Here is a 115,343-nt window from a genome sequence, read left to right as displayed (position 1 = left end):
AATTTTTATTGAGGGTTTACGCCAATCGGATAAAGGACTTCACTGTCCTCATTTACCTGTTTTCTTGGTTTAGGTTTTTCATTGGTGGACTTCCGTTTTATACGCTCCGCTTGGGTTTCAATTTTTCCGTTAGCTTGCAATGTATAGCCCAAAGGCAGGAGCATTTCATCGTCAGACTTGGTATCAACATATCCGGTTGGACCATTCACTTGAAAATTATTAGCCTGTGGCTGGTTTCGTCTGTCGTTCACTTGGAATGTTTCACCAGATGGTTTTTTTAGTGTGATGGTTTTCATTGTTTTCTCCTTTAGGTTATTAGTGTTAATACTGAGGCGATTAATAAAAATGTGAAAATGTAGATGTATGGGTTCGGTGCTTTCATGATGCTGAGGGTGTAGGGTTTCTCAAAATTGCTTCCTCGAACGTGTGGCGCCAATCAATGGAGCATCCTAAAGCCTGTTCCAACTTCTGCCGGGTTACCTCCTGTGGAGTGGTTTTGCCGTTCTCAATGAATGAAAGAGTGGCAACATTTATATCTGCCATAGTTGCCAGGTCGGCTTGTTTAATGCCTTTTGAAACGCGTGCGGTACGTAATGTCATTGCTCGTGAGGTTCGTTACTATTTTATTCATTCTATGTTATAAAGAAGAAATCATTAAACAAAATAATATTATGTATATGAGTAAATAGACTTTTAAAAACAATGTATTTTTTAAAAAAACCTTACTTTTTTAAAAGAAGTGCTGTTTTTTAAAAGAAGCAGTTTTGCACACATTAAGGTCCTTTTGCATCTTTAGGAACGTCCTGATATTGATAAGCTTTCTGTAATTTTCTGCCTGCAAATCTTGGTAGGAATACCCTTGCCTTTCAAAGCATTTAATGACGCCTTCCGATATTCCGCCTACTCCCCGTTTTGTACTTTTCTCTGAGACTGTAATAACATTGTAATCGCTATTAGATAAAACACTGCCTCTCTTGAATCCCTTTACAGGCCACATGACCTGCCCATATGCCGCTAGCAGCACCCACGATGCAGAGTCACAACTGTGCCACGGGAACTGTTTTAGGTCTGGGATGGATGTTACTCCGAAGCCGTGTGTCTTGACATTCGCTCCTGTTTTATTCAGATACGTGAATACTTTATCCATCCAAAGTCTCCGCGCCTTCGTTGACAAATCATTGGCTGGGGAGATACCAATGTAATCCGTTTGCTCAAGCATCTTGTCAAGCCACCTGAAATGCTCGTGCTGGTGAAACACGTGGATAGGTGTAATGCCTTCCTTCTTCATTCGCACCATATTATCAAAACCCTGTTTGGCAGCTTCATCAATTTTCCGCCGGGTCTTTGGTCTAATAAGGTTGATGCCTTTCATTTCTCCCGCTTCCCCCGGAATAACATCAAGGTTGACTACATGGACTTTCTTGTTGGCTTTCTCGCCTTGGGCGATACACTGGTGGGCGTACTCAATGTATTCATTGATATCTATTTCCCTGCCTTTGTTCCAAGCGGAAAAGGCTCCTGAATCAAGTATAACATTTCCGGGAGCGTCATCAGTTTGATGTAACCACTGCCCGAACTGTTCAGGGTAGGCAAATGATACCAATCTGTTCCGGACTGGATTGCCTCCCTGTTCCTCAAGCCAGTGTTTTGATAAACTCCAAGAACCAGCAAAGTAAATTTTAAACGGTTGTAAATTTTCCATCATTGTAAATTTTACACCTGCTCTAAAATTTCATCAGCTAACTTATCCAGTTGCTGTTCTGCTTCTATAACAGCTTTATCTACATTATCATACGCCAGTTCAATCTCCTTATATAGAGTTTTACTTATCTCGGATGCCTCCGGCTCTAACCATTCAAGTTGAACATCAAATTCTACAACTTCTTTACCGTACATGCCTGCTCGGAATTTATCTTTGAGTTTGTTCAGTTTGTTCAGATGGGTTTTAATCAAATCCAGCCGACTGTGTACCTGACGTTTTACTAACTCCGTCCGGTTCAGTTCTTTAATATCTCCCTGTACCGCTTCAATTCCTCCGTCCTCATATTTCTTTTTGAGGTTTTTTAATTCACCATCTTTAATCTCATCAAAGTTACCTTGCTCGAATAGAAACTCCCTAAGCTGTTCAGGGAAGCTCGGTGCAGATAGTTCATACAGAATAGAACGCGGTATTTGCAACGCTATATTTTTGTTTGAAAAACACTGCTCAAAGACATGCACATAATTCTGCCCGGTTTCGTAGCTGAAATCAATATCCTGCTTATTAAACCATTTTTTATAACCTCTTTTATACCGCAGGCATATATCTTTCGCTTTGTACAAAAGTTCACCAGTTGTAAAAATATCGCTTTTAGTTCTTTTAGTTCTTAAGCGAATTTGCTCAGCTATACATTGAAGTTGATCATCTGCACAATATCCAGCCATTTCAAATGTCTCTATATCTTCATGTTGCTTTATCGCGTCATTGATAGACTTATCAACTCCAATCCCAAGTTCCTCCATTTCCCGCTCAAAATTGTTGCGGTTGGAACTTTTCTTTCTTGGTGGTTTTGTTCGGCGAAGTTTTACTTTCTGCTTTACTGTTCCGTTCATTTTGTTTCTCCGTTTGTTATTATTTGTGAAATAGATATAGTTAGGTCTGGTGCCTTATTGTGTAGGCAGTTCCAACTCTATCACATCATTACTTTATTATACAATCGGCCCAAAAGTTTTTAACCTGTAGAGAGCAAATTATTTAACACATATACAGATAAGCATTTGCACAGCAGTAGGTTACGGATTATTTAGAAGAGCTATTAATAGTAATAGGTGAGCTACTTAGCTGTTGTAGAATTAAACATAATGTTGTGATGGTAGGACCTCCCGGTTCAGGAAAGACCATGATGGCGCGGCGCATACCAACTATTTTGCCTCCACTTACTTTGGATGAAGCCCTGGAAACCACAAAAATTCATTCCGTTTCAGGTATACTGGAATCCGGAAAGGCACTGATCACTGACCGACAATTTCGATCACCGCACCATACAGTTTCTGATGTGGCTTTGGTAGGAGGTGGAAGTATTCCCATGCCGGGTGAGATCTCAATGGCCCACAACGGTGTTCTTTTTCTGGATGAACTGCCGGAGTTCAAACGCAGTGCTCTGGAAGTGATGCGTCAGCCGCTGGAGGATGGTTTTGTCTCCATATCACGGGCGCGAATGAGTGTGACCTATCCGAGTCGGGTGATGTTGGTGGCATCGATGAATCCGTCTCCGTCCGGTGACTGGTATGATCCCAATGATATGGGTGGAACCACCTCTCAGCAAATGCAACGGTATCTAAGCAAGATAAGCGGTCCTCTATTGGATCGGATCGATCTGCATATCGAGGTTCATAAGGTGAGCTATGAGGAATTGTCCGGCAGGGCCAAGGGGGAGTCCTCAAATGATATCAGAAAGCGGGTGATAAAAGCCAGGGATATTCAGTCGAAACGGTTTATGGGAGTAAAGGGAGTTTACAGCAATGCTCAAATGAGTACTCGCATGGTCCGAAAGATGTGCAAGCTGGATGATGCCGGTTCACAGATCCTCAAAAAAGCCATCACTACGCTTGGTCTTTCAGCCCGTGCGTATGACCGTATTCTAAAAGTCTCGCGAACTATTGCCGACCTGGATCACTCTGAAGATATAAGATCAAATCACATAGCAGAAGCGATACAGTATCGAAGCCTGGACAGAGAAGGGTGGCTTGGATGAGAATATCGAATATTGAACAAGGAATATCGAATAATGAAGAAAAATTATGAACGAAAGGAAATTTGATCTGGAAGAAAGGCTTATTCAATTTGCTTTGTTAATTTTGGATATCGCTGAGAAGTTGCCTAATACATATATAGGGAATTATTTTGGGAAGCAGTTAGTACGAAGTGGTACCTCACCCGCATTTCATTATTCTGAAGCGCAAGGCGCGGAATCTCGAAAGGACTTCGTTCATAAACTTAAAATTGCTTTAAAAGAACTCAGGGAATCTTCTACCAACATGAAGATCATTAAAATGAGACCTATCCTACAATCTGATCAGTTAGATAAAGCGATAAAGGAGTGTAATGAACTCATTTCAATTCTGGTCAAAAGTATTCAAACAACAAAAAAGAATATGGGTATTAAATAATATTTCGATATTCATTATTCCTTGTTCAATATTCGATATTCAAATAACTTGTTGATTCGCGCAATGAAATTGAATAAGCTTTCTGTTCAATTTTAAATCCAACCAAATAGGAACAGCAGTTTTGTCCACCTTTGTTGATGTTGCTCTTCCGGCGGCTGTTCGCAGGCAGTTTACATATCATGTTCCCGATGAGCTTGAGCGTGGTGTTCAGGAAGGTCAGCGGGTATGGATCCCCTTCAGAAATTATTATGCGATCGGGGTTATAGTTCGGGTACATGATCAAATCCCTTCCTTTAAAACCAAACCCGTTCGGAAGATCCTGGATGAGCAGCCTCTGCTTTCCAAGGAATTGCTGGAACTGACCGGGTGGATCTCAAAATTCTATTACGCCAGTTGGGGAGAAACCATCCAGGCAGCTTTACCGGCAGGCTTGAATTTCGTTTCAAGAAAATATTTGAATGTGGCAGAGAAATGTGATGATGAAAACCTGAGTGATGAAGAGAGGGAGATCATCTCAGAACTCAGGGAAAATAAAACCACATTGGATGAGGCCAAAAAACGCTGGAAGGGAACGGGATTGAATCAGGTGTTAAGCAAGTTACTGAAGGCCAAGAAGATTGAGATCTGGGAAGAGCCGGATATGAAAGTTTCGGTTTCAACAGAGCGGGAGTGGATCTGGGCTGATAATAAATCAAAGATGGGGGCCAAGGAATATTTGAACAGTGAAGAGGTGAATGAATCCCTGAAGTGGACCAAAGCACTGGCTGAGATCTCAAGGTTGATTCCGGTTCGCCAGTCCGATCTTCCCGATGATCCTCTTTTCAATTCATACAGTATGAGGAAACTTCAGGATGAAAACTGGATCACATTCAGGGAAGTTGATAAGAAGTCAGATATTGAAAATCTGGATCATGATCCCGATTCCATAAAAACTCTGAATACTGATCAGCAAAACGCATTTGAAAAGATCGGATCGTCTATTCAGGAAAATGAATTTGCCAACTACCTGCTGTTTGGTATTACAGGAAGCGGGAAAACGGAGGTTTACATCCATGCCCTGAAGCAGGTGGTAGAAAGTGGAAAAGGGGGGATAGTGTTGGTTCCGGAGATCGCGCTGACGCCACAAACGGTATCAAGGTTTTACCGGATATTTGGAGATGAGATCGCTTTGCTGCATAGCCGGATGTCAGCCGCAGAAAGATTGCAAGCTTGGAAAGATCTGGATCAAGGAAAGAAGAAGATCGCTATCGGACCACGATCTGCCGTTTTTGCTCCGGTTCAGAACTTAGGGATCATCATCCTGGATGAAGAACACGACAGCTCTTATAAGCAAATGGACCCGGCGCCCAGATACCATGCACGTGAAACTGCTATTGTGAGAGCTAGAATGAATGCTGCTGTGGTGATCATGGGAACGGCTACACCAAGCATGCAGGCACTGAATATGGCCGCCAAGGATAAATGTGAGATGCTGGAGTTGAAAGATCGCCATGCCGATGCCGTACTCCCTGAGGTTGAGATCGTAGACTTAAAGCAGTATAAAGGCAAAGCAATGAAAGGTGAATTTGCGGCATCGCTATACATTGCAATGGAAGAAGCTTTGAAGAGGAATGAACAGATCATCCTTCTTTATAACAGAAGGGGCTACGCCAGTTATTTGCAATGTGAAGACTGTGGGCATATTCCTGAAAGTCCGGAGAGTTCGGTTAGCCTGACCTTTCACAAGCGCAAAAATTTGCTAATGGATCACTACACCGGTTATGCGCGGCGAAAGGATACACAATGTGAAAACTGCGGCTCTCCAAATCTTAAAGTACAGGGGTCGGGCACACAGAATGTGGAAGAACAGCTTGAAACACTATTTCCGGAAGCCAATGTCATTCGTTTTGACCGGGATTCAACATCTCGAAAAGGAGCACATGAACGCATTCTTAAGGAGTTTGGAGACGGTAAGGCAGATATCCTGATCGGAACCCAGTTAGTGGCCAAAGGACTTGATTTCCCAAATGTAACCGTTGTCGGGGTTGTGAATGCGGATACGGAACTTGCGTTTCCATCTTTTCAGGCCACTGAACGAATGTATCAGCTTCTAAGCCAGGTTTCAGGGCGTTCCGGCAGGGGTGATAAACCCGGAACAGTATTCCTTCAAACCCGCCAGCCTGAAAATCCTGCGCTTATCTTTGCCAAAGAACATGATCACAGAGGTTTTGCCCGTCAGGAAATGGAATTCAGGAAACCCTTATATTATCCACCTTATTCAAGATTGATAAAATTTGAACTAAAATCATCTGATGAACAAAAGGTGAATATGGCGGCTCATACCCTGAAAAGGTCCGCAGAGCAGGTTGTACCGGATGTTCCGGTTTTAGGACCCTCACCGTCAGCAATTCCATGGCTCAACCGAAAATACCTGTGGGAAGTGACTCTTAAAATTGAGCCTGAAAAAGGAGGAGCTTACATCGAAATGCTATTGGATAAGGTTTTAGAGGTTTATGAAGGTGCGTCAAAAGGCAAATGGTCCTCAGTCAGGATAAATGTTAATGTAGATGCTATTCAGTAAATGGCATAATATTGCGTAACTGAAATAGGTTAAACCGCTGGATAAATAACTCGTCTAAAAAATTTGCAAATACCCCGCCAAAGTTGGTATTTAAGGGGGTAGTTCTACACCACTTAAATTTATCAGAAAATGGGAGAAGAGCGCGTTAAGCTTGCTGACAATAATGAAGAGATGCAGACCTTCATGAAGCATGTGCTTCGAGATCTGCGTGCATTACAAAAAATGCATGATGAAAACTGGTTCGAAACGGATGTCCTTAGGATCGGGGCCGAACAGGAACTGTGCATGGTGGATGCTCACGGAAAGGTATTTCCAAAGTCTATGGAAGTTCTGGATGCATTGGGAGAGGGTAATTATACCACTGAGTTTGCCCTTTTTAATCTGGAGATCAACATGGATCCACTGGAGTTTCGCGGCGACTGCTTGTCTCAGATGGAAAATAGCCTGCATAAAGAAGTTGATCATGTTCGAAAGACCGTACGCGAAATGGGTGGGGATATTTTACTGACGGGCATTCTGCCAACCATCCGTAAAATGGATCTGGACATTGAGAATCTGACTCCGCTTCAGAGGTATGAAGCTCTTTGTGAGGCCATCAACAAACTAAGAGGAAAAGAGTTTGAGCTTCGTATACAAGGGATGGATGAGCTGCTTATGAAGTTTGATTCCCCTTTGCTTGAGGCCTGCAATACCGGGTTTCAGGTCCATTTACAGGTAAAACCATCTGAATTTGTGAATCGCTATAACATTGCACAGGCTGTTACGGCTCCGGTTCTTGCGGCGGCAGTCAACTCTCCGATCCTGTTTGGAAAACGACTTTGGGCAGAAACAAGAGTGGCTCTTTTCCATCAATCTATCGATACAAGGCAGGTTGGAGAACACTTGCGGGATTCGAGTCCCAGGGTGACCTTCGGTAACCAATGGCTTGAGAACAGTATCCTCGATATATATAAAGAAGACATCTCCAGATATCGGGTTATGCTAAGTGCTGAGATCGAAGAAGAAGTTGAAAAACTTATGGAAGAGGGTAAAACACCTGAGTTGATGGCACTAAAAGTTCATAATTCATCAGTTTACAGGTGGAACCGACCTTGTTATGGTATCAGTAATGGAAAACCGCACCTTAGAATAGAGAACCGTGTTCTGCCGTCTGGACCCACCGTTGTAGATGAGGTTGCAAACGCTGCATTCTGGTTAGGTTTGTTGAATGGCTTTGAGGATGAGTATCCTGATATTACTCAGGAGATGGATTTTGACAATGCCCGCATGAACTTTTTTGCGGCATCAAAAATGGGGCTGGATACAAAATTTGTATGGACGAAAGATCGGAAGATTACAGCCGTTGACCTGATCAAAGATGAGTTGTTACCCATTGCCCGAAATGGACTTAAAAAGGCGAACATAGACACCTCTGATATTGACACCTATCTGAGCATTATTGAGGATCGGGCCGACGCTGCTCAGACCGGATCGTACTGGATGGTTAAATCGTACGGTAAGCTGCTCAAAGAAGGGAATAAGGAACAGGCATTATCTGCCATAGCCAATGCAATGATCAAGAATCAGAATAAAGGAGAACCGGTTCACAAATGGGGCTTGGCCCGTGTGGAAGACCTGGAGCATTGGAAACCATCTAAACTGATGGTAGAGGAATTTATGACCACCGATCTTTTCACCGTTCGAAAAGATGATATACTTGAGTTTGTAGCGAATCTTCTGGATTGGCGAAAGATCCGATACTTACCGGTTGAGGATGATCAAAAACACCTTATTGGGTTGATCACAATGCGCCAGTTACTCCGGGAATATTCAAAAACAGAAGAAAAAGTAAACGATACCGGCTCGAAAACGGTGTCAGATGTCATGATCCAGAACCCCATTACCATTCATCCTGAAGCCTCAATCATGGAGGCCATGGCAATTATGAAAGATCAGGAGATAGGGTGTTTACCGGTTGTTAAGAACAGCAGATTAGTTGGTATTATTACGGAAGGCAATTTTATGAATATCACTATCCGGTTGCTGAAAACTTTGGAAAATAAAACAGAATAAAAGCATTGCAGGAAGAGACAATTTTAGCAAAGAATGAAGATGAAACATTTGACATGGAACAAGTTGACCGGGTCATATGGAGCCACAAAAAAGATACCGGTCCGGTTGTTGTAATTTTTTCTGCGATTCATGGCAATGAGCTGGCCGGTTTGTATGCTTCAAGGAGATTAGCCACATCACTTTCCAAAACCACAGATAAGCTTAAGGGATCCGTGTACATGATCAGCGGTAACCTTAAAGCAATAAGAAAAGGTGTACGATTTCTTGATCGGGACCTGAACCGTATCTGGAATGAAGTTTCAGAAGGCGAGTTTAAAGAAAACGATGATGTTTCTTCAGAATGGAGTGAAGCACAGGAATTGTTCGATGTTCTTACTGAAATTGTTAACGAACACCGTTTTGTGACCCAGGAACTTACTTTTATCGATCTGCATACTACATCAGCTGAAAGCTGTGCCTTTATCTTATTTAATGATACTCTTGAAAACCGAAAAAGTGCGAGTTACTTCCCGGTTCCGCAAATATTAGGAATAGAAGAAACCATCCATGGTACTCTTTTGAGTTACATTAATGATCTTGGTTATCCGGCTATTGGATTTGAGGCAGGTAAGCATGAAGCAAAAAGTTCTCTTGATAGGACCGAAGCATTTCTGTGGTTATATCTGCATCACTTACAGTTTTATACATTAAAGGCGAGGGAGATCCATTATTATGAGAAAATGATGAAGGGAAACCCGGATATAGAAGACAGCTATTATGAGATCAGCTATCACCATTATGTGGATGATGCTTCCCGGTTTAAAATGAAAAAAGGATTCATGAATTTTGATTCTATTTATAAAGGAGATCTATTGGCTTATGATGAAGGTGAACCTGTCTATGCTCCCCAAAGTGGTTTGATCTTTATGCCGTTGTATCAGACCAAAGGAAATGATGGCTTTTTTATTCTAAGGGGAAGATCTGCGTTCTGGCTTGAATTATCTTCTAAATTACGGGACTCTTTTATAAATAATTACCTGCACTTCCTGCCTGGTGTTCAGAAAGAAGGTAAAAGGGTCTATACTGTTGATCTTAAAGTTGCCAGATTCTTTGTGAAAGAGGTCTTTCACCTAATGGGATACAGGGTCATCAAGCAAAGTCCTTATACTCTTATCTGCTACAAACGTTAGCCTTGAAATCAGTCATGAGCTTCACTGTATTAAAATCATAAAATATTTTTGTCGGGTGGCTTACACTTTGTGTATGTTTATAGACTGATTTTAGTGATAAAACCTTTGAACAATTTTTGATACTTCATAATGAAGAATGACTATGAATTTATTGACGGAACCCGTTTATCGTCAGTTATTGAGGCACTGATATTTGCAAGTGACGAACCCATTAACGGATCCAAGATCCGTGAGATCATTGTCGAAAATGAAGAACAGATCGAGATCACGGAAGAAACTGTTTCGGAATTTGTAGATAAACTGAATGAGAGATATGATGAAAACCAGCTGAGTTTCCGGATTCAGAAGCTGGGAGGGGGATACACCTTTGTGACCGAACAAAAGTATCACTACTGGCTCAGTATCTTTCAGCACGAAAATGCCTATCGCAAGTTATCTCAGTCTGCCATCGAATCTCTGGCTATTGTGGCTTACCGTCAACCTATCACCAAGCCGGAAGTGGATCAGATCAGAGGAGTTGATTCCGGTTACATACTGCGGCAGCTCATGGAAAAAGCCCTGATCGAGGTATCGGGAAGGGCAGACAGCCCCGGGAAACCACTGCTCTATAGAACCACCAAGCATTTTCTGAGGCATTTTGGGATCAATTCAGTAGACGAACTACCAAAACCCCGTGAGATAGACGAGATACTGAAGGATGATGACATGGCGGAACACCGTCAGTTGTTAATGGAAAGGCAGTTAATGATCGATGAAATGGATGAGGAAGACTCCCATCCCCTGCAAGGAATTGTTGAAGAAATGCTTGAAGAGAAACAAGAGGATGAAGGATCGGTTCAAAAAGAAGGCAATGATAAAGTGTCGGATGAGCCCGATGAAGAAGTTAATAAGAATAATGAAAGTGACGCCAACGAGGAAGAATGAGTAAAGACGGAAAGAGAAAGCACAAGAACAAAGCAGATAATAAGAAAGCACAAACAGTAGATCAAAACTACTCACAGGATGAGAAGATCCGGTTGAACAAGTTTATTGCACATGCCGGATTCTGTTCAAGAAGAGAAGCTGATGAGTACATCTCAGCCGGTAAGGTAATGATCAACGGTCAGGTGACTACTGAATTAGGCACCAAGGTGCGCCGAAAAGATTCCGTTGTAGTAGATGGACAGAATCTCAGTCTTGAACCCTTTGTGTATCTGCTGTTGCATAAATCCAAGGATGTGATCACCACTACCGACGATGAAAAAGACCGCACAACAGTAATGGATCAGATCGAGGATGCCACCGGATATCGTGTGTATCCTGTTGGCCGGCTGGATAGAAATACTACCGGCTTGTTGGTTTTAACTAACGACGGAGATCTTGCTCACAGGCTGATGCACCCAAGTTACAGTGTCCGAAAAACATATCTGATCACCACTGATAGACCACTGTCTGAAGCTCAGCTTGAGGCTTATTTGAATGGAATTGAACTGGAAGATGGAGTGGCCAAAGGCTATAACATCACGCAGTTCATGGACGACCCGAATACTTTTGAGATGTCCGTTTTTGAAGGAAGGAATCGCTTGATCCGGAGAATGGTGGAATTTCACGGGACAGTCGTTACCAAGTTAAAGAGAATAGAATATGCCGGCTTAACATTGAAGGATGTACCCATGGGTCGCTGGAGGTTTCTGAGACAGAATGAAATTAATAACCTCAGAAAATTGGTTAAACTGGACACCTTGGATTTTAATAAGAAAAAATAAATTAATATTTATGGAAGTTAGCAGTATTTCGATCTCATCCGGTCAGGTTCCTTCAACAGAGGGCTTGCCTATCAGGTATGACCTTTATTCACCGATCTCGAGAAATGACCTGAGTTTTCCGGTGATCATTTTTTTGCATGGCTTTAAGGGATTTAAAGACTGGGGGCCATTTCCTGATGTTTGTGAAGAACTGGCCCGTGCAGGATTTGGAGTAGTTGCCATGAATTTTTCATTGAATGGTATCGGAGAGAATAAAACGGAATTCACGGAAATGGAACTCTTTAAAAGGGAAACATTTTCTCAGGATCTGGATGATATCGGAACGGTGATCGAAGCTCTTCAAAAAGGAGAGATCTCAGATAATCACTCTAACCTGAATACAGATGCGATAGGTTTGCTTGGACATTCCCGTGGCGGCCACACGGCTATTGCTGCTGCCGTTGAGTATGACCCGGTTCAGTGCCTGGTTACATGGTCTGCTCCGGCTGATTATCGTGATCGCTGGACAGACGAGATGAAAAAAGATTGGGAAGAAAAGGGATATACTGAGATCGAAAACAGCCGAACCGGGCAAAAAATGAAAGTTGGGAAGGTTGTTTTCGAAGACTCCATAAATAATGCCGAGCGGGTCATTGCTATGGAACGTGTGAAAGAACTTAGGATTCCGACTTTGTTTATTCACGGGCGGGATGACGAATCGGTTCCCTACACCGATTCAGAGCAATTGCATATTGCCTGTGAGGCAAAAGAAAAAGAATTGCGACTGGTTGCCGATGGCACACATACCTATGGAGCTGAACACCCATTTGAGGATGAAGACTTCCCAAAACCCTTTGCCGAAGTATTAGATTGGACGGAAGGATGGTTCACTGAATATTTGAAATAGAGAATATTAAATACCTGAAATGTTAAAAAGACTCTAAAAGAAGCGCTTACACCTAATTTGCCATAGTTTTTCAGTTTCATTTAGTGAAAAATTAAAGTATTGTATAGTGTACTTAAAAATAACCCAAACAAATCAATAGTTATGATGAAAAAGCTACTACAACTTAGCAGTTGCTTTATGTTGCTGCTATTTGTTTCAGTTGGATCACTACACGCACAAACAGTTTCCGGTGTTGTAGTTTCTGCTGAAGACAATGAACCGTTACCAAGTATTACCGTTTTGGTTGAAGGTACCAATAAAGGTACTGCCACCAATTTAGACGGTGAATATGACTTAGAACTGACAAGCGATGAATTTCAAAACGGTACACTTGTATTTTCTGGTGTGGGTTTTGTTCGGCAGGAAGTTCCTGTAAATGGTCGCCAAACCATTGATATAGAACTTGCAACTGATACTCAACTATTGGATGAAGTAGTTGTTGTTGGTTTTGGTTCTATTGTTCGTGAGGATATGACCGGTAATATTGCCAGTGTTAACAGTGAAGAGCTGGCTGCTGTACCTGTTAACAGTTTCGAATCTGCACTACAGGGTAAAGCCTCGGGTGTATTTATTCAGAAAAGTAACGGTAAGCTTGGACAGGGTATCAATATCCGTGTTCGAGGTACCTCATCCATATCTGCAAGTAGTCAGCCTCTTTATGTGATCGATGGTATTCCGGTGATCTCAGAAAGTCAATCGCTAGGAGCAAATACAAATCCTCTTGCCAGTCTTAATATTGATGATATTGAATCTGTAGATATCCTGAAGGATGCCTCAGCAGCCGCTATTTACGGTTCACGTGGGGCGAACGGGGTGATCCTGATCACGACGAAATCAGGTCAGGCCGGTGAGACCCGTATTGACGTTTCCTACGAAAGAGGTTACAGTACAGAAACCAACCGTGTGGAATTCTTGAATGCCGATGAATATGTCGAGTTATTCACTGAGGCTGCTGAACGCTATCCATTTGGTGATCTCACTACTTATGCTGAATCTGTATTTGACTTTTTTGCTCAGGGAACAAACTGGGAGACTCGCCAGATCGACACGGACTGGCAGGATGAATCTTTTCAGGATGCCAGTAATACTGAGTTTGGTGTTCAGGTAAGCGGTGGTACTGAAAAGACCCGTTTCTTTGTATCCGGTGCATTCAGTGATCAGATCGGTATTGTTCGCGGAAACGAATTTAACCGTATGAATACGAGATTGAATTTGGATCACACGGCTTCAGATAAGTTTGAAGTGGGTATAAACCTCGGTCTTTCCAGAACGGAAAATATTCGGGTAGCCAATGATAATGCTTTTGCAACCCCATTACAGGCTATAGCTCAATCACCGCTGTCTCCTGTTTATACTCCACAGTTTGAGAACGGAGAATTAGCTGGCTTTAGTGATGTTCCAAATGAAAATACTTTGTACTACAACTTCCTGAGACATGTTCAGGGTGTGGACAATAACCAAACAATGTTCAGAAACATTGGTAACCTATATGCAAACTACGAGATCTTAGATAATCTGGAGTTTAGAAGTGAAGCCGGTTTGGATCTGCTTTTCCAAAATGAAGATTACTTTGCTGACAGTAATACAAATACGGGTGAAAATACAAATGGTTATGGAGATTCCCGCTGGGTGAATCTGGTAAACTACACCTTGAATAACTATCTGACCTGGACTGAGCAGTTCAGTGATAACCACCAGTTAACCACTGTTGCCGGTGTGACGGTGGAAAGTTCTGACCGATATCAAACTTTTGTGTCCGGTACAAACTTCCCAACGGATAGTTTTAGAAAGTTAGCCAGTGCGGCTGAAATTACCGGTGGTAACACGACTGAAACGGAATATAAGTACTTGTCTTATTTTGCACGTACGAATTACAAATTCAGTAACAAATATTTGTTATCAGGTAGTGCCCGAGTGGATGGATCATCTCGTTTCGGTGAAAATTCCAGATATGGTTTCTTCCCCGCAGTTTCTGCCGGGTGGATCATGTCAGAAGAAGACTTCCTGAGTGACTTGGATGCTCTTAGTTTCCTGAAACTGAGAGGTAGTTACGGACTCACAGGAAACTCTAACGTGGGTAACTTCCCTTCACGTGGACTTTACGGCGGAACCGGTTATGCCGGAAGCTCCGGATTAGTGCCATCCCAGACTCCTAACCCGGATCTGAAATGGGAGCGTACCGCACAGTATAACATTGGTATTGATTTTGCTCTCTTCAGTGACAGGATCGGTGGTGAGATCGATTACTACGTGAAGAAAACCGATGATCTCCTGCTGAATGTAAATGTGCCTGCAACTACAGGTTATACCTCACAGCTGAGAAATGTTGGTGAACTGGAAAACAAAGGGTTTGAGTTTGTGATCAATACTCAGAATACTACAGGTGCTTTCAGGTGGAATACCAACTTTAATATAGCCTTCAATGAAAATAAGGTTACGAATTTAGGTGGCCAGGTTATAACAGGAGGTTTCTTAAATCGTGCTATTGAAGGAGAGCCTATTGCCGTGATGTTCGGAAAAGAATATGCCGGTGTAGATCCTGACAATGGTGATGCACTTTATTATTTACACACTTCGGATGGCAAAGATTACAGTGCCGGAACTACCAACGATTACTCAGCGGCTAATGATGTTGTGATCGGCAATCCAAATCCTGATTTTGTTGGTGGATTGACAAACAACTTCAATTACAGAAACTTCGATTTAGGAGTGTTGCTGCAATTTGTATACGGTAATGATATCTACAATGGTGGTGGACGTTATCAGTCAGCCAACGGTGATTTCTTTGATAATCAAACCGTAGATCAGCTTAACCGCTGGCAAGAGCCGGGTGACATTACTGATATTCCTGAAGCACGTTTGTTTGGTTCCAATGGTAGTAATCCCTCTTCCAGATATATTTCTGACGGTTCTTACCTCAGACTTAAATCTGTAACTTTAGGATATACCCTGCCACAGGACCTGCTGTCCAGATTACAGCTGAGAGATGTCAGAGTGTATATGACCGGCGTGAATCTTCTGACCTTTACCGATTATGAAGGCTGGGATCCGGAAGTAAATACTGACCTCTATGATCTGTCTAATAACCTTAACATTGGTAATGACTTCTATTCTGCACCGCAGGCCAGAACCATTTCCTTTGGTATAAATATTGGATTTTAAATCAGGTTAATTCAGACAATTTTTTTAAAAAAACTTTATAAGATTATGAAAAAACTAAAATTAATAGCAGGAACACTTGTCTTAAGTGCTTTTCTGTTCACAGCGTGTGACGGATTGCTGGATACCACTCCAAAGCAGTCCATTGATGCTAATGAAGCATTGACAAATGCAGAAAATGTGAAGTCTGTATTGATAGGTGCTTACGATGCAATGGGAGGCGGTGACCTATATGGTGGCTGGTTCCTGATGATGCCGGATTTTCTGGCAGCAGACGATGAGTTTGATTTTTCCGGAACCTTCTTTGGTCCGCGTCAGATCTGGCTTAAAGAACAACAGTATGACAATGGAAACGCAACAGGATCATGGATAGATGCCTATGATGCGATCAACATCACAAACAGTGCATTGGATGGACTTGATCTTCTGGAGGGCGATGAAAGAGATCGTGTAGAAGGTGAAGCTAAATTTATCCGAGGCATGATTTATTTTGATCTGATACGTTTGTACGCAACGCCATATGTAGCGGGAGGTCCAAACAATCAGGCCGGAGTACCATTGGTTTTAACTCCAACAACAAGTATTGATGAGTCAAGTAACATTGCCCGCTCTACAGTTGCTGAAGTATATACACAGGTCATTAATGATCTGACTGATGCAAGAGATCTGTTGCCTAATGTAAATCCGGTACGTTCATATTATGCTAACTCAATGGTAGCGAGTGCTGTACTCTCCAGAGTGTATCTTCAAATGGAAGATTATGACAATGCACGTATTCAAGCTGATCGCGTGATCTCATCTGGTAATTATTCGCTGACAGATACGTATGCTGATGCGTTCAATAACGTAGAGAATTCATCTGAGGATATTTTCTCAATGCAGGTCAGTGCACAAGATGGAGCAAATAGCTTATTTGTTTTTTACAGCGCAGATAGTAGAGGTGATGTTGACGTAAATCAGTCTCATCTGGATGAATACGAAGCCACTGACGACAGGCTAGATTTAATATACGCTGATCCGGATGAAGCTGGTGTATTTCGTTCTGGAAAATGGAATAATGCTGTGAACGGCAACGTGCAGCAGATCAGATTAGCAGAAATGTATCTGACTCGTGCTGAGGCTAATTACCGTGAAGGTGCTCCGTATGTAGGAGCAGATCCGATCGATGACCTGAATGAGGTGAGAGATCGAGTTAACCTGCCTACATACACATTACCTACAGATTTCGACCTGAATGATATTCTGTTAGAGCGTAAGCTAGAGCTGATGTTTGAAGGGCAATTACTTCATGACATTAAGAGAACCCAACGCTCTGTAGGAGCACGTTCTTATGACGATCCCAAGTTAGTACTACCGATCCCACGTCGTGAGATCGATTCTAACCCAAATCTATGTCAGAATGCTAGTTATGAGGGTCCTCCCTGCTAATTTGAAAACATAGAACACAAATTTAAAAAGCACCGGATTTCCGGTGCTTTTTTTATGTCCTTAAATAAATACAGATCTATGAAATATTTCTATCAATCATTTATACTACTTTTAATACTTCTTACAGGTTGTGATTCGAGTCAACCCTTATCTGAGAAAGGGGCTCTTATGATCATAGGCGGAGGCAGTCGTCCCGATGTGATCATTGAGCGTATTCTGGATGAATCAGATCTGAGTGATCCCGATGCCTTTGGCTTGGTATTAACCATGTCAGGCTTCAATCCGGACACATCAGGCTTTTACGGTGAAAAGCCCTTCAGGGATAATGGCTTCGAAAATATGTATTCATTTGATCTCGGAAGAAAAGATAGTGTGACGTCCGGCGCTCTGGATTCTGTTCGAAACGCAGCCTTCATGTATATTGCCGGTGGCGATCAAAGCCGTTTCATGAAGCAAGTTGAGGATCACCCTGAGATAGGAGAAGCGATTTATGAAGCTTATTCAAGTGGAGCGGTCATATCCGGTTCCAGTGCCGGAGCTGCAATTATGAGCAGGATCATGATAACCGGAGATCAGGCAAAACATCCCGAATACACATCAACCTTTTACCACCTTGAAAAGGATAATCTGATCACGAATGAGGGTCTCGGTCTTGTGGAGGAGATCATTGTGGATCAACATTTTGTGAAAAGAGCACGAAACAACCGACTGATCACTGCGGTCATGGAGTATCCGGATCATAAAGGAGTAGGAATTGATGAATCAACGGCTATTTTTGTAAGAGATAATATTGCTGAGGTCGTTGGTTTATCTCAGGTCCTGGTATACAGCAATACCGGGGAACCGTCGGTAACAGAAACCGGACTTTTGAAAGGTGAAGGTCTTAACCTTGATATTTACACTGCCGGTGATACTTTTACCATCCATTAAGTAAATATCAGTAAAGTCACGCCTTTAAATGAAACTTTTTACAAGGTATTTTCGATAAAAGACTTGATTTGATGTGAAACTAACCACACCTTCAAAGTATAAATAACCATTAAGAACTAAACTAATATTTATGAACTATAGAAAATTCAACGGTACAACGCTTACTGTACTTTTTCTGAGTCTTGCTTTCATATTTGCAGGGTGTAAGACAGCAGAAAATGCAGCTCAGGCGAGTAAACCGTCTAGCACTAACGGTGCCAAGGGTGGCGCAGGCAGCGACGACGAAATGAAGAAATACAGTGACGTCATTACTGATGAAGCTGAAACTGACGAAGGACTATTCAACGTCCACAAAGTGGACGATAAATACTATTATGAAATTCCCGATGAGCATTTAGATAAAGAAATGCTACTCGTAACCCGAGTTGCTAAAACAGCTGACAATATTGGTTACGGTGGAGAGAAATTGAACACTCAGGTCATCCGCTGGCAGAAGAAAGATGATAAGATCTTGCTTCGCCACGTTTCCTTCGAGAATGTAGCAACTGAAGGAGAACCTATTTATGAGGCTGTCAAAAACTCAAATTTTGAGCCGATCATATCATCATTTGATATTGAAGCGCTGAATGAGGATTCAACCGGTTCAGTGGTTGAGATCACCAGTTTGTTTACATCAGATATACCATCACTTGGACTGCAAAGCAGCCGTAGAAAGACCTATCAGGTACGTCGTCTGGATGGCAGCAGAACATATATTGAGCACATCAACAGTTATCCTGAAAATGTTGAAGCTCGCAACGTGCTGACGTATGATGCCGGAGATCCTCCGTCAAATTCCTCAACCGGAACGATCTCTATGGAAGTGAATCACAGTATGATCCTTCTGCCGGCTGATAAAATGAGAGCCCGGAATTACGATCAGAGAGTTGGATTCTTCAGTGTTCAAAAAACTGAGTACACTGATGATGCCCAAAAAGCAAGAGCTATCCGCCACATCACAAGGTGGAAATTAGTGCCAAAAGATAAAGAAGCTTACAAAGCATGGTTAAATGGCGAAAGCGATGAGCTTGTAGAACCGGAAAATCCGATCATATATTATGCTGATCCAGCCACGCCTGAAAAATGGGTTAAATATCTGCTTCAGGGTGTAGATGACTGGCAAGTAGCTTTTGAAGCCGCCGGTTTCAAAAATGCGATCATGGGTAAAGTAGCTCCTACACCGGAAGAAGATCCTGAATTCAGCCCGGAAGATGTACGCTATTCTGTGATACGTTACTTCGCTTCACCGGTACAAAATGCCTATGGTCCTCATGTTCACGATCCAAGAACAGGACAAATTCTTGAAAGTGACATTGGATGGTACCACAACGTGATGAACCTTCTCAGAAACTGGTTCTTCATCCAGACTGCTGCTGCAAACCCGGAAGCACGTGGTGTTGAATTTGATGACGATATCATGGGTGAACTGATACGATTTGTATCTGCCCACGAAGTTGGCCATACACTTGGCTTCCCTCATAACTGGGGTTCAAGTTATGCCTATACAGTGGAACAGCTCAGAGATCCGGAATTTACATCTAATAATGGAACAGCACCATCCATCATGGATTACGCTCGTTTCAACTATGTTGCTCAACCGGGTGACGGTGTTACCAACTTCTATCCTGCGGTTGGTCCTTACGACAAGTGGAATGCGAAGTGGGGTTACACATGGTTCCCTGATGACTGGAGTGATGAAGAGATCGAGGAAACACTGAATGAGTGGGTTCGAGAAAGAGCGGGTGATCCAATTTACTTTTATGGAGCACAGACAGGAGCTAAGATCGATCCAAGATCTCAGAACGAAGATCTGACGAACGATGCGATGGAAGCCGGAGAGCTTGGACTCGCTAATCTTCAGGTTATCACTGACAATCTGATCGAATGGACTGAGCGTGAAGGAGCTAATTTCGAAGAGCTGCAAGAGCTCTACAACAATGTTATTGGACAGTGGAACCGTTATATGGGCCACGTTCTTAGCAATGTAGGGGGGGTATACGAAACCCATAAAACCTACAGCCAGGATGGTGTAGTATATGAAGCAGTTCCTGAAGCTACGCAACGTGAGGCCATGGCATTTCTGCAAAAACACGCTTTCAGTTCTCCAAGCTGGGCTTTCAGTAAAGAGATCCTAGACCGTGTGAATCAGGCTACAGCTGTAGAAAGCTTCAGAGGCGCTCAAGCGGGGGTTCTCGGAAATCTCGTTGATGCAAGACGAATCGCACGACTCATAGAGTACGAAAGACGTTCTGATGAAGATACTTACACTGCATTTGAAATGATGGATGATGTTCGTAATGGCATCTTCAGTGAAGTTCGCGCAGGTGAGAATATTGACGTTCACCGCCGTGCACTGCAACGTGCCTATGTGGAAGAAATGAAAGATCTGATGACAGAAGAACTGCAGAGCGGCTGGTGGGCCGGTAACTCAGTTAATGTCAGCCAGTCTGATATTCGTGCAAATGTGAGAAATCAGCTTAATATTCTGAATCGTGACATCAATAATGCTATCAGAGCCGGTGGATTGGATCGACCGACTCGTACACATCTTGAGGATGTTCAGGCACGAATCCAAGATATTCTGGAAGGTGATGACTAGTTCAGTTTAACTGATAATTGACACTCTTATAAGCCCCTTGCATAAAAAATGTAAGGGGCTTTTTTTTGGATTAAATTCATTAAGTAAATTTTTTAACAACCTGTAAATTGTTTTAAGTGTATGAGTTGTTTATAGTTCGCTCATAAAAAACTGAAATCAAAAAAACGCTATGAAAAATCAAATCGTCAAATTTCTTTCATTAATTGCCATGTTTCTGTTTTTGGTCTTACCGACACATTCATTGTTGGCTCAGGATCTGAATATGGAACTCCTGAAAGGTATTGAGCCAAGAAATGTTGGCCCGGCAGGAATGAGTGGCAGGATAACAGCTATTGATGTTGTGCAATCCAACACTAATGTTATCTATGTTGGGGCTGCCTCGGGTGGAGTCTGGAAATCTGAAACTGCAGGCGTTACCTGGCAGCCCATATTTGAGAATTATGGACCTATGGCCATTGGTGCTATAGATATCTACCAAAAGAACCCAAGTATCATATGGATGGGAACCGGTGAAGGTAATCCACGAAACAGCCAAAGCAGCGGAGCCGGAATCTATAGAAGTATAGACGGTGGAAAGTCCTGGGAGTTGATGGGACTTGAAAAGACAAGGAATATTCACAGAGTGCTTATTCATCCTGATGACCCGAATACTGTTTTTGTTGGTGCACAGGGTTCTGCCTGGGGAGACAGTGAGGAGCGCGGCGTGTACAAAACGACGGACGGTGGCAAAACATGGAATAAGATCCTGTATGTAAATGACCGAACGGGTGTCGGTGAGATGGTTATGGATCCCAATAACCCAAATAAGTTATTAGTGAACATGTGGGAATTTCGCCGTTGGCCGTGGTTCTTTAAATCCGGTGGTGAAGGTTCCGGACTATACATGACCATAGATGGTGGTGAAAACTGGAATGAGCTCAGTCCTGAAGAGGGCCTTCCCGAGGGGGAATTGGGTAGAATGGGATTGGCTTTTGCTCAGAGCAATACAAATATCGTGTACGCCCTCATCGAATCAGAGGAAAATGCAATATACAGAAGTGAGGACGGTGGGTACACGTGGAACCTGAGAGAAAAGGTTAAGAATGATGGTGAGATCGGTAATCGTCCGTTCTACTATGCTGAGATCTATGTAGATCCGAAAAATGAAAATCGTATTTACAGCTTATACAGTTATCTGTCGATCAGTGAAGATGGCGGTAAATCATTTGAGAGCATGTATCCGTATTACAATTGGGTACATCCGGACCATCATGCTTTCTGGATAAATCCTGACAATCCAAAGCATATGATAGATGGAAACGATGGTGGATTGAACATTACCTATGATAGAGGTGAGACCTGGCGCTTTGTGGATAATATTCCCGTCGGTCAGTTCTATCACGTGAACGTGGATATGGATTATCCTTATAATATTTATGGAGGCATGCAGGATAACGGTACCTGGCAGGGACCGGCTTACGTTTGGAGATCCGGTGATATCCGAAATTCCTATTGGGAAGAACTCTTTTTCGGTGATGGATTTGACGTTGCCATCGATCAAAGCTCAGGCCGCTATGTGTATGCTATGTCTCAACAGGGGAATGTAGGGCGCGTGGATACCGAGACCGGCAGCAGTCGTTTTGTGAAACCGCATCATCCGGAAGGCAAGGAATTACGTTTCAACTGGAATGCTGCCATAAGTATCGATCCGTTTGATGAGAAGACCATCTATTTTGGCAGCCAGTACGTGCACCGAAGTAAGGACAGGGGAGAGACCTGGCAGATCATATCACCTGATCTGACAACCAATGATACCACCAAACAAAATCAGCACTTGAGCGGAGGATTAACGCTCGATGCAACCGGTGCCGAAAACTACACAACTATTACAGTCATTGAGCCAAGTCCTCTTGAAAACGGTGTTATCTGGGCCGGAACTGATGATGGCAATATTCAGATCACCAGAGATGACGGTCAGAACTGGGCGAACTTAAGAGGAAACCTGAAGGGTATTCCTGAAGGCAGCTGGATATCACAGATCAAGGCCTCCCATCATAATGAAGGGGAAGCCTTTGCTGTGATCAATGATTACAGAAGAGACAACTGGACACCCTATCTGTTGCATACTACTAATTACGGCAGAAGCTGGAATAATATAGTAAGCGAAGATCAGGTGGAGGGGTATTCCTTATCTTTTGTTCAGGATCCTGTAGAGCCAAACCTTATGTTTCTAGGAACTGAGTTCGGTTTATATGTATCTGTTGATGGTGGTGAGGATTGGACAAGATGGGGTGATAATTACCCAACGGTTTCTACTTATGATATGATAATCCACCCACGTGAACATGACTTGGTGATCGGCACCTTTGGTCGATCATTCTGGGTAATCGATGATATTCGTCCACTTCGTGAATTAGCAGTCAGTGGAACTGATGAACTTGAAAAACCGATCAAGGCTTTTCCATCGCCTGATGCCTATCTGGCGGAGTGGCGACAGGCTCGAGGTGTTCGATTTGCGGCAGATGCCATGTTTGCCGGTGAAAACCGACCATCAGGTGCCCTGCTAAGTTATTCCGTAAATAAAGATGCTTTGGAATCAGATTCAGAATCTGATAAGAAAGAAGAAGAGTTGAAGGTAAAGATCGAGATCTTTGATACTTCTAGGAAAAAGATCCGGACTTTAGAAAGAACACCTGAGCATAATGGTCTGAACAGAACTACGTGGGGACTTGATCATGCCGGTGTAGAGCGCCCAAGCCGAACGTTACGCAAACCCAATGAAAATGAGCGTGGAGGCCGTGATGTGTTGCCCGGTACCTATAAAGTAAAGTTTACAGCCGGGGAATATTCTGACTCAACCATGGTTACGGTTCATACAGACCCACGGATAGAAATGCCGATTTCAGCTCTGAGAAGAACGGCTGAACTTGAGAAAGAAGTGGAAGCACTGACAAGCTACCTCGCTGAAGCAGTTCAAAAGCTGGCTCAGGCCAATGAGATCGTTAAGGTGAACAAAGACCTTGCCACTGCCGATGAACGTTCCAAAGAAGAATTGGAGGCTTACCATGATGCCCACAAAAACGTGCAGGAAAAGCTGGATGAATTATTTGAAATGGTATTTGGGGAAGAATCCGACAAGCAGGGAATTGTACGGAATCCGGATCCAACGGTATTAACCCATTTATACGCCATAAACCGTTACCTGGGAAGTGACTTTGACGGTCCCGGTGCCAGGGAGCGCAATCTGTTACAGCAGGCAAAAGAAGCAGTAAATAATTCTGTTTCAGCGATCAACAATTTTGTAACTCAGGACTGGCCGGAGTATCAGAGGGCAGTAGAAAACTCTGAATTAAGCCCGTTTAAGACAATTGAGCCGGTCGCAAAAGACTAAATTCAAGGCAATAATTTATAAACAAGCTGGATATTGAAATCGATATCCGGCTTGTTTTATTTACATAGGATTATAAATTTAATGTAATTACAGTAAGAAAAGAGGCCTATGGAAGGATTGATCGAATTTTTTGAAAATGTACCCACTACGTTCAGAGCGGGAATTCTTGTAGGAGGAATCTTTCTGTTTTGGGTAATAGAAGGAGTGTTTCCTCTTTTTGAGTTCGGGTATAGAAAAGTCAGACATGCAGCCCTCAATCTGGTTCTGAATGCTTTTTTTGTGGTCATAGGGTTAGGTTTTGCAGGTATTTTAGTTTGGTCATCTGAATACGTGACCGCTACTGAATTTGGCATTCTTCAATGGATAGAGATGCCACTTTGGCTGCAGGCAGTGGTCGGAGTGATGCTGCTTGATTTCTTTGGGGCTTACCTGATCCATTGGATCGAGCACAAAGTTAGATTCATGTGGAAATTTCATTTGGTGCATCACAGTGATACAACCGTTGATGTGACCACCGGGTTGCGACATCATCCGGGAGAGGCCGTTTTTAGAATGGTATTTACTATCATAGGTGTGATTGTGGTTGGTGTACCGATCTGGATCATTTTCCTGTATCAAAGTTTTTCGGCTTTATTCGCCCATCTCTCGCATGCCAACATTAATATGCCTAAAAAGATCGATCGGGCAATATCATGGGTATTCATCACGCCGCTGATGCATAAGGTGCATCACCATTATACGCAGCCGTTAACCGATACAAACTATGGTAATATCTTTGCTATCTGGGACCGCATGTTTGGAACGTTTGCTGAAGTGAACGACATAAAAGAGTTGAAATACGGTATTGATACGCATATGGATCCGGAAGAGAATGACAATCTCGGTAATCTCCTTAAGATACCTTTTCAGCCTTATAGACCACCTACGGATGCAAAGTTTGGAGAGGATTCAGAAATAGAGATCAAAAAGGAAGGAAGTTAAATAACTATTCATTTTCCTGGAGCCTCCTTCATCGATCAATCCTCAATAAATGGATCTATGATCTGCACCGAATAGATATTCTGTTTGTGCTGAAGATCTTCAGAGTAAAGGGTGGAACAACCGGCTTCTAAAGCAGCAGCAATGATCAGGGAATCATAGAATGAAAATTTAAATTGTTCTTTGACTCCTATTGCTGAATAAATGAGATCTTTACTGGAGTATACCTGCCACAGATGGCTAAAAACATTTTCTATATACCTTTCGAGTTCTTGCAGACTCATTGGGCTTTTGAATTTTCTATACGAAACGTTGATAAATTCCTGAACAACCTGATAACTTATTACACCGGTTCCATTTTCTAATTGATGCTTGATTAAATCAGAAGCTAATTGCCGTTTAGATTTATTTGAACGGTCAAATGAGTAGGCGAAAATGTTGGTGTCCAAAAATGCTTTATCGCTCATTCATTTCGTCTCTTGTAAATTTTCCTCCTGAATTGACATGATCCAATTCCTCCATCATTTTTTCGAAGGAGTTACCCAGATCATTTTGTCTTGCGTAACTAGCCAGCCATTCCCTAAACCGCTTATTCAAGGTAGTTTTCTCTTTAGCAGCCTTTAGACGGGCTTTATCTATCAGTTTTTCGTCAGCACTGAAGGTTATATTTTTCATAAGTCCACAAATTTAGTGTACACGAAAGTAGTGTAAATAATAACTGTCTTATTTCAAAATTATTTTGGAACCAGAAAATGGAAAAGGCGATTTGTTTCTTGAAAGACTTATTTTTTACCAGGCCAGATAAAGCTTATGAAAATAGCAACGCCTACTACCACAAAAGTACCGACCGGATTCAACCAAAGAAATTCAATGGCTTTGTTATATCCTTCCGGCATCAGGCTCCACGGCAATACAAAGGCATATTCATCGGCTGCAGCACTATAGAATAACCGGTCGAACATGAACACAGAAAGCATTCCCGAGACCAGGCCAACCAGAGCACCGGTACCGGTAGCCTTTTTTACCCAAAGCAGAAGTATGAAAACCCCAAGTATTGATCCATAAAAGTAGCTGCCTATCTGATTCACTAATTCGATGATAGAGCGGGTCTCTCCCATTAGCAAAGCTGATACTGTGGCCAGGGCACCCCAGAAGAAGGTAACTCCGCGAGATGATTTTACATAGTGAGCCTCAGTATGCACGTCTCCTTTTAAGCGCTGATACCAATCCACAATGGAGACAGTAGTCAGTGCATTAAGCTCACTGTCAATGGAGCTGAGTGCGGCTGCAAATATACCCGCCACGATCAAGCCTACTATACCAATGGGTACAAAATTCAGGATGAAATAGGGAAAGATATAGTTGGTATCGTTTACATCAGCCTGTCTGATCTCAGCCTGCAGGGCAAGTTCTGCATTTCTGGCATCGTTCATCATGGCATCGGTTTCAACGAAGCGCTGTTTTGAGCTTTCATCTCGGTTCTGAATGGCATCGAAGGCAGCTTCCTTTCTGGCTAAATGAGCAACCTGATAGTCTTTCAGGATCTTTTGTTCCGCAAGTTGCTGTTGTTCGGTTTGGGCAACGGGTTCGGTACTGCGGAAAGAGGCCGGAGCTGAGTTAAAGATGAAGAAAACGTAGAGCATGACTCCAAGTAATAGAATGAAGAACTGCATCGGTACTTTTGCATAAGCTGTCAGCAACAAGGATTTCCGGGCATTTTTTACTGAATCAGTGGTCAGGTAACGCTGAACCTGAGTCTGATCGGTTCCAAAATAAGAGACCATGAGAAAGAAGGCAGCGATCACCCCACTCCAGATATTATATTTTTCAGTAAGATCAAAATTAAGGTCCAAAGCTGTTAGTTTGTCGAGTGAACCGGCTAGATAAAGAGCACCGTCAAAACCAACTTCCTCTGGTAAATGATGCCAGACAAGACCAAAACAAAAGACCAGTCCAAACATCATGACTATCATCTGTTTCACATCGGTATTGATCACCCCCGCTATCCCACCAACCGTGGTATACAGAGTGGCAATGACGCCAATGATGAGAATAGTGATATTCAGGGGAAGTCCAAGCAGAAGAGAAAGCACATAAGAAGGGGCTGCGATCACCACCCCAAGAGCGAGTCCGCGGGAAATGAGAAATAAACCGGAAGTGGTGAGTCGTGTCTTCAGTCCAAACCGGTCCTCAAGTACTTCATAAGCCGTGAAATTTTGCATCTTGCTGAAGAACGGAACCAGAAATATACAGATAAAGATCATAGCAAAAGGAATGGCGAGATAGGTTTGTACGAATCTCATGTCCTCCACATAGGCAATGCCGGTGGTTCCTATAAAAGTGATGGCAGATGCTTGTGTGGCCATTACTGAGAGTCCCGCTGCCCACCATGGCATAGACCTGTTTGCCAGGAGATAACCCTCAATTGTTGAAGCATCTTTGCCTCTTCTTGTGCCATCCCAAATAGTGTAACCCAGAAAGGCAATAAGTACTAACCAATCGATCCAGCTCATTTAGGGCAAATTGAAAGTTGAGGTGAACCAAAGGAAAAGCAATATGTAAACGACACCCAAAATAGCTACCACTGTATAATCGGTACGCCACTCAGTCTCAAAATTTTGGTCAGTGTTTTTTTCTTCCATGCCCGATAATACTTATTGTGAACTTTTATTGAAAGTGATTACCAATATTAGCAGATAAAACCCTCAAAATTAAATCGGTTTCCAATTCCACTTGTTTGCTTCTATATTCATAGCAGCTCAATAACTTAAATATGAGATGCACTTCTCAATGATGAAAGATAAAGGAAAGTTCCTGGGTTTAGTCACCGGTTTGGCTGTTTTTTTGTTGGTTTTTTGGTCGCCTGTTCCTGAAGGCTTAAAAGAAGCTGCCTGGAAAACGGCAGCGGTAACCCTTTTAATGGCTATATGGTGGATAACAGAAGCGATCTCAATATCAGTTACAGCACTTCTTCCGATCGCGTTATTTCCAATACTTGACATCGTCTCTATTTCTGAAGCGACCACGCCCTACGCCAATCCGCTGATATTTTTATTTATGGGTGGATTTATCATTGCACTAGCTATGGAGCGATGGAATTTACACAACAGGATCGCACTTTCTATTATAAACGTGGTTGGAGTGAAGCCTTCTTCCATTATAGTAGGATTTATCATTGCATCAGCATTTTTGAGCCTTTGGGTGAGTAATACGGCAACAGCCGTTATGATGCTGCCAATTGCCTTATCCATTCTTAATTTAAATACGAAAGAAGGAAATGAAGGGAATACAAATTTTGAGATAGTACTGCTATTGAGTATTGCTTATGCCTGTAATATTGGTGGGATCGGGACTTTGATCGGAACACCGCCAAATGCTTTGCTTGCCGGATTCATGTTGGAGAATTATGGGTATGAGATCAGCTTTTTCAAATGGATGCAAGTGGGACTACCGATGGTGTTAATAAGTTTGCCACTCATGTTTCTGATCCTTGCTAAGGTAATTTACCCGATAAAGATCGAAGTACTACCGGGAGGCGCTGAGCTGATCGCTGATAAGATCAAAAGACTTGGGAAATTTTCAGTTCAGGAAAAGCGAGTGGCTGTAATTTTTATTTTAACAGCCATGTTTTGGATGTTTCGTCCTTTACTGACCGATCTGCTTCCGGGCTTGTCAGATGCAGGTATTGCGATCGGCGCTTCCGTACTTTTATTTGTGCTGCCGGCGGGTGGGTCAGAAAAAAGAAGATTATTGGTTTGGGATGAAACTAAAAATTTACCGTGGGGCGTCCTTATTCTTTTTGGAGGTGGTCTGAGTATGGCTTCCGCTATAAGCGAAACAGGATTAGCTACATGGATAGGTACGGGAATTGGAAGTTTCAGTACATGGCCGGTTTGGGTTATCGTGATCCTAGTGGTTGCTCTGATCATATTTCTGACGGAGATGACAAGCAATACGGCTTCCACTGCCGCTTTCTTACCGATACTGGCATCAGTGGCAATAGGATTAGGTGAGAACCCACTTTTACTAGCTATTCCAACGGCTATGGGGGCAAGCTGCGCTTTTATGTTACCCGTAGCTACACCGCCTAACGCCATTGTCTACGGCAGTGATAAGATCACCGTACCTCAAATGTCAAAGGCGGGTCTGTGGCTGAATTTCTTGTTCATAGGTTTGATCTCACTAGCAGCACTTACAGTGGTTAGCTGGTTCTTTGGGATCGAGATCGGAGTATTACCTGATTGGGCTCAGTAGAATCTTTTAGAGCTTATCAAAAATGCGAAAACTTTCTTTGCCTTCGTTAAATAGCAGATCAAGGATACTCAGTCCAGGGATGAATTCTCCATCGACCTGTTGATATACCGGATGTTTTTTTAGCGCTTGGACCTCATTACTGACCAACCACTGGTAGTTTTTTGCGTCATACTCTTGATATAGAATATTAGCGTTCATTGATTTTATGAACAGTTCGGGATTAGGATCAAACTCAGAAATCTGACTTGCCAACCGGTATTCAACTCTAAACTCCAGATATTTCATCAGTCGCTCGAAGAACCACATGTTGAGATCGATCAATCTTTCGAATTCGGAAAAACGCTTGATATCAGCTTCAATTTCATCAGAAAAGAAATCGAACCACGTGGCATTGGAATAATTATGTAACAGCGCATTCCAGAAAGGTTCTATCCAATCTACAGTATGATCAATACGGACCTTACCGATCATTTTCTTTTTATCTTTGGTCCTGATCGGGATATTGATCCACTGCAAACCATGCTCACCCTTAATGGCTGCACGATGGGTTCTTCCTTTTCGAGACCACTGTTCAAGGTCATTCCACACTACCAAATCAGCATTCAGCATAGACGAAAGATCGTACAGGTTTGGCGCAAACTGAGGCTGGAGAAGAGCTAGCTTCAACGTTATGAATTTAGGGGTTAAAATTTCTTATCTTTGAAAGCAGAAAATAGAAGAATTCAACTAAACAAAATAACACATGTCAGTTCGCGTACGATTTGCGCCTTCACCAACCGGATTTTTACACATTGGCGGACTCCGGACCGCACTATACAACTATCTTTTTGCCCGTCATAATGATGGTAAATTTGTGCTCCGTATTGAGGATACCGATCAATCCCGCTATGTAGAGGGAGCTGAACAGGATATCATCGATTCCCTGGAGTGGGCAGGAATGGAAATTGATGAAGGTCCCGGTAAAGGTGGTGATCATGGGCCGTACCGACAAAGTGAGCGAAAAGATATCTATCATAAATATGCCGAACAGCTGATAGAGCAGGGACAGGCATACTATGCCTTTGACACCGTTGAGGAAATTGACGAGATGCGTGAGCGCCTGAAGAAATCAGGAAATCCATCTCCAAAATATGACTCCATTACGCGTCAGTCTATGAAGAACAGTCTTACTCTTCCACAGGATGAAGTGGAGAAGAGATTGAAAGATGGAGATGAATATGTAATCCGTTTAAAAGTGCCCCGCAAGGAGACGATCCGTTTTGAAGATGAGATCCGCGGTCATGTTTCCTTTGATACTGAAGGACTTGACGATCAGGTATTACTCAAATCAGACGGAATGCCAACTTATCACTTGGCTAATGTCGTAGATGATCATACAATGGAGATCACGCATGTGATACGGGGTGAAGAATGGTTGAGCAGTACTCCCAAACATATATTGCTATATGAAGCTTTTGGTTGGGAGCCACCAATTATGGCACATCTACCGTTGATAATGAGCCCAAGTGGTGGGAAGCTATCCAAGCGTAATGCCGAAAGTGAAGGTATCCCTGTCAATACGAAAGATTATATCTCTGGTAATTATGAACCGGATGCCTTGGTTAATTTTTTAGCGTACCTAGGTTGGAGTCCGGGTGATGACTCTGAGATCCATACCATGGAAGAACTCTGTGAACTTTTTACACTGGATAGAGTATCCAAAGGGGGAGCCGTATTCAATTACAAGAAACTGATGTGGTATAACGAAAATTACATTCGTGAGCACTCAATAGAGGAGCTTAAGCCACGTGTTGAAGCATTACTTCTTGAGAAAGGATTCGAGATCCCGAGCGATGAGTTTTTGACATCCGTGATCGGTTTACTTCACGAGCGTGTTTCCAAAGTGGACGAATTTACAAGCATGGGAGCCTTCTTTTTTGAAGCCCCAAAAGTCTATGATGAAAAAGCTTTGAAAAAATGGAAAGACGACAGCCCGGCGCTGGTTAAGGCCTATAAAACCAAGATCGAGCAGCTGTCTGACGATGAGTTTGAAGCAGCTACATTAAAAGAAAAGCTGAAGGAGACTATAGAAGAACACGAGGTGGGTTTTGGAAAATTGATGATGCCTCTGCGAATTGCAGTTTCCGGTCAGGGTTTTGGTCCGGATCTGTTTCCGGCTTTAGAGTTGATCGGTAGAGATGAAACCATAAAGCGTATTGACACAGCATTGAGCAAACTTTAACCCCTCCATCATACGCCTTTACCAAAAAAGCATGAGCCCGGATCGTATTTAATGATTCGGGCTTTTATTACGATCAACAATTTTACAACTCGTTATAAACTTTGAATCTTGGTTTTAATGGAATAGATGTTATTTTCTGAGCGGTTTCAAAAACGAATAAAAGCTTTACATGAAAAAGAAAATAGCAGCACTCATAGGTGTTTGTACTGTGTTAATCTTGGGATCACAGTTGGCCTGGGCAGACATTCAAACTTCAGAAGCAGCTACAGGATTAATTGGTAGCTGGATCAGTATCTTACCCCCGCTTGTTGCAATTGCAATTGCACTGATCTTCAAACAAGTGCTTTTTGCCTTATTCTTAGGAATATGGATGGGTGCTTTTTTAATTGGTAATATTTCTTTTTCAGGTATCTTTTCAAGTTTTTTTGGGTCACTGAGTGACTATATAGTACCGGGTGTTTCAGATCCGGACCGCATGAGTATTGTGGTATTTTCAATATTGATAGGCGGAATGGTGGGTATAATAACTGATAATGGCGGTACACGTGGTGTCATTAAGGCCATCACAAAATTTGTGCGCACTAAAGTTCAGGGCATGGTAGTGACCTCACTAATGGGTTTTATCGTCTTTTTTGATGATTACGCAAATACAATGGTTGTAGGGAATACCATGCGTCCGCTTACCGATAAACTCAGGATCTCTCGTGCCAAGTTAGCTTATCTGGTTGATGCCACGGCAGCACCGATAGCAACCGTCGCACTGGTAAGTACCTGGATCGGAGCCATGGTGGGGTTTATTGCGACAGCAGAGGCTGAGATGGCGAACTTTAATGAAGCAGCTTATTCGGTATTTATACATTCTCTGCCATATAACTTCTATGCATTCTTCACTATCCTATTCGTGATTTTGATAGCCTTTTCCGGTCGTGATTATGGTACAATGCTAAAAGCACGAATTACTTTGTATAAGGCAAAACACGACCCAAAAATTGATAAATACAATTTGTACAAAGAAAAAATTGAAGAGGATGAGGAAAAGAAAAGTGAGTCTCACTGGACCAACGCTGCTATTCCGATCTTAACATTAGTAATTGGAACTATAGCCGGTCTGTTCGTGACAGGTGAGGGTAATTCAGTTCAGGCTATTGTGGAGACGGCTAATTCCTATAATGCCCTTCTGTGGGGTTCTATTGCGTCAGTGGTTGTTGCCATTGTAATGACTCTATCCCAAAAATTATTGGATGTGGAAAAGACCCTCGAAGGAATGATGAATGGAATGCATGTCATGTTTGACGGGGTACTTATCCTTGTATTAGCCTGGGCTTTAAGTGATGTTACTGTTGCTTTGGGTACGGCAGATTATCTTATATCCGTGTTCGGTGAGACTTTGAATCCATACTGGATGCCTGCGCTTGTATTTGTACTTTCAGCTTTGACTGCATTTGCAACCGGCTCAAGCTGGGGGACCATGGGGATATTAATGCCTCTTGTTGTTCCATTGGCTTGGCAAATTGGTAATTCAACGGGTATCCCCTATGAAGTTACTTTAGAAGTGATTTATGCAAGTGTAAGTGCTGTACTTGCAGGGTCTGTATGGGGGGATCACTGTTCTCCGATATCCGATACAACCATATTGAGTTCTATAGCCACTCAATGTGACCATGTAGAACATGTTAATACTCAACTGCCCTATGCGATGACAGTTGGAGTCATCAGTATCGTGGCAATGATAAGTGCATTGGTATTAAATATACCAATATGGATCATTTATCCTACAGGTGTAATTATAATTATTGGAATTATATATAAATTCGGAAAGATCCCGGACCCGAAAGAGTATACACCTGAAGGCAAGGTAGCCGCTATTACAAGTTTGGATTAAAGATCAAATCAGTCAACTTTGGGCTATATCTCTATTTGATAATGTTGCTCATTCTTGATCGTGTCTGAACCGGGATTAAATGTACGCTCAGTAAAGTCAATGTTTCCATTCTTGTCAATAAGAAGGATTGATGAACAGCGAGTACCGTAATTTTCTGTTTTGATGAATATGGATGAGATCGCTTTTTCAAGATCTCTGGGAATTCCGGTCACCGGCAGGTCTTCATCATTTGCTTTTGATTGGTCAAGCAAAAGTTCAAATAACTCTTCTTTGTTGATCTCATCAGAGCTTATCAATTTTTTCATTTGCTCATTGGCAGAATCTACTTTTGGCCAGGAAGTATCAAGCAGGGCATTACTTATCCCATGAACGCCTGGTTCTATGGTTGTCATTCGCTTGCTTTGATTTGAAAAATGATAAAAATGTCCGTTATCCCAAAGCAATAAGTTAAACCCGTTATAGTCCTGAGCTGTTGTTGATAGATTTTGCAAATATTCGATAGCTGAGTTATCAGAAGTCAAATAATTCATAACCAATTCACCGCGTGAGGGTGGATCTTCTTTGATAACGGTTGGATCTCTATAATTAGTCAACGCTCCCCATCTTCCATCTTTATGAATGCCAAGCCATGTGCCGCCTGCTTCCAGGTCTTTGCCGGCCAGAATATCAGAATGACCTTCCTCTGTCCAGAATTGAGCAGAACGGGTTGGCCGGCCATAGAATTCATCTCTGTTACCTGCCAGTATCAGCTCATATTTCAGATGCTTTTTGTATGCAAATGTGATCAGGCACATATAAATAGTGAGATTAACTTTCGTAATTTTTGGTGAATCTAAGGATATTCTGTAACCTATTTTAATTTTTTCGTAGAGTACTATATGCAAAAGGGTAAAAAAGACTTTAGGGATCTGTTGGTTGTGGTCATCGGCATCGCCGGTATGATCTGCTTTTTCTATGCTCTGTCTGGAGTGCATCCTCTCAGAATAGCTGAAATTGATCTTCCCAAAAATGAGATACTCATCAAAGCTGATTCGGTATTACAGAGTTGGCAGTATCAAACTCAATCGTTCTATCCTGTTGCTACCTTTGAATCTGAAACAGGTTTCCTGGATACGCTTCAGAAAAAAACAGGTAAAAAAAACCTTGATGAACTCTTACGGAGATCGGATATCATTAGCGGTCTTCCGCTATTCACCTGGAGGATCAATGAAGTTTACAGTGAAGAAATTGAGAATGAGTTGACGCTTGAGCTAAGGCTTGATACTAAAGGTAATGTAGTTGCTTTTTCAACTAATAGATCACTGATCCTCAAACAGCGGCCATTTAACAGAGAGGCTATTCAGCATGTATATGAAAATGAGATCAAAAATTATTCTCGTTTACTGGAAGACTCGTTGATAACAGGATTGCTCGACGTTCAGCATCTGAATGGACAGGCTCAAAATCGATCAAGCAGAAATGTGTTGCCGGATCAGCTTAGGATATTCAGTGACACTCCTGGATCTGAACTTTTTGCAGAACAGCTGATCTGGAAACACACAGACTTTTATTTAGATCGATCGGTATGGAAGAACTTTGAACTTTCGCGTGACTCTGTTCAATTGGTCGATGAAACTAATATCAGGTACGCTAAGGCGTTCTTGAGTATGACTGATCCTCAAACCGAAATTTCAGCATCTCTGACTTTGGAGCTTTTACCGGCAGGGTCATTGATGGGTCTAAGCTATAACCTGAGGCCACAGTTAGAAACAGCCGATGAAGAATTATCAGATATCCTGGAGTCAGTGGCTCTGTTTTTAATTCTGGTCTTTGTGATCTGGTTGTTTTTCATATTCTACATGCGTATAAAAGCACGAGCTATTGATACCCGCCCGGCGATGATTGTAGCTGTTTTAGCCGGCTTTGCAGTTCCTGCCTTCTGGATCCTCCAGTTTTTGAATTCGTTCGATTTTCTTTTGCAAGTTGTTGACATAAGTCAGATTCTTAATGGTATGCTATTCATTGGGGTAATGGGTGCTATCAGCGCTGTCGCTTTCTTTGTATTGACGGCGGTCAGTGATTCGATCACCAGGCAGTATTGGCCTGAAAAACTAAGGAGCTGGGACCTCATTAGAAACGGTCTTTTTATAAATAAGCCCATTGGCTGGGCCATAGTGAACGCAATCGGTATTGGAGGATTACTTGCCGGTGTGACGGGATTATTTCTAAGTGTAATTCCAACTGCGTATATATCTGCCGGAACCGAATTGTTATCAGATCAATATTTTTTGCCATCAATCGCAAACCTGCTGATCACAGTGATGACGGTTTTATTAGTCATCGTTTCTATCTATCTGATCATTGGAAATCAATTTAAAGCGTTGTTAAGCAAAGATTATATCATTTTAGTACTCAGTGCCGTTTTGTTTGGGCTGATGGATGTACTACCATTTAATATAGAACCTGATATACTGAACCGTGGCATGCGAAGTGCGGTCGGGTTACTTCTGGGATATTTCTATCTGCGATACGATTTTCTGACGGTGGTATTGGGCTTCTTTGTGTACCTGAATTTTCTAACAACGTCTAAAGGTTGGGTAATAAACAGTTCACCCGATGCTAATACATTCTACCTATTTCTGCTTGTTCTTGCTTTTGTTGCTATATTGGGAGTCTATTTCGTATTAAAAGGAAGTGAGAGAAAAGAGTTACCTGAATACGTGCCCACATACATTGAAGATCAGGCAAAAGAGCAAAGGGTAAAGCAGGAGCTTTCGATCGCCCGCGCGGTTCAGCATACATTTTTACCCTCCAAAATACAGAGTTTACCCGGTATTGATATGGCAGGAATATGTATTCCTGCACAGGAAACAGGTGGGGATTATTATGATATGATCTCTTTGGGAGAGGAACGAGTTGCCATCGCTATCGGGGATGTAAGTGGCAAGGGTATTCGGGCTGCATTCTATATGACATTTATAAAAGGAGTGCTTCACAGTTTAAGTGCCTTGATCTTATCTCCGGTCGAATTATTGAATCAGCTGAATAGGTTGTTCAATGAAAATGCTACCCGGGGAACTTTTATTTCCATGATATATGGAATATTTGAAGCGAAAAAACGAACATTTACCTTTGCCCGTGCAGGTCACAATCCAATGTTGCTGGTTAAAAATGACGCTTCATCAGAGTGGATCAAACCCAAAGGCCTGGGAATTGGTATGGCCAAAGGAGATAATTTCATTCAATGTATAGAGGAGGCCGAGCTCAAACTAAAAGAAGGTGATGTACTGATACTCTATACAGATGGTATCACAGAAATGCTGGATGCAGGTGGTCGTTTTTACGGTGAGGAGCGCCTCAAGGAGCTGGTTAAGAATATTCGAAAAAGCTCATCAGAACAGATCATGAAAAGCATAGTCAGTGATGTTAATGAGTTCAAAGGTCTGGCGAAACAACACGATGATATGACTCTTGTTATCATAAAAGCTGATGCTTCCGCTAATCAGTAATTGATTTTTCCGTATAATTAGGAACTATATTATTCCAGACCAAAATTCATCAATCATTCGAAGCTATGGGACTTAGTCAGTCTGTTGAGGATTACCTCAAAGCAATTTACATCTTACAGACAGAGGGAGAGACGGCAACCACCACAAATATTGCCAACGCCCTGGATGTGTCGTCGGCCTCAGTAACCAATATGCTGAAGAAGCTGGCTAAGATGAATTTGTTAAAATATCAGTCTTATAAAGGAGCCACGCTGACTAATGCAGGTAAAAAGATCGCACTGGAAGTATTGCGGCATCATCGATTGTTAGAGTTGTACTTAAAAGATGTGATGGGATATTCCTGGGATGAAGTGCATGATGAAGCTGAGAACCTGGAGCATCATATCTCAGAGCAATTTGAGGACCGTATTGCAGAGCTATTGAATCATCCTACACACGATCCACACGGAGATCCGATCCCAACTAAAGACGGAGTAGTTCCTGAAATGGCGAAGCTTTCGATCACAAAAGCCGAAAAGAATATTAGATATGTTGTGGGAAGGGTAAAAGATCAGGACCCTGAAAAATTACGTTATTTGGAGCAGATCGGTATCATACCCGGGGTAAAAGTTGAGATCCTTGATAAAGCACCATTTAATGGGCCTGTAAAGATCATGCTGGAAGGGGAAAGTGAACAGGTGGTTGGATACTCAGTGGCAAGTGACGTATATCTGCTGGATGTTAGCTGACCCTAAATCAGTCTGTGTAAGGTCTCACCTCTATGCCGTTTTTTAGCATCTCATTTTTGAGGTCTTTGATCTCCACTTCTTTGAAATGAAAGATACTTGCAGCTAAAACGGCATCAGCGTTCGCTTGAAGAACGGCATCAACACAATGCTGAATTTTACCGGCGCCCCCGCTTGCAATCACGGGTATGCGGACAAGCTGATTTACTTTTTTCAAAAGCTCCAAGTCAAAACCTTCTTTAGTGCCGTCTCTGTCCATGCTGGTGAGAAGGATCTCTCCGGCACCCCTTTGTTCAACTTCCTGCATCCATTCAATGGCATCCAAGCCGGTGTCTTCGGTTCCGCCTTTGATGAAAACATTCCAGCTCTCACCTGTTTTTTTGGCATCAACCGCAGCTACAATGGCTTGAGCCCCAAAATTCTTTGATGCCTCATTGATAAGGTCAGGATTTTTCACGATGCTGCTGTTCAGAGAAACTTTATCGGCACCTGATTTCAGTAATTCTTCAATTTCATCGATTGTTTTAATACCACCGCCAACTGTAAATGGGATATTTATCTCAGCGGCTATTTTCTTAACCAATTCCTTTAGTGTTTTACGCTTCTCCAGTGTAGCCGTGATATCAAGAAATACCAACTCATCTGCACCTTCCTCACTGTAACGCTTCGCAAGCTCAACCGGATTGCCGGCATCACGGAGGCCTTCAAAATTCACACCTTTTACTGTTCGCCCGTTTTTGATATCCAGGCAGGGAATAATTCTTTTTGTAAGCATAGACTTATTGAAATTCCAAATAAACGCACGACTTTAAAGTAATCGTGCAGGATATTTACGAGGCTTAATATAGAAAATTATCCCCTGCACTTTTTATTGAATCATGTAATAAAATTGATAAATAATCGAACGTACGCCAAGGCCTTTTAGGTTGTAAAGCGTAAAAGCACAAATGAATTACAAAGAACTCAAGGTACCGGATGAGCCGAAGCGTCTCTTTAAGGAAATTATAGAATCAGAAGGGTCTTGTATTATCATTCCGCCTCACTACAGAGATAGAAATCCGGAAGTTCCCAATGTTTCAAAAGACCGTAAATACGTAGGTTTATTTTCGAGTGGGACCACAGGAAAACCTAAAAGCATATGGAATACTTTCGAAAATATAATACAGAACGCCATTTATACATCTTCAGCTTTTGAGATCAAATCTGAGGATACATTATTGATGTTGGCTTCACCGTGGCACGTAGCCGGTCTCAGCTGGGCAATGATGGCCGAGCATGTGGGCAACGAGTACAGATTTATTACAACTAATAGAGGGGATGAGGAAAAATGGTACCGTGCTATTCATCAGTTTAAACCTGATGTTTTATTAACAGTTCCGGCAGTTTTAAGAAGCCTGATGAAATACGAATGGAAACTTTCCAAGCTCGTGTATGGAGGCACACCCGTAGAACCACGGGAGTTAAAGGCATTGTCAAAAAGGTGTGCTGAAGTCTTTCAGGGATACGGGCAGACAGAAGCTGGAGGCCTGATATGTGCTCATAAATTTGGAAATATCCCTGATGTGATAAGTGACGAACATCGTTGCTGTGGTCAACCGGTCAAGGGAGTGCAGGTACGGTGTAATGGAACTATAGAAAAATCTGAGCCTGTTATAGTCAGGTCGGAAACAGCTTTTACAGAAGAGTTTTATAAAACCGGAGATTTGGGTTATAAAGATCATAAAGGCGATCTCTATATCCACAGTAGAACCGATAAATCGATCAAAGATAAGTAATTACTTATTGAAAGCCGCCATTTCTTCCAGGGATATTCTGCCTTCGTAATATGCCTTTCCAATTACTACAGCCTCAATGTTAGCATCGTTGAGTTTGTTGAGGTCTTCCATTGAGGATACACCGCCGGATGCGATCAACCTGATGTCCGTGAAATTATGGTGTAAGTCTTGGTAGAGATCAAAATTTGGGCCTGATAACGTACCGTCTTTTGAAATGTCAGTACAAAGTACTTCCTGAAGACCATTATCTATCATACGGCTTAAAAATGATTCTATGGATTCTTCGGCTGTTTCCAGCCAGCCGGAATAGGCGATCTTTCCATCTTTCAGGTCCATGCCCAGGATCATGTTTTGAGGATATAAGTCAAGTGCCTTGAGCCAGTCTTTTTCATTTTTGATAGCCATATAACTGCAGATAACCTTAGAAAGCCCGGCTTCCAGAAGCATCTCAACATCTTCGAAGGTGCGGATGCCACCACCGGTTTGAACTGAGATCCCAAGCTCTGATATGATCTCTTTGATATGAGGAAGGTTTACAAACCTTCCCTCTTTTGCTCCGTTCAGGTCAACCACATGAATATGATCAAAACCGGCTTCTTTAAATTTTTTAGCCTGATTTACCGGTGATTTATCGTAAACGGTTACTTCTTCGTAAGACCCTTTATGGAGGCGAACAGCTTGACCATTCAAAAGGTCGATAGCAGGTATTGTTTGCATAATATCTTTTTTGATTCGCCCCAAAGTTATGGGTATGTGGAAAGAGTTACACAAAAAATATTGGCAAATTAGTCTAAATAAAATCCCTAGTTAGATCCGCCTGGTTCAAGCGTCGCACTTGGGCTTGTTTGAATTGAACTACCTGTGTCAACAGCACACCGCACAAGCGAGACGCTTGCGCTAGGCGTTGTGTGTAACTGTTAATACCTGATGGGATAGATATAATAGTACATTAGATTCAATTCATAGTATTTCAGGAAGGAACAATTCCTAAAATGCATGTGTTTGGTCGGAGCAACAAATAAAGAAAAACTGCATGGAAAACGAATCACATATATCCCTGGTAAAAGTTAATAAGAGTTATCAGGAGGGAGATAAAGAACGTTCTGTTCTCAATGAACTGGAATTGAACGTAAATGAGGGAGAGATGATCGTTCTTTTGGGAAGGTCAGGCTCCGGGAAAAGCACGATGCTAAATTTGATCAGTGGCATAGATCGGCCCGATTCCGGAGAGATCAACATTGGGGGAACGGATCTTGCCAAGTTAAATGAGAAAGAACGTACACTTTTCAGACGAAAAAATATTGGATTCGTTTTTCAGTCATTTAATCTGATCTCTACACTCACAGCAGAAGAAAATGTACTGCTTCCGCTTAAACTAAAGGGTATTGATGATGAGAATTTGTTAGATAAAGCCCGGAGTTTTTTAGAAGAAGTGGGGTTAGGAGATCGGGGAGACAGTTATCCGGACAGATTATCTGGGGGAGAGCAGCAAAGAGTTGCCATTGCCAGGGCATTGGCTCACGAGCCCATGCTCATACTTGCCGATGAACCTACCGGAAATCTTGATTACGAGACAGGGAAAAACATCCTCGATATTTTAAATAAACTCGTAAGAGACAATGGAAGAACGATCATCCTGGCAACACATGACCGGGATATTTGTTCTATTGCCGATCGTGTTGTTGAACTACAGGGTGGTAAATTGCATGATGTAACTGAATTTGAAGGAGCCTGATGAGTTCGAATAATAAAGACTTACTCTGGCTTTCCAGCTTCCGTTTTTTAATGCGACACCCATGGCATTTTGGCCTATCGATTCTCGGCGTTGCCCTGGGAGTGGCTGTGGTGGTTTCCATCGACCTATCGAATACGAGTGCTGAAAAAGCGTTTGAGCTTTCAACAGAAGCGGTTACCGGAAAAGCTACTCATCAGATCAGGGGAGCTGCAGAAGACCTAGATGAATCTGTTTATCGATCGGTCAGGATCGATGCAAAAGTGAGGCAATCGGCTCCTGTAGTAGAAGGATATGCAAGGATCCAGGGCTTGAACCGCACGATGCAGGTTCTTGGGGTTGACCCAGTAGCCGAAGCACCATTTCGGGATTTTGCCAGTCAGCAAGCCGGCATCGATCTATCTGCTTTTGTGAGCGGTAGAAATACCGGCCTTATATCAGAATCTACGGCTCAGGATATGGGGGTTCAAGTCGGAGATACACTTGAGGTGAGTGTTGGGGGAAATCCATACCGCCTTGAGCTTATTGGATTGATCGAGGTTGAGAATGATCGAAGCAGGCAGGCTTTGGAGAGCCTGTTACTGGTCGATATCAATACCGCTCAAAGGTTCTTTGGCAAGGAAGACAAGCTTACCCGAGTTGATCTGATCTTGGACGAAGAAAACGAAGATGGTTTAAAACAAAGAATAGAAAGGGTGTTACCGGAAGGGGCTTCGATCGTCAGGTCTGAATCCCGAACCGAAACTGTGGCACAAATGACCCGCGCTTTTAAGTTCAACCTGCAGGCACTTAGCATGCTGGCTTTACTTGTCGGAATGTTTCTTATTTATAATACGATGACTTTCTCAGTGGTCCAGCGCCGACCGCTGATTGGCAGAATGAGGGCATTGGGAGTTTCAAAGAATGAAATACTCTATATGATACTTAAAGAAGCCTTATTCATAGGCCTTTTGGGTACAGTTTTTGGAATTATAGCCGGTATCTTTCTTGCTCAGATCCTGGTTCAGCTGGTCACTCAATCAATAAATGATCTCTATTTTGTACTCTCGGTTCAGCAACTGTCCATAGATCTGTTCTCGATTTTAAAAGGATTTGGTTTAGGACTTGGAGCAACCATGATCGCAGCCTACTGGCCGGCAAGAGAGGCATCCAATGCAGAAGTCTCAACCGTACTAAAACGATCATCCAACGAATCAAAGATCATAAACAGGATCATTCCCCTTGCAGGCGTTGGATTGTTGATAGGAGCAGCAGGTGTTTTAATTCTGATGATACCCAATGGCGGAATTGCTGCTGGTTATTCATCACTATTGTTTATGATCGTAGGGTTTTCACTGATCGTACCCGCACTGATTGTAGGAATGGCGAAACTGTTCAGGCCTCTCTTTGGAGCTGTAAATGGCATGATCGGTAAAATGGCCGTAAGAGGAATAGTTACTGAATTGAGCAGGACTTCGGTGGCTATAGCTGCACTGGTTGTGGCAGTGGCAGCAACAGTTGGTGTTGGGGTGATGGTAGACAGTTTTAGAACCACGGTAGTTTCGTGGCTTGAATCTCAACTTCAGGCTGATGTGTACATACAGCCACCAAGTTCCGTTGCAAGAACAGCAGATTCAGAACTGGCGCCGGATCTAATAGAGGTTTTAAAGGCCACTGAGGGAATTGAACGCGCCGGTTCTGTTAGAAGTGTGCAGGTTAGAACCAATTACGGTACAGATAATTTGGTGGCCATTGATCATGGAAAGGCAGCTCAAGAAGCTTATCAATTGAAATCAGCGGGAAGAGATTTCTGGCAACGATACGATTCAGAACCGATAGTTATGGTGTCTGAGGTATATGCTTATCGCAAGAATTTGGGACTTAATGATACATTGGTGATCAATACGGATTTCGGAGATGAGCCGTTTGTTATTAAAGCTATAAATTTTGACTACGCCTCTGATATAGGTACGATCACCATAAACCGGAATATTTATGATCGATATTTTGATGATGATGCCATCTCAGGTCTGGCGCTGTATGCGAACGAAGGAGTAGAGCTTGATGAGCTGGTGAACAGACTGAGAGAGCGATCAGAAGGGATACAGGAGGTTTTTATCAGATCGAATCGTGGGCTGAGAGAGGCCTCTATCGAGATATTTGATCGTACATTCACGGTAACCATTGTCCTTAGATTACTGGCGGTCATTGTTGCATTCATGGGGGTTTTAAGTGCATTGATGGCCTTGCAGCTTGAACGATCCCGAGAGCTTGCTGTACTCAGGGCAAATGGCATGACCCCGGGACAGCTTTGGAATTATGTGATCACCCAAACCGGAGTTATGGGCATTATGGCAGGTATACTTTCTGTTCCTCTCGGTATACTTATGGCATACATACTGGTGTATGTGATCAATCTGAGGTCCTTTGGCTGGACGCTTCAGTTTGAGATAACACCTGAAGTACTCCTGCAGGCCGTAGGTTTGGCTTTTGTGGCTGCCCTGCTTGCGGGAATTTACCCCTCAAAGAAAATGGCTGAGGCTAATCCTGCAGATGCACTTAGAAATGAATGAGAATATTTAAATCAATTGCGAGATAATGAATAAAAGTATTTGGAGTCTGATGGTGGTCTTTCTTGTAGCTTTGGCCGGTTACGGAATTTGGGAGATCACGCAGGATGATGGCGAAATAAGAGCCTCGGTATCCGTTGCGGAAGCTATGGGTGGCGGAAGTAATGAAGGTTATCTGAGAGCGACAGGTCCGAGAGAGTTTGTATTTCCTGACGATCATGGTCCACATCCTGGCTTTAGAACAGAATGGTGGTATTATACCGGGAATGTATTTACCGATGATGGTCGTCAGTTCGGTTATCAGTTTACCATATTCCGAAGTCAGATGACCCCGCCTGATTCGAATGCATCAGATAAGGCTTTTAGTGAAGACTGGAATACAAATCAACTATATTTGGGGCACTTTGCTATTTCTGATATAGAAAATGAAGACCATGTATTTGAGGAAAGATATAGTCGTGGCGCAGCCGGGTTAGCAGGTTCACAGGCAGAACCTCATCGAATTTGGCTGGAAGACTGGGAGATAAAACGGATAGAAAATAATGACGGCAACGACAAGAATTTTCCGGTTAGCATTAAAGCGGAAATGGAAAATGGGACAGCACTCGATCTGAACATCACCCCCGCCAAGCCTTTGGTTTTACAGGGTGAAGATGGCTACGACCCGAAAGGATCCGAGCAAGGGAACGCCTCATACTACCTTGCCTTTACGCGAATGAAAACTGAAGGGACTGTCACTAAAGATGGAGAAGTACATGATGTAAATGGCTACAGCTGGATGGACCATGAGTGGAGTACTTCAGCTTTGGACGAAGAGCAGGAAGGCTGGGATTGGTTTTCAATACAACTCTCCAATAATTACGAGATAATGTATTATCAGTTGAGGAACTCAGATGGATCAGTTAGTCAATTTACCAACGGTTCTATCATTGACCCTGAAGGCAATAAGTCCAATTTTAATCCGGGAGACGTGAGCCTTGAAGTTTTAGATAGATGGGTGAGTCCCCATAGTAAGGCAGAATATCCTACTCAGTGGAACCTCAGAATTCCAAATCACGGAGTTGACCTGCAGCTTTCAACTGTCTTTCCGGATCAGGAAATGGACGTTTCTGTAAGATACTACGAAGGGGTCCTCAAAATTGAAGGGGAAATGTATGATGAAAGGATCACAGGAAACGGTTACATAGAAATGACCGGCTATGGTGAAAATGAAGAAGACACTATTAGATGAAGCTTCAGTTCTGAAAGATCTGATGTTAATATTTTAGATAGCGTATTAAATTTTTCGAAATACATTGTATAGGTGATCTAAAATGGAGAACTTCAACCCCGCTAAAATAAACAAACGTTAAAAATGGCTGATATAAAAACCATCACAGAGAAGGATTTCGAATTTTTAATTGAACTGGAAGAACTAATCTATGACCGTAAAAAGGAAATGCCTGATGGCTCTTACACGACGTCCATGTTCAAAAAAGGGATTGACAAGATCGCTCAAAAAGTTGGGGAAGAAGCAGTTGAAACTGTGATTGCCTCAAAGAACAGTAAGGATAAAGAAACCATTAATGAATCGGCTGACCTGATCTTCCACTTGATGCTGTTGTTGGCAGAAAAGGAGATTCCCCTCCACAAAGTCATTAAAAAGCTCCGAAAACGCCATAGTAAAGGCACACACAAGCATATCGGAGAATAATTATTCGTTAATGGTTGTTTGTAGGATACATTGTGAAGGAATTTAAACCCGAATAACTATTTCGCAAATAACCATTAACCATATTTTAACAGCTCCTGCCTTCTTTGTATCTTTATCGTTTAAAGTGAGACGCACCCTTATCCTATTCAATTCATGAATAACATTCGAAATTTTTGCATTATTGCCCATATAGACCATGGGAAATCAACTCTGGCAGACCGTCTTTTGCAGAAAACCGGCGCTATTAGCGAACGGGACATGAAAGAGCAGATGCTGGACGATATGGATCTGGAGCGTGAGCGTGGTATTACCATTAAGAGTCACGCCATCCGAATGGATTACAAACGCCCTAATGGTGAGAACTTTATTTTTAACCTCATCGATACACCCGGTCACGTTGATTTTGCCTATGAGGTGTCTCGTGCCCTGAAAGCTTGTGAAGGAGCTCTTTTAATTGTAGATGCCGCACAGGGGATTGAAGCTCAGACTATTTCAAATCTGTATCAAGCCATTGAACAGGATTTAGAGATCATACCGGTACTTAATAAGATCGACCTTCCCGGAGCGGATCCAGAAGGTATTGGCCAACAGATCGTGGACCTTATTGGCTGTGAATATGAAGATATCTTGCACGTTTCCGGTAAGACCGGTGAAGGAGTGGATCAGCTTCTCGAAGAAATTGTAGAAAAAGTCCCCGGTCCAAAAAGGGAAGATGACAAACCGCTGCGTGCACTTATTTTTGATTCGGTCTTCAACACCTACCGTGGGTCGATAGCCTATGTGAGAGTGATGGAGGGCGTGCTCCGGAAAGGTGATCTATTCAAGTTTATGTCGAATCTGGAAGAGTATAATGCAGAGGAGATCGGATACCTGAAAATGAAACAGGAGCCAACCAAAGAATTGCGTGCCGGGGATGTGGGATATGTGATCGGAAGTGTAAAATCGCTTCAGGATGTCCGTGTCGGTGACACTATTACGAAAGTAGATAATCCTGCCAAGGAACCGATTCCCGGTTATAAAGAAGTAAAACCAATGGTGTTCAGTGGTATCTTCCCAACGGATTCCGATGACTTTGAAGACCTTCGTGCTGCACTCGAAAAGCTTCAGTTGAATGATGCTTCACTGACCTATGAACCTGAAACCTCTAAGGCACTTGGTTTTGGATTTCGTGCAGGTTTCCTGGGGCTGCTTCATATGGAGATTGTACAGGAGCGACTTGATCGTGAATTTGATATCGATATTATCACTACGGTACCCAATGTGCAGTATGAAGTGGAACTGGTCGAGAAAAAGGAGAGAATTGAGGTAGATAATCCAAGCCAGATGCCCGGCACCGGAGAGATCGAGGCTATTTATGAACCCTATATCAAAGCTAGTATCATTACTCCGGCCGATTATATAGGGCCGGTGATGAAATTATGCCAGGAACGGCGGGGTATTTATGTAAATCAGTTGTTCATGCAAAATAATCGTGTTGAAATTACGTATGAACTACCAATGGCTGAAGTAGTATTTGATTTCTATGACCGACTCAAATCCGGAACGCGAGGATATGCTTCTTTAGATTATGAATTTATTGAATACCGAAAAGGCGATCTTGTACGTTTAGATATTCTGCTGAATGGTGATCAGGTTGATGCACTTTCAAGTATCACCCACCGGGATAAGGCTTACTATCTTGGACGAAAAGTTTGTGCAAAATTAAAGGAACTTATTCCTCAGCAACAGTTTGAAGTGGCAGTACAGGCATCTATCGGAAACCGGATCATTGCCCGTGATACCGTGCGGGCCATGCGTAAAGACGTGACTGCCAAATGTTATGGCGGTGATATTTCTCGAAAAAGAAAACTTTTAGAGAAACAAAAAGAAGGAAAAAAACGAATGAAACAGGTAGGAACCGTGGAAATTCCACAGGAAGCATTCCTTGCTGTTCTATCTATGGACGAAGACGACAGGTAAAACTATGCAGAACTTAATGAAGCGTGTATTATTCTTTTTCATCATGATGGTCATGATCTCAACTGCAGCCCAGGCTCAGTTTGAGGAACCCATGATCAAGAAAGTGAATAGCGAGGATCGTGCAAAATTTCAGCAGCAATTTGCTGATATCAAATGGACGGGACAGGGATTCAATTTCAACGAACTGGATCGAATGCCGGCTATTGAGATCCGAGCGGTACTCCAAAGTGCCTACGGTGAACCGACGCAAACAGTGGAAGATATCATCGAAAAAGACGGGTATTTGAGGGATGGTAAATCCATTCAATTTGAATATTGGTTCATTATCGACGGGTATATCCCCATGATGGTACTCGACCTGGAGGGGCCTTTCGATGACGGATTGGTCTACGTAGGTGCTAGCCGATATATAGACCTGATGCCTCAGGTCAAGCGGACGCTTACCAGGGAACTCAGAGATGCATCTCCAAAAGAATATGTCGATTATTTTTACTCACCGGAAAGAAACCAATGGTATAAAGTGTCCTATATGGCAGGTGAATACAAGAAGGAAGAGATCAAAAAACCTTCACATATTAATACTAAATAAAGCAGAATTTGAAAGACGATAAGACTCCTGAAAGTCAGGATAGCAGCTCATACTGGCAAAAAAAGAAAGCGAAGGTAGAAGAGGAAAATAAGAAAGCAAAATCCTGGCTTAGGGAATGGCTGGATGCGATCTTGTTTGCATTTATTGCTGCTGCTATTTTGCGAGCCTTTTTGTTTGGTTCCTATAAGATCCCAACCCCATCCATGGAAAAAACCTTGATGACGGGTGATCTGCTTATTGTTTCAAATATCACCTACGGTCCCAGAACCCCTATGGCGCTTTGTATCCCTTTTATACAGGGAGCCTGCGTGCCAGGAGTCAAATTACCGTGGACGCGCCTGCCCGGTTTCAGAAATGTAGAGCGTAACGATATTTTTGTTTTTAATGTGCCCTGGGAAGTAAAACCTGTTTCACAAAAAACCAATTATATCAAACGTGCAGTAGCTCTTCCCGGCGATACGATGTCTATCGAAGACAAAGTATTGTACATCAACGGTGAGCGGGAGAAGGACCATGAGGGTTTGCAGAAGCACTATGTACTGAGAATGGACGATCGAATTCGCTTAAGTAGTGCCAAGATGGAGTCTGTTGGGGGCGAGTTGATCGGCTACGACAACAACAATACCTATATTGTAAATATGACTGATCAGGTTGCTGAACAAGTCAGTGGCTGGGCTGAGGTTGATACCATGTTTCTCAATGTATCACCCGAAAATTCTATTGACAGAAACTATACCCAAAGTCCGGGTGAATTCTCTAAAGCCTTTAATAATCCTGACCAAATGCGAGAGATCGTGGTTCCTTTTGAAGGACAAGAGATCGTGCTGAATGATGAGAATTGGTTCATCTATAAAGATATTATTGAGCGTTACGAACGTAACGACTTAAGAAGGCAGGGAGATAAGATCTACATAAACGGGCAAGAAACTAACACCTACATTATACAGCAGAATTACTACTTTGGAATGGGAGATAACCGTGATAACAGCATGGATTCCAGGTTCTGGGGATTTATACCTGAAGACCACTTGATCGGTAAAGCAGCGATAGTCTGGTTCTCCATCCGGGATTGGGTTCCGCAATTTGATAGAGTCTTTACACTGATTGATTAGAAAAGAAGTCAGGATTCAGAATACAGAACTGACTAAATCCTGAGCTCTTAAAACTAATCTCCTTTCATTTCGACTGTCGTAAGCGTCTCGCTTGTGACGAGATGATTGGAATTAAAACTATACTTTAGCCCAAGCGGTACGCTTGAACAAGGTGCGAACTGAAGAATTCACCGCTAATTTTTCGCCATGGTCTTTCCCTTGGGAGTTCCTTCCCGGATGGCTAGCTGACCGCATCCGGCATCAATATCATCTCCGCGACTGCGACGTACGGTTGCTCTTACATCATTTTTGATGAGTTCCCGCATGAAGTCGTTCAAGCGTTCTTCTCGTGCCCGTTTTAGCTCCACACCGGCTACGTTGTTGTACATAATGATATTAATCTTACTGGGCACCCATTTAGCGATCTTGGCTAGATCTCGGGCATCCTGAGGGCTGTCGTTGAAATCATCGAACAACAGATATTCGTATGTGACCGGTTTATCGGTGGCATTGTGGTAGTATTTGACAGCTTCCTCTAAACTCTCAAGATTCATAGAGCTGTTGATCGGCATGATCTCATCACGTTTTATATCAGTAGGGGCATGAAGTGAGATCGCCAGATTGAATTCCTCCTGATCATCGGCCAGCATTTTGATCTGTTTGGTAAGCCCAACCGTGGATACTGTAATTCGTTTTGGTGAAAGCTCAATACTCAGGGGGTCAGAAATGATGTGAGCTGAATTTACAATCGCCTTGTAGTTATGAAGCGGTTCACCCATCCCCATGTAAACAATATTGGTGATCTTTTTGCCATATTTTTCTTCGACCAAGTCATTTATATACTGGACCTGGTCTACGATCTCACCGTGCGTTAGGTTTCTGAACAATCCCATTTTACCGGTTGCACAAAAAGCACACCCGAACACGCAGCCTACCTGAGAGGATACACAGACAGTCAAACGCCGTGCGGCTCCATCTGCAAAGAAATCAGGGATAAGAACAGCTTCCACCTTATAGTCTTTCTCTTCATCAGTAAGCTGAAAAAGGAATTTAATGGTGCCATCCTGTGATTCCTGCTGCTGTACCGGTTTGATCCGGTTAAGAGTGGCGATCTCACGTAATTTTTCTCGGAGATCTTTGGAAAGATTCGTCATATCCTCAAAATCAGATACACCTTTTTGGTATAGCCATTGGAAGATCTGATCTGAGCGAAAGCTCTGTAGTCCAAGCTCAGAACAAAAATGATTCAGTTCGTCTTTGGTAAGGGCTTTCAGGTCGGTTTTTTGAGTAGTGTCAGTAATAGTCATAGACACTTAAGATACAGATAAATCACCCGAACTTCGACCTGCTCAAGTAAGGTGTTTGACTTTGTTTTTAATCTCAGATCAATCTCTGCCGTTGCGTTTTTTCCTTTTGTTGTCTTGTTGGGAATGCTGCTGCATAAACTCTTTGAACTGTTCTGCCTGTTCATCATTCAGAATCTCACGGATATCCTGCATATGAACGTAAAGGGATTCTTCGATCTCAGCGTAGCCCTGGGTAAGAGTGTTAACAAGTGAGTCTCGCATTTCAGTATCATGATCCTCATTCATCAGGATATAGTTTAAATAGGAGCGCCTTGTTTGATCCAGCTCTTTTTTAATGGATCGTATCTCACCAAAATGTTCACGCCTCAAAGCAGAGATCTTATCAGATTGTTCATCAGTCAGATCTAATTCATTTTTCATGAACTGCTGGGAACTGTTTCTGTCATGATCATTATCCTTGTGTTTATGCCAGTCGCGGCCATCGTTGTGATCCATCCAGACCGTGACTAAAATAACGGCATTTAAAACCACCATTATGATAAGTCCGGACAGTGCCCATTTGTATTTTTTTGATATATCCATATTATTCTTGCTCAAGATTTTCGTAATAATCTAAGTCAAACACCTGATAACTTGCGGTGAATTCCTCAGCCCAGTTTTCAGTGGTAGTTTGAGCCTCGACAGTATCAGTGGATGCCGGCTGAAATTGAATGAGTGAGATCAGATTTAATGATATCATGATCAGTACGGCTGCAACGGCTAATTTAAAACCAAACTCGGTTTTACCCGATAATTGATAACCGTCTTCATTCCTGTTTTCAAGTTTTGCTGTTAGCCGGCTATAGAAGAACGCATCGGTCTTTACAGGTTTAATGTTATCCAACGACCGTAGTGTTTTATCTACTTCCTCATGTATATTCATTTGCTTTTTCATGATCAATCTATTTCATTTTGTTGGTAGTAGGAATGAAGTTGCTTCTTCAGGTTTTTCTTAGCCCTATGTATCAGGGATTCGACTGCGGGCAAACTACTCTCCATAACATCGGCCACCTCCTGATAACTTAAACCTTCTACTTTTTGAAGAGTGAAGGCTACTTTTTGTTTTTCAGTCAGTTTGTCAATTTCATTAAAAAGGATCTTAGCCCTTTCTTTGTTTTCAAGTTCTAGACCGGGATGCATAAACTCTGTTTCATCCACATTTTGATCCGGTTCACTGAACATCGCATTTAATGCCTGAAAAAAACCTGAACGTTTTTTGCGTTTCCGATACCGGATTAGCTCCAGTGATTTTGTAACCGCTATTCGGTATATCCAGGTGGAAAGTGATGCATCTTCCCTGAAATCACCAATTGAGTCAAATATTTCAATAAAAACTTCCTGTGAAACATCTTCTGCATCGTGGGGATTTCGTAAAAAACCCATGCATGTATTGTAAACCTGATCTTTATGATCGTTAACCAAAGTCCGGAAAGCGGATTCTCTTCCCTGAATGAGCTGTTCTATAAGAGCCGATTCTTCGATTCTTTCAGTGGCTTTATATGTTGCACTTAATTTTGTTATTGGCATTATAAGAACCGGATAACATTAATGAAATGCAGGAATGTAAATCCCTGCATTTCTGTAAATGTTCAGAATGATCGACCTTGTCTGTTATTCTTGTTCATTCGTTGACCTTGTTGTCTAGGTCCGCGCTTTTGCTGCATGGTATCAAATTTGATCCGCTGTTCTTCGGTCAATATTTTACGTATCTGTTGCTGATGGCCCGTTCTCATTGCCATCATAGCGGTTCTCAATTCTCCGATCTCTTCAATAAGTGCATTTACTGCATCTTCATCATAGTTATCAGACATTTTGAGGGTACGCAACTTTGCGTTTTTTTTCTGCATGTTATTTCTGAGAGGGATCATGCCTTTTTGACCATTCAGATGAATCTCTTCAACCTTAGCTTTTTGGTCGTCAGTCAGATTCAACTGAGTCATCATACGCTGCATATTTTGGCCTTGTCTATCGGCACGATTCATTATCTGTCCCTGACAGTCACCGTTAGCGTTTTTTTGCATTTTGTTACGCTGCTGGGCTGAAACGTCAACAGTCAATCCAATTAATAAAGCTGATAAAACGGATATTTTTAATATGTTTTTCATGGATGTGCTCCGCATCTAATTCGTGTTCATTTAATTAGATGCCGGAAGTGGAATAAACCTTCGGTCCTTAAATTTTAGCAATCCTGGTAAGTGTGATCACCATTGAGTTCTTTTCTGAGTGATTGCCAACGAGGAAAGAACCGAGTCATATAGGCATAAAACCGTTCATTATGGAGCCTCTCCAAAAGATGTACCATTTCATGTACTACTACATATTCCAAAAGTATCGGTCGCTTTTTGGCCAGGGCAAGATTCAGCCATATCCGACGATCCCTTATATTACAGGTTCCCCAGCGTGTTTTCATACGCTTTACGCCAAATTCACGTACCGATACGCCCATCACCGGTTCCCACTTTGCGATGAGTTGGGGAATAGTATCTTTCAATTGGCTGCGGTACCATTCATTCAAAACCTGTTCTCTTTTCTCTGAGTCTGACTCAGGCCTGAGCTGCAGGATCAATTCTTTATCATTGTTCAGTAAAACTTTCGGAGCCTTCTTTTTTTCAATGATCTGAAGTGTGTATGGCTTACCCCAGACCAAATGCATTTCGCCGGTGGTAAATTTTAAACCGGGCCTGCTTTTTTTAACCGGTACCTTGTTAAGGTGCTTTCTGATCCAGGGTAATTTACTCTCGATAAACTTGTGGATAAGGGCTTTCGGGGCTCGCTTTGGAACCGAAACTTTCACTTCTTTTTCAGATGGATAAACGCGCAGATTCAGGTTTTTTACGTTCTTTCTTAACACCAAGATCTCTAGACCGGATATATTTATAAGTTGCTTGCTGAAAACCTTGCTTTTTCCCATTGATCAGATTTACTCAGTTTTCATAGTATACTTTGGCGGCTGTGAGTAATACATCCCCACTGATCCGTTCTTTATAATTAGGATTCACGTAATTGAATTTAACGATACCGTCAGTATTAAGGATATAAACTGAAGGAACAGGTAACAGATGATGATCATATCCGGAATCTCCCTCCAGATCAAGTCCGATCGATCTGTATTGGTCAACAGTTTCCTGATCCACCTTGAAAGCAATACCAAAGGCCTTGGAAGCATTCATGGGGCTGTCAGATAATAAAGTATAGCCCAGATCACTGTTATTCAAGGTAGATCTCAGTTTCTCAGGCCGGTCGGGACTAATTGCCAGTAATTGATATCCAATTTCATAAAGCTGATCTTCGATCTTATGCAGGTCAGAAAGCTGCTGATTGCAATAAGGGCACCATCCTCCGCGGTAAAAGACCAAAATGGCAGGTTTTAGTGAAACCAGTTCTTTCAAGCGTATGGTTTCACCATCAATATTCTTCAATTCAACATCCGGTATCTCAGAACTTATAAGTATAGGGTTGACTTTCTCAGCACTTTGGGCAGGCTTTTGCGCAAAGGCTGTGCTAAAAAAACACAAAGAAACTAAAACTCCGGCAAACAGAAATGAGAAAGATCGATACATCTTAAGTAGGTAATTAATTATTAGTTATTTAATGAATTCTTCATGGAACTAATGAAAAGCGCTCAGCCTTTATTATAGCACATATATTCAACAAAAAGTAAACTACTACCTATGGATACCCAAAACGTTTATGAACTGATCACCGGAAAGCTGGAAGGATGGCTGACAGCCGCAATTGAAATGCTGCCTAACCTTGTTTTAGCGCTGTTAATTATAGTTGCATTTTATGTGCTGGCAAAAGTGATCAGGAAACTTGTAAGCAATATGCTGTCTCGTGTTACCGATAATAAAACGGTGACAGGATTGGCTGAAACCGTACTTGCAGTACTTGTATTGGGTATTGGACTTTTCTTTGCGTTGAGTATCCTGAATCTTGATGGTACTGTAACTAGTCTGCTTGCAGGTGCAGGTATCATAGGTTTGGCTTTAGGTTTTGCATTTCAGGATATTGCAGCGAATTTTATAGCCGGGGTGTTGCTTTCCATCCGACACCCATTCGGGATCGGAGATATAATTGAGACCAATGGATTGTTTGGTACTGTTGAAAAATTGAATCTGAGAAATACGATAATACGAACACCTCAGGGGCAGTATATGTACGTACCAAATAAGGTGGTTTATGAAAATCCATTTACTAATTACACCAAAACAGGAAAGCGAAGAATCGATCTTGCTTGTGGTGTCTCCTATGGTGACGACCTTGAAAAAGCCAAAGATATTGCCGTCGAAACCCTCTCTTCACTTGATCTGCGCGATGAATCAAAAGACGTAGAGTTTTATTACAATGAATTTGGCGATAGCTCAATAAATTTTTCTATCCGGTTTTGGATCAACTATAATCGTCAGCCTGATTATTGGGGAGCACAAAGTGAAGCTATAATGGCTCTTAAAAAGGCCTATGACGATAACGATATCATGATTCCATTCCCAATTCGGACCTTAGACTTTGGTATCAGGGGAGGGGAGAAACTGAATACTGTGATGGATACCAATAAATGATCAAAACCTCGGGTTAACGACATTATTGTATATGGAGCCAAAGTTGAATTCAAATCCAATTGAGCCGCCGTAATTATAGGAAGTAGCTTGCTGTTTTAGATTGAGCAAGCGTTCTTCTTCGGTGAGTTCCCCTGCAGGCAAACTGATCTGATCATTAATGAGTGAATATCTTCCTGAAAAGAAAACCGACAGGCCTTTAACGATCCGCATGTTAACTCTAACGCCCATATTCAGCCGGTTCTTGCTAAGGTCGTGCATATAAGCGCCGGCATCTCCCCATCCATAAACCCCACCCCATGGCTGGGTGAAATCTGCACGAAAGGTTAATTCGTTTCTCCAGAGAAATTCCTCTTTAACATTAAGTATAGTAGTCTCAGAGTAGTTGTATTGAGAGCCAAGAATGCCATATCTTAAAGTGATCTCGCGTTGGTTAAACTCATTATAGGGGAACAGGCTGTACTCAATGGATGGTGTTGCTCCAATACTAAGGTCGATGTTATCTTGTGTAGATGACCGAATTCTGGAATATCCTCCAACAGTCCAATGGTCACCCAAACTCTTTGCGATAAGAGAAGTGAAGTTCTGATTTTCAGTAGTGAAGACATCAGTGTCAGTTGTTCCGTCATCTGCGTCGGTTCTGAATGTTCGGCGATTATAATTTTGTCGGTATGAAAAATCTATTTTCCACTCATCGGTAATCCGTCTTGCATCAAAATTCCCACCCAGTCTGAAATTATCTCTGGATTGCTCACCACTAAAGCTGGTACTTAATCCAATTTCAAATGTCCAGCTATTCCAGGGGTCACTTACTTCAAGATCTTCTTCATCTTCAGATATGGTTCCGGTAAAGTCGACTTTCAGATCTGAAAATACACCGCGATCTCTAAGAAAGTGGATCAAACCCAGCTCAACATGATTTACCAGGCGGCGTCTCATCATATCATTGGTATCAGATTGAGGGCTGATGAAAACGATAGTATGATCTTCATCAGGAGAGTGACCGGGGGCCATGAAATCTAGAGTATGTTCCCATCCGCCACTGCCGGTTCGCTGTAGAGTTATAAGTAAATGCACCTCGGCCACATCTTGATCTCGCACAAAGTTAACGTAGTCGATTTCTGATCGGATAAAACTGCTGCTGCAACCCCTGCAATCCAGGTATACATTTATGGTCTGCCTTGATCTGCGGTCAGTGTCTTGAGCTAGAACAAATGAAGGTGTCAGATATAGAAAAAGTAATAGTAATGGAACTAAGTTAAATTTTTGAATCAATGATCTGTAGATGGAGCGTTGAATTATTTTTTCAAATATAACGAAGGTGCTTATTAAGCTTTGCAAAAAAAGCTAAAATTCATGATCTGATTTTTTTGTCTTATCAACGGAATACGGGTGATGAACGGTTTCTTTTACTGTATTATTTTTGGGGAATTGGAAAAGAAACTTGAGACAAGGGTGCAAACTCAGTGAGAAAGAAGTACTTGAAATGCACTCATGGCCAGTACGGCAATAGTTACCCAAAGCCCTACCGTTTTGGCTTCAGATTTTTCCAGGGCCTCCGGAACAAGATCTGCAAATACCATCCAGATCATTGCACCGGCGGCTAATCCAAGTCCAAATGGAAGGTATTCTTTAAAAACTTCAACAAATAGAAAAGCAGGTATAGCCATTAATGGCTGGGGCAAGCTAGAAAAAATACTCCACCAGACGGCTTTAATTGGAGATGTACCCTGTGGCACCATAACTAAACTGATAGCAAGTCCTTCAGGTATGTTATGAATGGCAATAGCTATAGCGATGAATACGCCAAATTCCATAGTACTGGCAAAAGAAACACCCACGCTTACACCTTCGGCAAAAGAGTGAACTGTCATGATGCCAAGGAACATCAGCATCTGTTTACGTTTCCCCCCGATCAGATCTTTAACGTCAACCTCACCGCGACTTTCCATCCACTTATGTGAAAGTACAACAAGCACCACTCCGGCTAGCATGCCACCAATGGTCATCCACTCACTGGCGTTGTAACCTTCCCTGATCAGGCTAAAACTGGCAGCAAGCATTAATCCCGAAGCAGCAGCATTAGATTTACCTAACAGCGAAGGTGAAACATCTTTGATAAAAAAGAATGGTACAGCGCCCAGGCCTGTAGTTACAGCGGTTAGAAGAGCATATAAAAAAACCTGAGTAATAGGTGCCGAAAGAAATTCTAGATCCATTTTAATGTATTTTCAGTTTCGCCACGATGATAAAAACATTGATATTTATATACTAACTAAATAAGCTGTTTTAAGCCGTTCATTTGGCTTTTTGACTTAAAAATTAAATGAAAAGGAAAAATAGCTATCAATCTTCACGCATAATTCAATATTAATCAGTTTACTAAGCTCTTGAAAATAAACACGAACAATAATTCATAAAGAAACAACATGTACTCTTACAAAAACTTTTTTTTAGCTGCTTTAATTATTTCTGTGTTAGGCGGATTTCAAGGTTTATCGGCGCAGGACAATTCAGGCAATACCGATAGAATTGATGAACTGAGGGAAAAGATAAAGAGTGAATCCTTTAATCTTAGTACAATGATCCTTTTCCAGGGAGATTTTGCCTTCGATAAAGATGGAGCTGCAGGTACAAGAGGCTTTAATGTTCCTCAAGCTCGTTTTAAACTTGATGGTAATCTTGACGGAGGATTCAGTTATAAACTATATGCAGATCTTGCTGATCAGTTCACTCTTCTGGATGCAGAGATAGGATATATGCTAAACGAGGATCATCAGGTGATAGTAGGGGCCCAGAAACCCGGTTTTAGTAGGGAGTTTTTAACAGGACCTCAAAACATAGATTTCTACAGAAGAACATTCGCTGTAGTTGCCCTGACCCAGGAACGCGATTTTGGTATTCGTTTTGCCGGTGACCTGAGTGAAAACGTGAATTACAGTGTAGGAATGTTCAATGGAAATGGACTGACAACAAATAATGATAATAATTTTTATTACGTAGGGCGGCTTGGTTATCGTTCTATGGTTGAAGAATCCGGAAGTATTGACGGTGGATTGAATTTATCTTACGGTGAGTTGAGTAACAGCTCAATAGCAGGAGGGATACTTCCCAATATCGATGGCGACCGCTTCACGTATGGCGGTGATATCCGTTTTGAAAATGAAAGCATGATACTAGCTACAGAAGTATTAGGTGCTAATTTGGAGTATACAGGATTTGCAGAATCAGATGATGTCTTTGGTTTCCATCTTACGGGTGGGTATAAAATTGATAGTTATTCGACCATTTTGATGAGATATGAAACTTTTGATTCAGATCTTTTGGGTGCAGGTATAGATCAGGACCGTATATTATTGGGATATACCGGAAATCCATCTGCCCAAACGAGATACAGGATAAACTATCTGATGCCATTGAATGATGGGGCGGAGTTTATGGATCATGGGTTAGTAATCACTATGAGCTTAGATTTTTAGAGCCGCATACTATTTGATCGCATTATAAAATTCATAAAACCTCTTAAACGAAGAGATTTTATGAATATGAAGAGATTTTGCTATTTAGCTACCTGATCAGGCTGCTGTTTCCAGTCTACGACTTTGATAAGAATGTAGATTCCTATCAGTATCAATGGGATGCTGAGAACCTGCCCCATGTTGATAGGCCAGTTCGCTGCAAAATCAGCTTGTGGTATTTTGGTGTATTCCAGAAAGAATCTTCCAGAGAAGAGCAGTATCAGGAAGGTGCCAAAGAGTGAGCCCTCGGGAGGTGCGTTCTTATATTTTTTATAGATCCACCAAAGGACTGCGAAAACAGCAAGACAAAGAACTGCCTCATATAACATGGTTGGGTGACGTGGCACCATGCCCATTGGTCCCGGAAGATTAGTGAAGATAATTCCCCAGGGGGCATCGGTTTCATGGCCAACAATCTCGGAGTTAAAGAAATTACCGGTTCGTATAAAGGCACCGCCTATAGCTGTTGGAATAACCACACGGTCTGCCAGCCACCAGAAGTTCATTTTTGGTGTTTTCTTGGCCAGGTAATACATGGCTAATACAATGCCGATAGCTGCACCATGACTAGCCAGCCCACCATTCCAGACTGCCAGCACCTGATCGAGATTGCGCAGATAGTAGGAAGGGTCATAGAAGATCACATGGCCTAAACGGGCTCCGATCACTGTTCCCACTAATATCCAGGTAAGAATGCTTTCCATTTCCTCGACTTTGCGTCCGGCATCTTTCCATAACTTTACACCAAACATATATCCGGAAACGAAGGCTCCGGCAAACAGAAGTCCATACCAGCGGGGAGAAATGGGGCCTAATGAAAAGATTTCGGGATCAACTCCCCACGTTAAGTTATCAAGCAGTGCTAGTATCATAGGATGTATTGAATGGAAATTTATGATCTGAAAATAAGAAGCTGTGAATGATAAAAAAATTCAATTCAGGTTATGTTATCTAAAATTAAAATTCGCAGCCTTTTCAACCGCACATACATGGCCTAAAAATCTCCGAAGCTTCTGGCTTCTGGAGATAGGTATAGGAAGGCTTAGCCTTCCATAAGGGCAACCAAGTAAGCATTGAAATTGACTGGGTTAGATAAGAACCGGTTGCCTGTAAGTGGAGGCACAGCCTCCTGCAGCTGGTACTTTGAAGCAGGATGCTTCAAAGATCCATAGATAAATAGATGATGATAAATTGTGGATAAGAAATAAGTTTTTTGATCCTGATCCTATTATACATCTCCGAAGCTTCCAGCTTCAGGAGATAGGTAAAAGGAAGGCTTAGCCTTCCATAAGGGCATCCAAGTAAGCATTGAAATAGTTGAGGTTGGATGAGAAGTTGTTGCCTGTAAGTGGAAGCACAGCCTCTGGGAGCTTGTACTTAGAAGTAGGATACTCAAAAGATCCACTGGGATATTGAGGGTGTTCTTTAGTATTTCCATGAAAAAAAGCAGGTGTTAAATATTGCTTGACAGAACAAAGGATAGTTTTAAATTAAAGTTATGTCAGGGTATAAAATATATAATCAGCAGCAAGCGCATTTTATTACTTATTCGGTAGTTGACTGGATAGATGTATTTGTAAGGCCCATGTATAAAGATACGGTCGTGGAAAGTTTGAGATACTGTCAGGATAGTAAGGGCTTGCGTATTCATGGATGGTGTTTGATGACAAACCATATTCACCTGATAATTAGTGCACAAGAAGGAACGAACCTCTCAGATATTTTAAGGGACATGAAACGGCATACGGGCAAAACAATCCTGGGGGATATGCAGAAAAATAACAAGGAAAGTCGTAGAAAATGGATGCTTTGGATGTTCAGGCAAGCGGGGAGAAGGAATAGGAACAATGAAATATTTCAATTTTGGCAGCATAACAATCGGCCAATAGAGATCACGACAAATAAGTTCTTTAACCAAAAAATGAATTATATCCACTACAATCCGGTCAAAGAAGGATTTTGTCACAAGCCAATAGATTACCCTTATAGCAGTGCCCGGTGGTATTATGAGAAGAAAGGGTTGATAGAAGTCGACGAATTACTGATCTAGTAAACTATCTATAAATCTGAGAGTGCGTTTGATAAGAACTGGTTGCCTGTAAGTGGAGGCACAGCCTCCGGGAGCTTGTACTTTGAAGCAGGATGCTTCAAAGATTAATTTAACATCTACAAAAACTTTGAGTTGAGTAGCACGTACTGCTTAGCCGTAATCATTCAATAATTGCCCCTCATTTTTTCAGCTAATTCCATATACTTGCAATACAGATCAACAGGGAATTAACAGGTGAATTTTGCAACAAGATCGAAGATTTGTAAGGCCGAGAAAACAATTGGTTGAGCATTTGAAAAAGAAAGGGATAAAAGATCCAAAGGTATTGGCAGCCATCGGTAAAATACCCCGGCATAAGCTAATTGATACAGCATTATATCCAAAGGCATACAATGATACGGCGCTTCCAATAGGGATGGGGCAAACCATATCTCAGCCCTTTACTGTAGCAGCACAAACCGAATTACTGGCTATTGAACCCGGTGATAAGATCCTTGAGATCGGGACCGGTTCGGGATATCAATGTATGATCCTTTGTGAAATGGGAGCCGATGTATACAGTGTAGAAAGGCATAAAGAGTTGTATCACCGTGCAAAGGAGTCACTTAGAGAATTGGGATACAGCGCCATGCTGAAAGTTGGGGATGGGACCCTTGGTTGGTCGGCATATGCACCTTATGATGGTATTGTGGTTACCGCCGGCGCCCCCGTAGTGCCCGATGACCTGGTTCAGCAGTTGAATATCGGAGGACGGTTGGTGATCCCGGTTGGGGATGATGAAAAACAAATGATGCTGCGCATAACGCGAGTTGGAGAAAATGAATTTGAGCGGGAAGAACTGGCTGACTTCAAATTTGTGCCTCTTATCGGTGAAAAAGGTTGGGGAGAATAAGATTGTCTGATCAAAATACGACTCGATCTGAAGATGTCACCACCTTTAAAGAAGCACCATTTTTAGCACTTAAAGGGTTTTTGATGGGTTCAGCTGATATTGTGCCCGGCGTAAGCGGGGGAACCATGGCACTGATCGTTGGAATATATGAGCGATTGCTGAACGCCATAAAAAGTGTGAACGGCAGGTTCATCAAACTCTTCTTTACCTTTAAATGGAAAGAAGCATTCAGTGAGATCCATCTGCTGTTTCTCGTTTTTTTATTTGCCGGTATCTTTGCCGCCCTTGCTTTTTTCACCAAGGTAGTACCCCTTCAGGTGTATATGTTTACACATCCTGAGATCGTATTCGGGCTCTTCTTCGGGCTTATACTGGGTTCCATATATATATTGATAAAAGCCCTTGAGCGATTTACAAAAACAGAAGTAGTGGCACTGGTTGCCGGAGTAGCATTTGGTTTCTGGATCGTATCTCTGGTTCCGGCTGATACTCCCGAACATCCGGCCTTTGTGTTCTTAAGTGGTTCTATAGCTATCTGTGCAATGATACTGCCCGGAATATCCGGTTCATACCTATTGCTGATCATGCGAAAATATGATTACCTGCTGTCACAAATTGGTATGCTGGGTGGAGTAGAAACCTCTGAGGGACTGATCGGCCTGCTGCCTTTTATACTTGGAGCTGTGGTTGGACTGGCGCTTTTCTCACGTTTTCTGTCTTGGTTGCTTTCAAGATATCACCCGCAAACTATAGCTGTGTTGATCGGGTTTCTGATCGGTTCTCTTTATGTGATCTGGCCGTATCAACACAGAGAGTATGTACAAAAAGTTAGTGTTTCAGAAGTTGTTTATATGGATGACCCGATGGCACAGGCACTCAAAGAGGATCCGCCGAATACTGACCTTCCCGAGTACAAGAGACTTGGTGAAGTCAAGAGTCCGGATTCCAGTTTCGACGAAATGAAGCAGGTTGAGATCGAGACGGTCAAAAATAAAATGATCAGATCGAAACCATATATACCCGGATGGGTCGGTTCAGAAGAGAGTGACAGCCCAAATGTGTGGGGTGGTGTGATAGGAATTCTAGTTGGAATTGTAATGGTTGGGGGACTGGATCGCCTCAGGGATAAGTAAAGGCTGAAAATTTATGATATAAACTTTTATAACATAGGGTTGTAACATTGTATTGGTCTGAGTTATTTTATAATAAACGAGTAAAATCAATAAAGGAGTCATAATGAATATTAAGCGAGTATTAATACCTACCGATCTTTCCGAAAAATCCAACGCCGCTCTGGCGTCAGCTGATCTGTTCATAGATTCCTTTGACTGTGTTGTAGACCTGATGCATGTGATTCCCATGTCGAAATATCTGGGAGACAGTTTTGACAAGATCGGCGTGCCTTTGAATATGAATAAGGATGTGTATCCCAAGCTGATCGAAAGTCAGCGTAAGGAATTAAGTACTTTTGCGAACAAGCACATCAAGAAGAAAGAGAATCGCGGTGAGTACATTGTAACCATCGACCGCAAGCCGTCTGATTCTATCCTGAATCAAATAGATAAAGGGAATTATGACCTGGTGATCATGAGTGCAAGGGGTGCCCACTTTGCTGACTTCTTTCATGGAAGTGCCACAGATAAGGTCATCCGCAGATCAAAAACACCGGTTCTGACCATGTCTGAGACCATGCTTCTTGATAAGATCAACAACATTGTGGTTCCGTGCGATTTTTCAGAGCATTCCTTAGCTGCCATTCCGCTGGCATTTGATATGGCCCTAAAATTCGGAGCCAAGATCGAATTGCTGAATGTTATTGAAATGTACAGCCATGATATTCATGGTATTGAACCAACTACGTTCGGGATCGATGAAAAAGCTGTTTACAGCGGGATAAAAAGCAGGCTCAAATCTTATTTTGATGATCATGAAGATCACAACTTCAGCGTGGTTGATGGAGATGAACTGTATGAGGATACGCTTGTATTGACGGAAGATGGAAAAGAATCTTCTGTAGCAATGGATACTGTTATTTTGAAATCGATAGCAGCGCACCATGAGATCGTGGATTATTCCAATGAAAATGGTGACTTGGTAATAATGAGTACGCACGGTCGCTCAGGGTTGTCACGAATGTTGCTTGGATCCACTACAGAACAGGTCATACAGCACTTGAATAAGCCACAGATCACCATCAAACCCGACCTTGAAAAGTAAGGGTCTTAAGTAGGGCAATTCTTCATTCAACCTTCACAGATTTCTGTTATGTTAAAATAACAGCTAATCAACATGGAGGTTGCGATGAAAGCTCGTCATATTCTTGTACCAACCGATTTTTCCGAAGCTTCACTTGAAGCGATCAAAATGGCTGCTAAGTTTGTAGAATGGTATGGCAGCACAATCGATCTGATTCACGTAATACCGCTTATCAGCTATTATGATGAAAGTATGCAGCACCTTGGGGTCCCATTTGATATGGAGAAGGATATTTATCCCAAAGTGATGAAACAAACCAGTGAACAGCTACACGATCTGGCTGAGAAGTACATTCCCAAAGAACATCGTGGACAATTGATCAATCTGGTAGGCCGTAAACCGGCGCAGGTGATCGCAGAACAGGGCAATAAGAGTCAGTATGATCTTATCATAATGGCGAACACAGGTGGACATGAAACCGATGACATCAGGAGCGGATTGACAGAAAAAGTGATCCGTTATGCTGAAAAACCTGTGTTGAGTATCGGAAAAGCATTTGATAAAAAATCCATCAACGAGATCCTGGTTCCGGTCGATGGTTCAGAAGAATCTGCAAAACCATTGGTTGATGCCTATGAACTGGCAAAGACGTTCGGTGCCAAGATCGTTCTGATGCACATCATAGAGCCCTATACCTTAGGCATGGAAGTTATGCCAATGACCATAGAGGACGATAAGGCAGTATATGAAAAACTGATCGAAAACATCAGTTATTATCTAAATGAGCACCCTGAGCTGAAACTCAGCATCAAGAGAAACGAGGTAGATTTTGATGACTTCCTTGTAAAAAATGATGAAGATACCAAGGATGGCGTCAAGGTATTAAGTATAGTGAAGAAAGGCTTTTCTGCACATACTGAGATCACAGATTATGCAAACGAAGAATCGGACCTGGTGGTAATGAGTACGCATGGCAGAACCGGTATCGCAAGGGTACTGTTAGGTTCCACAACTGCCATTGTGGCTCAACACCTCGAAAAACCATTAATGACACTAAGACCCGGTTAAACCTCCGGTTGATATAGAAGTTGAAGCCTGTGTATGGGAACATACATGGGCTTTGTTTTTTTGATCAAAGTCGGCCTCATCCAATGATTAAAATATTCTGTATGTAATTATGGAGAGATAGTCTTAACATCAGGTAAATAAATGTTATGCTGGCATAGGGTATAAATAACAAAAGCCGTTCAAATTACGGCAAGTGTTCAGCAGTATTTGGAATTCAGCAATAAAGATTCAGCTATGAAAGAGTTAAGAACTGAAGTTGTCATTCATGCGGAAGTTGGTATAGTGTGGGATATTCTCGTCGATCTAGATGAGTACAACGAGTGGAATCCCTTTATAACAGAAGCCCGCGGAACATTAAAGGAAGGAGAGCAGCTGGATATTCGGATCTCACCACCTGGCGGGAAGCAAATGCAGTTCACACCGATCGTGAAAAAGGCCGATTACTTACACGAGATACGCTGGAAAGGACAACTTTGGATTCCCGGAATATTTGACGGTGAACATATCTTTGAGCTTCACGTTAGGGGAAAAGAAACGTGTATTTTCAGGCAACGGGAAAAATTCAGCGGAATATTGGTTCCGTTTTTGTGGAATAAGATAGAGCCGCAAACGAGAGAGGGATTCAGCCTGATGAATCAAAAACTAAAAAAACGAGCCGAAGCAATTGCCATCAAAAGCAGAGCTGAAAACGTATCCAGGTCTTTGGGTAATGGCATAGCCAGGGTTTCGTGACTCGGCAAAATGGGATCAGAGAGGCTTTTAAATTGATCCCCGGTTCATTATCAATTTAAAAGAAGTCAAAATCCTCGTAGTGAATATTCCCTTTGGGCACATTAATTATTTTAAGTTCATTTAATAATTTCTGTCTCATTTGTTTGGGGCCACAGATGAAAATTGCCTTTTCTGCAAGATCAGGAATATCCCGGGCATCCAGAAAACCGTTCGTGTCGGCACAAAGCAGATGAATATTGAATCCGGTGAATTGTTTCTCGAATTCTTTGAACTCACTCAGATAGACTGCCTGCTCTTTTGTGTCTACACAGTAGTATAATTCTGCTTCAACATCCGATGGCTGAACTTTCAGATGTCTAACCCAACTAAGAAAGGGAGCAATTCCCACGCCCCCGGCTATCCAGACCTGACTTTTAGATTCTTGTTTGTAATCGAACCGGCCATATGGCCCTTCAAGTAGTGCTTTTGCGCCAGTATCCAGATTTCTGTAAAGGTTCCGGGTATAATCACCAAGAGCTTTTACCATTATTTTTATCTTCTTTCGGCCGGGAGCACTGCAAACTGTAAATGGATGGGTTTCGCGGGTAATTTCAGGAGCAATAAAACTGAAAAAGTAAAATTGCCCGGATGTGAAAGTTATGGCTTCTTCTGACTGCAATGTTATCTCCATTACTTGGTCACTCAGCCTGTCAACCTTTGAAACTTTAAACTCCGGCTTATGCAATATGTATTCCTGAAGGAATGATCTATAGACCCAAGCAGCTACGGCCGCAAAAGATATGATGAGCAGATATAGAAATAATAAAGGAGCGGCAGAGGCCAAGTTATCCAGAGAAAACAGATGAATGGCGCCCAAAATAAACACAACCCCCATAAATTTGTGCGTTAATTTCCACTTGTCATATGGAAGTTTGATGACCAGTGTCAAGAGCATAAGAATGATCAATCCCCACAGTGACCAGCTGCCGAAATCGACTGCCCATTGTCGGTGCACGGGAAAGATATACCAGAATGTCTTGGCGATATCCTGTGGTATCCATCTTATTGCCAATAAAATTGGATGAACCAACAGCAGCACAAAAGCAACCTTAGCAATATTATGATGGGTATGATACATTTTATCCAATCCGCCAAAATAGGATTCCAGCCATTTAATACGTGCGGCCAGAACAAATGTGATCGCAAAAAAAGCGAATCCGGTAAGGGCAAAAAGCTGACTGGAATAAATAAAATAGCCCTTGGTGTTGTGACTGAGCGTTGTCTCAGGATAGGCAGTAAACCAAAGTGGGATAACCAGCAAGGGGAGCAGCCAGAATAAGCGTGGGCCAATCTTCCTTTTGTCTATAATTTTTTCCCCGTTTAATAGTGCCATATTATCTGAAAGATCATAAACTGCTCATTTTCTCAAGACTAACGGTTAGTAATCGATGCGTAACCATGAGTTGAGAACACCATCATTTCTTTAGAAGATTAAAAAGAGAGCTAACAGTTTTCGGTCAAGAGGTCTTCGTATTATTGGTGAATAACGGAATTTTAATTACGACCTTGTGATGAACTTTTAATGAAGAATACAGGAAAAGAGCCAGTGAATGGTGCAGATATGTTATAAGTATAGAACTAATAAGGACATCACTGTTAATGATATCTTATAATTTTATGAGAATTTGATTTTCATATCCGTTAGTTAGGGTAACTAACAATCCCATATTAATATGATAGGCCGTTAATTGGTTTAAATAATCAGTACTTTAAATGTACAATTAGGTCCGTGCACATATTAAATATCACCTCTTTCATTGTCATATGGAGGCACTATGGACGATCATTACAAAGAGCAAGCCTACCAGCTGGCCAGAATAGGCCATTGGGAGCTCGATGTGGCAGACAAGCAGCTCTATTGGTCTGAACAGGTGAAACGCTTGCATGAAGTTTCTCTTGATTACCAACCGGATTTAGAGTCGGCACTAGACTTTTACGAAAAGGGCTACCATAGAAACGTAGTGGAAAAAGCGGTCGCCAAGGCTATTGAAGAGGGTAGATCGTTTTCCTTTGAATCGAAAATTACTACGGACAAGGGAAATTCCTGTTGGGTTAGGGTTGTCGGCGAGCCTGTAATGCAATATGACCGTTGCGTGCGTTTGTATGGCAGTACGCAGGATATCACGGATAGAAAGACCATGGAGCAGCAGATGCAGCAAGAACGTGATCGTATCAGTGAAGCGGAACAAGAGAAAACCCGCATGCTTGAACGCATCGATGACGGGTTCTTTGCCGTGGATGATGACTGGATCGTCAGGTACTGGAATAAAAGAGCAGAAAAAATATTAGGTGTTGCCAAAGACGAAGTCATGGGATACAATCTTTGGGAGGTATTCAGAGAGGCTCACGAGCTTGATTTTCACGATGAGTATCATAAAGCCCTCAATGAGCAAGTGACGGTCCATTTTGTAGAACATTTTGACCCGCAAGATAAGTGGTTAGAGGTAACCGCCTACCCATGTGAGATTGGGCTGTCGGTGTATTTCAGAGACTTCACAGAGGAAATGCATTCCAAACGAGACCTTTTGGAAAAGCAGAAGCAGTTGCAAAATATAGCAGATAATATTACTGGTTGTATTCTTCGTTATCGGCTTCATCCTGATAATAGCGATGAACTGGTGTATGTAAGTAAGGGTATTGAGGAGCTGTTTGAGATCACCCCGCAGGAAGCGATGGGATCTACAGAGGTGCTCTGGTCACAGTTATCCGATGGTCATTATAAGAAAGTGAGAGGAGCCATTGAAGCCTCAGCTGAGAACCTGACGTCATGGGATCAAACGTTTAAAATAGAAACCCCCAGTGGTCGCCAAAAATGGATTCATGGGAGGGGGACTCCCCAGCGACTCGAAGATGGCAGTGTTCAGTGGGATATGACCGAACAAGATATATCGAAGCAAAAACAGCTGGAAAAAGAGGTCAAGCGGCAGGTTACCCTTCTAAATCATATCCTGGACAGCCTTCCGGGCTTGTTTTTTATGGCTAATGAGGATTTAATGTTTGCCCGAATAAATCGACATGGGGAAGAGCTATTTGGGCAACCGGCCGAAGATTTGCAGGATACTAACATTTTAGAATTCGTATTACCAAGTAAAAAAGCCGAGGCCAAACAAGCTATCCAAAAGATTTATACTGACGGCTATGCCGAACATGAAACAATACTTCTGGATGCCGTCGGCGAGGAACATCATTATTACATTTCTGGTACGTACTTCGAATCAAAAGGTAAAAGATATATTCTGGGCAATGGCCTGGATATTACTGATCGTGTTGAGGCGGAAGAAGAAAATAGGGTACTGCTCCAAGAGGTACACCACCGGGTTAAAAATAACCTAGCTATAATTTCCGGAATCCTCGGTTTGGAATTGGATGAACTATCTGTTGACAGTATAAATCGCTTACCTCTTGAACGAAGTGTGAATCGTATTCAAGCGATTGCAAAAGTTCATGAAATGCTTTACAAGAGTACCAGCTTGTCACAAATAAACGTCAGAAAATATATCTCCGAGCTTGTTACAACTGTCACTAATACGCTACAGGGAGAAGAAGAAATTGACATCAGATTGGAGGTCGATGATATAGAGATGAATATCAATGAGATCATCCCCTTGGGAATGCTGTTAAATGAGCTATTAACAAATTCTCTGAAATATGCTTTCAAAGAGCAAGAGAATGGAGTTATAATTCTGGATATAACCAAAAACCAACAAGCCTATAAAGTGAAGTACCTAGATAATGGCCGGGGGTTTGACCGCAGTGATTTCGAAGATTCAGCGTCTCTGGGTTTTACAATTGTGAACCTATTACTACAACAGCTGCGAGCAGACTATGATCTGGAGACCAAAGATGGATTCGAAATAAGCTTTAATTTCGGAAGCCGGGAAAGGGGAGCACATTCTAATCTATAGAATAATATAAGTTATGATAAAAAGGGAATTGAACAGGAAATCGAGAATACATTGAAAAATTACAGCATATGGAATTCACAGCAATCAGTAGATTTGAAGTAAAAAATAATATGGAAGCTAAGGTCCGCAAGGCTTTCAAAAACAGACCCGGATTTGTAGAAAACGCTGATGGTTTTGTAGGACTCAATGTGTTATCACCACAGGGCAGTCCGGCTGGATTTTGGTTAATTAATCAACGGCAAGACGAAGAGTCATTTAATCACAGGCACAAGCATCATCGGAGTGAGTCCCACCAATTTATCCCAAAAGGATTAAAACTCGTGAAACGGAGTTTTAAAGTTGAATTCTTTGATCATATAACTTCATAAACAGGACCATTTCTATGGTAGATTCCAAGCTTACACCGGCTACAAACTTGAAGGAACACAGGCATGAGCTGGCTCAGGAAATAACGGAGCTGCATTTTAAAAATCATCCTGAACTGGAGGAAAAATACGGTGATAAAGGCCGGGAAAAATATTATGAGGATATTGTATCTCATATTAACTACCTGGAACAGGCTGTTCGGGTAAACAGTAGCGCCTTATTCAGTAATTATCTGGATTGGGCTCGTACCATGCTCAAAGAAAGAGGCATACCTGAGAGTAATCTCATTGAGAGTATCTCATTTATGAAGGAGGCGATCCAACAAAAACTAAAGCAGGATGACGCACAAAAGCTGGTTGAGTTTATTGATTCAGGTTTAGATTCGTTACAGATTCATTCCTCACAGAGTAAAACATTTTTGAGGGACGGTGAACCGTTGGCAGAAGAGGCAAAGACTTATCTTGATCTGTTGTTGGGTGGTGAGCGCAAAAAAGCCGCTGACCTTATTGAGGAATTAGCAGAAAAGGGTGAATCCATCAAAGACATATATAAGCATATTTTTCAAAAGACACAGTATGAGGTTGGAGCTCTCTGGCAGAATAACATGATCTCGGTGGCCCATGAACATTTTTGTACAGCTGCAACTCAGCTTATTATGTCTAATTTGTATCCTCGGATATTTTCCGTGGATAAAAAGGGCAGGAAATTAGTGGCTTGCTCTGTAGCTGATGAACTGCATGAAATTGGGATCAGAATGGTGAGTGACTTTTTTGAAATGGAAGGCTGGGATACTCATTATCTGGGGTCAAATATGCCCGATGAACATTTGGTTCAATTACTTAAAGAAGAAAAACCGGATATATTGGCAATATCTGTAACCATGCCGTTGCATATCGATAGGGCAACAAAGCTTATTAAGAAAGTAAGAGAAAATGAGCAGACTGCTGATGTTAAAATTATGGTCGGGGGATATCCATTCAGTATTGTGCCCGATCTGTGGAAAAAGATAGGGGCAGATGCATCGGCGGCATCTGCGAAAGAAGCCATCAAAATCGCAAATAAACTTATACTGAATTGACTACATCAGACACAATTTTGCCTGAAGGATTTGCGCTTCTAATTAATGAAGATGGAGCCATTACGGAAGTTATTCATGATACCTTTGATCTGTTTTCAGGGGGATCTGAAGTTGACATATCTTTCGTAAACCGCTTAAAGGGTGATAGCATTGAGAAGGGCTATCGCCTTTTGGAAAATATTAATAATCATGGCGTAGCCTACGACTGGGAATTACATATAGGGAAACAGGATCATACGAAGTTATTCAACATTTCCGGGGTCAAAATAGAGAAGGGAATTTTGTTGATCGGGTCACCGGATCCCAACGATATCGAACAATTCATGAATGGTTTGATGAAGATGAATAATGAACAGATAAATAAACTGCGGCTGTTCATGAAAAAAGATCAGGAGGGTGATACAAAGCAGAATGACTGGATGTTGTACAATGATATGAGTGAGTTGAACAATGAACTGGCAACCACTAAGCGTCAACTCATGAAAAAGACAGCTGAACTTGAGCGGTTGAATGAATTCAAGAATCAAATGATGGGGATGGCAGCCCATGATCTTCGAAATCCCCTGATGCTCATACAAAATTTCTCAGATTTTTTAATGGACGACCATAAAGAGGAAGACCTTTTTACGGAAAATCAGTATATGATGATAAAGGAGATCAAAGGAACGAGTGAGTATATGGTCCAAATTATTGAAGATATGCTTGATATGTCTTCGTATGAATCAGGAAGTATAAACCTGGAAAAAGAAACCATAGATCTTGTTCAGTTAATCGAGGAAGTAGTTTCTTTGAGTCGTTTTTCCGCCAACAAAAAAGATATTGTCATTAAAACGGATCTTCCCGATTCATCAGTCAATAAAGAAATTGATGGTCATAAATTCAGACAGGTACTGGATAATCTTTTGTCGAACGCCGTTAAATATTCAAATTCTGACACTGAGGTTGAGGTCGGCATTAAAGAAACAGCTGAGGGTGAAGGTGTTACTATTTTTGTAAAAGATCATGGGCAGGGTATTCCTGAAGACGAGATAGATAAATTATTTGTGCCTTTTTCCCAGATCAGTGTGGAAGCTACGGCGGGTGAGAAAAGTACAGGTCTGGGTTTGGCAATTGTCCAAAACATCGTAGAAGCCCATGGAGGAAAAATTGAAGTGGACAGTGAAGTAGGTGCCGGGTCAACTTTTTTCATAAAAATACCTTAAAACAATGCAGCGCTCACCGGTAAGAGGGACTAATTGTGTGTTTGATTTAAATTGTGTTGATGGTTGAATATTAAAAGATCTGAAGACAAGGCCACACAGCTGAGAAGCTTTTTGGTATCAGGAACAATACGTGCTAAATATTCTTAGAGTAAATAGTAACAATTATAATTAAACCGATAAAATATGCTAAAAACAACATTAGGACTAATGTTAGCGACCACAATGATGTTTGTAGGATGTGGCAACTCAAATCAACAAACACAAACTGAATCAAGCGAAGAAATTCAGTTAGTAACAGAAACAGATTCACTGTCAAGCGACCTTTCAGCAGCAAGTGATTCTGTTGAGCAAAAGGTCAATGAATTACAATTAACGCTTGACAGTCTGAATAACTAACACTTTATAAAATACTTCAATTATGAAACGTTTTTCACGGATAAGCATGCTGGTACTAACTCTTGTATTTTTTGCAAGCAGTGCCGGATCAGCTCAGAGCAGTGACAATAATGGAAATAAGGATAAAAATAATAACAAGGGGAAAGTAGAACAAAATGCCAAACGTGCGACCGACAGCCTCCAAGTCGGTAAAAATAAAGCAGATCAGGTTTCCGATAGTGTAAAAGCAGGAAAGGCTAAAAAAGGACGCCAGGCCGATAGTCTCAAGAATAGAAAAGGAAAACCGGAAGGAGTTGGTAACGGGCAGGGAAAGCCTCAGGGAGTTGGTAACGATGAAGGGCAAGGCAATGCTTTTGGAAAGAACAAAGGGGAGCTCTCCGGGCGTGAATTTGGTCAGGCCCGCGCAGCTGCTGCAAGGAAGCTGAGTGAGGAAGTTGAACAATCAGATAATAGCGTAGAGATAGCTGAGCAAACAGTTGAACAGGCTAAAGCAGACATCGAGCGTGCTGAGGAAAGTCTTGATGAAGGTGAATTGAGCGAAGAGCAAAGGCAAGCCAGACAAGAGCAGATCGAGAAAGCTAAAGAGCAGCTATCTGAGCTTGAACAAATGATCCAAAATCAGAAAACGAAGATCGCTAAAGCCCGCCAAAAACTTGAAGAGCTGAAGCAGGGTACATCAGCTGCCGACAGTGATGGTACTGAAGCAGAAGAAGTGGATTCTGAAGAGTCTAATTCGGACCAATAGATAGACGGATAGTTTTAACAAATACTCTAAAAAAAGAAAAAGGCCTGCATCGCAAAATGCAGGCCTTTTTTAAAAGTATTAAACTTTAGTTCTGTGTTTCTGACAGGATAACAGTTCCTATGTTATTGGTTTCACCAATAGTCACATCTACACCGGTTGTGTCTGAAGATTGATAAGTTTCATTTGTTGGATCAACCGAGATCGTGTAGGTTCCTTCTTCAAGCCCAATAAGCTTAAAGGTACCATCAGTGGTATCCGCTTTGGTAGAAGAAAGGGTATCTGAGTTTGCAATTGCATAGATAAACGGTTGTGCTTCAACGGGCTCAACAGCTCCGGCAATGTTTCCGGTTATGGCTTCATTGGTAGCACTGATAACCGGTTTAAGAAGATATTCAATACCGGATTGTGTATTACCTCTTTCAACAACAGAGCGGGCTGCATCGAAATCAAGCAGAAGGGTGTAGGTGATATCCGGTACGATCTCAGCATTAACGTTTAATTTAATACCGGTCTGCTCACCGCTAGGTACAAACATATCGTGTTCTGTACCGTCAACGATCACACTGTGCCCATTGCTACTTAGTATCAGGCGGATCTGTTCGTAGGTGCCTGTTTCAAGCTCTGCTGAGCCAAGAACTTCTGTAGCTCCATTTGTCAGTGTTAGCAGGTCATAGGATTGTTGCGGAGTACTTATCTCTACCCATCCTTCTTCAGTCTGACCGTTGTTTACTTCAACGCTTTCGACAAAAACGTTTACTGCTTCATAGTTAGCCGGAGCGTCATGAAGTAGAACTTCAAGTGTTCCGGTACCCGTTGTAGGGTCTGTTACCGAGTTATTATCGCAGCTGACAAACAATAATGTTACAGTTGTTAGCAGCGCAAATGTTGTGGTTATTATCTTATTACTAAACATAATATTAGTTTATTTTTGAATTAATTTTATTAAATAAAATCGAAAGTGTTGATCGTGTAATGAGAATTGGATCTGTTTATTTGTTTTAAAGAATTTCCTTATCAAAATGTTTTCAGATCATTAATTTTGCAGGGTGTAGTTGTATTACACATGAGTTGGCGGATACCCCTAATGTGATCTAAGATTTTTTTTAACACCCATTAGTCTCTGATATACTAACACAAACATGTAGAATCGGTTGCCTGAATAGGAAGCTTACTTGAGCCTGACCATTCATTTTAACAGGTGAGCTAATGTCTCAAAAAAAGCAATAAGATCTTCAAAGCCATTTCAGTAGCCTTACTTTTAATTACCTTTTCCGGCTGTAGTCAGGGCATGTTGCTCATTCAAGGTGAATATGCAAGTATGGAAGTTCATGAAACTGAGGGCAAGCGCTACAAAGATCGGGTTAGGCCATTCAATAAAATTCCACCCGGTCATTTACCCTCTCCAGGTTCTTGTAGAATCTGGTTGCCTGACACTCCACCGGGAAAACAACCACCTCCGGGTAATTGTTATCAACTGTCAAGAAAGGTCTTCCGGAGCTTGGCTAATGGAAGGTTAAAGGTGATTTTTTAAGGAAAATCAAAAAATTTTGTAAGGAATTGATTTGAGACCGCTCTAACATCTATGATCTCAGGCCGATTTGGTTTGGTTTCTTTAGTAAGAACGTAAAGAGGATAAAAGGTACACTAACACATTAGTTTACAGCTACCCATGTAACTGTGCCGGTGTATGTCCTCTTTATGGTTCTTCTATTATTCATGTAAACCCTATTGAACCTTCCCAACAAAGCATTTCCATATGTGAATGAAATTTAGTTCATTGCTACTGAATTGTGAACGAATGAAATGCTGATATGAAACATATTATTTGGAGTTTAGTGCTATTATTATTCCTGCCTGCATTGGCTTTTTCCCAGAATACCACAGAAAGGACAAAACCTACTTTTGAGCAGGTACTTTCATTAAAAGGTCCGGTTTCGGTACAAATATCTCCCGACGGAAATCACGTGCTTTACTCTGTTTCATCAACGGAATGGTCAGAAAACCGGTATGATTCTGAGTTATGGTTATCTGAAAACGGGGCAGAGCCTTTTCCTTTGACCCATAACAGCAGTGGTTCAAGTAGTAATGGTACATGGTCAGATGATGGCGAATGGATCTTATTCACCCGAAGTATTGACGGCGAAAATAAGGTGTTTGTGATCTCACCGGATGGAGGAGAGGCAATTCCTCTGTCATATATCGATAAAAGCATACAGAGCTTTGATCTCTCTCCGAATGGGAAGACACTTGCTTTTTTAGCTGAGCAGGAACAACCGGAAGAGGAGAAAACCATGGAGGAGCGGTATGGTGAGTTTGCAGAGGATGAAACCGGTTATTTACTCAACCGACTCTATACCGTGGATTTCGACCCGGACTTTGCCCGCTCTCACCAACAACCCTGTCAGCAGGATACCACTTATACCATGTGCCCGGAAGCACCGAAAGTAGTGGCACACCTGGAAGATGCTGAATTCACCATAACCAATATCTCCTGGTCACCGGCCGGAGACAAGATCGCCATCGATCATCAACCGGATCCCATAATTACCAGTTTTCTGAAGGCTGATATAGCACTTTATGATCCCGCAGAGAAGGAGCTGAATCAGGTTGTTTCCAATCCTTCATCGGACGGATTCAGTACCTGGTCACCTGATGGTAATAAATTTGTCTTCACCAGTGCTGTAGAAAACGACAGCAGTAATTTTTATACCAACAACAGGTATTTCATTTATGATATTGAAAGGGATAAGTTCATGGAGGTGGCACAAGACTTTGACGAAAATCTTAATATTGCGGCCTGGACAAATAGCGGTATTTACGCTACTGCCTGGCAGAAAACCCGACGTCCTATATTCCGTCTTGATCCACAAAATGGGACCGTTGAAAAGTATTCCCAGTTAAAAAGACTTGTGTATGATCTTTCCATATCCAAAGACGGTTCAAAGTATGCGACAAGTGCCAGAGATGGCGATGAGGTAAACGAAGTGTATATGAGTGATATAAATGGACCAAATAATCAGAAGCTGACGTATTTCAATGATCAGATCTCTGACTGGAAAACCACCGATAGCGAAGTCATAAGCTGGAGCAGTCGCGACGGAGCTGTTATTGAAGGCGTATTACATAAACCTCAGGATTATGATCCGAATAAAAAGTATCCTTTGCTGGTGGCAATACATGGAGGTCCAACCGGTATTTCCGTGCCCTCGCCTGTACCTGCATATGTCTATCCTATCGTGCAATGGGTGAATAAAGGAGCATTGGTGCTGCAACCGAATTATCGGGGTTCAGCAGGATATGGAGAAGAGTTTCGTTCATTGAATGTTAGGAACCTTGGAGTTGGCGATGCATGGGATGTGCTTTCCGGGGTGGATCATCTGGTAGAACAGGGAGTCGTGGATTCCACAAAACTGGGATCCATGGGGTGGAGTCAGGGAGGCTATATATCCGCTTTTCTGTCTACCTGGTCGAATCGATTTGAAGCCGTCAGTGTTGGAGCCGGGATCTCTAACTGGATGACTTACTATGTAAACACAGATATCCACCCGTTTACCCGTCAATACCTGAAAGCCACCCCGTGGGAGGATCAGGAGATCTATGAACGGACCTCCCCCATGACCTACATCAATAATGCATCCACACCTACACTGATACAGCACGGAGAATTTGACCGAAGAGTGCCCACTCCTAATGCGTATGAACTCTATCAGGGCTTGCAGGATGTGGGGGTTGAGTCTAAACTGATCATCTATAAAGGATTCGGTCACGGCATCACCAAGCCCAAGGAAAGACTGGCCGCCACCTGGCATAACTGGATATGGTTTAATAAGTACATCTGGGGTGAAGAAGTGGAGATGAATTTAGATTGATTAGTGCTGAAAAGGCAGTCCTGCATCTGATTATTGTCGGAGTTTAGCAGCATTTCATTCTACTTCTTCTTGCCAGGGCATAAGTATATGGAGTGAGAGAAATGATCGTCCCTCACAAATCATAAAAATTAGAATTGCGATCAACCGATGGACTGAATGCCCGATCTGTGAGTGCAATTTCATATTGACTCCAAGCTTTGGTAACTACCAAATAAGACCTTCTTAACAGGGCAAAATTGATAGGTATAAAAAACCGCTTAATAACTTTAAAAGCTGTTTTATTGTCATGGGTGTACCAACTAATGTACCCACTTTAAGGTTCACCGGTGAAAAGGGGTAATTCAACTGAAAGTTGGTACAAATTCGGCGCAAAAAATCGACTGGCATTAAATTAACCAATTTAAGGTTCCTTTAAGTATCACTACTCTATATTATAGAGCAAATAATTTTCAAAGTAACAACAGGTGACCGTTATGAAACGTTTAACACTTATACTTTCGGTATTTTTTCTTTTCACTAGTTTAGGTTTTGCTCAAGGCCAAAACAAGGATATGGAAATGAAAAGACAGCAGATGCAGGAGATGATGCAAGATTCCACCATGCGCTCTATGATGATGGATCAAATGGCCCAAAACCCAGAAATGCGCAAGCAGATGATGCAAAAAATGATGGGCTCCATGAAGATGGGGGGCAACATGATGATGGGAGACATGAAAAAAATGATGAATAATCCCCAGATGAGACAGCGCATGCAGAAGCACATGAAAATGATGCAAGCCATGATGGAAGATGGAGATATGAACCAATCTAAAATGATGGAAATGGCCGGCGATTCCTCTATGATGAAAATGCATATGATGTTCATGCAGATGATGCAAGGAGATATGATGAATCAAAAGGGTATGATGAATAAGGAATCAAAGAATAAGAATAGCTATAAAAACCAAAATAATTGATAAGATCATCACTTTATAGGAGTGTATTGGACCTGGTGGATTAATTATAAGGCTGATCAAAGCACTGGTTGTATTCAATCTACTTGCCAATTTCAGCACTTCTTACATCAGTGAAGGTCCTTTGGATATCTTAAATAGATTTGCCGAGGAGAAATTGAAAGGGAAGAGTACCGAGAAGGAAAACTTATTAATGAGAATGAACAAAACCGGTAGCGGCTTCTGTTAATTTTCTAACCATTTTATGGCCCAAAGAGAAAAACAACATACACGCAGCCGCTATGATTTAATTGCGCCTCTTTATAATTTTATGGAGTGGCCCATTGAAGAGTTTGTTTTCAAGCAGTGGCGAAAAGAGCTCTGGGATCAAATAAAAGGACCACAGGTTCTTGAGATCGGTGTGGGAACGGGTAAAAATATCCCTTACTATCCCGAGAACATTGAATTAACAGCAATGGATCTTTCTCCGGGAATGCTAAAACGGGCAGAACAACAGCTGGCTGAAAAGCAGAAACCCCGTGTTACGCTTAAAGAGATGGATGCCGAAAACATGGACTTTCCCGACGATCATTTTGACGAAGCGGTTGCTACTTTTGTTTTTTGCTCAGTACCTGACGCCATTTTGGGATTAAAGGAAGCGCTGCGCGTCACCAAGCCCGGCGGTAAACTGCATCTGCTAGAACATATGCGTGCTGATCAACCTGCATTAGCAACCGCAATGGATAAACTGGATCGTCCCATACACTACCTGATTGGAGTACACATTGCTCGCAGAACGGTTTCAAACGTTAAAAAAGCAGGATGGAAGATAGAATCTGTCCGTGATTTAACATTTGGCGGAATTGTCAAAAAGATTGAAGCCAGAAAACCCCATTAAGGTATCAATGGCAATTCAACTACAAACGTACTGCCCTCTCCCTGCCCATGACTATACGCCCGAATTCTTCCATCATACAACTCGACAATTGCTTTCACCAGAGGCAATCCCAACCCACTGCCGGGACTTTCTTGTACAACTTGTTGACTAGCGCGATAAAACCGTTCAAAAAGGTGATTTTTTGTTTTTTGGTCAAAACCAATGCCTGAATCACGTAAGCGGATGACCGACTTTCCGCTGGATCGCTGCAGATGTAAGTGTACGTCTCCACCTTCCGGGGTATATTTTAATGCATTTTCCAACAGATTATTGATGACCTCTTCGATGTAAGCAGTATGGGCCCTAATGTATAAATCCGGCATGATTTCTACTTCCATTGTGATATCTTTCTCACGGGCTTTCTTTTGGTACTCAGCGCTTACGGCCTCTGTTATTTTACTAATATTAGTTCGTTCAGCCTCAGAGCGATGCACCGATTCTACTCTTGACAGCTGAAGTAACAGGTGTACCATCTCACTCATGCGACGCGTTTCCGTTAACATTCTCTGGACCGTGTCGCGATAGTCTTCCTTTGTACGGGGCCTGCGCAGCATAATTTCTGCATCGCTTTGCAAGGATGAAAGTGGTGTCATCAGTTCATGGGCTGCATCAGAGGTGAACCGTTTATCCCGTTTGAATGCTTTTTGAAGTCGATTGAGCATCATATTAAAGGTATCGGCCAAGTCTGATAGTTCATCTTTAACTCGATAATTTACCGGTATGCGTTTATCCAGATCCGTGGCCGTTATTGATTTGGCAGCATCCGTAATTGAAATAATTGGAGACAGGGCCTGCCGTGATAACCAATATCCTCCAAGAATTGATAAAACCACACTGATCGCTATCAGTATGAATATATAGTTCCTGAACCAACTCAACTCTTCATGCAAAGTCCATTCGAATCCGGTAATTTCCAACCAGCCATGGACCTTATCTTCGTTATTCATGATCGGATAAAGCAGAGTGCGTGCAGGCAGCTCTTGCCAACGGCTGCTAAACGAGTACTCTTGCGCAGTCTCCGGAATATCAGTTTTCAGTGGCTGGTCAACATTGCTGAAGTTTGGACTCTTATAGGTGAGCTCACCGTTGTCGCTGTACAGCCGAACGTAGCTGCCGTATTCGATGCCGCTTTTTAGTGCCGCACTGCGACTGTAGTCCGATAAGTCAATAGAAAGCGTGTCTCCACTCAAATCAATATGCGGAAGCAACTGCTCAGCCTCGAATCGAAGATGGCGATCATAGTTGTGATGTATCGACTGATGAAAGGATTCGTACAAAAAATAACCGAACAAACTGAGCATCAAAAAAAGACTGAACCCATATCCGAATGCCAGTTTCTTAGAAATAGACAGACGATCGAAAATCCCGGTTACCTTGGTCAAACTATTCCTCTATTTCTTTTATTAACTCACTGTTAAGTCGATAGCCAGCGCCCCGTATGGTTTCAATAACCTGGAGGTAGTCTATCATAAATTCTTTTTCGCACTCTTGAAATGACTTGGCCAGTTTTTGACGCAAAGTAGAAATGGTAGCCTCAATCGTATTATCAGTCACATGGTAGGCCGAACCCCACACCCGCTCTGCCAATTGAGTTTTTGAGAACACCGTTTCCGGTTCGCTCAGCAAAAGTTCCAACAGGATAAATTCCTTGGGCCGAAGTGAGCGCTCTACGTTGCAAATTTTTACCCAGTGTCTTCTTGAATCCAATTCGATAGGTCCCACTCGAACCGCATCATCATTGTGTATCTCTGATGATCGCCGGCCCAATGCCCGAATGCGGGCCAGGAGCTCTTCAAAAGAGAACGGCTTACCCATATAATCATCGGCACCCGCATCAAGCCCCGAAACTTTATGGTCCAGGTCTTCGAGCGCAGTTAGCATAAGAACTGGGAAGTTTCGCTCTTTGCTGCGCCAACGTTCAAGGATTTGCTTGCCGTTACGATGAGGCAGCCGCCAATCCAAGATCACCAAATCGTAATCATTGACCAGTCCCTGAAGTTCAGCTTTTTCTCCATCATGGCTAACCTCCAGCACGTGTCCCTCTTCTTCAAGTCCACGTTTAAGAGAACTGGCAAGCTGTTTTTCATCCTCAACTAATAATATCCACATATCACTGGCTTTCTGATACCTAAAATAACGGCTTTAATTTTTAAGATGCTTGCCATTAATGTTTTAAGCTTGATTTAAGGTTTGCCGATTATATTATAGCTTTATATTGATGTAAATATGTTCAAATAGTGGTAATAATGAAAACAACCGGCTATGAGTGAAGACAAGAACAATAACATCACACGCCGCCGCTTTCTAAGGTATACCGCTTCAATGGCGGCTTTGGCCGGTGTAGGTACTTTCCTGCCAACCTATGCATTTGCCGGATTTAACAAAAGAGATGTTCTTCGGCCGCAAGGGCCTGACAATGTCATTGATCTCACCATTGGTAAAATGCCTCACATGGTAGATGGAAACCGGGGAGAAGCAATAGGCATCAACGGGACGGTACCTGGCCCGATTATCCGCCTAAAAGAGGGGCAAGACGTACTTTTGCGAGTAACAAATAAATTGGACGAAGCAACCTCAATCCACTGGCATGGAATATTGCTGCCCTTTCAGATGGATGGCGTACCCGGGGTAAGTTTTGACGGTATAGCTCCTGGTGAGACCTTTGAATACCGGTACAAGGTGCGACAAAACGGTACCTACTGGTATCACAGTCATTCAGGATTGCAGGAACAACTCGGCCACTACGGCCCTTTGATCGTCGATCCGGCCGATGAAGATCCGGTTGAATTTGATCGCGAATACCCTGTGGTTCTTTCAGACTGGACCTTTGAGGATCCCTATAGCGTACTGGCAAACAACATCAAACAGGAAGGTTACTATAATTACCAGAAACGAACGATTGGTGAATTTTTTGATGATGTAAAGAAAGACGGCTTTGGTGATGCTGTAAACAACTATCTCATGTTTGGCAAAATGCGTATGAGCGCTACTGACCTTGTGGATGTCACAGGTGCCACGTATACCTATCTGATGAATGGCCGCGGGCCCAACTCAAACTGGAATGCCATCTTTAAAAAAGGCGAAAAAGTACGGCTACGATTTATCAACGCCTCTGCGGGTACCACAGCTTTTGACGTTCGCATCCCCGGCTTGAAGATGATGGTGGTTCAGGCTGACGGCCAAAATGTGGAACCGGTCTCCATTGATGAATTCCGCATCGGTATTGCCGAAACCTATGATGTTATAGTAGAGCCCACAGAAGAAAAACCATTTACTATTTTTGCTGAATCGCTGGATCGTAGCGGCTACGCCTGTGGCACGCTGGCACCCCAAGATGGAATGGAAGCCCCTGTGCCTGAGCTAAGGCCACGCCCCAAACGCAGCATGAGAGATATGGGTATGGCCATGGACAGTATGAATATGGAAGGTGGTGGGGATACAGAAATGGACCACCAGGAGATGTATCACGGCGATATGGATATGAATGAAAATGGCACGGAGCCCGTCCAGCATGGTCCCGATAAGCACGGTATCGGTGCGGCAGCGATCGCTCAAAACCAATTTGACCGGTTGGATGAGCCGGGCATAGGATTGGGTAGTGATGGACGGAAAGTGCTGGTGTACAAGGATCTTAAAAGCTTACGTCCCAATCGAGATACACGCGATGCCCAGCGAGACGTGGAGTTGCACCTGACAGGAAACATGGAGCGTTACATGTGGTCTTTTGATGGGAAGCAGTTTCACGAGGTGGACGGCCCCATTGAATTCAAACACAACGAACGACTACGGCTGACGCTGGTTAATGACACAATGATGGAACATCCCATTCATTTACATGGCATGTGGATGGAGCTGGAAAACGGAAATGGGCGATATAACCCCAGGCAGCACACCCTACTCGTTCAACCAGCTCAAAGAGTTTCGGCCCTTGTTACGCCGCGCGACAAGGGACGCTGGGCCTTCCACTGCCACATCCTTTATCACATGGAACGTGGCATGTTTCGTGTGGTTCAGGTAGCCGATGAAGACGGCAGCATATATGGACAGGAGTATTCATAAATGGAATCCAGGAAGCCATTAACAAACGAGTTTTATCTGACTTATAAATATTCAAGAACATGACTCTGAATAAAAATGCATCAATATTCACATTTACTACTGTCGTTTTGATAGTAATTGCCACTAGTCCATTGCTTGCTCAGAAGGCACCCGAATTCAGCAACGATTTAATGATGGACGATAAAACCTATGTTTATCTGATCGCTGAAAAGCTGGAATATCGCAGCGTAAGTGGGGTAAATCCCCTCATGTGGGAAGTGCAAGGCTATGTTGGCAAGGATCTGCACAAATTCTGGATCAAATCTCATGGGGAAACATTAACCACTGAGAGGGAGACCGAAATGGAATTTCAGGGTCTCTATAGTCGTGGAATCACCTCATACTTTGATCTACAGGCCGGAATTCGTTACGATTTGGCATACGAAGGTAGTGGTAATAAATCGCGCGGCTTAGCAGTTTTGGGTCTACAAGGTATGGCTCCTTACTTTTTTCATATCGATGGTGGAATGTTCGTTAGTGAAGAAGGTGATGTTTCGGCCTCATTGGAGGCTGAGTATGATCTGTTATTCACCCAACGTCTGATAGGTCAGCCAGTCTTCGAAACCAGTGTTGCACTACAAGATGTTCCGGAGTGGGGCATTGGATCCGGATTCAACAACGTTGGGCTAGGCTTCCGGCTTCGTTATGAGTTTACACGTAAGTTTGCGCCCTATATTGGCATTAACTGGGAAAGTAAGCTGGGAGAAACTGCAGATATGGTTCGCGCTGGGGGCGGACACGTCAGTAACCTAAGCCTACTCAGTGGTCTTCGTATGTGGTTTTAGTAATAATTTATATAACATAATTTTAAATTTTAATTAAAAAAATGGTAAGAGTCTTATGTATGATTTTCATTTTTTTGGAGGCGGATGGATGATGTTTCTATGGTGGTTTTTAATAATAGTTCTGATCATTGTCATTGTTCGATTTCTTCCGAGATCCAGTCAAAGCAATCAAAACAAAGAAACACCTATGGAGATACTTAAACGTAGGTACGCCAGTGGCGAAATTGAGGAAGAGGAATTCAACGAGCGGAAACGAGAATTGCTGAAATAATCACAAAAGGAAGGATATTGGGCCGGTAATACTGGGAAACGAATTCGTTTGGTCCTGAGCCAAGGCTCGTTAAAAGGGTTGTACCCATTTTAAGACTGTAATCTCCAATAAGAGGATAACGGTATAATAGCAAGCTCTAAGGTTGTTTAATGAAGCAGAACATTGAATTTCATGTTGTTTTTTGGGCATTCGTTCTGCACACACTATGGGAGTTTATACAGTGCCTATTTTTGTATAGTATGTGGGATTGGCCCTTCTGGGAAGCTACACTATGGATGTGGGCGGCAATTTTTGGAGATATACTAATTGTGCTGGTTTTATGGAAAATTGCTGCTGTTTTTGTTTCTACCATTCATTTTCAAACTACAAGATTCAAAGGATATGCCATTCTAATAAGTATCAGCTTTGTCGCAAGCATTTTTCTTGAGTGGCTGGCAAGAGCGATGAATCTCTGGCAATATTCTTCATATATGCCTGTGATTGAAATCTTAAATCACCACGTAGGTTTTTCTCCTGTTCTGCAAATAACTTTTCTACCGGCTCTCAGTGTTTACCTTGCCAGGAAAAGCAAATTACTGCTTAATCGTAATACAAAATAAAGTAGATGAGTGGCGTGAAATGTACCTGAAAAGCTTTAATACAGATATACTAGAAAACTTTATCAGTCTAAAAACCAATTATGAAAAGTTACGAAGGGTACTCGCTAAGGTTGCTTGTTTATAATTATTACCCGTCTATTAACTTATAATACCAGCACTCGTTATATTCAATATTATCTAAATTGCTTATAAAATAATACTATACTGATAAAGCGGAGGTAATTTACAAATAAATTAATACCCTAAATTTTTAATAAATACTCAATAGGAGACTTTGTTATGGAGAACGAAAAGAATATGTCCGGAAGTTATTTAAGATTCTTTGCTATGATTGGAACAGCAATGGTCGCAATGTTCATATTAATGTATGCTCATTCCTATCAGATATTTAACCATGCCTGGTTCAGCGAAACGCGCTTATTTATGACGTTGATCATGGGCGGTTCTATGATGATAATCATGCTAGCATTTATGCTAAAGATGTACAAAGATAGCAAGATGAATGCAGGAATATTCATCGGTGGCTTTTTGATATTGATACTTGGCATTTGGCTTGTTCGCAGTCAGGTTACAGTAGATGGAGTGGATTATATGGAGGGAATGATTCCACATCATTCTATTGCCATATTAACGAGTGAACGGTCTGGTATTGAAGATCCAAGAGTCCGTGAGCTTGCAGATGAAATCATTATGGCTCAACGCAGGGAGATTAAGGAGATGGAATGGTTGATCAAGGATATTAGAGAGAACGGAATAGCCAAGACACAGAGTGAGGCAGAGGCCAGGGCAGTTCCTAAATTTTCAGGATCTCTGGAATAATATTGGAAATGAATAGGGTGAGAAAGATGATATCTCAACTATATAGTCTCTAATAATCTGAAGGTTCGCATCCATGCATTAACGTAGATATATCTCATCCTATCTTGTACGTTTTATTTTCTTTTTGCTAAATGATAAACTGAAGATTGAATTAAAGCTGGTTCACGCGCTTGCTTTGCGCTGGAACTTCATAGAGCCTGAAAGTGGAGATACTATTAGGTATACACAGACTTGGGTTGCAGTGTGGCAGAAATAATCAGATAACAAATGGAAGACTAGAATAACCCCAAGGCATACCAATAATTGACTAGAGTTGATCGGAATTGTGTGAATCCCAGGCACCTATTAAGCCAAAAAAGAAATCTTCATCCACTTCCAGCATAAACCACTAGTCTAATTAATTGGGCATAGGAAGGTAAAAATTAGTTGTATAGAAATGTTAAGCAAATAGAGATGACATTGTCTATTAGTCATTAAATGTCTATTGGAGGAAAACAATCACAAAGAACAGGTTAATTATGGACACTCTTTTTTATTTATCGGGTGAACAGTAATGTTTTCTGCCAGATATTATTTAGGTATGCAACAGGTACGTAAAGATGGAAAATCACTCGTTTTTCAATGAGGGGGTCAATAATAAAAACAGACTCGCTTATTCCACGAGTCTGCTTAATGTGCTAGGCTAAAGGCTAACACTACCTATGATTTCTTTCTTTTTAAATTTTATACGTCAAGATAATATTCATCAAATTGCTTGAATTCTGATCGGTTAATTAAACCGCTGTCGTTTGTATCCCAATTTTCAAAAACATAGTTTGCTAATTCAAATTCACTAATATAATTATCTGCGTCCAGATCAATGTCAGTGAAATATGCTGATTCGTATAAAGCATCATAATATTCTTGATAGTCAACTTGACCGTCGCCATCTGAATCAATAGCGGCCATATCGTCATAAACGATGTAGTCTTCGTAAAAATAGTTGTATCCTATTAACCACTCTTCATCAGATAGAAAGTTATCATTATCAGTATCGAGACCGGCAAAGCTTTCACGAAAAAAGCCTTCTTCGATCAGACCCATTTCATTTTCCGGGTCCCAGGCTTGAAAATATTCATCCACAAACTTGTCTACAAATTCATGGCGTTCGATAAGTTCGTCACCATCTTCATCCCAATCTTCAAAACTGGTATCTTGTGCAGTGATGGCACTTGTTATCCCAAAAATGAGAATTGTTAGTATTGTTGAAAATTTTATTAAGTATTTGGGTGAATACATAATTTATCCTGCTCTTTTATTATAGATTCATGTCATTATATATAACGAAATCACAAATACGCGCGTTCCAAAGACTGGTTTAATGAGGTTTTAAACAAGATAGCAGTCGCGAGGCTTTAGCCAATTTTTAAGGTGCAGAAGCGACCTGTGAAACGGAATTATCTGATATTTGGGAAAGGACAAACCAAGGTTTTACAAAGACACATCAGTTGGTAAATGAATCTATTTTGATTTAAACTGGTCAAAACCCTGTTTGTGTAGTTCCAGTTTCTCGTTGCCTTTGAAGAACAGTACCTCGGCATCACCCTCCTTTACATCACCGATAACGCTGAAAACTGTTTCGGGAAATAACTCACGGAATCGGCGCTTCAGGAAATCTTCCTTTTTACTATCGAATGTAAATAAAAGAGAATAGTCCTCACCGGCTGTAAGTGCAATTTCTTCGGCAGACCAAGAGTATTTATCACACACCTCAAAAAGCTGCTTGCTGAGAGGTAAGCGATCTGCATTTATTGAAAAAGTGACACCTGATTGCTTTGTAATGTGACCGGCATCAGATTGAATGCCATCAGAGAGATCAATCATTGCATGAACAGATCCGGTATCGGCAAGAAATTTAGCCTCATTTATTAAAAGTGTTGGACGATTATGGGCCTTGATCAGATGTTTGTGGTTTGGCTTTTCCTTGTCATATGCTTCTTGGAGAAGCCTGAGCCCGGCTCCGGATTCGCCAACTTTTCCAATTAATCCGATCTTATCTCCTAATTTTGCTGCAGAACGCCACAGAATATTTTCATCATTGATAAACCCTAATGCGGTATAATTGATGATTATTGAACCGCTCTTAGTTGTATTGCCGCCAATTAAATTAACTCCATGACTTTCACACAGTTGATTAGCACCACTGAAAAAATCATTAAGCCAGTCAGGGGAAGTATCAGGTGGCAGGCCAATGCTCAATAAGGCGTAGTGCGGTGAACCACCCATTGCAGAAATGTCACTTAAATTGGCGGCAAGTGACTTGTATCCCAAATCCTCAGCGGATATCCATTCACGACGGAAATGGCCTTCCTCTAGCATTATATCGGTTGTAATGAGTAGTGATCGGCCTGAGGCATTCCTTATAACTGCACAATCGTCTCCAAGACCGGTAAAATCATGATCATTTTTTGGTTCAAACATACCCATGATACGGTCAATCAGACCGAACTCACCAAGTTCTTCCGGCGATTCATTTTCTTTAAATATATTCATACCACCGTTAGTTCAGTGTTGAGAATGTTCTGCATTTTTTTGGAAATTGTAGGCAATACACATGCATAGTCATTTGCGATAATTAAAAAAACTACTGAATGACAATTGCATCATGCAAGTATTTTTCACAGAATCGCGAAAAAACCGAAATTCTTTTTTAGTAATTCACCAGCTATTACTTATTGGATCTGGATAGAAAAACTGATACTCCAACATAATATATAGGATAATAAAAAGAGAGTACGGTAACTGTTAAAGGGGTTTCCTTGAGGTAAATTAGCATAGTACCAAGCATGAGGGCGTACGGAAAAGAGAGGATCAGGGTAATCTTTTTCCATTGTTCTGTACGACTGGGATAAACAAACCTAATTGGAATCAATACTAAGGCTGATAGTATGAGTAAAACGATTGATGAAACGAGTGGATCGGCACTCAACACATAGAGATAGAGAACAACGAAATTCCAATAGGAAGGGAAGCCTCTGAAGAAATGATTCTCTGTTTTAGCCTGCTTATGACTGAAGCCGAAAAGACTGCTGATCAGTACAACCGTCCCTACCGAAAAGGGAACCCCTAGAAAATAGTAGGCCCAAACTGCCGGCAGAAATACCCAAGTAAGGTAATCTACGATATTATCAAGCCGTTCACCGTCAATATTTGGCGTGTTGGTTGATACATTTGCCCGCCGTGCAAGAGTCCCGTCAACAGAATCAACAAGCACGGCAAGAGCTAATACGATTAATGAGCTCTGTACATTTCCATCAACTATTAATATCAGTGCCCAAAATGCAAGCAGGATACCGATAGCCGTAAAAAGATGGACTGACAAAGCAGCAATTTTAGAATGCATTAATTAATGATTTGATTTGAATAGGTATTTACTACCATGGCAGGAAACCGGTATTAAACGTGCAAAGATAAAATATCTAGTATTTAGTTAATTAAGTCAGATTACTAATCCAATGATTATAGCAGCTATAAGCATGATGATCAGCAACCAGAAAAATATACCAATTGCCACTGCGCCTTCAGCGAAAGCCTCGGGATTTGTTCTTCGGACGTATAAATCTCGGGGAGTTGCTGCGGCCATCAGGAGGGCGAAAATTAAACCGATAAATATGAAATCAAGCCATGCTACATCCCAATAACTTGGACCTATAGGATCCATCCATATTGAAACCATCCATAGTCCCAAGAATAAGACTAAGAAAAAAGACCAGAAACTTCCCCAAGGGCCTGTTCGCCGAAATGCAAAATAGAACAGCAGACCAATTAACATTGCTATGAATAATGCGCCAAAGAATTCAGTTAAAAACATGAGCTTAAAATTGAAGTTAAACTTAAGTCACCTATATATAAAAACGATAAAAATGATTTGACAGTTTCACTTATTATTTTTCTGAGAAAGTCTTCTATGAAAAATGAGAAATAGTTGCTCAATTAAGTTTTGAATGTGACAAGAATATACAATCTGAGCGCGTTAGATCTTTTGCCAAAAAAATTGATGTAAAAGTTCAGAATAAAAGAGAAAAATTTTACAATGTAGATTTACAAAAACGTGTTCAAATTCATCTTTTCTGAACGTTTCTTTTTTATATATCCTTTTTTTAATAACAGTAATTATTAATGGGTCAAAAGAGGCATATTATGACACCAACAAGAACAGACACACTTATCCGAGAAGACATAGAAAATCAAATAGCAGCTGATGCACGTATTTTTAATTCCGAAGTAAATGTAACAGTCGATAAGGGCGTAGTGACATTGACTGGGAATGTACCTTCCTATCGTGCAAAAACCGCTGCAGGTGATGCTGCGAGGGTGGTACCGGGTGTAATTGATGTAATCAATAATATTATGGTTCAGTACGAATCTAAGGAAAGAACTGTGCCCAGCGACTCTGAAATTACTACCAATGTCGAAAGCTCCTTAGCGTGGGATTCGGATATTGATGCAACGGATATTACAGTAACCGTGCTAGACGGTGTTGTAACACTAGAGGGAACGATAGACTCCATATGGAGAAAAGAGATAGCAGGTGATATAGTCTGGAATCATTTTGGAGTTGTAGATGTGGTAAACAATCTAACGGTTGTACCTTCTGTTGATATAGTGAATGTAGATACGGCTAAAAGTATTGAAGAAAACCTGGATCGGAACTTAAACGTAGATGCCAGTAATGTGAATGTTGAAGTCGAAAACGGAACTGCTGTTTTAGACGGTACCGTTGAAGGCTTTGCTGCATGGCAAGCTGCCCGTGATGCTGCTTTTTACACAAGTGGTGTTATAGCTGTAGAAGATAATCTCACTATAGAATAAAGTTGTGAGCCTGACTGGCAGGAATTAAAAGATTTACTTCTTGCTTCTGCAATAGGCTTTTTATTCGTAAAACCGCCTCTAATCGGGCGGTTTTTTACTTTTCACCGAATGGCAGCGACGATTTTACCCTCCATTGTATCATCTCTTTAAGCTTGGTACCAAGGCCGTCAACCATAACTAAATGTTATGTGTTATTTACATCGTCCCAAAATCCAGGTTCTGTAGGCTAGCTTTCATATATAGTCCAAGTCTCATTACATACGTAAAGTTTAGCCATAATTAAAATTAAACAGACTGCTCAAATGCTGATGGATCATCACCATGACGAGGGTATCTAATTCGTTTTTCATGTGTAAAGATTCCAGAACACTCTTCCGTTCTTCGGTACTGACATTATCCAGTTGTATCAAGCTCCAGTTCATCATTGATTTATCCGACTCTGATATTGGATTTTTATCCATATAGAGATCCACTTCTCCATAATCAGGAATACTATACCTGTTGGCATTTAGTATCTTATAAGGGTTTAGTGCTGCACCTTTTTTGGGATCAGGCTGATACAAGATCTCATCCTTCAAATAAACACCGTTGTAAGGTTTTATATATGTGGCCTGAAGTCTCTTGCTTTCCGTTAACACAGCCGTTACGACATCACTGATACTAATAGAGCTTCCCATATAAGGTGAGTAGTAATAATCTTTGACAAGTCTTTTTTGCTCAACTATCTCCCGATCATCACTGCTGATGAATGTTGCCAGCCACTCACGGAGTTCTTTCTCATCATCCGGTTTTATTCGTTTAATGCGTCTTGAGATCTTATTTAGTAAGCTATGGTCAAAAGGTTTATAAGTGAAAACGGTTCCCTTATCTTTCTCAAGGCATTTCTTCAACTGGCGGGCAAATTCAATGCCTGGAAGTTCTTCGGGGTTTTCAGCTATCCAGTTGGCGCTATGTTCAATTTTCCTATTCTCATACATGGTGTGGCATGAAAATTGAAATGGCACGTAGTCATCCGGGTAATGTTTTACATTAAAAGGAATGGTTGCTGGCACCGCTTCATAACTGATAAAATGAAAGGGGTATCTCCAATTTTTCATCTCATCCAGTAGCCCGCTCAGAACCACTTCACTGGGGGAGTGATTTCCCGTTGTTTTCATGATCTGCACGGTCTTTCGCTGGTCATCCGTGCACTTTGTTTGTGTATACAATTCCTGAGGATTGCTTGGCAGCATATGAGGAACAATATCCTTCATCAGGTAGACGTCTTTGTCTAAATATTTTTTCTGTATGCCCCACTCGTTCCAGATATCAAAGACGTCAGGTTCGTTGAAATCTTCTTCCTTCAAATCTAATGCTTCTTTCCAACATTCAGCAAAGCCATGTGGCCTTTCACCGGCTAATTTATTTCTGTTTAAATTATACTCACAGTTAATACAATGTGAACTTATTTCAGGAGGGTATTTTTCATTATCCTGCAGGTGCCGGTTCAAGCTTTCAAGCCACGACTCAAAACCTTCTTCTTCCAGTTCACTATTAGAATCTCTGGCCTTACCATCCAGAATTTTTGTCACCTCGTAGTTAACATCCACTGTGTGGAGTATCTGGTATTCCAGGTCCTTAGCGCTTATTCCGGGCTTTACTTTAACTTCGTAACCACCCGGGTTTTCTATTACTTCAAACTTCTTCTGGAGTCCGTTTATATTATTGTGACGAGATTTATCTATAAGCATTAAACAGGGCACAATGTCGAGGTCAGGATAGGCCTTTTTTGCTACCCAGAATTGAAAAGCTAAATCAAAGAGTCCTTGTTGCCATTTTTTTTTGATGTTGTAGCCTCGGTTGGCAATAAAGCTTTCTCCGGGTTCCCAAGATTTAGGGAGCACGTTAACAAGCTTGAGGGTGTTTTTATCCTTTTCTACAATATCTATTTCGGCAAGATAATTTCGATACAGAACTGTGGCATCATATATTACAGCTTTATCTTGTTTCAGTAACTTCTCTGTTTCTTTAAATGCTGCTTCAGGATCCGTGGCATTAGTACTATTACCCTCAGGGTAGTAAAGCTTTGCTAATTCTCTTACCTGGATCCCTCCACCGGCAAGAGACTGTACAAAAGCATTAACCTGGGTTCTGCCGGAGTATTCCGGATTTGTAGCATAATACAGTTTAGTTGGGCAATCTAAAGAGTGTCTAAAAAGTGTGTTAGTTAGGTATTTGGGCATAGTTATTCTTTTGTCTTTTTATGACTTTGATATAACTTTTAGTAAGGATAAATACTTAGCTTTTTAGCATAAGTTGGTACTACTCTTAACTGGTATGAGTTATAAATTTGTTTAACAGTTTATACACGTTTAGATCTTATCATTCTTTAAACGGGTATCGGCCAAATCTACGATCATAGTTTCACCATTTATATCAAACCATTCACTAAACATATTGAGGGTTCTATGTTGGGGCCATAAGCTTTTATCAGCACTGCCGGCAGTGAGTTCAGTTTCAAATATTTCAGCAAAAAAATTTCTTAACGGCGGGGTATCTCCGTTTCCGTAACCGCCATCCGGTAGCAAATAGACCGTAACTTTTTCACGTAATAATTCTATTAGTTCGGGGGCATTATTATTACTCTGTGCCACCCATTGCAAATAAGCCTCTTTAGGCCGGACCACTACAGCTGCTCGATTTATAGTACTCAATGATTTCGTAGTGGCAGATTTCACGGGCATTGGCTTCTCATTTGACATTTATAAATGGATTTTGATTAACTACATTTTGTGATTAAGCGGCTATTTTAATTTTTTTCAATTTAAAATACAATTGAAAGTTACTTCCGATTTTTCTAAGATGCATTTAGAAAAAAGATACTCTCATACTATTTTGAAATGCATTAAAGGACTGACTGAGTGAAACTTCATAACCATTCATAATTTGCATGGCATAATTATGAGGATAGTTCTATGGTATCTTTTAGCGGATAATTGATCCTATCATTACAAGTACAAGAATGCTGAAAAGGCAGAGATGCGAGATATAATTTATAATTAGCAGTCTTAAGCGCCGTAAAATTGGTTTCGTGAATGAGATAGATCTGACCAATCCTAAATTGAAAGAATCTGAAAAGAAATTGGTATAAGGCTACTATTGCTTCTAAAGTTTAACCCTGAATGCGTATAAGCTTCATAAACAAGAGTGAATAACTTTTGATCCTCTATTATAGATTGGTGAATAAATCAGGAGGCCTCGTACGAATTAGTAACCAAATACTTTACTGGACAGAGGGCCGAAAATATTCGTAGAAGATCTTTAAAAACGTTTTGAATAGCTACAGAACCATAGTGTGTTGTGAGGCCGTCATCAGGTCACGCCACGAGCGGTTGAAGCGGCTTGTCTCGTCGAGAACCTTCATTCCGCTTAGCTTGTAGATCTTCATAGCCGTTTTGCGACAGGTTTCGGTCAGGGTTTTGGCGGAAACATTCACGCGATCAATGCCGGTTTGGGACCCTTGTAGTGACTCGCCATATTCCAGCCAAAGCTGTGAGACGGATTTATGCAGTTCCATACGGTCTTTTTGAAGCTGTTCCTGTTCTTCTTTAAAGATCAAGGATTGATCGGAATACTGTTCGGCTTCATCAATAAAAGAAAGTGTCATACCCAGGATTGAGGAGGCGATGGCGGCAGGAGCATAGCCCATAAACGGGTAGTGAAAAAGCGTTTTGCCTTCGTGTTTAGACCGGGGTGTAAGTACAAAGGATCTTTCTGCGGGAATTTCAAGATCACTCACAATAAAATCATGGCTGGCAGATGCTTTAAGTCCATAACCATTCCACGTATCGAGCTTTTTAATTTCACCGGGAAGAAATGCCATAGCGCGGATATTGGGTTCGTCAGTCGATCGTGTGCCGGTCTGTACAATACAGTTAGCCGTGAAAAGTGTGGCGTGATGAATTCCACTGATGTATTTCCAGTGGCCGTTCACCAGGTATGTGCCCTTGCCGGTTGGGATGGCGGTACCTGCTGGATAGCCGGATCCGGCTGTATACGCCGCCGGGTCAAGAAATATTTGGCGTGCAAATTCCTGATCCATAAAGGCACTGAAGAGTCCTGCCCCGGCACCCAGTTTTACGGTCCAACCGAAACTGCCGTCAAGACGGGACGCCTCCTCATAGAATGAGATCTGATCAGGCACCGGCATTTCATGGCCGCCCATCGATTTAGGGACTGAGAGATGGAATAGCTTTTTACGCTCAGCCAGTTGTAACAATGCTGGTGTAAACTTGCCAAGTGCCTCTGCTTTTGGTGCTTGCTCTTTGATGAGTTCTTCCTCTTTGAGGGAAAAGAACGGTTTCTTCATGTTTTGTAATGATTTTGTCTGCTATTAAGAAAGAGTTAATCTCTTCTTACCCTTTGTTATCAAAGTAATAGTGCGATTGACTAAACTTTTTGAAACTATGATATCAGCAGAATTCTAAAGTGTATTATTAGCCGGTATGCGAAACTAATGAAATTTTATGTGTGTACAGAATGTTATGTGATCAAATAGAATTCTCATTTAACCACAAATATTATGAGTGTAGTCAAAGTCATAGAAATAATCGCGAGTTCAGAGAAAAGTTTTGATGATGCAGTAGAAAATGCATTGAAAGAAGCATCAAAATCAGTTAAAAATATTAAATCAATCTATGTAAAAGAAATGCATGCAAATGTGACTAATAACGAAATTGTATCGTATGGCATAAATGCCAAGGTTTCTTTTGAAGTTGGTTAGATTCATTTTTAGATCATGTTTACTCAAAAAAGGCAGTTCATTGAACTGCCTTTTTATTTTGAACATACTCATTTGAAATGCGACTATGATAGTTTCATAGTTAACTAAAAATCTATGCATCCCGAAAGAAGAAATTCAGATTCAGATATGGAGTGCAATGCTGTTAAAGCAGTAAACAGCTTAATAAATACGGTGAGTTAGATGACTTGCGAAGAATAACCGGATCTCTGCACAATGTTACGAAACTAATTAGATTCTTTACTTTAAACGTATCCGTAATTAGTGCCTACTGCGAAATTAAGTGATCCAATTTTTAGCTTCTTCTTTTTTATCTAAAGAAAAAAACCGCAATTCTTCTTTAGTAAGCGGATTAATGACTTGAGTTGCCCATTCCTGCCATTTTTCATCTCCAACGAGTGCAATTCTATCGAAATGACCGATATACTCTGCATCCAGTTTAAGGTCTTTCCAAAATGCAGTTGCACTTTCGTAGCCATCAAAATCTTCCATGATCATAAGCAGGTGAGGATGGTCAGAAGTGTTTACTTGATCTTTTAAATGTGGAACCAAGTTATCCAGATCCTCCCCTGTCAGTGTATCTGTAATTTTAAGTGTGAGTACGTTGTCATCAGACTGCTTCTGAATACTTATCATAATTTATTTTTTCAGTGATAATTATTGAGCTGATATCCATACTGATAACATATTTAACAGTTATTTCGATCATTTTCTCTTGGCCGGATCAGACCTGTTTTGGTATAGTGTTCTGTATTTTAAGTAAGGTAACCGCCATTATAAGCACGTCTGTATTTGCAGAATACTGCTCCAGAATCCGATCTTGGTCTTTACCAAGCCTTGATAAAACTTACGTTATGCCTGTGTATCTAAAAACCACTCTTCAGCTTGTTTAATAGCCTTTTTAATAGCTTCTTCCTTAGTATATTCTTTCTCTTCCATTAGATCGTTAGCAATTTGCAGAGCTTTTTCTCGTACTTGAGGATCCAAATCATCCAGATCGGCTCCAAAATCTTCAAATGTCCATTTCATGATTCTACGGTTACGTGGTATTTATACATAAGTTAGATTATTCATACACTACATATACAATAATTATATTCAGGCAATCACGCCAATGCGTTAAAAAATGCCGCAATACTTGAACTGTCAGTGCCAATTACCATGCATCCCTTTGTTTATCTTAGAGCCGTAACAGTTGCTAAAATTTTAACCGGTTGGTATATAGTTATTCACTGATTCTCACCGGAAGTTTCACCGGCTTGTTTAAGCGAATGTCTGGCAGTCAGGGGCCCAATTATTTCATTTATAATTACAGAACCCATGACCACTGCCAACAGAATGTCATAAAACTCTGAAAAGACCTCATATTGATTGAGTAACAGTACAAGACCAATTACAATCCCGCCCTGAGAAATAAGACCACCGGCTGTATATTTCTTAATTTTAGCTTCTGAATTGACAAAACTGCCACCTAAGTAACAGCCTGAGTATTTTCCGATAATTCTCAGCAACACAAACACGGTAATCGGCAAAAGAGCCTGCGGTATCATCTGCACATTTAATTGAAGGCCGCTGAGCACAAAAAAGAACAAGAAAATAAGCTCTTCGGTATATCTTTCCAATGTGTCAAAAACCAGCTTATGGTTTTCACTGGTATTAACTACGATCAGTCCCATTAACATGCAGGCTAGCAGCTCATCAACTTCAAAGTAGGCCGCAGCACCGTAGCACATTGCAATAAGAGAAAGCGTTATAATAATCCAGTTACCCTCTCCCTTGATCTTATTACTGTTATATAAAAAAATGTTCATTATGATGGCTGCCCCAATGCCTACAAGGATGCCTCCACCTATGTGATGAGTAGCAAAATAGAGGCTTTGTTGCAAGTTGCCGCTTTCTTGCAGCAAAAAGGAGGAAAAAGCAATACCCAAACTAAATACGAAAATCCCAATGGCATCGTCCAAAGCAGCTACTCCCAAAATGGTATCCTTAACTTTACCTTTAGCTTTATATTGGTGAATGACAGCAAGGGTTGCAGTGGGGTCGGTGGGGCTTGCTAATGCAGCAAGAAGTATAGAAAAGGCAAAAATAACTGAAAGATCGGAAAAAGGCAGGTACCCGGGAAATAAACTTGCGGTGAGGAAAAACAAACCGGTTATTAAAACTAGTGGAACAGCACTAGCCATAGCAGTGATGCTAAAGATATCTCTTTCACGCTTCTTCAACTTTGACCATTTTAATTCACCGCCTACTTCAAAGGTGATGAAAGCAAGACTTATGGAAAGAAGGGATTCAGTGTTTGTGATAAAATCGGAAGAAGTCCAACTGAGCGTGTTTGGACTGAAAAGAATACCTGTGAAGATATACCCTATGATCTTAGGTATTCCTAACGTTTCACACAGCCTGCCCATGAAATACCCGATGAAGACCAGAAAACCTAGTAGCAGTAATGTGTTCATCAGACTTTAGGCTAATCTTTTAAGAGGATGAAAGGTTCTGGGAACATGCCGTCAACATAATAAATTATTTAATGTACTGCATCTGCTTTGAATTATTGGGACGGGGCGAATCTGGTCCCGTATTAAGGTAAGGGATGTTATTATACCTGCTCTGATATAAATAAACAAAATATTGCTATTTTATACCCGAAGAGGTATAACCAATGTGAATCAATCTAAATTATACCCGCAATGGTATATCATGCATGCAACGAATGAACTTATCGCCTTTGTAAAGACCCGAAGAAATCAGTTAGGGTTGACGCAAAAAGATCTGGCCGATAGGGCAGGAGTTGGCCTGCGGTTTATCCGGGATTTAGAGCAAGGAAAAGAAAGCCTGCAGCTTGACAAGGTGAATCAGGTGCTGGCTCTGTTTGGCCATAAAATGGGTCCCATAAAGGTTGAGGATCGCGATGAGTTATAGAACAGCTGATATCTATGTCAATGAATCCAAAGCAGGTGTGCTGGAGGAGACAGAATCGGGATATAAGTTTCAGTATGATAACGAGTACCTGGCTTCAGAAGAAGCCGATCCGGTTAGCCTTATGATTCCACTGCGAGAAGAACCGTATGAGTCACAGGTGCTGTTTCCTTTCTTTGATGGACTCATTCCCGAAGGCTGGCTTCTTGATGTGGTTGAGGATACTTGGAAGGTGAACCCAAAAGATCGGATGGGTCTGCTGCTGGTAAGCTGCCGTGATACCATTGGCAATGTAAGTGTGAGGGAGCCATGAGTAAGTGCCTGATTTGTGCAAAGCCCGTTGAAAGTGGAGCCGACTATCACCCAAAATGTTTACAGAATTTATTTGGGAGTAAAGAAAAGCCCGTGTTGGAAGTCAGTTTTGATGAGCTGAATGAACTAGCTAAAAAATTAGTGCACCAGCGGGTTACCCTTCCCGGAGTACAAACTAAGCTGTCGATGGAAATAAGCCGTAATACAAAGGGAACTGATAAACTTACGATTGTTGGGTTATGGGGACGATACATTTTAAAACCGCCATCAAATCGCTGGCCGGAACTTCCCGCTAACGAACATTGTACGATGATGATGGCCGAGGTGGCCGGTATTGAAACGGTACCGTACGGACTTATCCATCTTGCTTCAGGAGAACTCGCTTATATCACAAAACGCATTGACCGGGATGAGAAAGGGAATAAATTTGCTATGGAAGACATGTGTCAGCTTACGGGGCGATTAACGGAAGACAAATACAAAGGCTCGCATGAGCAAGTAGCGAAGATGGTGAAGCAGTTTTCTGCAAACCCCGTCTTTGACCTGACCCGCTTGTTTGAACTCATCCTGTTTTCCTACCTCACCGGAAATGGGCATATGCATCTTAAGAATTTCTCCTTGTTTAAAGATCCACAACTTGGATGGAAGCTTGCTCCCGGCTACGATCTGTTATCCACCCGAATGGTTAGCCCGCAAGAAAAAGACTCTGAAGAACTCTCATTGACGCTAACAGGGAAGAAGAGCAATTTTCAGCTTGATTCATTTCGGGAATTTGGAAAACACATTGGTTTGAATGCGAAGCAGATCCAAAACATCATTGATAAGCTACACGAGATGGAACCCGATTTTATGAGGACCATAGAAAACTCGTTTTTATCAGATGAGATGAAAGAGGCTTATCGGGATGTAGTAAAGAAGAGGTACCGGATTCTAACGTAGTGGATGAAAAATAAAAAAAGCTCTTCTGACTATCCATCAGAAGAGCATCCTACCTCTTTTTGTCATCACGGAGTGTTACTATAGGTTCGCTTTTCTCTATGTTGTATCTCCCAATCTCTTATTCTCTGGATATTAAGCTCGGTAACCTTTTTCAAATATTCGACCTTTTTGTGATGAGCTTGGTAATGCCAAAGTAACATGTTTGGTTTTTCTTTTTGTATGGTGACCCTTACATGAAGATTTTGATCCTGTTCGCAAATACTCTTTGCACTGCTGATTTTGAGAGGGTCTCTTTTACTTAGGATATTATTATGTACAAAAAATGCACAAAAAACATGCTGATGATAATCATACTCGATCGAGTAATAAATATCTCTATATAAATATAACCCTGATTCTTTAGCCACTTCGAGGTGTATTTTAGTTTTTAATTCCAGTTATAAACTAGTTCGAAGAAGAATAAACTTCTGTTAGGAAAACCTTAGGTACTTTAAAACGATCTAATTTTATATATAAATATTGAACACTGAGTGGATCAATTTTCTCAAGAAAAATGTCAATGCTACCCCTTAAAAATCTACAGACGCCTAGTTATTAATTTGAGTTCAACTAAATCTGTGTTGGAGCCCAGCTAATTGAAGCTAAATTCCGACTTACAAAATGATTAAAAAATTCTGTAGGGAATTAGTTTGCATTCGATCTATAATCAAAGTGATCAAATAAAATAGTTTGATCTTTCAAGTAAGAACGTAAAGAGGATGAAGTTACACTAACACGTTAGTTTTCAGCTACCCAATAACTGTGCCGGTGCATGTCCTCTTTATGATTCTTCCTTTCTATTTGGTGAATGTCGAAATTAAATTTTTGTAGATCTAACTATTTTATAGCTACATAAGTGGAAAACATCTGTCCTAAGTATCCTATACATTAGAAGCACTTCATAAAATTAAACCGGGTGAATAATGAATGCACTTGTCTATTTGATCGGGACAACGGTAATGTTTTTTATTGGATACTACTTAGGTATGCAACAGGGGCACAAGGATGGAAAGTTGGCGGGATTCAATGAAGGGTTAAGAGTTGCATTACAAGAAATAGACCAATATATGAAAGGGGGTTTAGAGTCACCTCTGGATTGGGATACAGCACAACGACTAATGAGAGAAAAGATGAGTAGGAATTAAAATTGATGTAATTTCAACGGCACCGATGTGGCTGCCAAATACCACATTGGATAAGCAATCACTTTCCGATAGGCGGGTTCGGGGTTAAAGCATTTTTGTTGATAAGTGACCAACTGTACCCACTAATTACGTGAATCGTGTCGAAAGTTGAAAGTGCTTCACTCGTAATTGTCCTTGAGTAGAAATGGAAAAGCAATAAAAAACGCCCTTTAAAGCTAATTAAAGGGCGTTTATGGTGTTTTATAATGGGTAGAAATAAAAGTGGGCCCGGAGGGACTTGAACCCCCGACCAATCGATTATGAGTCGACTGCTCTAACCAACTGAGCTACGGGCCCTGAACTTGGTATCTCACATTGGTGAGGCGCCAAAGATAAAAATCTTATCCTTCAGATTCGAATATTATTAATCCAAAGTTTAAGAACGTATTAAATTTTCCATTTGTTTACCTTGAGTGAAAGATAAACTCAATCTTAAATCACGTCAAGACAATGGAATACAGATTTTTAGGACGATCCGGACTTAAGGTATCAGCACTTTCATTCGGTTCATGGGTAACCTTTGGAGAGCAGGTGGATACCGACCTCGCTTATAAACAAATGAAAACTGCGTATGATGCCGGGGTAAACTTTTTTGATAATGCTGAAGCCTATGAGTCAGGGCAGTCAGAAACCATCATGGGAGATGCCATTAAGAAAGCAGGGTGGAAACGATCTGATCTGGTGCTTTCAACCAAGATATTCTGGGGAGGCGAAGGCCCGAATGATCAGGGACTTTCCTTTAAGCACATCAAGGAGGGAACGGAAGCAGCTCTTGAGAGAATGCAAACCGAGTATGTGGATCTGATCTTTTGTCACCGGCCCGATATCCATACTCCTATCGAAGAAACCGTGTGGGCCATGAATCAGATGATCAAGGAAGGCAAGGCCCTTTACTGGGGAACCAGTGAGTGGAGTGCCGAGCAGATCCGAAAAGCCTACGACTTTGCCAAAGAAAATCATCTGCGTCCGCCTCTGATGGAGCAACCTGAATACAACATGTTCAGGAGGGATAAGGTTGAAAAGGAATTCAGTGCCTTGTATGAAGACATCGGGTTGGGGACAACGATATGGAGTCCGCTGGCAAGCGGTCTGTTGACCGGTAAATATAACGACGGTATTCCTGAAGGATCACGATTAGACCTGGAAAAGTACAGCTGGTTACGAAAGCAACTGCTAGAGACCGAAGAAGGGAAAGAGAAACTACGCAAGGTTGAAAAACTGGCGAAAGTATCTGACGACCTTGGAATTCCCATGCCTCAGCTTGCATTGATCTGGTGCCTGAAAAATCCAAATGTGAGCACGGTAATAACAGGTGCCTCAAATGTGGAACAGGTTGAGCAGAATATGAAGGCTATGGAACTTGTCGATAAAGTAGATGAGGCCGCCATGGAGAGCATAGAAGAGATCCTGGATAATAAACCTGATTCTGAACAGGATTGGAGAAGGTCGTAGATCTGCATGAATAACAGAAATAGGATCCTTCATGAGTGCTTTGATCTTGCAAAGCAAGCAAAGGGTCGTGGAGATGGAGCCTTTGGCGCTATCATTCAAGATGAAAACGGCACAACCATTGCGAGGGCCGGAAATACTACCGGCTCTGATGGTTCTGTGCTCTATCACGCAGAAACGAATGCGATCAAAAAAGCAGAATCAAAGAAAGGCAAGGGCAAACTAAAGGGCTGTATCCTGTATAGTAGTGCTGAGCCCTGCCCTATGTGTGCTTCGGCTATTGTATGGGCGGGTATTGATGCCGTTGTTTACGGAGTATCCATTGAAAAGCTCAGGGAGATCGGTATTGAACAGATCGACCTTAACTGCTTTGAAGTATTCAGGAAGGCAAACAGAAAGATAGATCTTCAGGGCCCGTTCCTGGAAGGTGAGGGTCTTTTGGTTTTTTAAACAATGAACCAAATACTCTTTAGCCGAATTAAATTACTCACGTGAAAACCTAAATCTTTTAGCTGAAAAAGTCCCTGTAGCAGGATCCCAAAATAGGAATGACAAGTAAGTAGTAAGCCTCATTTAAAAAGGCAGGTCGTCATCTAAATCTTGATTACCTTCTAGAGTCAGACCGGGGGCGCTGGGAGGTGGATCTGCCATTTCACCGCCACTGCCTTGCTCGATCTTCCAGGCTTTTACATCAGTGTACCAGTTTCCTTTGTACTCCCGGCTTTGTATATCGATAAAAGCAGTGATCTCGTCTCCTTCGTTAACGTTATTCTGATCAATGTTATCACCCCATTGAGTGATACATACCTGCTTTGGGTATTTTCCTTTGGTTTCGAGGATGAAGTCACGTTTTCTCCAGGGACCGTTTTTACCCTGACCTGATTGTTGTTCTAATATCTTGGTGACTTTACCTACTAGCTTAAGATCCATTTGATTTATTTTGGATTGAATAGTTTTGAAAAGCAAAGATAGGCAACATGCCATTGAACTTCGAGCCGACTTAGATCAGATTTAGAATTAATTGAGAGATTAAATGAAGTAAATCTGTGGCTGATTATCCGTTTTATAAAGATTTGAGATCACTTTTAATTAACAAAAATTGTATTTTCAGTTATTCATAAATGTGAATTCAAAAACAGGCTCTAAGTAGTTATAAAGGCAGATATTTAATGAATATGAAGATTTTCTTCACATAATCTTCATATTCGGAGAATACTTTCCTGACTCATGTGCCGGAAAATATTTTAAGAAGTAATTTATGAGGTTTAGTGTAATAGGTATATCTCACTGGAAGAGTGAGGTTTCTATTCGTGAATTATTCTATTTAGACAATCATCGCAGGGAACTCCTTGACTTCTATACCAAGGATATACCCGGCGGTATTTTCATGCTAGACACTTGCAATCGTACTGAACTCTATGCTTTTTGTGATGCTGAAATTTTAATTTCGGCTCTATGTAAATCGACTAATACTGATCACGAGTTTTTTGAACAACACGGATATATTCATGTTCAGGAAGATGCCTATGATCACCTCTATGGAGTTGGAACCGGACTGGATTCTCAGGTTTTAGGTGATGTTCAGATCATACAGCAGGTGAAGCAGGCTTATAAAAAAGCCAAGAAAAAAGGACTTTCCGGAGAATTTCATCAATTGATACAATCGGTTTTCCGAGCACACAAACGGAGCCGTACTGAAACCGATTTTGGTAAAGGTACGGCCTCCGTTGGGTTCGCTGCCACTCAACTTGCCCTGGATCACTTCAAAGACCTGAGCCAAATTCGCATCTTACTTATCGGAGCGGGTAAAATGGGCAAGGTTTCAGCCAAGAACCTCATCTCGAATGGAGCTGAACATATTTCTGTGGTTAACCGAACTATCGACAGGGCCAAACAGCTCGCTTCTTCCTTTGATATCAAGGCACATGCATTTTCAGAACTGGATGAAGAGATCAAACAGGCAGATCTGGTGATCACCGCTACCGGGGCTAAAAATCCTATTCTGCATCCTAAACATTTTGAAGGCGTTGATCACCCTCAGCTGGTATTAGACCTGAGTGTTCCCCGTAATGTGAATCCAACGGTAAACAAACTGGACAACGTGACACTCATTGATATGGATTCCATTCACGAAGCAAACCAAAAGGCCATTGAAAAACGGGAGAAATCCATTCCTGAAATTCGTAAGATCATTGAAGAAGAGAAGGATAATTTTCTGAATACAGTCAAGCGTTCACGGTATCTGCTTCCCCGTATCAAGGAGATCGAGCACAGATTAAGTGATATTACTGATTCTGAACTTGACCGAGTCAAACACAAGATGGATGAAGATTCTTACTCTCAGATGGAAGAAGTAACCCGTCGTATCAAGAAAAAGATCATGGCCATTCACATCGATCGGATTGACAAGGAGTTCGAGAAGGTGAGGAATGAAGCTTAGAATAGGTACACGAAAAAGCACACTCGCACTTTGGCAGGCTAAAAAAGTTTCGAAAGAAATTAAAGCACAGGGTGTTGAAACTGAATTGGTGGAAATAGAGTCTTTTGGGGATAAGGTTCAGGATATTCCATTGGATAAACTGGGCGATAAAGGTGTATTTACTAAAGCTCTGGATGATGCTTTGATTGCCGGGGAGATCGATCTTGCTGTTCATTCACTCAAAGATGTTCCTACTATTCTTCCAAAAGGATTGATCCTTGCGGCTGTACTTGAGCGCGGTAATCCAATGGATGTATTAGTTCGTCCGGTCCAATCCAAAGAGACTGAAAGTGAGCAAAAAATTATAGCCACGGGGAGTATACGAAGAAAGGCTTTTTGGCTGAACCAATATCCGAAGGATACTGTAACCGGATTAAGAGGCAATGTGCCCACAAGATTGGATAAAGTTGATTCGAACAAATGGTATGGAGCTGTCTTTGCAGCTGCCGGTCTGCAGCGGATTGGTTATGACGACCGAATCTCGGAAGTTCTTAACTGGATGATCCCGGCACCGTCACAGGGTATTGTTGGTATTGTTTGCTGGGGAGGAAGCGAAGCAGAAAGTGTACTAAAAAAGATCGATCATAAAGAAAGTCACCTATGCGGGGCTATAGAACGCGCATTTTTGAACGAACTTGAAGCCGGCTGTTCTAGTCCTGTCGGAGCCCATGCTAAAGTTAATGACGATATTTTGAGTTTTAAAGGAGCTGTGTTGTCACTGGATGGAAAGGAAAGACTGGATATCGAGAGAACAACATCTGTCAACAAAGCTAAAGCAAGTCTGGGTAAAGAGTGGGCGGCTCTTTTGAAAAAGGAAGGCGCAGAGGAATTATTAGAGCATCCTGATGATGAGTAATAAACCCAGAGTACTTTTTACAACCCAACTATCGGAAGAAAAGCGAACACAGCTCGAAAATGGTGAGTTACTTATTGAGAGTGAACCTTTTATCACCTTTGAATATCTGATGCCGGCTCTTTGGATGGACAAAGTGCCGCAAAATGCCGATGCATGGATATTTACAAGTAAAAAGGCGGTGAAAGCAATATCTCCCAAGGTCACTGATCTGGCCATTCCTGATCATATATTTGCGGTGGGCTCTAAAACAGCAGAAAGTCTTGGGGAGTTAGGACTCGAAGTGACCTTTCCGGAGGAATACAATACTATTGCCTTAGCGTCCATGATGCAGGAACTGGATCTTAAAAAGTTGATCTATTTTTGTGGAAACCTTAAGGCTGCCGATCTTGGTAAGCTATTGGGTGAGGATGTTGATGTTTTTTCTATTGAAGTGTATCACACTATACTTACCAAGCATGAAATGGATGATCTGGATGATTTTGATGCAGTAGTTTTTATGAGCCCAAGTGCTATTGAATCTTTTAGCGAAAAGAATTCGATGCTTAAGAAGCAGCAGGTATTTTGTATTGGTCCATCTACTGAACAGGCTGCCAACGAAGCCGGCATAATGAACTGCATCACCCCGGAATACTCAACCCTTGATTCCTTGATGGAATCCATCCATCGGTTTTATTTTGATAATAACTCCAATTAGTGTTTAAGTTGTGAACTTGAACGCTTGTGATAGGGCGTTTAAATAATGACTTTACTGCGAAGGCCCTCAAATTTAGATGGATATTCTTCGGTTAAATATGAAAGCATTTATAATTTAATGAAGTGCTGAGGGCCACAAAAATGACTGAATATATCAATGATAAAAATCATCCATAAGGATGTGAATTTAAATAGGATGCCAACGTGAACTTTCCCGAACTTAAAAACCGATTATTACTCGACACGCTGGAAGGCAAGGAAACTGAACGCCCACCCGTATGGATGATGCGTCAGGCCGGACGGTATCTCCCTGAGTACATGGAGATTAAAAAGAAATACAGCTTTTTTGAGCGGGTAAAGACTCCTGAACTAGCCAGTGAGATCACCATTCAACCCATCGATATTGTTGGACCTGATGCGGCCATTCTGTTTTCAGATATCCTGGTACTGATAGAATGCCTGGATGTGGAGGTGCAGCTCAAGCCGGGCTTTGGTCCTTATTTACCGGACCCAATCCGAACTGTTGAGCAGGTTGAATCTCTAAACATTATTCCTGCCGAAGAACAGCTTAGTTACGTATATGATGCCCTGACACTGACGCGTAAGGAGCTCGATGGACGAGTTCCCCTGATCGGATTTGCCGGTGCTCCGTGGACACTCTTTTGTTATCTGGTGGAAGGGCAGGGATCAAAGACATTTGCAACAGCAAAGTCTTTTCTTTTCTCTCAACCTGAGGCCGCACACAAATTGCTTGAAGTGATGACTGATCAGACTATTCAGTATTTGCATCATCAGGTAAAAGCCGGAGCTCAGGTTCTGCAGGTGTTTGAGTCGTGGGCAGCCGCACTCGGTCCCGATGATTTTAAAAAATTTGCATTACCACATCTGCAACGTATTGCGAATGAAGATTATGGTGTACCCTTGATCATGTTCTGTAAAGACGCTGAGTGGAGTTATCCATTATTTGGCCACACCAATGTTTCCGGTTTCGGTATCGGTTGGGGCTGTGCTCCCGAACATGCCCGGCAGTTTGCAAGTGATAAAGTGGTGCAGGGTAATTTTGATCCCTCCAAGTTACTTATGAAGCCGGAGCAGATCGAAGTTGAAGCAACTGAGATGCTGCAGCGATTTGGGAGAGGAAATTACATCGCTAATTTAGGGCATGGCATTCTGCCGAATGTTCCTGTAGAAAACGCCAAAACGTTCGTGAATACCGTAAAGAATTTTAGATATTGATTCGGATCTCTGAGTCGAGTTTTAGCTCTGGCGCAGAGCGGCCGGCAGGCTCCGGAGGGACACAGAGTCTTGCTTATTCGTAGTTTGTAATCTTAGTTTTAGATAATCGTATGTAGCAAGAACCTATCTCTCTTTGGAGAGAGATAGGATTTGGCTTTAGCCAGAATCCAGAGAGAGGACAGTGGTTTTTTTCGTCCAAATATTGAATTGAAACTGATATAATGAGAACCAAAAATTTAACATCCCTAAAAGATCAATTCACACAATTCGTCTCGGATGTACAGCAACATATCTGTGATGAATTGGAAGCCGTGGAAGGAACCCAAAAATTTCTGATCGAGGATTGGGAACGGGATGGCTTTGGCGGAGGCAGTACCCGTATTATTACAGATGGAAAAGTGATAGAAAAAGGCGGGGTTAATGTTTCTACAGTGGGCGGGCCGCTGCCGGAATCCATGCGGAAAAAATTTGAAGTACCTGAATCGGAGTTCTTTGCCACGGGTGTATCACTGGTAATACATCCGCGAAATCCCTTTGTGCCTACGGTTCATGCGAATTATCGATATTTTGAATTATACGATAAAGACAGCGGTGATCTACGCGATCAGTGGTTTGGCGGCGGGGCAGATATGACACCCTATTATCTGTTTCCGGAGGATGCGGGGCATTTTCATAAGGTACACAAGGCAGTTTGTGATCAGTTTGACCCGGATTACTATCCAACTTTTAAGGCGGAATGTGATACCTATTTCTACAATCATCATCGTGAGGAAGCCCGTGGGATCGGTGGTTTATTCTTTGATTATCAGCGACCGGATGAAGACCGTTCTGCCGAAGATCTGTTTGAGTTTGCCAAAGCCTGCGGGTTTGCTTTTACTGATGCCTATATTCCAATTATTAAGGAGCGGAAGAATATTGATTTCAATGTAGAAAATCGCATGTGGCAAGAGATCCGTCGCGGTCGTTATGTAGAATTTAATTTGATCCACGATCGCGGTACCTTATTCGGGTTGAAGACCAAAGGTCGTATTGAGTCGATCCTTATGAGTCTGCCACCACAGGTCCGATGGGTGTATGATCATCAACCCGAACCCGGAAGTCCCGAGGCAGAATTGGTGGAGCATTTAAAACCGATCGATTGGATTAATTATTAGAATAAATTGTTATGCCAATAGGGCCGAATTACATTCGCCGTATATCTCACGTTAGAAAATTGTAGGTAGATAGTTATGAAATACCCAAAAACCCGTTTACGACGGAACCGTAAATCATCCGCCATCCGTGATATGGTGCAGGAAAACAGATTACATCCCTCAGATTTCATTGCCCCGATATTCATCGTTGAAGGGAAAAAACAGAAAGAAGAGATCTCGAGTATGCCGGGGTACTACAGGTACTCACTGGATATGCTGGGAAGAGAATTGGAAGAGCTGATCGAGGTTGGAATTGAGTCGGTATTGCTGTTTGTGAAAGTGCCTGAATCCAAAAAGGATAATAAAGGAACCGAAGCCATCAATGATAATGGCCTGATGCAGAAATCAGTTCAGTTCATCAAAGAAAATTATCCGGATCTGTATGTTATGACGGATGTGGCTATGGACCCATATTCATCCTATGGGCACGATGGAATCGTTGAAGACGGTGAGATCGTGAATGATCCATCGGTGGAAGTTTTGGCAAAAATGGCGGTAAGTCATGCCAAAGCCGGAGCTGATATGGTGGCTCCATCTGATATGATGGATGGGCGTATAGGAGCGATGCGAAAAGCCATGGACGATGCCGGTTTTGAGAATACCGGGATCATGGCCTACAGCGCAAAGTATGCGTCTTCTTTCTATGGGCCGTTTCGTGATGCTCTGGATTCTGCACCCGGGTTTGGAGATAAGAAAACCTATCAAATGAATCCTGCAAACCTGGATGAGGCTCTGCGTGAAGTTGAGCTTGATATCAGTGAGGGCGCTGATATTGTAATGGTTAAACCGGGTATGCCATACCTTGATGTGGTTCATGCTGTAAAACAGAATTTCAACATTCCGGTCTCAGTATATAATGTGTCCGGAGAATATGCGATGATCAAGGCTGCTGCTGAAAAAGGCTGGTTGAATGAGAAGGAAGTGATGATGGAATCGCTGCTCGCCTTCAAGCGAGCCGGAGCCGATCTGATCGCTACGTATTTTGCCAAGGAAGCCGCTGGATTGATTATCAGTCAATGACCCAAACTGCAGAGGCGAACTATTCTTGCTGTCCCTCCAGAGGGACATAGGATTTAGCTATGCTATAACCCAAAAGAAAGTGGTTGACTCAACTTATAAGTTTTAATCGATTAAGAAATCATGAATTATCAAAACAGCAAAAACCTATTTGAAAGAGCATCCAAAGTCATTCCGGGTGGAGTTAATTCTCCCGTAAGGGCTTTTAATAGTGTGGGCGGAACACCAATTTTTATCACAAAAGCTAAAGGCGCTTATTTGTGGGATGAGGACGGAAATAAGTACATTGACTACATCAGTTCGTGGGGCCCAATGCTGTTAGGTCACGCCGAGCCAGATATAGTTAAGGCCGTTCAGGAAACGGCGTTGAATTCAACTTCATTTGGTGCACCAACACGCCTTGAAGTGGAAATGGCAGAGTTGATCACCGGTTCAATTCCCGGAATAGACAAGATCCGTATGGTGAATTCCGGCACCGAGGCTACCATGAGTGCCATACGCGTGGCTCGTGGTTACACGGGTAAAAACAAGATCATTAAGTTCAAAGGCAATTACCACGGGCACGGTGATTCGTTCCTGATAGAAGCCGGTAGCGGAGCTCTGACCATGGGTGAGCCGAGCAGTCCCGGCGTGACAGAGGGAACCGCCAAGGATACTCTGAATGCAGAGTACAACGATCTGGATTCGGTGAAAAAGTTGGCCGAAGCCAATACTGGCGATATTGCTGCCATTATTTTGGAACCGATCGCCGGAAATATGGGATGTATTCCACCTAAAGAAGGGTTTTTGAAAGGTCTTCGGGAATTGTGCGATGATAAAGGTATAGTGTTGATTCTGGATGAAGTGATGACAGGATTTCGCGTGGACTTTCAGGGAGCCCAAAAAATATATGGTGTAACAGCTGATATAGTAACTTATGGCAAGATAATTGGGGCAGGCCTTCCGGTAGGGGCATACGGTGGTAAGAAAGAAATTATGGATTATGTAGCACCAACCGGTCCTGTCTATCAGGCGGGAACACTATCCGGAAATCCGCTAGCTATGGCAGCGGGATATACGCTCCTCAAAAAGCTCAAAGAAAACCCACAAGTGTATGAGGAACTGGAGAAAAAAGCATCTGTATTGGCCAATGGTATTGGGCAGATACTTAGCGATCATGACATTCCCAACACCTTAAATCGGGTGGGGTCTATGGTAGGAGTCTTTTACTGTGAAGGTCCGGTAGAAACTTTTGAGGATGCAAACCGCACGGATAAAGAGTTGTTCGGAAAGATCTTTCATGGCATGCTGAAACGTGGCGTGCATTTACCACCCTCACCATTTGAAGCATTTTTTCTGAGCAATGCACTGACTTCAGAAGATATCAGCAATACATTAACAGCTTTTGAAGAAACAATAAATGAATTGACTCGGTAATCTAGTCAGAACTTTTTATTTGGTTTCTGCAATAGCCTTGGGTTCGAAGATATTCCGGATCATATCATCAAGATACATGCCGGGTTCAAAGGCTTTTACTTTCCAGCCGGGATCGAGATAGTCCAGGATCTCAGCCTGAGCCCAACCGCTATAGTAAAAGACTGTTTCACTGAAACTGAGATTGCTTCGCAGTTGCTTTATCTCACGATTGCGATTCTTGACTCCGTTTTTGTAGTGATCGAAATCAGGGATGGATGACATCTGCTGTAAAGGTTCATAAAGTCCAGGATCCGAAGCCAATAACCATGATTTTATCTCAGCGTACTTGCCAAGCCCCTCCAGCCATTCCCGTTCTTTCTCATAAGCCGTTAATTTGGGACTGTTAAAGGTATTTCTTCTCTGTTTTCTAATTTGCAGCCACTCCTTTGTCAATGTTCTTATTTTTTGATCATCTGATGCTTTTAAAATTTTGGCTAAAAGTAGCCGCTCATTAAGCCATGCTTGCCTGAAGTCTGGATTTTTCCAGGGGTAAGAATTCTCAAATGTGTTAGAAGCTTCTGCTGAACGCACTCTCTCCAGAGCTTTTTCCGCTTGAAAAGCGTGAAAAGATTCGTGAATAATAGCTGAAATATGCCAGTCAGTGTTGAACTTGCCTGTTATTAGCGAGTAGGGGAAAATAGGTTTTAAGAACGAAGGAAGATCAGTTTTAATAAGCTGAGTCAGTTTAATCTCTGTCCATTCTTTAGTAGTCATGCTCGCAGCGTAATATTCACCATTTTGGACTGTGAAAGCCTCAGGAGTCTGATCAGATGAAATGATCGGTTGAGTGTAATAAAAAAAGGATGGAGTTGATTCAATATAAGTCCATCTACTGCCCATCTGTTTAGTGAAAGGGACTTTTTTCCAACCGGTTTCGGGATCCTTTAAACCACTCAGAAATACATAGGCCTCATTATAAAGAATTATGGGAATCTCTTGATCGCCAAAGCCCGGCCATATTAAATTTCCAACTGATTTCCTTAAACGATCTGTTTCTTGCAGACTGTATTGGTCAGTTGTACTGAGAGTGTTCAAACTGACAGAGCTATCGGATAAATTTAGGTTAATAATGGCAATACCACCTAAGAGAAGCCCAAAGATCAAAAAAAACCAAATGGAAACCGTCTTAAATTTTGTGAGGCAGCCTTTATTTGTTTTAGTCACATTACCTCCTTATCGCGTTTACTTATATATTTAATAAGAGGAAAATTTGTGAATAAATAATGAAAGGCAGTGAGTTATTTTATATAAATTTATTACCCGCTTAGATTGATTTCGCCTTTAATCTTATCGAATTCTTCGTCATTGGGTTCCCAAAGTTCGATCTTAACTCCATCAGGGCCCATTATCCACCCAAATTTTCCGTATTCGAACACCTCGATCTCACCGATCACTTCAACGCCTTCTTTTCTTAGGATTTCGAGTAATGCCTCCAGATCATCAATCCGATAGTTGACCATGAATTCTTTACTGCTGGGGTCTGTATATTTGGTTTCGGAATCGAAGATACTCCATACTATATCCCTTCTTTCCAGGATCGCGGGCGTGTCGCCATTCAAAGGTGCCGCCATATTTCCCGTTTTCAATACCCAAGTGCTTTTTGTACCAATCACGGGTGCGTTTCGGATTTTTGTTTTTAAAAATATTCCGCCTAAGCCTGTTACTCTTTTCAGGATCGAAAAAGTTCATTTATTATTGGTCTGGTTTTTATGCTATCAATAATGTAATAGGAAGAGTGAATTCTTATGAACTTTTTTTCTCAGTTTATATATCCTTCATGTAGTTTCAGTATATACAGGCACTCACTTACTCAATCAACAAACACATAACCCTTAATACAATGGGAAAGCAAACTTTGGACCTATCCAAACAAAACATCACAGTAGAAAATATAATCAGGAATCCGAATCCTGCAAGGTTTTACGAGGATGCCATTAAATACGACTCGGGTTCAGCGATAAGCGATTCAGGTGCACTGGTAGTGCGATCAGGTAAAAGAACGGGTCGTAGTCCGGCCGACAAAAGGGTGGTAGAATCTTCAGGAATTAAGGATGATATCTGGTGGGGTAAGATCAATATTCCTCTGGATGAAAGAACTTTTAAGATAAACTATCAACGAGCAACAGATTACCTGAATACACTTGACCGCTTATATGTTATTGACGGATTTGCCGGCTGGGATAAAAAGTATCAGCTTAAAGTAAGGATCATTGCAGAGCGACCTTATCATGGCTTATTTATGCATAATATGCTTATTCGTCCTACAGAAGAGGAACTGAAAGATTTTGGGGAGCCGGATTTTGTGATCTACAATGCGGGTAAGTTTCCTGCCAATAAATTTACAGAGGGAATGACCTCAGATGCATCTGTCGATGTGAATTTTGATACCAACCAAATGGTGATCCTTGGTACAGAGTATGCCGGCGAAATGAAGAAAGGGATCTTTACCGTTATGCATTATCTGATGCCGAAAAAAGAGGTGCTTTCCATGCACTGTTCAGCTAATGAAGGTGATACAGAAGATGATGTGGCACTTTTCTTTGGTTTATCAGGAACCGGAAAAACAACGCTTTCAGCCGATAAGAACCGCAAGCTTATCGGTGATGATGAGCATTGTTGGAGTGATGACGGAGTATTTAATATTGAGGGCGGTTGCTATGCTAAAACTATAGACCTTTCTGAAGAGAAAGAACCTGAGATCTATAATGCCATCAAGTATGGAACCGTTCTTGAAAACGTGGGATATGATCCGGATACACGTAAAGTTGATTTCAAGGATGTATCGATCACTCAGAATACACGGGCTTCTTACCCCATTAATTATATTGATAATGCTAAGATCCCCTGTACTGCAGGTCATCCGAAGAATATCATTTTCCTGACTTATGATGCATTTGGTGTGCTTCCTCCGGTAAGTAAACTAAGTCCGGAACAAGCTATGTATCACTTTATAAGTGGTTATACTGCTAAAGTTGCAGGAACTGAAGTTGGAGTAACTGAACCTGAAGCCACATTTTCTGCTTGCTTTGGAGCCGCCTTCCTGGCGTGGCCACCGGCAAAATATGCAGAGATGCTGGCAGATAAAATGCGTAAGCATGATGCCAAAGCCTGGCTGGTCAATACGGGACTCACAGGTGGGCCATATGGCAGAGGCTCTCGTATTGATCTGAAGAGTACCAGATCAATCATTCAGGCCATCCATGATGGTAAACTGACAGAAGTAGAAACAGTTAAGGATGATGTATTTGGATTTGAAATACCAACAGCTTGCCCTGATGTATCAGCTGAAATCCTTCAGCCACGTAAGACTTGGGATGACGGTAATAAATACGACGCTCAAGCTAAAAAGCTGGGTGAACTCTTCGATAAGAACTTCGAAGAATACAAAGAAGACAGCAGCAAAGAGATCATCAATGCCGGACCAAAGTTCTGATCCGGTAACACCTAAAGATGAAACTAAAAAGGCGGATCCGGTATCCGCCTTTTTTATTATTTGATAATCCACCGCTATCATAACAAATTCAGGTCAAACTGTAGTAGAACCGGATTAAGGGATCAGTTTCAACGATCGGGCTTTTTTAATGGCGACACTTCTTCGGTTAACATCCAGTTTTGAAAAGAGGTCACGAACTCTATTGTTGACCGTATTTAACGACATGGAGGTTTTATTTGCGATCTCTTGATTTGAATATCCTTCTGAAAGAAGATCCAATACCTCAAGTTCTTCGAGTTTTAAATTAAGGTCATTTACAGCCTGATCATTTCTCTTGAAAGAAGTGCTCTCTTTAACTTTTTTAGAGTGTTTATTGTAGGATTTAATCTTCCAAATTATAAAAATGGCAACTGCAATGGCGATCAGTATAACTGAAGCGGTAAAAAGATTTAGCATCAAATTTTGAATTATTTTTAAAATGTCGTCACTCTAAAATTAAGAAAGTGCTCAGTTATATGGCATTAAATTAATCTTATATAGCAGCGCACCAATTTGATTGATCTATTAAACACGGTAGGTTCAGAGTAGATTTTCAGGATTCAATCCCTTAAGATCATCTGTTACAAATTTTCTACCGTTGCGAATCAGTTCACCATCCAGATATACATCAGGACCTATACAAACCAGATCCCAATGGATATTACTTGAGTTCCCATTTGGTGCGATCTCATAATCTTTGCCAAGGGTAAGGTGGTTTGAACCATAGATCTTCTCATCGAACAGGATGTCATACATCGGGCTTTCGATAACGGGATTTAAACCAAAGCTGAATTCACCGAATCTTCTTGCCCCTTCATCAGTATCCAGAATATCTTTAAGTGCTTCGTTGTTGGATGAATCGTAATCAACAACTACACCGTCTTTAACTTCAAGCTTTACATATTCAAACGGTTTACCTTGATACACAGAAGGGGCATAGCTGATCACTCCATTTACAGAATCCAGAATAGGAGAGGTAAACAATTCACCGTCCGGGATGTTTCTCTTG

Annotated in this window: 104 protein-coding genes, 1 tRNA gene and 1 pseudogene (1 of these 106 running past the window's edge); 65 read left to right on the top strand and 41 right to left on the bottom strand. The window is 41.8% G+C overall.

Translation table 11 applies throughout. From position 1 onward, the window contains the following. Window positions 1–5: 5 nt before the first annotated feature. The 4 genes from ACKGJO_RS09235 to ACKGJO_RS09220 form a co-directional block, all read right to left on the bottom strand. Window positions 6–296, bottom strand: a complete 291-nt coding sequence (locus ACKGJO_RS09235; protein WP_411323135.1) for a hypothetical protein — start codon at window positions 294–296, stop codon at window positions 6–8. Between the two features lie 82 nt (window positions 297–378). Next, window positions 379–600, bottom strand: a complete 222-nt coding sequence (locus tag ACKGJO_RS09230; RefSeq protein WP_411323134.1) for a helix-turn-helix domain-containing protein — start codon at window positions 598–600, stop codon at window positions 379–381. Between the two features lie 130 nt (window positions 601–730). Continuing rightward, window positions 731–1,705 (bottom strand): hypothetical protein, encoded by a 975-nt coding sequence (locus ACKGJO_RS09225; protein WP_411323133.1) that lies wholly within the window; start codon window positions 1,703–1,705, stop codon window positions 731–733. Window positions 1,706–1,713: 8 nt separating this feature from the next. Next, window positions 1,714–2,502 (bottom strand): hypothetical protein, encoded by a 789-nt coding sequence (locus ACKGJO_RS09220; RefSeq protein WP_411323132.1) that lies wholly within the window; start codon window positions 2,500–2,502, stop codon window positions 1,714–1,716. Between the two features lie 335 nt (window positions 2,503–2,837). On the opposite strand from ACKGJO_RS09220, the pseudogene ACKGJO_RS09215 reads away from it, so the two are divergent. The 14 genes and pseudogenes from ACKGJO_RS09215 to ACKGJO_RS09150 form a co-directional block, all read left to right on the top strand. Further along, a pseudogene (locus tag ACKGJO_RS09215) lies at window positions 2,838–3,734 on the top strand (YifB family Mg chelatase-like AAA ATPase); the annotation flags it as partial. 46 nt (window positions 3,735–3,780) lie between these two features. Next, window positions 3,781–4,149 carry a four helix bundle protein gene (locus ACKGJO_RS09210; protein ID WP_411323131.1) on the top strand — a complete coding sequence of 123 codons (369 nt, stop codon included), beginning with the start codon at window positions 3,781–3,783 and terminating at the stop codon, window positions 4,147–4,149. A 121-nt stretch (window positions 4,150–4,270) separates the two neighbouring features. Then, window positions 4,271–6,709 (top strand): replication restart helicase PriA, encoded by a 2,439-nt coding sequence (priA, locus tag ACKGJO_RS09205; protein ID WP_411323130.1) that lies wholly within the window; start codon window positions 4,271–4,273, stop codon window positions 6,707–6,709. Between the two features lie 129 nt (window positions 6,710–6,838). Continuing rightward, on the top strand, window positions 6,839–8,761 hold the full coding sequence (locus ACKGJO_RS09200) for a CBS domain-containing protein (RefSeq protein WP_411323129.1): 1,923 nt from the start codon (window positions 6,839–6,841) through the stop codon (window positions 8,759–8,761). A gap of 53 nt (window positions 8,762–8,814) precedes the next feature. Continuing rightward, a complete protein-coding gene (locus tag ACKGJO_RS09195) occupies window positions 8,815–9,930 on the top strand; it encodes a succinylglutamate desuccinylase/aspartoacylase family protein (RefSeq protein WP_411323128.1) in 1,116 nt (371 codons plus the stop codon). Window positions 9,931–10,059: 129 nt separating this feature from the next. Beyond that, the gene (gene scpB / locus ACKGJO_RS09190) at window positions 10,060–10,854 is read left to right on the top strand and encodes an SMC-Scp complex subunit ScpB (RefSeq protein ID WP_411323127.1); all 795 of its coding nucleotides are present in this window, start codon (window positions 10,060–10,062) and stop codon (window positions 10,852–10,854) included. After that, complete coding sequence (locus tag ACKGJO_RS09185) at window positions 10,851–11,675, top strand: pseudouridine synthase (RefSeq protein ID WP_411323126.1); 825 nt, start codon at window positions 10,851–10,853, stop codon at window positions 11,673–11,675. The genes scpB and ACKGJO_RS09185 overlap by 4 nt, the downstream gene beginning before the upstream one ends. 10 nt (window positions 11,676–11,685) lie before the next feature. Further along, entirely contained in the window at window positions 11,686–12,561 is an 876-nt protein-coding gene (locus ACKGJO_RS09180) for an alpha/beta hydrolase family protein (protein ID WP_411323125.1), read from the top strand. A gap of 141 nt (window positions 12,562–12,702) precedes the next feature. Next, window positions 12,703–15,762 carry a SusC/RagA family TonB-linked outer membrane protein gene (locus tag ACKGJO_RS09175; RefSeq protein ID WP_411323124.1) on the top strand — a complete coding sequence of 1,020 codons (3,060 nt, stop codon included), beginning with the start codon at window positions 12,703–12,705 and terminating at the stop codon, window positions 15,760–15,762. Between the two features lie 45 nt (window positions 15,763–15,807). Then, complete coding sequence (locus ACKGJO_RS09170; protein ID WP_411323123.1) at window positions 15,808–17,187, top strand: RagB/SusD family nutrient uptake outer membrane protein; 1,380 nt, start codon at window positions 15,808–15,810, stop codon at window positions 17,185–17,187. A gap of 168 nt (window positions 17,188–17,355) precedes the next feature. Further along, window positions 17,356–18,117 (top strand): cyanophycinase, encoded by a 762-nt coding sequence (locus ACKGJO_RS09165; protein ID WP_411323122.1) that lies wholly within the window; start codon window positions 17,356–17,358, stop codon window positions 18,115–18,117. 130 nt (window positions 18,118–18,247) lie between these two features. Next, the gene (locus ACKGJO_RS09160; protein ID WP_411323121.1) at window positions 18,248–20,755 is read left to right on the top strand and encodes a zinc-dependent metalloprotease; all 2,508 of its coding nucleotides are present in this window, start codon (window positions 18,248–18,250) and stop codon (window positions 20,753–20,755) included. A 169-nt stretch (window positions 20,756–20,924) separates the two neighbouring features. Continuing rightward, window positions 20,925–24,125, top strand: coding sequence for a WD40/YVTN/BNR-like repeat-containing protein (locus ACKGJO_RS09155; RefSeq protein WP_411323120.1), 3,201 nt, complete (start codon window positions 20,925–20,927; stop codon window positions 24,123–24,125). A gap of 108 nt (window positions 24,126–24,233) precedes the next feature. Beyond that, on the top strand, window positions 24,234–25,106 hold the full coding sequence (locus ACKGJO_RS09150) for a sterol desaturase family protein (protein ID WP_411323119.1): 873 nt from the start codon (window positions 24,234–24,236) through the stop codon (window positions 25,104–25,106). A gap of 35 nt (window positions 25,107–25,141) precedes the next feature. Here the strand turns inward: ACKGJO_RS09150 and ACKGJO_RS09145 are convergent, their stop codons facing one another. The 3 genes from ACKGJO_RS09145 to ACKGJO_RS09135 form a co-directional block, all read right to left on the bottom strand. Next, a complete protein-coding gene (locus ACKGJO_RS09145) occupies window positions 25,142–25,570 on the bottom strand; it encodes a PIN domain-containing protein (RefSeq protein ID WP_411323118.1) in 429 nt (142 codons plus the stop codon). Next, a complete protein-coding gene (locus ACKGJO_RS09140; RefSeq protein ID WP_411323117.1) occupies window positions 25,560–25,778 on the bottom strand; it encodes a hypothetical protein in 219 nt (72 codons plus the stop codon). Before ACKGJO_RS09140 ends, ACKGJO_RS09145 begins: the two co-directional genes overlap by 11 nt. Before the next feature lie 107 nt (window positions 25,779–25,885). Then, the gene (locus ACKGJO_RS09135; protein ID WP_411323116.1) at window positions 25,886–27,616 is read right to left on the bottom strand and encodes a sodium:solute symporter family protein; all 1,731 of its coding nucleotides are present in this window, start codon (window positions 27,614–27,616) and stop codon (window positions 25,886–25,888) included. 277 nt (window positions 27,617–27,893) lie between these two features. Here ACKGJO_RS09135 and ACKGJO_RS09130 point away from each other — a divergent pair, with 277 nt between their 5' ends. Continuing rightward, entirely contained in the window at window positions 27,894–29,357 is a 1,464-nt protein-coding gene (locus ACKGJO_RS09130) for an SLC13 family permease (RefSeq protein ID WP_411323115.1), read from the top strand. A gap of 6 nt (window positions 29,358–29,363) precedes the next feature. Here ACKGJO_RS09130 and ACKGJO_RS09125 read toward each other — a convergent pair whose 3' ends face one another. Then, a complete protein-coding gene (locus ACKGJO_RS09125) occupies window positions 29,364–30,023 on the bottom strand; it encodes a WbqC family protein (protein WP_411323114.1) in 660 nt (219 codons plus the stop codon). 76 nt (window positions 30,024–30,099) lie between these two features. Here ACKGJO_RS09125 and gltX point away from each other — a divergent pair, with 76 nt between their 5' ends. Together gltX and ACKGJO_RS09115 are read left to right on the top strand one after the other, a co-directional pair. Further along, window positions 30,100–31,578, top strand: coding sequence for a glutamate--tRNA ligase (gltX, locus tag ACKGJO_RS09120; protein ID WP_411323113.1), 1,479 nt, complete (start codon window positions 30,100–30,102; stop codon window positions 31,576–31,578). Window positions 31,579–31,747: 169 nt separating this feature from the next. Beyond that, complete coding sequence (locus ACKGJO_RS09115) at window positions 31,748–33,460, top strand: Na+/H+ antiporter NhaC family protein (RefSeq protein WP_411323112.1); 1,713 nt, start codon at window positions 31,748–31,750, stop codon at window positions 33,458–33,460. 23 nt (window positions 33,461–33,483) lie between these two features. Here the strand turns inward: ACKGJO_RS09115 and ACKGJO_RS09110 are convergent, their stop codons facing one another. Beyond that, window positions 33,484–34,254 carry an NRDE family protein gene (locus tag ACKGJO_RS09110; RefSeq protein WP_411323111.1) on the bottom strand — a complete coding sequence of 257 codons (771 nt, stop codon included), beginning with the start codon at window positions 34,252–34,254 and terminating at the stop codon, window positions 33,484–33,486. Window positions 34,255–34,338: 84 nt separating this feature from the next. Here ACKGJO_RS09110 and ACKGJO_RS09105 point away from each other — a divergent pair, with 84 nt between their 5' ends. Next, on the top strand, window positions 34,339–36,948 hold the full coding sequence (locus tag ACKGJO_RS09105; RefSeq protein WP_411323110.1) for a PP2C family protein-serine/threonine phosphatase: 2,610 nt from the start codon (window positions 34,339–34,341) through the stop codon (window positions 36,946–36,948). A 65-nt stretch (window positions 36,949–37,013) separates the two neighbouring features. After that, complete coding sequence (locus ACKGJO_RS09100; RefSeq protein WP_411323109.1) at window positions 37,014–37,676, top strand: metal-dependent transcriptional regulator; 663 nt, start codon at window positions 37,014–37,016, stop codon at window positions 37,674–37,676. 7 nt (window positions 37,677–37,683) lie between these two features. On the opposite strand, the gene hisF is transcribed toward ACKGJO_RS09100, so the two are convergent. Continuing rightward, a complete protein-coding gene (hisF, locus tag ACKGJO_RS09095; protein WP_411323108.1) occupies window positions 37,684–38,448 on the bottom strand; it encodes an imidazole glycerol phosphate synthase subunit HisF in 765 nt (254 codons plus the stop codon). Between the two features lie 172 nt (window positions 38,449–38,620). Here hisF and ACKGJO_RS09090 point away from each other — a divergent pair, with 172 nt between their 5' ends. Beyond that, the gene (locus ACKGJO_RS09090; protein ID WP_411323107.1) at window positions 38,621–39,448 is read left to right on the top strand and encodes an AMP-binding protein; all 828 of its coding nucleotides are present in this window, start codon (window positions 38,621–38,623) and stop codon (window positions 39,446–39,448) included. Here ACKGJO_RS09090 and hisA read toward each other — a convergent pair whose 3' ends face one another. Then, complete coding sequence (gene hisA / locus ACKGJO_RS09085; RefSeq protein WP_411323106.1) at window positions 39,449–40,165, bottom strand: 1-(5-phosphoribosyl)-5-[(5-phosphoribosylamino)methylideneamino]imidazole-4-carboxamide isomerase; 717 nt, start codon at window positions 40,163–40,165, stop codon at window positions 39,449–39,451. It lies immediately after the preceding gene. 316 nt (window positions 40,166–40,481) lie between these two features. Here hisA and ACKGJO_RS09080 point away from each other — a divergent pair, with 316 nt between their 5' ends. The 7 genes from ACKGJO_RS09080 to lepB all read left to right on the top strand — a co-directional run bounded on the left by ACKGJO_RS09080 (window position 40,482) and on the right by lepB (window position 49,082). Then, on the top strand, window positions 40,482–41,183 hold the full coding sequence (locus tag ACKGJO_RS09080) for an ABC transporter ATP-binding protein (RefSeq protein ID WP_411323105.1): 702 nt from the start codon (window positions 40,482–40,484) through the stop codon (window positions 41,181–41,183). Beyond that, window positions 41,183–43,732: an FtsX-like permease family protein gene (locus ACKGJO_RS09075; RefSeq protein ID WP_411323104.1), complete on the top strand. Its 2,550-nt coding sequence runs from the start codon at window positions 41,183–41,185 to the stop codon at window positions 43,730–43,732. Before ACKGJO_RS09080 ends, ACKGJO_RS09075 begins: the two co-directional genes overlap by 1 nt. Window positions 43,733–43,757: 25 nt before the next feature. Continuing rightward, window positions 43,758–44,960, top strand: a complete 1,203-nt coding sequence (locus ACKGJO_RS09070) for a lipocalin-like domain-containing protein (protein WP_411323103.1) — start codon at window positions 43,758–43,760, stop codon at window positions 44,958–44,960. A gap of 123 nt (window positions 44,961–45,083) precedes the next feature. After that, window positions 45,084–45,422 (top strand): phosphoribosyl-ATP diphosphatase, encoded by a 339-nt coding sequence (gene hisE, locus ACKGJO_RS09065; protein WP_411323102.1) that lies wholly within the window; start codon window positions 45,084–45,086, stop codon window positions 45,420–45,422. A gap of 153 nt (window positions 45,423–45,575) precedes the next feature. Continuing rightward, window positions 45,576–47,381, top strand: a complete 1,806-nt coding sequence (gene lepA, locus ACKGJO_RS09060) for a translation elongation factor 4 (protein ID WP_411323101.1) — start codon at window positions 45,576–45,578, stop codon at window positions 47,379–47,381. A gap of 16 nt (window positions 47,382–47,397) precedes the next feature. Then, window positions 47,398–47,970, top strand: coding sequence for a hypothetical protein (locus tag ACKGJO_RS09055; RefSeq protein WP_411323100.1), 573 nt, complete (start codon window positions 47,398–47,400; stop codon window positions 47,968–47,970). An 8-nt stretch (window positions 47,971–47,978) separates the two neighbouring features. Continuing rightward, window positions 47,979–49,082: a signal peptidase I gene (gene lepB / locus ACKGJO_RS09050; RefSeq protein WP_411323099.1), complete on the top strand. Its 1,104-nt coding sequence runs from the start codon at window positions 47,979–47,981 to the stop codon at window positions 49,080–49,082. A 173-nt stretch (window positions 49,083–49,255) separates the two neighbouring features. On the opposite strand, the gene rlmN is transcribed toward lepB, so the two are convergent. The 7 genes from rlmN to ACKGJO_RS09015 all read right to left on the bottom strand — a co-directional run bounded on the left by rlmN (window position 49,256) and on the right by ACKGJO_RS09015 (window position 53,967). After that, a complete protein-coding gene (rlmN, locus tag ACKGJO_RS09045) occupies window positions 49,256–50,368 on the bottom strand; it encodes a dual-specificity RNA methyltransferase RlmN (protein WP_411323098.1) in 1,113 nt (370 codons plus the stop codon). A 78-nt stretch (window positions 50,369–50,446) separates the two neighbouring features. Continuing rightward, complete coding sequence (locus ACKGJO_RS09040) at window positions 50,447–50,950, bottom strand: Spy/CpxP family protein refolding chaperone (RefSeq protein ID WP_411323097.1); 504 nt, start codon at window positions 50,948–50,950, stop codon at window positions 50,447–50,449. A gap of 1 nt (window position 50,951) precedes the next feature. Next, window positions 50,952–51,302, bottom strand: coding sequence for a hypothetical protein (locus tag ACKGJO_RS09035; RefSeq protein ID WP_411323096.1), 351 nt, complete (start codon window positions 51,300–51,302; stop codon window positions 50,952–50,954). Window positions 51,303–51,304: 2 nt separating this feature from the next. Next, window positions 51,305–51,934: an RNA polymerase sigma factor gene (locus ACKGJO_RS09030; protein ID WP_411323095.1), complete on the bottom strand. Its 630-nt coding sequence runs from the start codon at window positions 51,932–51,934 to the stop codon at window positions 51,305–51,307. Between the two features lie 62 nt (window positions 51,935–51,996). Further along, window positions 51,997–52,512: a Spy/CpxP family protein refolding chaperone gene (locus ACKGJO_RS09025; RefSeq protein ID WP_411323094.1), complete on the bottom strand. Its 516-nt coding sequence runs from the start codon at window positions 52,510–52,512 to the stop codon at window positions 51,997–51,999. Between the two features lie 74 nt (window positions 52,513–52,586). Beyond that, window positions 52,587–53,318 (bottom strand): M48 family metallopeptidase, encoded by a 732-nt coding sequence (locus ACKGJO_RS09020; protein WP_411323093.1) that lies wholly within the window; start codon window positions 53,316–53,318, stop codon window positions 52,587–52,589. Window positions 53,319–53,331: 13 nt separating this feature from the next. Beyond that, on the bottom strand, window positions 53,332–53,967 hold the full coding sequence (locus ACKGJO_RS09015; protein WP_411323092.1) for a peroxiredoxin-like family protein: 636 nt from the start codon (window positions 53,965–53,967) through the stop codon (window positions 53,332–53,334). Between the two features lie 111 nt (window positions 53,968–54,078). Here ACKGJO_RS09015 and ACKGJO_RS09010 point away from each other — a divergent pair, with 111 nt between their 5' ends. After that, on the top strand, window positions 54,079–54,966 hold the full coding sequence (locus ACKGJO_RS09010; RefSeq protein ID WP_411323091.1) for a mechanosensitive ion channel family protein: 888 nt from the start codon (window positions 54,079–54,081) through the stop codon (window positions 54,964–54,966). Here ACKGJO_RS09010 and ACKGJO_RS09005 read toward each other — a convergent pair whose 3' ends face one another. Then, complete coding sequence (locus ACKGJO_RS09005) at window positions 54,967–56,064, bottom strand: hypothetical protein (protein ID WP_411323090.1); 1,098 nt, start codon at window positions 56,062–56,064, stop codon at window positions 54,967–54,969. It abuts the gene before it with no gap. A gap of 362 nt (window positions 56,065–56,426) precedes the next feature. Next, window positions 56,427–57,182, bottom strand: coding sequence for a ZIP family metal transporter (locus tag ACKGJO_RS09000; protein ID WP_411323089.1), 756 nt, complete (start codon window positions 57,180–57,182; stop codon window positions 56,427–56,429). Window positions 57,183–57,392: 210 nt separating this feature from the next. On the opposite strand from ACKGJO_RS09000, the gene ACKGJO_RS08995 reads away from it, so the two are divergent. Beyond that, a complete protein-coding gene (locus ACKGJO_RS08995) occupies window positions 57,393–58,442 on the top strand; it encodes a porin (protein ID WP_411323088.1) in 1,050 nt (349 codons plus the stop codon). Window positions 58,443–58,522: 80 nt separating this feature from the next. Here ACKGJO_RS08995 and lgt read toward each other — a convergent pair whose 3' ends face one another. Beyond that, window positions 58,523–59,353: a prolipoprotein diacylglyceryl transferase gene (lgt, locus tag ACKGJO_RS08990; RefSeq protein WP_411323087.1), complete on the bottom strand. Its 831-nt coding sequence runs from the start codon at window positions 59,351–59,353 to the stop codon at window positions 58,523–58,525. A gap of 626 nt (window positions 59,354–59,979) precedes the next feature. Here lgt and ACKGJO_RS08985 point away from each other — a divergent pair. The 6 genes from ACKGJO_RS08985 to ACKGJO_RS08960 all read left to right on the top strand — a co-directional run bounded on the left by ACKGJO_RS08985 (window position 59,980) and on the right by ACKGJO_RS08960 (window position 65,419). After that, the gene (locus ACKGJO_RS08985) at window positions 59,980–60,531 is read left to right on the top strand and encodes an REP-associated tyrosine transposase (protein WP_411323086.1); all 552 of its coding nucleotides are present in this window, start codon (window positions 59,980–59,982) and stop codon (window positions 60,529–60,531) included. Between the two features lie 241 nt (window positions 60,532–60,772). Further along, complete coding sequence (locus ACKGJO_RS08980) at window positions 60,773–61,423, top strand: protein-L-isoaspartate(D-aspartate) O-methyltransferase (RefSeq protein WP_411323085.1); 651 nt, start codon at window positions 60,773–60,775, stop codon at window positions 61,421–61,423. A 2-nt stretch (window positions 61,424–61,425) separates the two neighbouring features. Further along, on the top strand, window positions 61,426–62,556 hold the full coding sequence (locus tag ACKGJO_RS08975) for a DUF368 domain-containing protein (protein WP_411323084.1): 1,131 nt from the start codon (window positions 61,426–61,428) through the stop codon (window positions 62,554–62,556). A gap of 103 nt (window positions 62,557–62,659) precedes the next feature. Further along, a complete protein-coding gene (locus tag ACKGJO_RS08970) occupies window positions 62,660–63,640 on the top strand; it encodes a universal stress protein (RefSeq protein WP_411323083.1) in 981 nt (326 codons plus the stop codon). Between the two features lie 72 nt (window positions 63,641–63,712). After that, complete coding sequence (locus ACKGJO_RS08965) at window positions 63,713–64,687, top strand: universal stress protein (RefSeq protein ID WP_411323082.1); 975 nt, start codon at window positions 63,713–63,715, stop codon at window positions 64,685–64,687. 234 nt (window positions 64,688–64,921) lie between these two features. Continuing rightward, window positions 64,922–65,419: an SRPBCC family protein gene (locus ACKGJO_RS08960; protein ID WP_411323081.1), complete on the top strand. Its 498-nt coding sequence runs from the start codon at window positions 64,922–64,924 to the stop codon at window positions 65,417–65,419. A 55-nt stretch (window positions 65,420–65,474) separates the two neighbouring features. On the opposite strand, the gene ACKGJO_RS08955 is transcribed toward ACKGJO_RS08960, so the two are convergent. After that, a complete protein-coding gene (locus tag ACKGJO_RS08955; RefSeq protein ID WP_411323080.1) occupies window positions 65,475–66,791 on the bottom strand; it encodes a ferredoxin reductase family protein in 1,317 nt (438 codons plus the stop codon). Window positions 66,792–67,233: 442 nt separating this feature from the next. Between ACKGJO_RS08955 and ACKGJO_RS08950 the strand changes: the two genes are divergently transcribed. From ACKGJO_RS08950 to ACKGJO_RS08925, 6 genes are all read left to right on the top strand, one after another. Further along, a complete protein-coding gene (locus ACKGJO_RS08950) occupies window positions 67,234–69,363 on the top strand; it encodes a PAS domain-containing sensor histidine kinase (RefSeq protein WP_411323079.1) in 2,130 nt (709 codons plus the stop codon). A 68-nt stretch (window positions 69,364–69,431) separates the two neighbouring features. After that, complete coding sequence (locus tag ACKGJO_RS08945) at window positions 69,432–69,731, top strand: antibiotic biosynthesis monooxygenase family protein (protein WP_411323078.1); 300 nt, start codon at window positions 69,432–69,434, stop codon at window positions 69,729–69,731. A gap of 14 nt (window positions 69,732–69,745) precedes the next feature. After that, on the top strand, window positions 69,746–70,807 hold the full coding sequence (locus tag ACKGJO_RS08940; RefSeq protein ID WP_411323077.1) for a cobalamin-dependent protein: 1,062 nt from the start codon (window positions 69,746–69,748) through the stop codon (window positions 70,805–70,807). Then, window positions 70,804–72,009, top strand: a complete 1,206-nt coding sequence (locus ACKGJO_RS08935) for a sensor histidine kinase (RefSeq protein WP_411323076.1) — start codon at window positions 70,804–70,806, stop codon at window positions 72,007–72,009. The genes ACKGJO_RS08940 and ACKGJO_RS08935 overlap by 4 nt, the downstream gene beginning before the upstream one ends. A 207-nt stretch (window positions 72,010–72,216) precedes the next feature. Next, a complete protein-coding gene (locus tag ACKGJO_RS08930) occupies window positions 72,217–72,405 on the top strand; it encodes a hypothetical protein (RefSeq protein WP_411323075.1) in 189 nt (62 codons plus the stop codon). A 22-nt stretch (window positions 72,406–72,427) separates the two neighbouring features. After that, window positions 72,428–73,150, top strand: a complete 723-nt coding sequence (locus ACKGJO_RS08925; RefSeq protein ID WP_411323074.1) for a hypothetical protein — start codon at window positions 72,428–72,430, stop codon at window positions 73,148–73,150. 85 nt (window positions 73,151–73,235) lie between these two features. Here the strand turns inward: ACKGJO_RS08925 and ACKGJO_RS08920 are convergent, their stop codons facing one another. After that, window positions 73,236–74,063: a DUF4382 domain-containing protein gene (locus tag ACKGJO_RS08920; protein ID WP_411323073.1), complete on the bottom strand. Its 828-nt coding sequence runs from the start codon at window positions 74,061–74,063 to the stop codon at window positions 73,236–73,238. Between the two features lie 898 nt (window positions 74,064–74,961). On the opposite strand from ACKGJO_RS08920, the gene ACKGJO_RS08915 reads away from it, so the two are divergent. The 3 genes from ACKGJO_RS08915 to ACKGJO_RS08905 all read left to right on the top strand — a co-directional run bounded on the left by ACKGJO_RS08915 (window position 74,962) and on the right by ACKGJO_RS08905 (window position 78,849). Next, window positions 74,962–77,019, top strand: a complete 2,058-nt coding sequence (locus ACKGJO_RS08915; RefSeq protein ID WP_411323072.1) for a S9 family peptidase — start codon at window positions 74,962–74,964, stop codon at window positions 77,017–77,019. Between the two features lie 473 nt (window positions 77,020–77,492). Next, entirely contained in the window at window positions 77,493–77,975 is a 483-nt protein-coding gene (locus ACKGJO_RS08910) for a hypothetical protein (protein ID WP_411323071.1), read from the top strand. Window positions 77,976–78,216: 241 nt separating this feature from the next. Further along, a complete protein-coding gene (locus ACKGJO_RS08905; RefSeq protein WP_411323070.1) occupies window positions 78,217–78,849 on the top strand; it encodes a class I SAM-dependent methyltransferase in 633 nt (210 codons plus the stop codon). Here the strand turns inward: ACKGJO_RS08905 and ACKGJO_RS08900 are convergent. After that, a complete protein-coding gene (locus ACKGJO_RS08900; protein WP_411323069.1) occupies window positions 78,846–80,270 on the bottom strand; it encodes a sensor histidine kinase in 1,425 nt (474 codons plus the stop codon). The genes ACKGJO_RS08905 and ACKGJO_RS08900 overlap by 4 nt on opposite strands. A gap of 1 nt (window position 80,271) precedes the next feature. Further along, window positions 80,272–80,997, bottom strand: coding sequence for a response regulator transcription factor (locus ACKGJO_RS08895; protein ID WP_411323068.1), 726 nt, complete (start codon window positions 80,995–80,997; stop codon window positions 80,272–80,274). Between the two features lie 153 nt (window positions 80,998–81,150). On the opposite strand from ACKGJO_RS08895, the gene ACKGJO_RS08890 reads away from it, so the two are divergent. The 5 genes from ACKGJO_RS08890 (at window position 81,151) to ACKGJO_RS08870 (ending at window position 85,460) form a co-directional block, all read left to right on the top strand. Beyond that, window positions 81,151–82,947 (top strand): copper resistance system multicopper oxidase, encoded by a 1,797-nt coding sequence (locus ACKGJO_RS08890; protein ID WP_411323067.1) that lies wholly within the window; start codon window positions 81,151–81,153, stop codon window positions 82,945–82,947. Window positions 82,948–83,006: 59 nt separating this feature from the next. Continuing rightward, entirely contained in the window at window positions 83,007–83,771 is a 765-nt protein-coding gene (locus ACKGJO_RS08885) for a copper resistance protein B (RefSeq protein ID WP_411323066.1), read from the top strand. A 55-nt stretch (window positions 83,772–83,826) separates the two neighbouring features. Beyond that, entirely contained in the window at window positions 83,827–84,042 is a 216-nt protein-coding gene (locus ACKGJO_RS08880; protein WP_411323065.1) for an SHOCT domain-containing protein, read from the top strand. A gap of 149 nt (window positions 84,043–84,191) precedes the next feature. Further along, on the top strand, window positions 84,192–84,641 hold the full coding sequence (locus tag ACKGJO_RS08875) for a hypothetical protein (protein ID WP_411323064.1): 450 nt from the start codon (window positions 84,192–84,194) through the stop codon (window positions 84,639–84,641). A gap of 279 nt (window positions 84,642–84,920) precedes the next feature. Then, window positions 84,921–85,460, top strand: coding sequence for a DUF305 domain-containing protein (locus ACKGJO_RS08870; RefSeq protein WP_411323063.1), 540 nt, complete (start codon window positions 84,921–84,923; stop codon window positions 85,458–85,460). A 723-nt stretch (window positions 85,461–86,183) separates the two neighbouring features. Here ACKGJO_RS08870 and ACKGJO_RS08865 read toward each other — a convergent pair. From ACKGJO_RS08865 to ACKGJO_RS08850, 4 genes are all read right to left on the bottom strand, one after another. Continuing rightward, a complete protein-coding gene (locus ACKGJO_RS08865) occupies window positions 86,184–86,738 on the bottom strand; it encodes an EF-hand domain-containing protein (protein WP_411323062.1) in 555 nt (184 codons plus the stop codon). 222 nt (window positions 86,739–86,960) lie between these two features. Then, the gene (thiL, locus tag ACKGJO_RS08860; RefSeq protein ID WP_411323061.1) at window positions 86,961–87,992 is read right to left on the bottom strand and encodes a thiamine-phosphate kinase; all 1,032 of its coding nucleotides are present in this window, start codon (window positions 87,990–87,992) and stop codon (window positions 86,961–86,963) included. Window positions 87,993–88,167: 175 nt separating this feature from the next. Then, window positions 88,168–88,842, bottom strand: a complete 675-nt coding sequence (locus ACKGJO_RS08855; RefSeq protein ID WP_411323060.1) for a CDP-alcohol phosphatidyltransferase family protein — start codon at window positions 88,840–88,842, stop codon at window positions 88,168–88,170. Window positions 88,843–88,938: 96 nt separating this feature from the next. After that, entirely contained in the window at window positions 88,939–89,310 is a 372-nt protein-coding gene (locus tag ACKGJO_RS08850; protein ID WP_411323059.1) for a hypothetical protein, read from the bottom strand. 329 nt (window positions 89,311–89,639) lie between these two features. Between ACKGJO_RS08850 and ACKGJO_RS08845 the strand changes: the two genes are divergently transcribed. After that, entirely contained in the window at window positions 89,640–90,311 is a 672-nt protein-coding gene (locus tag ACKGJO_RS08845; RefSeq protein WP_411323058.1) for a BON domain-containing protein, read from the top strand. Window positions 90,312–90,580: 269 nt separating this feature from the next. Here the strand turns inward: ACKGJO_RS08845 and ACKGJO_RS08840 are convergent, their stop codons facing one another. The 3 genes from ACKGJO_RS08840 to ACKGJO_RS08830 form a co-directional block, all read right to left on the bottom strand. Beyond that, complete coding sequence (locus ACKGJO_RS08840; RefSeq protein WP_411323057.1) at window positions 90,581–92,533, bottom strand: DUF2779 domain-containing protein; 1,953 nt, start codon at window positions 92,531–92,533, stop codon at window positions 90,581–90,583. 129 nt (window positions 92,534–92,662) lie between these two features. Next, the gene (locus ACKGJO_RS08835) at window positions 92,663–93,052 is read right to left on the bottom strand and encodes a hypothetical protein (RefSeq protein WP_411323056.1); all 390 of its coding nucleotides are present in this window, start codon (window positions 93,050–93,052) and stop codon (window positions 92,663–92,665) included. A 578-nt stretch (window positions 93,053–93,630) separates the two neighbouring features. Beyond that, window positions 93,631–94,659 carry an acyl-CoA dehydrogenase family protein gene (locus ACKGJO_RS08830; protein ID WP_411323055.1) on the bottom strand — a complete coding sequence of 343 codons (1,029 nt, stop codon included), beginning with the start codon at window positions 94,657–94,659 and terminating at the stop codon, window positions 93,631–93,633. A 213-nt stretch (window positions 94,660–94,872) separates the two neighbouring features. On the opposite strand from ACKGJO_RS08830, the gene ACKGJO_RS08825 reads away from it, so the two are divergent. Continuing rightward, window positions 94,873–95,073, top strand: a complete 201-nt coding sequence (locus ACKGJO_RS08825) for a dodecin family protein (RefSeq protein ID WP_411323054.1) — start codon at window positions 94,873–94,875, stop codon at window positions 95,071–95,073. Between the two features lie 297 nt (window positions 95,074–95,370). On the opposite strand, the gene ACKGJO_RS08820 is transcribed toward ACKGJO_RS08825, so the two are convergent. The 3 genes from ACKGJO_RS08820 to ACKGJO_RS08810 all read right to left on the bottom strand — a co-directional run bounded on the left by ACKGJO_RS08820 (window position 95,371) and on the right by ACKGJO_RS08810 (window position 97,550). After that, window positions 95,371–95,727 carry a SpoIIAA family protein gene (locus tag ACKGJO_RS08820; RefSeq protein WP_411323053.1) on the bottom strand — a complete coding sequence of 119 codons (357 nt, stop codon included), beginning with the start codon at window positions 95,725–95,727 and terminating at the stop codon, window positions 95,371–95,373. Window positions 95,728–95,943: 216 nt separating this feature from the next. Continuing rightward, window positions 95,944–96,120 (bottom strand): hypothetical protein, encoded by a 177-nt coding sequence (locus ACKGJO_RS08815; RefSeq protein ID WP_411323052.1) that lies wholly within the window; start codon window positions 96,118–96,120, stop codon window positions 95,944–95,946. 200 nt (window positions 96,121–96,320) lie between these two features. Next, the gene (locus ACKGJO_RS08810) at window positions 96,321–97,550 is read right to left on the bottom strand and encodes a cation:proton antiporter (RefSeq protein WP_411323051.1); all 1,230 of its coding nucleotides are present in this window, start codon (window positions 97,548–97,550) and stop codon (window positions 96,321–96,323) included. A 241-nt stretch (window positions 97,551–97,791) separates the two neighbouring features. Here ACKGJO_RS08810 and ACKGJO_RS08805 point away from each other — a divergent pair, with 241 nt between their 5' ends. The 4 genes from ACKGJO_RS08805 to ACKGJO_RS08790 all read left to right on the top strand — a co-directional run bounded on the left by ACKGJO_RS08805 (window position 97,792) and on the right by ACKGJO_RS08790 (window position 100,445). Next, window positions 97,792–98,013 (top strand): helix-turn-helix transcriptional regulator, encoded by a 222-nt coding sequence (locus tag ACKGJO_RS08805; protein ID WP_411323050.1) that lies wholly within the window; start codon window positions 97,792–97,794, stop codon window positions 98,011–98,013. Beyond that, window positions 98,003–98,323, top strand: a complete 321-nt coding sequence (locus tag ACKGJO_RS08800; protein ID WP_411323049.1) for a HipA N-terminal domain-containing protein — start codon at window positions 98,003–98,005, stop codon at window positions 98,321–98,323. Before ACKGJO_RS08805 ends, ACKGJO_RS08800 begins: the two co-directional genes overlap by 11 nt. Next, the gene (locus tag ACKGJO_RS08795; RefSeq protein ID WP_411323048.1) at window positions 98,320–99,261 is read left to right on the top strand and encodes a type II toxin-antitoxin system HipA family toxin; all 942 of its coding nucleotides are present in this window, start codon (window positions 98,320–98,322) and stop codon (window positions 99,259–99,261) included. The genes ACKGJO_RS08800 and ACKGJO_RS08795 overlap by 4 nt, the downstream gene beginning before the upstream one ends. A gap of 962 nt (window positions 99,262–100,223) precedes the next feature. Beyond that, window positions 100,224–100,445 (top strand): hypothetical protein, encoded by a 222-nt coding sequence (locus ACKGJO_RS08790; RefSeq protein ID WP_411323047.1) that lies wholly within the window; start codon window positions 100,224–100,226, stop codon window positions 100,443–100,445. Window positions 100,446–100,707: 262 nt separating this feature from the next. Here ACKGJO_RS08790 and ACKGJO_RS08785 read toward each other — a convergent pair. Continuing rightward, window positions 100,708–100,781, bottom strand: a tRNA-Ile gene (locus ACKGJO_RS08785). Window positions 100,782–100,934: 153 nt separating this feature from the next. Between ACKGJO_RS08785 and ACKGJO_RS08780 the strand changes: the two genes are divergently transcribed. Both ACKGJO_RS08780 and ACKGJO_RS08775 read left to right on the top strand, forming a co-directional pair. After that, window positions 100,935–101,936, top strand: a complete 1,002-nt coding sequence (locus ACKGJO_RS08780) for a potassium channel beta subunit family protein (RefSeq protein ID WP_411323046.1) — start codon at window positions 100,935–100,937, stop codon at window positions 101,934–101,936. Window positions 101,937–101,942: 6 nt separating this feature from the next. Continuing rightward, a complete protein-coding gene (locus tag ACKGJO_RS08775; protein WP_411323045.1) occupies window positions 101,943–102,383 on the top strand; it encodes a nucleoside deaminase in 441 nt (146 codons plus the stop codon). A 123-nt stretch (window positions 102,384–102,506) separates the two neighbouring features. On the opposite strand, the gene ACKGJO_RS08770 is transcribed toward ACKGJO_RS08775, so the two are convergent. Continuing rightward, entirely contained in the window at window positions 102,507–102,863 is a 357-nt protein-coding gene (locus tag ACKGJO_RS08770) for a DUF3127 domain-containing protein (protein ID WP_411323044.1), read from the bottom strand. A gap of 328 nt (window positions 102,864–103,191) precedes the next feature. On the opposite strand from ACKGJO_RS08770, the gene hemA reads away from it, so the two are divergent. From hemA to hemL, 7 genes are all read left to right on the top strand, one after another. Further along, window positions 103,192–104,373, top strand: coding sequence for a glutamyl-tRNA reductase (gene hemA, locus ACKGJO_RS08765; RefSeq protein ID WP_411323043.1), 1,182 nt, complete (start codon window positions 103,192–103,194; stop codon window positions 104,371–104,373). After that, window positions 104,363–105,268 carry a hydroxymethylbilane synthase gene (gene hemC, locus ACKGJO_RS08760; RefSeq protein WP_411323042.1) on the top strand — a complete coding sequence of 302 codons (906 nt, stop codon included), beginning with the start codon at window positions 104,363–104,365 and terminating at the stop codon, window positions 105,266–105,268. Before hemA ends, hemC begins: the two co-directional genes overlap by 11 nt. Continuing rightward, entirely contained in the window at window positions 105,258–105,962 is a 705-nt protein-coding gene (locus ACKGJO_RS08755; protein WP_411323041.1) for a uroporphyrinogen-III synthase, read from the top strand. The genes hemC and ACKGJO_RS08755 overlap by 11 nt, the downstream gene beginning before the upstream one ends. Window positions 105,963–106,165: 203 nt before the next feature. Then, window positions 106,166–107,197 carry a uroporphyrinogen decarboxylase gene (gene hemE / locus ACKGJO_RS08750; RefSeq protein ID WP_411323040.1) on the top strand — a complete coding sequence of 344 codons (1,032 nt, stop codon included), beginning with the start codon at window positions 106,166–106,168 and terminating at the stop codon, window positions 107,195–107,197. Window positions 107,198–107,418: 221 nt separating this feature from the next. Further along, window positions 107,419–108,351, top strand: coding sequence for an oxygen-dependent coproporphyrinogen oxidase (gene hemF / locus ACKGJO_RS08745; RefSeq protein WP_411323039.1), 933 nt, complete (start codon window positions 107,419–107,421; stop codon window positions 108,349–108,351). Between the two features lie 75 nt (window positions 108,352–108,426). Further along, window positions 108,427–109,410, top strand: a complete 984-nt coding sequence (hemB, locus tag ACKGJO_RS08740; RefSeq protein WP_411323038.1) for a porphobilinogen synthase — start codon at window positions 108,427–108,429, stop codon at window positions 109,408–109,410. A 120-nt stretch (window positions 109,411–109,530) separates the two neighbouring features. Next, window positions 109,531–110,823 carry a glutamate-1-semialdehyde 2,1-aminomutase gene (gene hemL, locus ACKGJO_RS08735; protein WP_411323037.1) on the top strand — a complete coding sequence of 431 codons (1,293 nt, stop codon included), beginning with the start codon at window positions 109,531–109,533 and terminating at the stop codon, window positions 110,821–110,823. A gap of 15 nt (window positions 110,824–110,838) precedes the next feature. On the opposite strand, the gene ACKGJO_RS08730 is transcribed toward hemL, so the two are convergent. Further along, window positions 110,839–112,026 carry a hypothetical protein gene (locus ACKGJO_RS08730; protein WP_411323036.1) on the bottom strand — a complete coding sequence of 396 codons (1,188 nt, stop codon included), beginning with the start codon at window positions 112,024–112,026 and terminating at the stop codon, window positions 110,839–110,841. Window positions 112,027–112,118: 92 nt separating this feature from the next. After that, window positions 112,119–112,448, bottom strand: a complete 330-nt coding sequence (locus tag ACKGJO_RS08725) for a VOC family protein (protein WP_411323035.1) — start codon at window positions 112,446–112,448, stop codon at window positions 112,119–112,121. 254 nt (window positions 112,449–112,702) lie between these two features. On the opposite strand from ACKGJO_RS08725, the gene pckA reads away from it, so the two are divergent. Continuing rightward, entirely contained in the window at window positions 112,703–114,295 is a 1,593-nt protein-coding gene (pckA, locus tag ACKGJO_RS08720) for a phosphoenolpyruvate carboxykinase (ATP) (protein WP_411323034.1), read from the top strand. Between the two features lie 114 nt (window positions 114,296–114,409). Here pckA and ACKGJO_RS08715 read toward each other — a convergent pair whose 3' ends face one another. Beyond that, complete coding sequence (locus ACKGJO_RS08715) at window positions 114,410–114,751, bottom strand: helix-turn-helix transcriptional regulator (RefSeq protein ID WP_411323033.1); 342 nt, start codon at window positions 114,749–114,751, stop codon at window positions 114,410–114,412. 123 nt (window positions 114,752–114,874) lie between these two features. Continuing rightward, on the bottom strand, window positions 114,875–115,343 hold the 3' portion of the coding sequence (locus ACKGJO_RS08710) for an aminopeptidase (RefSeq protein ID WP_411323032.1). It continues 632 nt past the right edge of the window; only the last 469 of its 1,101 coding nucleotides appear in the window; the start codon falls outside the window, past its right edge — the gene reads right to left on this strand; it ends in the stop codon at window positions 114,875–114,877.

Source organism: Gracilimonas qinghaiensis, from assembly GCF_046602855.1.
Classification (GTDB): domain Bacteria; phylum Bacteroidota; class Rhodothermia; order Balneolales; family Balneolaceae; genus Gracilimonas.
This window is presented reverse-complemented; position numbering and strand designations above follow the sequence as displayed.

Coding starts and splice junctions, on each gene's coding strand:
- ACKGJO_RS09235 (WP_411323135.1), bottom strand. CDS start 296: ATGAAAACCATCACACTAAAAAAACCATCTGGTGAAACATTCCAAGTG.
- ACKGJO_RS09230 (WP_411323134.1), bottom strand. CDS start 600: ATGACATTACGTACCGCACGCGTTTCAAAAGGCATTAAACAAGCCGAC.
- ACKGJO_RS09225 (WP_411323133.1), bottom strand. CDS start 1,705: ATGATGGAAAATTTACAACCGTTTAAAATTTACTTTGCTGGTTCTTGG.
- ACKGJO_RS09220 (WP_411323132.1), bottom strand. CDS start 2,502: ATGGAGGAACTTGGGATTGGAGTTGATAAGTCTATCAATGACGCGATA.
- ACKGJO_RS09210 (WP_411323131.1), top strand. CDS start 3,781: ATGAACGAAAGGAAATTTGATCTGGAAGAAAGGCTTATTCAATTTGCT.
- ACKGJO_RS09200 (WP_411323129.1), top strand. CDS start 6,839: ATGGGAGAAGAGCGCGTTAAGCTTGCTGACAATAATGAAGAGATGCAG.
- ACKGJO_RS09195 (WP_411323128.1), top strand. CDS start 8,815: ATGGAACAAGTTGACCGGGTCATATGGAGCCACAAAAAAGATACCGGT.
- scpB (WP_411323127.1), top strand. CDS start 10,060: ATGAAGAATGACTATGAATTTATTGACGGAACCCGTTTATCGTCAGTT.
- ACKGJO_RS09185 (WP_411323126.1), top strand. CDS start 10,851: ATGAGTAAAGACGGAAAGAGAAAGCACAAGAACAAAGCAGATAATAAG.
- ACKGJO_RS09180 (WP_411323125.1), top strand. CDS start 11,686: ATGGAAGTTAGCAGTATTTCGATCTCATCCGGTCAGGTTCCTTCAACA.
- ACKGJO_RS09175 (WP_411323124.1), top strand. CDS start 12,703: ATGATGAAAAAGCTACTACAACTTAGCAGTTGCTTTATGTTGCTGCTA.
- ACKGJO_RS09170 (WP_411323123.1), top strand. CDS start 15,808: ATGAAAAAACTAAAATTAATAGCAGGAACACTTGTCTTAAGTGCTTTT.
- ACKGJO_RS09165 (WP_411323122.1), top strand. CDS start 17,356: ATGATCATAGGCGGAGGCAGTCGTCCCGATGTGATCATTGAGCGTATT.
- ACKGJO_RS09160 (WP_411323121.1), top strand. CDS start 18,248: ATGAACTATAGAAAATTCAACGGTACAACGCTTACTGTACTTTTTCTG.
- ACKGJO_RS09155 (WP_411323120.1), top strand. CDS start 20,925: ATGAAAAATCAAATCGTCAAATTTCTTTCATTAATTGCCATGTTTCTG.
- ACKGJO_RS09150 (WP_411323119.1), top strand. CDS start 24,234: ATGGAAGGATTGATCGAATTTTTTGAAAATGTACCCACTACGTTCAGA.
- ACKGJO_RS09145 (WP_411323118.1), bottom strand. CDS start 25,570: ATGAGCGATAAAGCATTTTTGGACACCAACATTTTCGCCTACTCATTT.
- ACKGJO_RS09140 (WP_411323117.1), bottom strand. CDS start 25,778: ATGAAAAATATAACCTTCAGTGCTGACGAAAAACTGATAGATAAAGCC.
- ACKGJO_RS09135 (WP_411323116.1), bottom strand. CDS start 27,616: ATGAGCTGGATCGATTGGTTAGTACTTATTGCCTTTCTGGGTTACACT.
- ACKGJO_RS09130 (WP_411323115.1), top strand. CDS start 27,894: ATGATGAAAGATAAAGGAAAGTTCCTGGGTTTAGTCACCGGTTTGGCT.
- gltX (WP_411323113.1), top strand. CDS start 30,100: ATGTCAGTTCGCGTACGATTTGCGCCTTCACCAACCGGATTTTTACAC.
- ACKGJO_RS09115 (WP_411323112.1), top strand. CDS start 31,748: ATGAAAAAGAAAATAGCAGCACTCATAGGTGTTTGTACTGTGTTAATC.
- ACKGJO_RS09110 (WP_411323111.1), bottom strand. CDS start 34,254: ATGTGCCTGATCACATTTGCATACAAAAAGCATCTGAAATATGAGCTG.
- ACKGJO_RS09105 (WP_411323110.1), top strand. CDS start 34,339: ATGCAAAAGGGTAAAAAAGACTTTAGGGATCTGTTGGTTGTGGTCATC.
- ACKGJO_RS09100 (WP_411323109.1), top strand. CDS start 37,014: ATGGGACTTAGTCAGTCTGTTGAGGATTACCTCAAAGCAATTTACATC.
- hisF (WP_411323108.1), bottom strand. CDS start 38,448: ATGCTTACAAAAAGAATTATTCCCTGCCTGGATATCAAAAACGGGCGA.
- ACKGJO_RS09090 (WP_411323107.1), top strand. CDS start 38,621: ATGAATTACAAAGAACTCAAGGTACCGGATGAGCCGAAGCGTCTCTTT.
- hisA (WP_411323106.1), bottom strand. CDS start 40,165: ATGCAAACAATACCTGCTATCGACCTTTTGAATGGTCAAGCTGTTCGC.
- ACKGJO_RS09080 (WP_411323105.1), top strand. CDS start 40,482: ATGGAAAACGAATCACATATATCCCTGGTAAAAGTTAATAAGAGTTAT.
- ACKGJO_RS09075 (WP_411323104.1), top strand. CDS start 41,183: ATGAGTTCGAATAATAAAGACTTACTCTGGCTTTCCAGCTTCCGTTTT.
- ACKGJO_RS09070 (WP_411323103.1), top strand. CDS start 43,758: ATGAATAAAAGTATTTGGAGTCTGATGGTGGTCTTTCTTGTAGCTTTG.
- hisE (WP_411323102.1), top strand. CDS start 45,084: ATGGCTGATATAAAAACCATCACAGAGAAGGATTTCGAATTTTTAATT.
- lepA (WP_411323101.1), top strand. CDS start 45,576: ATGAATAACATTCGAAATTTTTGCATTATTGCCCATATAGACCATGGG.
- ACKGJO_RS09055 (WP_411323100.1), top strand. CDS start 47,398: ATGAAGCGTGTATTATTCTTTTTCATCATGATGGTCATGATCTCAACT.
- rlmN (WP_411323098.1), bottom strand. CDS start 50,368: ATGACTATTACTGACACTACTCAAAAAACCGACCTGAAAGCCCTTACC.
- ACKGJO_RS09040 (WP_411323097.1), bottom strand. CDS start 50,950: ATGGATATATCAAAAAAATACAAATGGGCACTGTCCGGACTTATCATA.
- ACKGJO_RS09035 (WP_411323096.1), bottom strand. CDS start 51,302: ATGAAAAAGCAAATGAATATACATGAGGAAGTAGATAAAACACTACGG.
- ACKGJO_RS09030 (WP_411323095.1), bottom strand. CDS start 51,934: ATGCCAATAACAAAATTAAGTGCAACATATAAAGCCACTGAAAGAATC.
- ACKGJO_RS09025 (WP_411323094.1), bottom strand. CDS start 52,512: ATGAAAAACATATTAAAAATATCCGTTTTATCAGCTTTATTAATTGGA.
- ACKGJO_RS09020 (WP_411323093.1), bottom strand. CDS start 53,318: ATGGGAAAAAGCAAGGTTTTCAGCAAGCAACTTATAAATATATCCGGT.
- ACKGJO_RS09015 (WP_411323092.1), bottom strand. CDS start 53,967: ATGTATCGATCTTTCTCATTTCTGTTTGCCGGAGTTTTAGTTTCTTTG.
- ACKGJO_RS09010 (WP_411323091.1), top strand. CDS start 54,079: ATGGATACCCAAAACGTTTATGAACTGATCACCGGAAAGCTGGAAGGA.
- ACKGJO_RS09000 (WP_411323089.1), bottom strand. CDS start 57,182: ATGGATCTAGAATTTCTTTCGGCACCTATTACTCAGGTTTTTTTATAT.
- ACKGJO_RS08995 (WP_411323088.1), top strand. CDS start 57,393: ATGTACTCTTACAAAAACTTTTTTTTAGCTGCTTTAATTATTTCTGTG.
- lgt (WP_411323087.1), bottom strand. CDS start 59,353: ATGATACTAGCACTGCTTGATAACTTAACGTGGGGAGTTGATCCCGAA.
- ACKGJO_RS08985 (WP_411323086.1), top strand. CDS start 59,980: ATGTCAGGGTATAAAATATATAATCAGCAGCAAGCGCATTTTATTACT.
- ACKGJO_RS08970 (WP_411323083.1), top strand. CDS start 62,660: ATGAATATTAAGCGAGTATTAATACCTACCGATCTTTCCGAAAAATCC.
- ACKGJO_RS08965 (WP_411323082.1), top strand. CDS start 63,713: ATGGAGGTTGCGATGAAAGCTCGTCATATTCTTGTACCAACCGATTTT.
- ACKGJO_RS08960 (WP_411323081.1), top strand. CDS start 64,922: ATGAAAGAGTTAAGAACTGAAGTTGTCATTCATGCGGAAGTTGGTATA.
- ACKGJO_RS08955 (WP_411323080.1), bottom strand. CDS start 66,791: ATGGCACTATTAAACGGGGAAAAAATTATAGACAAAAGGAAGATTGGC.
- ACKGJO_RS08950 (WP_411323079.1), top strand. CDS start 67,234: ATGGACGATCATTACAAAGAGCAAGCCTACCAGCTGGCCAGAATAGGC.
- ACKGJO_RS08945 (WP_411323078.1), top strand. CDS start 69,432: ATGGAATTCACAGCAATCAGTAGATTTGAAGTAAAAAATAATATGGAA.
- ACKGJO_RS08940 (WP_411323077.1), top strand. CDS start 69,746: ATGGTAGATTCCAAGCTTACACCGGCTACAAACTTGAAGGAACACAGG.
- ACKGJO_RS08930 (WP_411323075.1), top strand. CDS start 72,217: ATGTTAGCGACCACAATGATGTTTGTAGGATGTGGCAACTCAAATCAA.
- ACKGJO_RS08925 (WP_411323074.1), top strand. CDS start 72,428: ATGAAACGTTTTTCACGGATAAGCATGCTGGTACTAACTCTTGTATTT.
- ACKGJO_RS08920 (WP_411323073.1), bottom strand. CDS start 74,063: ATGTTTAGTAATAAGATAATAACCACAACATTTGCGCTGCTAACAACT.
- ACKGJO_RS08915 (WP_411323072.1), top strand. CDS start 74,962: ATGAAACATATTATTTGGAGTTTAGTGCTATTATTATTCCTGCCTGCA.
- ACKGJO_RS08910 (WP_411323071.1), top strand. CDS start 77,493: ATGAAACGTTTAACACTTATACTTTCGGTATTTTTTCTTTTCACTAGT.
- ACKGJO_RS08905 (WP_411323070.1), top strand. CDS start 78,217: ATGGCCCAAAGAGAAAAACAACATACACGCAGCCGCTATGATTTAATT.
- ACKGJO_RS08895 (WP_411323068.1), bottom strand. CDS start 80,997: ATGTGGATATTATTAGTTGAGGATGAAAAACAGCTTGCCAGTTCTCTT.
- ACKGJO_RS08890 (WP_411323067.1), top strand. CDS start 81,151: ATGAGTGAAGACAAGAACAATAACATCACACGCCGCCGCTTTCTAAGG.
- ACKGJO_RS08885 (WP_411323066.1), top strand. CDS start 83,007: ATGACTCTGAATAAAAATGCATCAATATTCACATTTACTACTGTCGTT.
- ACKGJO_RS08880 (WP_411323065.1), top strand. CDS start 83,827: ATGTATGATTTTCATTTTTTTGGAGGCGGATGGATGATGTTTCTATGG.
- ACKGJO_RS08875 (WP_411323064.1), top strand. CDS start 84,192: ATGAAGCAGAACATTGAATTTCATGTTGTTTTTTGGGCATTCGTTCTG.
- ACKGJO_RS08870 (WP_411323063.1), top strand. CDS start 84,921: ATGGAGAACGAAAAGAATATGTCCGGAAGTTATTTAAGATTCTTTGCT.
- ACKGJO_RS08865 (WP_411323062.1), bottom strand. CDS start 86,738: ATGTATTCACCCAAATACTTAATAAAATTTTCAACAATACTAACAATT.
- thiL (WP_411323061.1), bottom strand. CDS start 87,992: ATGAATATATTTAAAGAAAATGAATCGCCGGAAGAACTTGGTGAGTTC.
- ACKGJO_RS08855 (WP_411323060.1), bottom strand. CDS start 88,842: ATGCATTCTAAAATTGCTGCTTTGTCAGTCCATCTTTTTACGGCTATC.
- ACKGJO_RS08850 (WP_411323059.1), bottom strand. CDS start 89,310: ATGTTTTTAACTGAATTCTTTGGCGCATTATTCATAGCAATGTTAATT.
- ACKGJO_RS08845 (WP_411323058.1), top strand. CDS start 89,640: ATGACACCAACAAGAACAGACACACTTATCCGAGAAGACATAGAAAAT.
- ACKGJO_RS08840 (WP_411323057.1), bottom strand. CDS start 92,533: ATGCCCAAATACCTAACTAACACACTTTTTAGACACTCTTTAGATTGC.
- ACKGJO_RS08835 (WP_411323056.1), bottom strand. CDS start 93,052: ATGTCAAATGAGAAGCCAATGCCCGTGAAATCTGCCACTACGAAATCA.
- ACKGJO_RS08830 (WP_411323055.1), bottom strand. CDS start 94,659: ATGAAGAAACCGTTCTTTTCCCTCAAAGAGGAAGAACTCATCAAAGAG.
- ACKGJO_RS08825 (WP_411323054.1), top strand. CDS start 94,873: ATGAGTGTAGTCAAAGTCATAGAAATAATCGCGAGTTCAGAGAAAAGT.
- ACKGJO_RS08820 (WP_411323053.1), bottom strand. CDS start 95,727: ATGATAAGTATTCAGAAGCAGTCTGATGACAACGTACTCACACTTAAA.
- ACKGJO_RS08815 (WP_411323052.1), bottom strand. CDS start 96,120: ATGAAATGGACATTTGAAGATTTTGGAGCCGATCTGGATGATTTGGAT.
- ACKGJO_RS08810 (WP_411323051.1), bottom strand. CDS start 97,550: ATGAACACATTACTGCTACTAGGTTTTCTGGTCTTCATCGGGTATTTC.
- ACKGJO_RS08805 (WP_411323050.1), top strand. CDS start 97,792: ATGCATGCAACGAATGAACTTATCGCCTTTGTAAAGACCCGAAGAAAT.
- ACKGJO_RS08800 (WP_411323049.1), top strand. CDS start 98,003: ATGAGTTATAGAACAGCTGATATCTATGTCAATGAATCCAAAGCAGGT.
- ACKGJO_RS08795 (WP_411323048.1), top strand. CDS start 98,320: ATGAGTAAGTGCCTGATTTGTGCAAAGCCCGTTGAAAGTGGAGCCGAC.
- ACKGJO_RS08790 (WP_411323047.1), top strand. CDS start 100,224: ATGAATGCACTTGTCTATTTGATCGGGACAACGGTAATGTTTTTTATT.
- ACKGJO_RS08780 (WP_411323046.1), top strand. CDS start 100,935: ATGGAATACAGATTTTTAGGACGATCCGGACTTAAGGTATCAGCACTT.
- ACKGJO_RS08775 (WP_411323045.1), top strand. CDS start 101,943: ATGAATAACAGAAATAGGATCCTTCATGAGTGCTTTGATCTTGCAAAG.
- ACKGJO_RS08770 (WP_411323044.1), bottom strand. CDS start 102,863: ATGGATCTTAAGCTAGTAGGTAAAGTCACCAAGATATTAGAACAACAA.
- hemA (WP_411323043.1), top strand. CDS start 103,192: ATGAGGTTTAGTGTAATAGGTATATCTCACTGGAAGAGTGAGGTTTCT.
- hemC (WP_411323042.1), top strand. CDS start 104,363: ATGAAGCTTAGAATAGGTACACGAAAAAGCACACTCGCACTTTGGCAG.
- ACKGJO_RS08755 (WP_411323041.1), top strand. CDS start 105,258: ATGATGAGTAATAAACCCAGAGTACTTTTTACAACCCAACTATCGGAA.
- hemF (WP_411323039.1), top strand. CDS start 107,419: ATGAGAACCAAAAATTTAACATCCCTAAAAGATCAATTCACACAATTC.
- hemB (WP_411323038.1), top strand. CDS start 108,427: ATGAAATACCCAAAAACCCGTTTACGACGGAACCGTAAATCATCCGCC.
- hemL (WP_411323037.1), top strand. CDS start 109,531: ATGAATTATCAAAACAGCAAAAACCTATTTGAAAGAGCATCCAAAGTC.
- pckA (WP_411323034.1), top strand. CDS start 112,703: ATGGGAAAGCAAACTTTGGACCTATCCAAACAAAACATCACAGTAGAA.
- ACKGJO_RS08715 (WP_411323033.1), bottom strand. CDS start 114,751: ATGCTAAATCTTTTTACCGCTTCAGTTATACTGATCGCCATTGCAGTT.